Raw genomic sequence first — 115,343 nt, 5'->3', positions numbered from 1 at the left:
TATGATGATCGACTGCTATTTCTCCTATGGCAGTATCAACGATAACATCTTCAAACTTTCCTAAATTATCAAATTCATCCGCTAGTTTTGCTATAGCATATCGATACCCTCTCTCTTCATCTAATAACTCTTCGTACGCCTCCCGAATTGCATGAAATAATTCATTATACTCCCAATCTTTCATACATCCTCCCTCAAAAAAATCCCCACGCTTATGTGAAAATAATCTTTCAACACAAATATGAGGACTTCCTTATTTCATTACCATACTTTATACATTTTATTCGTTAGAATCTTCGTCTTTCAATTTATATACTCTATCTCTTTTCTCATCACTTTTGACAAAAATAAGCTTTTCTTCTTTAACAAACCCTTCTAATAGTAAGCATACTTGCCCATATGCTTTAGGCTTATTCGTTGTGAATCTTTCATCTGATATTTTACCAGCTCGTATTAATTGTTCGCATAACTCAAGTGCACTTATTTCTTCAGAATTAATTAATTCTAAAATATCCTTTTGTAGGGGCGATAAAGGTACGGGAATCTCAGCTACCTCCACCTTTTCTCGTTTGTTTTCTTCTTCAAATAAATCTTCGAATGAAATTTGATTCATACTTCTTTTCCTTTCTAACGATTGATTTGTATAACATGAACTGAATCCTATAGCGTATGTATTATTATGTTATCTTTTTTCATAAATCCCAAACTCATGTACATCGTTTCATATAGTATATTTTGATTATACCAAATATACGTTCTATTTTCTATTGTAGAATTCGTTATAATAGGAATGAAAGTAATTATGAACATTTTTCTCGTTGTTAGTTGTATCCCTTCTGTAAAAAAATAGAAATAGAATCTATAAATTTGTATAATAAAATAAAAAGAGTAAAATTTTATTATAGAAAGGTTCTGGTAATATGTTAGGTATTCATGTTGAAAAAACAAAAGATGAACTAATTATTTCATGGCAATTCTCTAAAATTCATATTCCATTATGTGAAATCACTGAGGTAACGGAAGATAATACATATGCTGGTGTTGAAGAAAAAAGCACAATCCGAATTGGAACAGCATATGGTACAACTGATCGTATTTTAATTAAGACAGTAAAACAAAATTATTTATTATTCACTACTAATAGAGTATCCATTTTAAATAAAATAAAAGCTTAATTGTTTTTCTTCCAATATTTAAACGTTAAACACTTTCATTCTATTATAGGAAACGCTACAAAAGGTTCGTTGATTACTCCTGCTCCTAATTCGGAAGCATATGGTGAAACTATATAACACAAACACCCTAGCTCTTCGCTAGGGTATTCTTAGTTTTATCTATAATACAGTAGTTCTACAATTCTTATTTATTTTTATGAACTCCTTGTAATTGACTAAGAACCTCATTGGCAGTCTTCTCAAATCTTTTAGGGTTATCAGCAATAATTTCATTAAGTAAATTAATTATCGTTAGTTGTATATCATGATTCATTCCTACAAGTACTTTAGCATACTCACTTCTATATAAATCATTATTTAAAATTCTTATGTTTAGTAGCATTGCCCACTCTTTTGCACTCTCAACCATTTTTGGTAAAGCTTTAGGCATCTCCGTTAAATATTTTCCGAAGCTCCCCTAGCTAGTTTTAACCATTTTATTTATCTAGATTGATATTTTAACGGAGTATATCAAGGCTATTTGCAGATTCAAATTCAGCTAAATTTTCATATTCTTACACGCAAACTTTAGAGTTATTTTATATAAATTTATTAAATAACCTCTTTACAAATCTATCTTTTGCTATTAATTCAAATAGGTTGGTAATTGATTTAACCATTCGTCAAAATCATCCGCTTCCTTAGTTACACCATGTTCTTCATGAAAATAAAAGTAAACTCCCGTTCTCTGCCCCTCTTTTGAATGAAGGCAAAAGTAATCCCCATTACCTATACTATAAAAAGGGATTAGTTCTTTTTTCCAAAAACCTTCTTTCATTTCATAATTATAAATAAATTCAATAGTATCATTTCCATTCGTTCTACCACTAGAAACATTTAAAATATCTCCTGGAAATACATATTCAGACATTAGTTCAATAAAGCATTTAAATTCTTTAGGAAATTGACATCCGAATTTTGTCTCCAGTTCCCTCCAATCATTATCTGAAGGAGAATCTAAATCCTCTAATTCTTTATCTAACATACTGTCTAATAAGTTTGCAATTTCATCTTTTCCCACAAACTATCCCCCCTTATACTAGAAAAAAGGCTGCATTCTATTTTATTTACAAGTATTCTCTCGATTAAAGTCAAATGATACTGAATATGTGTTCTTTTTCATAGTATCCCCTTATCACAATTTCTCTAAGATTGAATTTACTTTTTCTAAATATAAATCTGGGTCGTCCTCTCTTATCTCAAGAAGAATCCCTTTAATTATTTGCTTTGTTGAATTATTTATATTTTCTAAAACATTCATATACGATACGACTAAACCTTTTGAATGTAAAAGTGTCCGATGAATTCTTTCCGCCCAGAATTCTGCGTGAGGTAACATTTTAGGAATACTAATAGCTAATTTGTATAGCCCTTCCTCTCGCCCGGAATGTTCAGCAATATAAAAAATCGTTTCAATAAGGTAGTCACCCACTGATAGCTCAGCAATATCATCATCAAAAATTATACAAAGATCAGGAATTATATCATTTGTCCCTTTATTCGCTAATTCATTGAGAATACTCTCAAAAACTTCAATATCATCCCCTTCATTCTCTAGAAAACGCATTTTATATAAAGTTGATATTCCCTCATTAACATCCATTGACTTCTCCACCTTTTTATAACATCCTTATTATAATTTTCCACATATTTTCACATCATTATGTTCATAATACGTTCAATTAATCTATCATAATAAACCATTACTTTCTAATAACTGATACCAATCATCCTCTTTGCTTCCTACGGTTTCACTAATTCCTCCAAATTGAACAAACTTATTACCTAATTCACAATATCTTTTTCCTACATAATAATGTTGTAAGAAATTATTAAAATCACCATATGACTCAATAATAAAATTTTGATTAATTAAATCTCCATACAAACAAGAAACTTCTCCATTCACCTTATTAATAAACAATGGATATCTTTCAATTTTCCCTATACAAATCCACTTATCAGCACCACCTGGCATGTCCTCCGTATAAAATTGAATACTTTCGCGTTTTAGATGACCATATATAGTAATTACTCCACCGTTCAACATTTCATATTTTTTTATAACAAAATTATAATCTTTCAAAGGGCCTTCTTCTAATTTTTCATCCGTTTTTTCTACCTCTATAATTTCACCAATAAGCAAACAAAATGGATCATTACCTAAAATATCCTTAACTAATTCTATTTTTTCTAATACTGATTTCTCCATTTTCTACTCCCACTCATTATCTATTTCACTAAGATATAACTATTACTGTACCCCTTTTAAAGGTTATTATTTTTCACTTCCTCAAACCACTCATCAGCAATATGGCTAGCTGTTTTAACTTCATCATTCGTATATACTAAATCATACTTATATTGAGCTTTAAACTTGCCACTATGAACATCATATATTAATTTCATCTCAGTTGGCATGTCACGCTCACACCCTTTGCATAATTCTTCAATTTTCTCAATATCTTCACATATACTGCGCAATACTATAGACTGTCTTTTGATAGACACATCATATCTTCCGTCTCCATCTTCCAATGCATCATTTACTTTATGACATTCTACATATTTATTGTTAATGCAATAAAAGAAACTTCCCGAAATAATGCCTTCCTCACGCGAAGCATAAACGTACACTTTATCCGCCCTATCTTCAACATATTCCATACATATAGATATCATATCAGCTTGCAATTCACTAAACCTTTCCTCAAATTCTTTCATATTACTTTTTCACTCCTTAGATTAAAATTCAAATAGCAACGTCTTGATACCCCACTTCAATTACTTTTTCATTTAGTAAATGTATTCCTAATCCATTCTCTGTATCCCACGTACAATCGAAAGTTATCCCAATATCTCGTTCTTCATGAATATCTCCATATGGGACTACAATTCCAACTAAAGTGATCCTCTTAAGTAATTGATCAATTGTTTCGATATGCGGATAATTTTCATTAAATCCAATATCATATCCTAATTGTTGACGCTCTTGCTTGTAATAGTCTAAAATCGCTTGTAAAAAACTTTGCTGCAATTGTTCCCAATTTTGCAATAATGAATTATAAGCAGTATATTGTCCTTCATCAAACTTACCGTCTTCTTCACCTTTTACTATCAATGCTATTTCAACTTCTTTTCCACAAAATTCAACGTTAATGTCCTTAACCCATCCATATGTATACTCAATCTCACCAAAAACTGCATCATTTATAATCATTTTTAACCCTCCCTATTTACTCCCTTGGATCCATATAGATTTCTCTATTCGTATAAAAGTTACCCTCTAATATTAACTGTTTTTTCCAGTCGTTTCTATACTCAGTATAGTACTATCAATTGCTAATTTTTCAATGAGTTTTTTCGCCTTCCCGTATGGAAATCTCTCTACTAATATATAAGGAAGATTTTTTGAACCCTTTAGCAAATCAATTGCGGAAATCTCAAGCTCTAATACGTTCTTTATTCTTATTAAATCTTTCAAATCTTCACTAGGAGTTTTCACTAACACTATATTACAAATATCAAATGACTTATGTATTGTTTTCTGTTCTATTTCACCTACACAACCACTATTCACCCATTTTTTAAAATCAGCGGTAATTACAGTAGCATGGCTTGGATTCATATCCCCAGAATCAATTACTACCACCTCTTTTTCCTCTGCATGTTGAGCCATTAAAAATACATTCCCCCCACCATCATCACCAATTGAGACATATCCCCTCGCATACTCATCTACTTCCCAAACCTCGTTCCTTTCTGCAATATGCTCCGTTCCATAAATAATTAACCCACCACCAATTGAAAAGCCATTTGTACATCTCAATAATTCTTTATATACATTAGGTAATGTAACATTCATACGATTTTCTACTGCTTGAATTTCAATATCACTCGCTGCTGACTTTTCTATCAAATCTGGAATATTAAATAAATTAATCATTTAATACCCCCTCCTAAACTATCAAGATATTTATACGTATCGATTACTCCCTGTCATCTCTCTATAATCATTTCACTATAGATTTCATTAAATTTATAAAGTATATCAGTATGTAAGCCTTGATTTTTCATTTGGTAAGTAAACAATCATTTTCCCTTCGGGGTACTCACCTTTCCATCCACAGGGCCATCCTACCATTTTATACACCTTAAATACCTTTTCATAAAAATTATCTACTTTTCCATTTACTAAACGATTTAGTGCACACATCTCAAGGTCTCTTTCTACTTCTTCAAGAATGTTTATATGATCAATAGAAATAAATTCCTGATTATAATTATAGTGATCAGAAAAAACTTCATATAACATATCTTTTTTTGATTCCATATTAGGGTTATAAGTTCCTTCTAATAATTTTGCACTTTCATCCGATTTCATATCATCCCAAACGATTTGAGTAACGTACAAATCTTGAGACCAAGCCAATTCCTGTGCTTTATCAAAATCATGAATCATTTCAATGTCATGTAATAATTCATGTAACTTTATATCATCCCTATCAAATAAGCTTCTTTTTTGTATATACTCGATAACTTCCTCAACTAACTTAGTATTTTCACCATACTTCATCCCTGTAGCCACCTTTCGCGTCCGTCGTCCTTCGTTCCCATTCTCCATACTGTATTCACTTATGGATATTCTTTTGAATTTCATTGATTTTTTATAAGTATCTTTACTCATGCAGAGCTGCCTCGAAACCCCAATGCCCTAAAGTCTAATCAAAAACAACTCTTAATCCTAGGTTTTACGATAAATAAAAAGAATCTATTTTGAAAAAAGATTGATCAAAATGGATTCTTCTCCAGCAAATTTTTGTTTCGGCTTTATAAAAATTCGAGCATTTTCTGCCTGTATCGCTCCATCATCGTGCCTGGTTATTCTCTCTAAAGTGAAGAGGCACTATTAAACTTTCTTAATATACTCATACACTTCTTTAGTTTTTATATTAAGCATGTGGGCAATTTCCGTTATTTTCTTTCCTTCTTCCTTCATCTTTTTTACTTTTTTTTCCATTGTTTGCTCGTATTCTTCTGCAATATCAAATAACGGACTTAATAAAGAGTGCCATATTTCAAAATCAGTAAATTTATTTCTTTTCAAAAACTCATTTAACAATATATCCAATTCTTTAGTTAGTATCATTCTTTTACCGTCTAACACTTGTTTCTCATTTAGAAAATCACCTATATCTTTCATAAAATTAATAAATGATTCCATGGAATCTACAAGAAAATCGCCACCACTCCAACTATCCATGCCGTGCATGAGTGAAGATATAGGGTATCCTTCCTCACTTAAGTCAATAATAATTGGATCTCCACACATAGTTTCATATGCAATAACAATCCAATTTGCATCCCAAGTATCTTCCTCATCGGTTACAAGGGAGTTTCCATCGGTGTCAATGCTGTATCCTACTTGAAATTCATCTAATTGCTCAAAAGAACATACATCAAAATTTACATACTCTCTAATTTTTTATATTCTAAGTTAATAAGTTCTAAATTTCTCTTTATCTCTACTTTTTGATGATAAGAATTAAATTGTATCATTGTCATTTTTACTACACCCCTATTCATCCTTTATATGTATTCTTTTGTATCTGGTTGTTTACTAACAAACTAAGCTAAAAATATTAATAATAGATATTGTTATTTTTTCTTTACCTCATATGAAGATTCTGTATATACAGTCAAAATAAAGTAATTTATATCCGAATATGTATTTGCAGGACTACTATGCCGAGGGTTTAAATAAATTGTTTATAAGATCTGTGAAACTCTTTGCCATCAGTATAATATATTCTTCTCTTAACTCATTATCTTCTTCAAAATAATCTAAATCACAGAAATACACATAACCTGCATCTTCCCCCGCAATTGACAAACATATTAGACTATCAGCTGGGTCAATTCCTATCGGAACTAAATAATTTGGCACTACCTTCCCTCTATTATATAAAAAGTACATCTTTTCAAGATTATTTTCTGCTTCTTGAGAAAGCGGAAAAAATAGCATAATTGATGAAGTAATGGTAGCCCCCTTACTATTATAAATAGTAAATCTTCTACGCTCTGTCTTTCCACCATTGTTTAGTAACAAAAAGTCTTTATATTCTTCTGGAAGTACAACATTATATTTCATTTCAAACTCTTTAATATTTTGTTTATTTGTAGATTCAAAGACATATTCAAATTTAATATCCATATGTCTCCTCCTTTAATATTTCATCTTCCTAACTTAGAAACTCCCGATATCATTTTAAAATCCTTCAATTTAGTCGATTGGAGATTATTTCATTAACTCTTTAAAAAAATCAAATACTCTCCATCCTCTGTACTAAAACATCTACCTCTAGATTTCTTATTAGCTATCTCTAAATACTCTCTAGCTTTAGAGATATCTCCTACTTCATAAGCCACCTTGCCAGCCCAAAATTCTCGTTCGCCTGTATCTCCTCTTTCAGGATCTGCGACAAATATTTTATCAACCCATTTTTTCATCCGTTCAACATCACTTAATAAAATCGAGATATCTAAAATACCCCATATTATTAAAAAACTTTCATCATAAGTTATTTTATCATTTGGAAGCTCTCCCCATGCTTGCTCCAATAAAAAAACAGACTCTTCTAAATTCCCTTTATCAAACTCTTCATTACTCTTATCCATTAATTTTTGTATATAGATACCTTTTTCACCTGTTACATAAGCCATTACTATCTACCTCCAAAATTACCTATGTAAAAAAGTATCTTTTGTCGTTTGAAAAGAAAGGCTTTTCTTTACTTCAAAAAATACTTTAATACATTTAATCCGGTGTAATATATATACGTGGTTATTACATTAAACTTCTAATCTTCATAAATTACCGATCCCATATACTTCAGGTTTCCACCATCCAGTTTTGCTTCTTCAACAAGTTCTTCATACTCAAAATCATATAACCTAATGACAGTATTGTATTGTTCCTCTAAATTTTCACCATAAAAGTCTATCAGTTCACTTATAATTGATTCAGAATACGAAGCATTCTGAAGTAATTCAGACAAAGAAGATGTAACATGTTCATTATATGTACATTCTAATAACTCTTGGTTATACTCAATGAAATCTATTTGAAAACCAGTCATAAAACGCGAAGGGATTCTGTTCCCCTCATTATCATATTTTATTTCTACATACTTTCTTAACACCATTTTGCTAGTACAACTTCCAAACCAAAGAGAAACAGCTCCTGGACTTTCCATATTAATCCTCCTTTCCAATTTTTCTATGTTCTAATGGTAATAAATCAGGCATACTGTTTCAGATATAATGTAATCAGCTTCTTAAATTCTTTTTACGCAGCTAAACCTTTAACTTTTTAAAACTTTCAGATACTTAGTATTCTTCGGATTCCCAAAGCATCTACCTTCTGATTTTTTATTGGCAATACTAAAAAATTCTTTTGCGGTTTCTAAATCACCTAATTCAAAAGAAACTTTTCCTGCAATAAATTCCTTATCACCAGAATCTATACGTGCAAATCCAGTTAAAAATATTTTATCTGCCCACTCCTTTGCTTTTTTTAAATCATTTACCATAAAACAAGTGGAGATAATATCCTTAACTAAATGGTAACTCTCTTCACAATAAATACCTTTAGGGTCAGGGATTATATCCCATGCCTCTTTTAATAACACAATAGAGTCATTATAGTTACCATTATTGAATTCTTCATTGCTTTTTCCAAAAGACTTTCGAATTCTTCTTTTATATGTGATTGTAAAATAGCCATATTTACCCTCCTCAAATCATATCCTTAATCAATTCAAAATACTTATCATCCTCATTAAAAAAGAGTTTATAGCCTTCTAAAATATATGCTCTTAGCAAATACTCTCTAGCTTTATCAAGCTCCCCGCACTCGAATAAACTCTCTCCAAGTCTCAGTAAAATAAATGGATTTGAAATACCATCCGGACAGTTTCGTGCATTATATAAATTACTTTTCGCTTTCTCATACTCACGATTTAAAAAATAAGTATCTCCTAATGCTGTATAAATCCATGTACTTGTTTCCCAATCGGTCTTCGGTAACGGAACCAAATCCAGAGCAGCGATATAGCTCTCTATTGCTTTATCATCTTTTCCTTTTTCAACAAAAGCATCTCCTTCGTTACATAACCTCACAATTTGGTCATACACTTGATCGTTGAGTTCCAATATAAATCCTCCCAATAATTATTTATTTGGTGGCAAGTAATTTTCATTTAACTTTGTACCTGCGAATCGATTTAAACTATCATGGTCTAATACATAATTATTGGAGTCTAACATCCATTCTCTAACCTCTGGGGACTCCGCTCCATAATATCTACCTGTATGTACTATTCCACCATGAAACTGAATCAGTTAAATGAGCCAGATCTGCTTGATCTAGAGGATACCATTTATTATCACTTGCCATAAATTCTAGTTCACCATCACTTTTTGTACGGATTTTTGATGAAATTGAATTTTCCATTCTTTCTATTTACTTCTCTACCCATATTGTAGCCATTCCCAGGCGTATTCCTCATTAGGTCGATGCCATTTTCCATTTGCATCTTAATAATAGTCTTTAAGTACATTACTCGTACCCTATGGAGCACACTCATGAAAGTTTACTAAACATGGTAATTTTATAATTTAAACCTTATCACCAAGATGTTTGTCGTTCTCGTGGACAAATACTATAATAAAAACACCTTTACCTAGTTACGCTTCAAAGCCAATTACAATCCATTCATCTACATAACCCCAAAAATCGATATTATATTTAGGCTTTAATTTTGCAGACCAGAAGGTAGCAGTGTTATCAATACAATTATTGTAATCTATAGCTACGTAACTCCCCATACCATTAGTGAAAAAGCCAAACGATGAATCTAGGTTGATTTTTATAGGCTCTTCTAAATCATCAATAATACTCCATTCAATATCCTCGTCCCCAAGATATGTTACTAATTCAAGTGGAACTAAGCCCATTGATTCACTCGCATAGTAATAAAATCCATCATGAACATTTTCATAAAAGCTTCGAATTGAAGCAGGTATTTTATCCCATGCATCCTCTAATTCTATGTTTTTTTGTCCCTTTTGAGGATTACACCCTTCGTAATATAATATGTCTCCTTTGGAATTTCTTATTGTGTATAAAATCGAATAAGCTCCTTCTACATCCAGAATTTCAACATTTGTTAGATGTTTATTTAGATAAGAGATCGTATTCCGTAATTCAGTCCCTACATTTCTCCCCCATATGTTCAGAAGTAAATCAATTCGCCCTTTAATATCGTCATTATAAAACAGTTCTCTCCATTCAATTGGTATCTCATTATCACCCAGTCTACTAATTTCATCGATTGTTAATATTCGAACATTTTTATTGTACCTTTTTAAATAAGTAAGTTTTTGATCCATCTCCCATTTTTCATTGTTTATTAAAGTCGTTAATCTGTTTTTGTATCTTTCTTTCAAGTTCTTTTCCTTTAACCAGCATTTATTTGAGCTAACCGATCCTGCTTTATTTAGATTTTTATACGTTCCTATGTCACCTTCTCTTGGTAACAGTTTTTTGAAGCTACTTCTTTTACAATACTACCTGTTCCCTTAACAACACACCTTTCCAAGTTCGAGGTTCTACTCTGCATACTGAATACCCTCCTTACAGGCCACAAGAACTTCCTTTTACAATTTCATTAATTCATACTTCTACCCCTTTAATGAAAGAAGGTTTATTATCGAAATATTTCGCTAGTTTATTTTTAATTATATAATACTACCAATATATGTTAGCCTTAATTCTTAAAAATAATTAAATTTATAAAATGCCTATGTATAAAAAAAGCACTTGTTGCCTTTCGTAGACAATCAAGTGCTTTAAATTTATATGTTTTTAAGTAGTATTTAATTTATAAGTTTTTTAGTAACAGTTCGACAGCCTTTACATGTTGTGACAAATACTAGGTAAAACTTACAAGTTTATATAAATGTATTCTACTTGTATTTATTGCTTAATAAATATAGAATACACTATTTTATCCTTCCATTAACTTCTTCCTCATTTTATGTGTTTCTAAATCTGCTAATCTAACAGGAATAGGTAAACGACTTTCATTATTAATACAGTTCATAACAATTTCAGTACTTGTATCTAAATCAATCCAGTTCCCACAAGAAACAAAAATAGGTTTAACATTTTTGGTCGTTCTTAAAGTTCGACCATAGACTTCATTATTTATTACAATATCAGTGTAAGATCCTTTTAGATTCTCTGGCATAATAAAATCTACATCTCGAATTTTAAGATAACTTTTTGCTACACCAATGGTTGGTTTATTTAGAAGAAAGGAAGCATGAGTAGCAATACCCATGTGACGATAATGTAAATATCCATTACCATCAAAAATATATATATCTGGTTGCTTTGTTAGCTTTTTAACTGCCACTATTATTAAAGGTAACTCTCTAAATGCAAGGAAACCTGGAATATAAGGGATTGGTATTTCTCCATAACTGTATACTTTTTCGACAACTTCCTTTGTACCATAATCAATGATTACAATACAACATGTACCATACTTAGTTTTATTCACATCCCAATAAGCCAAATCTACCCCTGCGATAAATTGTATCTCTTCTATTTGAAAATTATTTTCTAATTTAATTCTAGGTGATAATTCACTTTGGATTTTTGAAAACTCTTGTATTAATTTCTTTTCATCAAAATTATTCATTATCATCACAATCAGATAATCGGGTAATTAGTCCTAATTCCTCTTTTGTTGGAGCAACTTTTTGCCTAATTATATTCCCTTGTTTATCCCATTCAGTATATTTTAAACAAACGCCAAACTTAAACGTTCCTTCATATTTGAGTTCTTCGCTTTCATACCAAATTTTTCTTATACCTCTTGTTTGTCCTTTTATCATGTAATCTATAGATTTAAGTTTCCCATTATGGTGAAATTTAACATAATTACCTTCTTTAAAACCATTCTTATAATAACAGTAATACGCTAGATTCCCATTTTCATATAACTCATAAGCTAATCCAGTAAAAGGTTTTCCATCTTCATCTTCTGGGTTATCCAGCACTTCATCGCTGTAAGAGGTAAACCATAGTTCCTCATCAAAATCTATACCCTGTTCTAATACATATTCTTTACTTAATACACCCATCTTATTTTCCAATTTTTCTCACCTCTGAACTAAATTCAAATCCTTCAGTAATAAAATTACAATGTGGACAGGTTGGCATCATCATACCAGCCGGTTTCAATTTCTTACCAGATCTTACGACGTGGGTAATAAAATCTGTTGGCTGTGCGTTGGGATTCGCAAGTAATGCCATGCCTGATTCAAGGAGTATACCTCTGCGTGGGAACCTGCTCCATACGTAAATTTATAACCATCTCTAACACTACTAGGCATGTTCTCTATCCGATTCCTAATAATTGGGTGCAATGTAACTGGAATATCACCGTCAGTATTGTTAATTCCAAAATAATATTTTCCAGTATTTTTATCAAATGTTCCTGCAACCGCTGAACCCATTTCGTTTTTGGTTAGCCCTAATGTATTTAATCTTTCAACCTCTTTTTCTACAGCACCACGTCAATTAATTCTATGATTTAATTGACGTGGAGTAAATCGACCATATTTATTACGCAAGTATTCTATTCTACTTAATTTTTCACTACTATTAGAAACTTCACCCGTACCCTTAACCCCACCACTCTCCAAATTCGAGATCCTACTCTGAATACTCGCCTTTGAGGCATCATGGGCTTCTTGGAATTTCCCGCCATAGTTCGTTCCAGTTCTAGCGACACTTCCATCTGGCAGTATTTCTACACCTTTAACGAATGGGGTTACGGAGTCCACACCTTTTGCTAATGTATTTTCAATTATATAATACTAATAATTTATGTTAGCCTGAATTCATAAAAAATATTTTCTAAAAATTTATAGCATGTCTATCTATTAAAAAGGTACTCGTTGCCTTTCGTAGACAATCAAGTGCTTTAAATTCATCTGTTTTAAGTAGCATTAAATTTGTAAATTTTGTAGTAACAGTATTATGACACCTTTTTATATGGTAACAAGTAATACATTAATACTTACGAGGTCATTATTATTGTGTCCTTTCCATGTCTTTTCAATAAAATATCATCTCACCTAATTCTCACGCATTTCTTTCTAATACAGTTGTAAAAATAAAAAATTCAATAGCCACTACGTTCTCCTAACGTTGCCATTGAATTCCTTTACTAAGCATGTACCTTTGTCAGCGTCCAAGTAACCAACAAAATAGGCACATTTCTCAATTTATTTTTCTATCTCTATTATCACCCCTCCCAAACCCAAAACATTTTTATTATTTCGAATTCAGGAGGTGAAAAGTTTAAATGCATTTGTAGTATCACATGGTGTTATTAAAATTGTACGTGGCCAAAAATAGCACATTCTAGATGGTTATGCAATCTTGATATTAACTTATAAGAAAATCTTGATCGGATTCAAGGGTGAAGGCATACAATCCTTAGGTCTATCTATAATATTTGATACACCTTTCTTGAAAAGGAATTCTATCATCAAGCAACACCTCTTCTTGCAGGATTTTTGTTATATTCTCTATTTTCCCAATGAATAATGCATAAAAGTCGCCCGAATTTGGATATAAAAACAGACCATATCCCTTTGGTGACAGTATTTTGTTGGCCATCTTGATCTTATCGGGTAAAAATTCATAATTAAATGCTTCTAATCTCTCAAGTTCTTCTTGTGTTGCTAATTCAATTTGGTGGGCAAATTCGTAATCAAGAATAAAATTGACAATTTCTTGGTATTGCTCACCTTTATAGTCAATGTATAAAAACTGTTTCGTTGTCAATCCATATTTTAATAGGTCTTCATGTAAGTCATAACCTCCTTGTTCCTTCAAAAATGTTTCCAAATCCTTGCTATCAGGAAATATAATCTGCGCTATCCCTTGATCAGGCATCTTAGCTTCCTTCCTTTTATTGGAATAATTTTCCATGCTTGTTAGGAATATATTCCGGATAGTTTTCACGATAAAATTGATCAATCATCTGAAGTACGGGATCCCATTCAGGATATGACTCATGTTCCCCAAATACCATTCTAGCTTCTGGAGTATTCATCAGAAAATTATCGATTTGAGTAGGTACTGGCAACCCTAGTTGTTTCCTTACATGGATTAAAAATAATATTTCAAAAGGATAAAATCCGTATCTGAAATCACCAAATTCACCTAGCTGTCCGATTTCAGAAGCTAACGCAGAATGATACTGAGACATTATCGAAATTAGATGTTCTATTTCTTCTAAATCACCAGTCGACCAACGTTCCAGCACTTCATCATAAATATTCAGGTCTTCAGGAATTGAGCCGCATCGCAGTTCAGCTTCCTTAAACTTATTTTTCACAGCTAGATGCAATTTTTTATTCGTTCCCATGATGGTTTTATTTCTATACTGCAAGTACAGCTCTAGCAAAAACCAAATATGTCTATCCTCTTCATTAGCATCTATTAAATGTCCACCGAAGTGATGAACCATAAAATCATATAATATATTTTCTTCTTTCTCCCATCCATACATTGCAAAATGAACTAATGTGAGGACGACTTCTCTAAACGTATACCCCAAAATCATCTTTGGATATCTGATTTTATAAAGATCTTGTCCCATGCACTGGTAAAATAAGACTTTCTGCATGTTCTTTAATCCTTCTACATTGTTTCCACCGCTTATCAATACATCGTTTTTCCATAGTGACAAGTGATATGAGAAAATTTTGCTTAAATTTATTAGTAGGATGTGATCTTTCTCTGTTTCATTTTGCTTAACAATTTTCTCAATCTTTCTTCTACTGACATTATATTTATCTTTAACATCTTCAAATTTGATTCCATCCACAAAATTTTTGCTATATCTTTTAAAAGCCATTTCTAACTTTTTTTGATTCATAACTGCATCCCTCCTATGAATACATCTATTTTCTTCTTTAGCCTTTCCCCTTAGTTCACTCTCACCTTCAACGAACTCATATATTTCTATACAATTTGTATTATCTATTCATTCATATAACTTATCACCAGACACACTTTTCTGTTCACTCCAAACCTCGCATTTACACAGTGCATCTCTTTCAGTAAATTAAAGCAATAGAAACTATCATTAGTTTTTCTTCTTCTCTTATTTTTTCCCACAACTGTTTGCTAAGTGAACATGTTCATTAAAAATGTTGTTGTTAATTTGTTTTTCATATTTCTTTAATTCTTCATTGATTTTACTGCCAGTTTTACTTTCAAAACTTTTCTCTAATTCTGCTGCTATATCTCTTAGACTTGTTTGTAATTCATGAAATGCCCCTATGTTTTTTTGAAGAGCATATGTATCTTCTTTTATAATGTCTATTGATTTAAACCCTACTTCTGTTTTTAACATCATACGCTGCATTTCTCTTTCAATCTGTTTTTTAGCAGCTTGTAACTCCTCAACAACCTGATCCGCTAAATCTCCTGTAACACTTTCGATTTGCTTTTCTATCTTTTTAATTTCCCCCATAAAATCCATCATATAATTATCTCCTTATCTAAACTGAAAATTCCCTGCTAATTGATTATCTTTATCCCTTAGTGAATTTGCTGCATCACTAATTTCGTCCCCAAATCTACTTAAACTTTTTTGTTCTTTTCTTAAAAGATGAATTAATTCTTCTGCTATGTGTACATCGTGAAAATAGTCATTTCCACCTTCTTTCGTTTTGGCAATTCGTGAGATGGCTTCATCTATTTCGTATGCTTCTAATAGATGATATTTCCCACCTGGTCCTGTTTCATATTTTAATTGACTTTTCAACTTTTGAACCGCTTCAGCTTCTCTTCTTTGAAACTCTTCTATATTTTTTGCGATATCTAATAATCGATTACTGAGCATTTGAATTTTTTGTGCTTGTCTTATAATATCTTCAGGTTCTAATTTTAATAGGGGGCTTCCATTTGAATGAAAGGATCCCTTAAATGTATCTCTGCCGTGTCCGTCCATAGTTAAACGTGTAAAAAAATCTTCTTTTGTATCATTCTGTCTCACTGTAAATTGCTTACCAATTAGAGGTGCACCGAATTGAGTATGGTTACCAATTGGGTCATTCTCATGTGTATAATCCGTAGCTTTGTTTTCCATTTCCCCTCTATCTACTCGTTTTTTCGCTTCAGGACTTAGCAAACGATAAGGATTTGGTGCAGCCCATGTAGTTGCATAACAATCTAATTCTGCAGCGATAAGGTCCGCTTCTGCACCACCTTTACTATGTCCAGTAGTATGAAGAGAAGAAGGGTTATATTTTGCTACGATGTCATTTTTTGCCCATTTTAATCCAGTATCAAATGATGTTTCAGAATTAGGTTTTATAGTTTGACTGTTACTTGGAGTAATTACTTTAGAATGTGTTTTAATTCCAAACGTAATCTGATCGATATCTGTTTCGAAATCTGCTAATTGCGTAGGCTCTGTTCCACGAAATGCTAGGATTATATCATCATAATGTGTTGCATTTTCATCATATTTGTCTGCTGGTACTACTGCGATAGCTTCTAATCCATTTTTTACTTTTTGGCAATCTGCATCTATTGATTCTATTACTCTCCATGTTTTTCCATTATTAGTTGTTATTAGTTTACCTTTTTCTAAAACTTGGTCATCATAAACTTGATCTGATAGTTCGAAATAATCTTCATCTGTTGCAATGGGATTCCTTTTAAATTCATTCATATGTTTCTCAACTCGTTTCATGGTATATTTTAACTATATTTAAATACAAGGGGATTTTAAATGAAAAAGAAATTGGTAATTATTTTATCCATTATTTGTATTATAGCAGGAGGTTATTTTACTATGGAATACTTAAAACAAAAAGACGAAGAGGAAAAGTTTTGGAAAGTGCAAGAAGCACGAGTAGAAAAGTATATTCGTTATAATATTCAGGATGTAAAATCTATTACGTTTACAGAAAAGAGTGTAAGTCCTATGGGAGTCCCAAGATTAAAAGGTTATATAAATAATAATAAAGAATTAGATTTCATAGCTCGTATAAGTACAACTGAAAACTTTGAAGATAAGTTTACATGTTCTGGAGAACTATATGATAACTACATGAAAAAACCAGCAAAGTCCGTATCTGAAATTGAAAAAGAGGAGAAGGAAAAGAAACAAGATTAGTTTTTGCACTACTCTTATTTTCTGTATCCCATTTTAAGAAGAATACATTGGTAGACTTTTTATAAGGAGATTTCCAATGAAGAAAGTAATGATTTTGGTTGTATCTGTTGTGTTGCTCATAGTAGGAGGGTATTTTACTATGGAATACTTAAAACAAAAAGACGAAGAGGCACGAGTAGAAAAGTATATTCATTACAATATTCAAGATGTAAAATCGATTACGTTTACAAAATATGAGGTAAGTCCTATGGGCATTCCTAAATTAAAAGGTTATATAAATAAAGATGAACAATTGTCGTTTATAGCCCATATTAGTACTACCGAGAATTTTGAAGATGATTTTGGATGTTCTGGAGAATTAGATGAAATGATAAAAAAACCTGCAAAATCCGTATCTGAAATTGAAAAAGAGGAGAAGGAAAAGAAACAAGAGTAGTCTTTGCACTATTCTTTTCTTCTTTATCCCATTTTAAGAAGAATGCAATGGTAAGTTTTTTATAAGGGGAATTTCCAATGAAGAAAGTAATGATTTTGGTTGTATCTGTTGTGTTGCTCATAGTAGGAGGGTATTTTACTATGGAATACTTAAAACAAAAAGAAAAAGAAGAAAAGTTTTGGAAGGCACAAGAGGCACGAGTAGAAAAGTATATTCATTACAATATTCAAGATGTAAAATCGATTACATTTAAAGAACACAGTGTAAGTCCAATGGGTGTTCCCAGATTAAAAGGTTATATAAATAATAATGAAGAATTGGATTTTATAGCTTATATTAGTACTACAGAAAATTTCGAAGATGATTTCACACGTTCTGGAGAACTTGGAAAACTTATAAAAGACCCTGAAAAGTCGGTATCTGAAATTGAAAAAGAAGAGAAGGAAAAGAAACAAGAGTAGTCTTTGTGATTACTCTTGTTTTTTATTATAGAAAAATAAAATATTTGAAAGTTTTTAACAATGCATTATAATATATTTAGTAAAATTAACCAAATACGCATTTTACTCATTATGTACTAAAGGGGAGATAAAAATGGCTGGACAAATTCGTATGTCACCAGAGGAGCTTAAATCGAAAGCGACTCGATATGGACAAAGTGCAAATCAAATTGAGGACATTTTACGTCAACTACAAAACTTACAAAATGAATTAAGAGGAGAATGGGAAGGCCGTGCATTTGAAGGTTTTGACCAACAGTTCAATGAATTAAAGCCAAAAGTACAAAACTTTGCACAGCTATTACAAGAAATTAATATGCAGCTTAATAAAACTGCAGAGGCTGTTGCTTCTCATGATGAAGAATTATCACGTAATTTCGGTTTGAAATAAGAAATGTTGTAATTTCTACATAAAATTCTGGGAAAATGATAGAAAGTAGACTAGTATTCATAAGTTTACATTCGAAGATACATAATAAAAAACAGTAGTGATTTTGAAGTGCACCCCAATTGTTAGACTATGTCTAACAATTGGGGTGCACTTCAGAAAATAGGTGGGCTTTTTAATGCAGAAAAAAAGACACCCAAAGGTGTCTTCTGACTTGAATTAACATTTTAGACCGGACGGTTCGGTCTAAAATGGAGTTAAGATATTAACAAATTAATTTTCTTAATATTCACCTGTAGCATATTCTCTCTTATTCTTTTAGTTAAAAATAATAAATAGCAATCACTGCTAGCGAATTATTAATCATGTGCATTATAATTCCCACATATAAACGCCCGGTTAACTTATAAGTACAACCTAAACCAATTCCCAAAAGGAAATATGGAATTGTTTCTAAAGAAAGAAGACTAACATGCATACCTGCAAAAATAGCTGAAGAAACAAGTACACCTAACCAGGAATTTTTAAAAATTCCATGCTGTATAACACCACGATAGACAATTTCTTCACCAATGGGTGCTACTAGAGCAATAGAAAATGCGAAGACTAAAATGGGTAACGTTACTTGGCTTTCTAATTCAACTTGATTAGATGACTGAAAACTTATAAAGTCTGCTAGTAACAGCGGTAGGGATTTACATACTACAGTTAGTACTAGACCTAAAAGTAAGCTTTTTGGCAAACTCATCGTAAAATTATTTTGATTTGTAAAAGGCTCTTTAGATCTACGATAATAAAAATAAATTATTAGAACAACTAACAAATCAATTGCGTCAAACGAAATGCTCATCCCGCCAAACTTTTCATCACTAATGAAATAAACTAGTGCGATAAGTTGCTTTAAAATCATATAAAACACAAAAATCCCTAACGATATTGCCGACATTTTATTGAATCGACATTGTTTTTTTAATATACCAAACACAAAAAATCCTCCTTGAAATAATTTTAATTCGTAGAACATGATAACAAAGTCTAACTTCTTTTGCACTACTTATATAATAAAAATACAATTTAAATATATCTAAATTATATAATATCAACTTAGGAATATTTAAATAAATGGTAATAGGGGTTACCATTTACTACACCTACGGAAATAGGCGTGCTTTCTATTCATAAAGAAAAGACACCCTAAGGAGCCTTCCTCCGACTTGAATCATCTTAATTTAAATAATATGGGGCCCGCTAACATATTAAAAAGTACACATTTACGAATCATGTCTGGACCAACTCTATCAATTTACTATACTTATATTTGGAAGTTTTATACATATAAGTGAAGGAAGGAAATTAGTTGGGGCAAGTACGTGTTGATCCAGATAAAATGGAAGAGAATTTTTCACAGACAGAAAATATGAGCCGAATGATTATGTATGGGGAACTGTTTCTACAGTTGTAGGTGGCACTCCTAAAGTTATTGGTCGAGTATTTGGTAAATATGGAGAGTTAGAGCAAAAAGCGAAGGATTTAGGAAAAGTATCAAAGGTAACAGAAGAAATTGGATGGAGTATGCCAAGAGGTGGCGGCGTCATTGATGGGCGTAAGTATACTGAACATGCGCTTGAAAGAATGGCACCTGATACAATTCAGGTTCGAGCAGAACTTACAAAGCGTGCACGTGAAAGAGCTGAAAGGAATGGTTACACATTCGGATCAAAAGAATACATGGAGGAATTAAAAAAAGTTGATCCACGTGGTGTAACACCAAGTGTAGTAGAAGAAACAATTAAGCATGCTACTAAAAAACCTGGAAATAAACCTGGTCTATGGCAATACGATGGGAAAGATGTTAGAGTCGTATTGAATGATAATGGCGATGTTGTATCCGTTGTACCTAATAAATCGTGAATATTATAAATAAAGTGGATTGAGCCCATTCACGTAAGGAGTTGTTAAATTGAATATACAATATGACGAATATGAATTATTAGAAATATTCGAGAGTGAACCAGAAGATTATTTTATTCCAGGTGCAGGTGCATATAGATATAATAAAATAGATAAATTAGGCTTTGAATTAGTAATGATTATGTGTTATTACGAGGAAACTGTTGAATTAAATTTGTATTATAAAAATAAATGCATCTTTGAAACCAAGATGCATTCGGCGAAACGAATCTATACCCGTAATGACTCATTATATGTCCAAGGTGGCGTAGAAAACAAAACAATCGAAGTAAAATTCAAACCACATTTTACAGTTACAATAAATGAGTTTTAAAAACTCGAAATTAATGATCGTAAATATTCTGCGCATGCTTTAGAAAGAATGGCTCCGGATACAATACAAGTTCGAGCTGAATTAGAGGCACATGCCAAAAGTAGAGGGCTTGTACGTAGTACACAGAAATTTAAAGAATTTGTTAATCCTAGAGGTATCACAACTTCTGTAGTAGATTTTCTGTACCTTTCCATTGGAAAATCAAGACTGATATAAAAAATGAGTAGAAAAAACAAGGCTCTTACTTCGTGGATACCGCTACAAAGTAAGAGCCTTGTTTCATTATATTTGTTCATACAGTTTTCCTTGTAGTCTTCTGTTTTCATCCTTCAATCGCTTATTCTTTATCAATTTTTCGAACAGGTTGCTCCAAAAAGTTTTTTATACAAAATAACATCAAAAAATACATCTTGAACAAGTATTAAAAAAGAAAGCTGAAGGGCAAGTATATCCTTTTGGAGTCTTTTTAAGAGAAAATGATACAATGAAGATAATATTAGGGAATTATGGGGATGATTACGTTGATTACTTTGATAAAATTTGTAGTTGGTTATGCTGCAAGTCTGTTTGCTTTTATTTTTGGATGGTTCTTAATTTCATATATTTTTAATCCTAGCTTTATTCACCCGGACGTTTTACATGGATTCATAAAAACTATCGTCACTTATGGTAGTATACCAGCTCTCATAGCTTGTTTACTTGGGGAAGTTTTATATAGGAAAATTAAACGATGTCGAGAGTTTCAATTTGGAATTCCTTTATTTATAGGACTAGCAGTTATCTATACACTTATACCATTTCTTTTTCTTTTTACTTTTACTTTTACTTTTTCACATTTCTTTGACTTCGTTGCACCTGTTATTATGGGTTCCTTAGCGTTTTATTTAGTACGTAGAAAAATATAATTCTCGTTTTGGTGCATTATAATAGCTATCTCTGAATCACTAGTTTCCCAAAGCCTTCACGCAATGATGATTGCATGAAGGCTTTTGATGTTTTCTTATTTTTTTGTCTCGTTAACCCATGTAATAATGTCCTGGATGACGTATTCGGGAACGTTAGCAGGGATTTCGTATTCACTAGGGAGGCTTAATTCCCCGTCACCCTTCGTGAAGAAATGATTCAATTTCGGATATTTTTTGAACTGAACATTCCCGCGGTTTGAAAGTCCTTTCTGCCATTTTGTATATTCATCTTTTACTGTTACTTGATAATCACGTGCTCCTTGCAGAATGAGTAAAGGCTCTTTTCGTGATTTTGCCTCTTCAACTGGACGCCACCTAGAAACATCATACATAAAATGAGGTGACCCAAAATTGTAGCCAGCTGGAGGATGGTCAGGATTGAAAGTAGAATCCTGAATAAAAGCGACCTGCCTTTTTAGTTCATCGATTTCTTCCTTTGACGCCCCAAGGTATTGAGAATGATCAATAGCAATGTCAGTCAAAGGGCGTGCAGGTGGTGCGAGTAAGATGCTTCCTCGGACAAGTGTGGAAGGTGCTTTGCTTAGTATACGTGGCATTGTGCCAGCTCCTAGGCTATGTCCAAGAATGAAAATATTATTTGGATCAATGCCTTCCTGCTGCGCTGCTGATTTTGCTGCAAATATAGCATCATCTGTAGTATCACGGTCTAACGTAACAGGTTCTGTACTCATCTTTAATGCATGTTCTAAGGTGCGTTTTTCATAGCGCAACACTGCAATTCCGTTGGATGAAAGGCCCACCGCAATGTCTCGTAAGATTTTTGTTCCCATATATGTGCTATCGCGATCATGGATGCCCGCACCATGAACAAGAACAACTACGGGTAGTTTTTCACCACGCTTATGTTTCGGAACTGTTAATGTCGCTGGTAACGGATAGGTAGAATTTCCAATGACGATTTCACGTTCTTGATAGGAGTCAGGTTGATCATAGCTAGGATGCGGGATGGTATAAGATTCCTCGGGTGGCCTTTCTCCAATTTCATCTACTTTCCCGCCAGGTGTGAATTTAAGGAGTAGCGGTATGGTAGTTCCTTCGGTATCTGCTGGAATTTCCACCGTCTGATGGACCAAGTTTCGTTCTTTTATCACGGGGGTTCCCATACTTTTTATCCCGCTCCAGCCACTTTGTGTCCACCAGTTTTGTAATGTGGTTGCTGTAAACTTGGATTGAAAAGCAGCAGACATCAACTGTAGTGCCTCTGCATACTTACCTTTCTGGAGATATTCAAAAAATAATGATGTACGCTCCGTTAAAGAGACTAGTTTCTTTTCAGCAGATTGTTCCTCATGTGTATCTGCGTGAATAGTTGTTGTAAGCGGGAAAGATGAAACGCCTAAAGAAAAGAGTAGGGTAAAGGTAAGTACTGATTTTTGTATTTTCTTTTTTTTATTCATGTTTTAACCTCCAATATGTGCTGGTAAAAAACAAGTACGGTAATTAGAATTCTGGTACAAAAATCTCAAAATATTTACAATTAATCTCCAAAACTTGGACACATTTATATTATTACTCTAAACAAACGTAGATTTCTCCTTTTCCACATGCATATAAACTTCAGAAATAATCTTTCTTCCTTGACTTTATATTTTGATTATACGAAGCAAAGTTCTCGTTTTTCTTACTTGATACTTACCAATTCCTTAAGTAGAGGATATTTTAAAAATGGATTTGTAGCGGTACTCCTATGTTAAGAGATAGCTTAAGGACCGAGGATTTTATTGTTTTTATAAAGAGTTGATGTTATGTTTGTTTTGTAATATATGGTGTTTTATGTATGTAGGAGGATTTATTGAAGAAATTATTAATATTGTTTTTATTAGCTACATTTTGTCTACAGATTACAGGATGTTCTAATAATATGGGTGCACTAAGGGAGAAGTCTAAAACTTCAACACTTGTGAAGTTTAAACGCATCAATAAAGGGTGGTACAAACATATGTAATAATTTGTATCACCCTTTGTTGATGTTAGAAGTCATAAGGAAAAGGTTGATAGTTAGATACTTTTCATAAAGAAAAGACACCCATATAAGAGTGGCCTTTCTAATAGTTTTTTAGCAGAAGCAACTGCATCCGATAATGATTAATAGTATAAAGAGTACAACAAGCAAAGCAAATCCTCCAGCAAAACCACAGCCTTCTCCGCAACTACCACCATAGCCCATAATAGTTCCTCCTTTAGATAAGAGGATTAAAACTAAGGGCCATTCATGTATTTTAACGGGTTCACTTTACTTTATGTTTTTAAGAATGAATGGAGTAGGTCCTTTTTTATTTTATCGAAAGTAAACTTTTAGCCAGCAGTTTATTTTCATACTATTAATTTTTATACGTATTTGGTGAAAAATCAAGGAGCTGAAAAAAAATACTATACCGAAAGTTCGGTATAGTAACGTGCATATAAAAGATCCCACTTTGCTATATCCCAAAAAGAGTCATAAAAATCTATGTTTTTTTAATTCAGTTGCAAACTACAAAACTTCTTTTTAAAGAAATGTATGTACATACAAATTATATTTTATTCCATAACTCTCTAACTTTTGTTCATGGTAGTCTGATATTGAAAAAATATAATATTTGGTACGACATCACTTTGTTTTTTCATAAAGTTTTGTAATTAAACTATAATATTGTATTTTTTTTTGTATTATTGAAATTAGTAATAATAAAATGTATTATTGAAAAGCACAATTTATAATTCAAGTAATCAGGACTATGCGCCCATTATAATTTGAACATTCAGAAATTATAATATTGTCTAAAAATGAGGTGAGATTCATAGAAACAGTACATATTAAATGGTATGGAATGTATAGTATAAATGATTTTTATAATAGGGAAGAAGCTTCTAAGAAGGGGATATTTGCAATCTCTAGAGTATGTGCTAAGAGTGTAACATTGCTATATATAGGACAAACCAAAAGAAGCTTTATACAAAAGATAAGGGAACTTAATAAGGAGTGGCCTTTCGATGAGAGCGAATTAAAGATTACATTAGGAATAATAGAATTTCCTAGTGGTGAAATTTACTCTGAAAAGAAGGTAAAAGAGATAAAATCCCTTTTGATTTTACGACATACCCCATTAGAAAACGAAACATCTTTATTATACTATAGAGGGAAATTTAATTTAAAAATTATAAATAAGGGAAGAAGAGGTTTAATTGTTAAAAAGCTTTCTACAGGAGATCTAATATGGACATAATTGGAATCACCTTTGAATAAAATTGAAGGTTTCTTAAGTGCAGAAGCTTATCAATTTTTAATGTATTAAACTATTTTGAATAACATATGTCAGATACTTGAAAAAACACAAATTTTATTATGATATGAAATCCTGTATGGAAAGTGTAGTTTATTTCTATTGTTTAATAAAAATATTAAGAATTTTAGGGATAATACATAAAGAGTAGAGGAGAAAGTAAACACGGAGGTTTGAAGAATGGGACAAGTAAGCAGATTTCAAGAAAAACAACAGAATCGTCGTCAAAAGGCAATTTTTAATATTGCATTTACTTTGGTATTAGTGACAGTTGGTATAGTGACATACCAGTTATTTACTGCTTCTAATACATCAAAGAAAGCAATTGCTCAAGAAAAGAAAGTAACAAAGATAGAAGAGAAGAAAACTGAAGATAAAGAAACAGTAAAGATAGAAGAGAAGAAAACTGAAGATAAAGAAACAGCAAAGATAGAAGAGAAGAAAGCTGAAGATAAAGAAACAGCAAAGATAGAAGAGAAGAAAGCTGAAGATAAAGAAACAGCAAAGATAGAAGAGAAGAAAGCTGAAGATAAAGAAGCAGCACAGTTAGAAGAGAAATCAAAAACAGAAAAATCGGTAAAAACGAACGGAACTGAAAATAATGAGGAAGAAAAAACGGCATCTCAAGAAAAGGGTTCTCAAACTAATCCTTCTTGGAAGCCAATTGGTACCGAGCAAGGAGCAAAACCTGAAATGAAATTTAAAGAAGGAACAGTAGATTGGAGTGAGATGAAAAAAGCAATTTCTTATGCTGTTGATGTTCCAGAGAGCCAATTGATTTTCGATTTTATTGGGAATAATGGTAATAATAAAGCCTACGGTAATGTACGAGATAAGCAAAATAATAAAAAATATAAGGTTAATATTGATTGGGTAGAAAATCAGGGGTGGAAACCAGTATCTGTACAAGTGGTAAGATAAATAATAGAAATGTAATGATGTAAATCAGCTGTCCATATGGACAGCTGATTATTTTTTTGCTTAGCGTATTTTTTTGAAAATGCTGGTAGTACCTCGTTGAGAAACATGAATTAAATCTATATTTTGTTTTATTTACCTCACTACTTTATCCATAATTTCTTTATATTTATAATAATAATTAGTTTCAAATAAATAGTTGTACGGAAGAAAATGTTCCTTGTAAGTAGTAAGCATCCTTTGTAATTTTAATTTATAATTATTTATAAAAAAGAAAAGACACCCTAAGGTGCCTTCCTTCGACTTGAACCATCTTAATTTTAATAATATATTGGACTCCCATCCAAATATTATTTTACCATGTTAAATTGTTTTATTCATTGAGAAATATAGTTTCATTTTATATTTAAAAGAATTCTATAGGCTAGAACCACCTATTAATTAGGGGAAACTGACATGTTAAGCTAATATTATAATACTTCTAGAACGGAAATTTTGAGCAATATGTATACGAGCCACATATTAAAAAAAGACACTCTCAAGAGTGCCTCTCCTTAGCAGCCGAATCCGCCGCCCCAACAGCTAGCGCCAACGATGATTAATAAGATGAAGAGCACAACAAGTAAGGCAAATCCGCCGCCGAAACCACAGCCTCCACCACAACTACCGCCATAGCCCATATTAACTCCTCCTTCCATAAAGACCATTTATTAATGGATTTAATTTACTTTATGTTTTTAAGGATGAATGGAGCAGGTCCTTAAAAAAATAAAAGGATTTTGGAAGTTAAAAAGAGTTGACGACCTTATTTTTGTCACCGGTATTTCGTCTGCTACATATTGTATTTTATTCTGTGTATTGGGGGAAGGAGGATCTTATGGCTAATTCTGAGATGATTTTACGTTTACTTACGGATTTAAAGATTGAACAACAATTGTTGAAAGAACAGTTAGAGAAAATGCAAACAGCTGTGACTATTCTTGAAGAAAAATCAGTGACGCTTAAAGAAAAACCAGCGACTCTTAAAGAAAAAACAATGACTCCTGAAGAAAAACCATCTGTTACAAAGCAAAGAGCTTTTTCTGGACGCCCAACATCTTTTCGTGATTGGAGAGCAGCTGCTCAAAAAAATTCATAAAACTATAAAAAAAGAAGACATCAATTAAGCTGTCTTCTTTTCTTATCCCATCCAAATGAGTTAAGAAGGTATATCCATATTGCTTTAAAAATAAGAAGAAAATAACGATTGTCGACTCCTATTTTAGTATAGCGTATAATAATCTATATATTTATGTAATTTTACATAAATATATAGATTAAATAATGTTAAGCATGTATATTTTAGTTGTCTGTTATTTGTTTTAATTCATTTATTCTTATTATTTTTTAAGAGCCCCAGTAATGGGGCCTTTTTATAATTGTGTTAAAGTAGAAACCCCTCAAGCATAAGGAGGGGTTACATAACTAGGAAAATAGTTATTTGTGTTTAATGAGAGGAAGTTCAGGGTGTTGTTTCTGAATTTCTTCTAAATGATTTTCGCTTTTGCCTTTTAAAGTTTGATCGAAAAAGCTAGTTACTAGTTTATTAATCAGTTTGTAGTTTGTGGCTACATCTTCGCCAGGTTCATTAATAATAGGTGAAAATGCTGCTAAATCTGTAAAACTAGTATGGTTTGTTTTTGGAATTACCACTGTGTACACGCCCGGTTTTTCAATAGTTTTATTTCTTAAATAGACTATTTCCAATAATTCATTTTGGATTCCGGTTGTCTTTGGATTCTCAGCCTCTTTCATAAAATGAATCGTAGCTTCAGCATTCATCAACATGAATGGTTTTTGAGGACCGTCTTTAGGCATTGGATCGCCATACAATCCACCATCCATATTAATTGCAGCTTTAATACGCGTATCCTTCACTAACATTTGTGCGGCAGTTGCTCCACCAAAAGAGTGACCGAACATTCCAATTTTGTCATAGTCAATTAAGTCTGTAATAGTTTTAAAACTTTTATCGAAATTGCCTTCTATTACTTCATTTAAAACAAAAGTAGTATCCTGTTCCCATTTTTGAACTATGGTATTTAAGGCGGTAGGTGTATATTCAATTGGTATAGAGTCTACACGGTTTCCATTAGGGAAAATCGTTGTTGCTGCATATCCTGTAAAATTAAGAGCGATTACTACATAGCCTTGACTAGCTAATTCCTCTAACTGGAATGTATTTTGTTGACCATATAATCCCATCCCATGGCCGAATAAAAGGAGGGGGAATTTTTCTTTATCTTGAAGTGGCTTAGCATTCTGATAAGAATGTGTTTTTGTCAGCCCTAAATGTGTCGTTACGATATATGGAGCACCGTTTGTTACTGCCAATTGTTCAGCCAGCTCGTTTATGTTCTCAAAATAGGCAGAAGGCTTCCCTGATCCTTTTGCGGCAGGATAGTATACTTGTATCATTAACTCACGATTTCCATGATTATTTGGTACAGTGGTTTCTTTTCGATTTGTATCAATTAAATGAAAAGCTTTCGTTCCTACTGTATATTTTCCAGTAGGCTCTGGGAGTGTTATGATCGGAAAAAGTAAAGGTAATGTAAACATTGCGATAGCAGTTACGATAATTCCTAAACCTTTTAAAACTTTCATCACTAACTTTTTAGAAACGGCTGTAGTTTTTGGTTTCAAAAAAACTTGTAATGTTAAAACGAACAATAAGAAATAGGCGGGAATCATACGCCAGTTTGCACCAATTACAATGATGGTGGCAAATAATAATGCATAATTTAGTAGTAAAAGGACTCCATTTTTTTTCGTCAAACCCCGTTTGATAAAGATGGGAATGATACTAGATAAAAGTAATACAGCAACAAAAATGATTTCTAACATTTTTAGCTCCTTTCCTAATCAATATAGATATAGATTGATAATTTACAATCATCAATTATATAACTATAATTGATGATTGTATGCATGTAAGTAAGTTTAGAATGTTTTTATATGACATTAAAAAAAGTACTCATACGAGTACTTTTTCTTAAATGAATTATTATTTATTTTTAAACCGTTCCCCATAAATGATAAACCATACCGATAACAAAAAATGCTAGTCCTACAAACAAAACGATTAAAGCAAGCACTCCATTTTTATTATGTTCCATAAAATTAGCTCCTTTTCATTTACTTATCTACAAAAAGCCTTTAGTCGTAATTATGGCTAAAGGCTTGGATCTTCATACTTTGTAGTTTATAAAAAAGTTGCACTTCTGTATTAATTTGGAATATGATTATTTAAAGAGAAGGTGATGAGTACATGCAGGACAAAAAACAATTCCCGCTTATATCTGGAAATCTCTCATTAGATTTAGTAAATACAGAGCTAGTTAGGCGTGGACAACGTTATGATTTATTAATAACAAATGAAGATGTATTAGAATGGCTACATGTAATAAAGGTTAGTCTTCCTTTTTGGAATGAAAAAACATTTATAAGGATTCAAGAGCGCACGAATCAAGTGACATCTATTATATTGGAAGTAAGAGAGGTACTGAGAAAACAGTTTGAGGTAATTGCTGATCAGCACGAAATTTCCAATGATTTTGTTACGTATTTAGAAACACAAATTGAGAAAGCACCATTTACATATAAAATCATTGAACAACAGCTAGTATCTATCCCGGTTGGAGAAATCGAGGATGTACTCGCATCGTTAATTGCATTTGATGCTTTAACGTTAATAGCATCAAATAAGCTGATTTCCCTTAAAAGGTGTTCAAATCCTGACTGTGTTTTATTATTTATAGATAAGAGTGGGAAACGAAAATGGTGTTCTATGAAAATATGTGGGAACCGGAAAAAAGTAGCAAAATTTCAGGATCGAAAATTTGAGGAAGTTTAGAGAATCAACTTATAACAGTTGATTCTTTTTTTGTATTCCCTAACTAACCTCTAAAATTAATATTTACAGGTTAGTTATTGTCAAGTTATAATGGTTGGTAAATAAAGGAGGAGAATGATGGATAATATAACAGCAACTAAGCAGGAAGATCCTCAACCAATAAGTGTACGATATTTTACAAAAATGAAAGGGAAAGGAAGAAGTCCATTACAAGTAAATATAAAGGACTCTTTAACAGGACTACTAGGGGGATTTTTAACGATTCTTACCTTAACATATTTAACGAGCATAACTTCTACAGAATTATTAATGGCTCCATTTGGGGCGAGTTGTGTATTAGCGTTTGGAGTTTGGAATGCGCCATTATCTCAGCCGCGTAATATTATTGGAGGACATTTGATTTCAACTTTCATTGGTCTATCAATATATCATTTGTTTGGGAATGAATATTGGACAATTGCTTTAGCAGTGGGGATGGCAATAGCCGTTATGATGTTAACGAGAACGACGCACCCTCCGGCAGGGGCCGATCCGATTATCGTTATTTTAGGGGCAAATAGTTGGAGTTATTTAGTAACACCAGTTTTAATTGGCTCCGTTGTTATTGTAGTTATTGCTTTATTCATTAATAATATGAGTAGTAAAAGAAGCTATCCAACTTTTTGGATTTAGTTTATAAAGCGAAAAACAATTTAAGTAAGTATGTCGTTTTTACTATGTTTTAATTTTTTTATAGAAAAAAGCCTTTAGTCGTAATTATGACTAAAGACTCCATGTCTCAAACTTTTTAATTTAAAGAGAAAAGACACCTTAATGCGCCTTCCTCCGACTTGAACCATCTTAATTTTAATAATATGTATTGGACTCCCATCCGAATATTATTTTACCCCTCAGAACGAAAAATTGTGCTTACTTGCAATAAAAATCTCATTTTTTCGTTTTGGGGTGTTATAAAATCTTGAAGTTGATGGGCATAGGGTGGGACCCAAAACAGTACGATTTTATTTCAAAGACACAACGATTTTACTACACACTTTTTATTTATCCCACACTCTCATCTGCTAGTATTACTATTTTTTATTACTAATGTTGCCGTTTCACTCGGATGGCTAAGAGGAAAATGATGGCCATATGGAACAAAATCAACCTTACCAAGATGCGATGGAGCAGAATAGGCTCTGTCATAATCCCCCCAAATAATGTGAAGATTATACTTTGTTACTTCATTGAAATCACCTTGATCGTTTTTCAGTAGTAAACTGTTAAGCTGAACCGTAGTATTTAAAATTCTAGGAGAAGTAAAACTGTTACTTATCTTTTCAATATAATGTTCAGGGATGCTCTCCAGACTTTCAAACAAACCATTACTTAATAAATAACGCTCTATCAAATTAGTAGTTGCTAATTTTAATGTCCATTTGTTCATAAATTGAGGAACATTTAGTGATTTAGCATTTTTTTTAGCAACAGGTGGCTGAAGTAAAGTGATTGCATACTTCTTATCTATGTACTCTTGTACCAATGCTTCCAGAAGAATAAACGCACCGAATGAATGGCCAATTAGATGTGCACCATTCGTAGCTTTCTCCAATAACTTTTTCACTACATTCAAATAGATATCTAGAAGATTTTTCTCTCGTTTAAAAGGAGAACGTCCCAAACCTGGAAGATCCAAGATCCATATAGGTTGACCAGTTTTTTCATGAAGCTCTTGTGCTAAAGGAAATAAATCTTCTCCATCACTCAATAAACCATGTAATAAAATAAACGGTTTACCCTCTCCTTGTAATTGGTAAAGGGTAGTGTTATCGCATAATGTTCGTTTAAATAAATGATTATGCTGGCCATTTTGATACATCATTCGATAATCCAGATCAGCTACTACGGCAGGCAAAAATTTTATTACACTCGTCTTCTTAAACCAATCTCCTCCCATAATTTTTTTCGTTGAAACATTTGGGAAATTTTGTTTTGTAATAAAATTCAATCCATCAGAAGGAATTTTTGTTATTTTACTTACTCCACTATTCATAATTGCTTTCATAAGTGGCATTGGAACAGAGATTTTTGGTGCCCTCATATTCATACTTTCCGACATAATATTTAATAATTCAGCAATGTTCTGATCGTACTGTTTGTCTTCAACAAGTGTATATGTTTGAATAGTCGGTTGCTCCAATCTGAAAACCTGCATAATAAACTTCGCAAGCTCATCGTTTGAAATAAGTGGTAACCTATATCCCTTACCTCCAGGAATCATTGGCATGAGCCCTCTTCGCATACTCATTACAAGCAAACCTAATCCTGTTATCTGCTCTGTACTCCCTGTTTTACTACTACCGACTACAGTTGGCGGATTAATTACAGAAAGCGGATAACCTACTGCGGATGCCTGCTGACGGATATAGAGATCTGCTAAAAATTTTGTTCTCTCATATGGATTTTTTATTTTTAAATAATTGTTTCCTTCTTTAAACACATCAATTGCAATCTTGCTATTTTTATCATCAAAGGGACTCATATAACCTACAACATGAATAAATTGTTGCAAGCCCTTCAATTGATGAATACTTTTAGCTAATTCACTAATATGTTTGGCGCCATTTAAAAATACGGAAGCTGCCTCTTTACTTGTCGCTTGAATATCCATGGGGCCTCCTGCGTGAATAATCACATCCGTTTTCAATACCCTCTCCTTATCTTCAGCACTTAGACCTAAATCTATTTTCGTCAAATCACCTTCAATAAAGTGCATAACTTTCTTTTTTAAGATGCCTCTTTCTTGAAAAAGGCGTATTGCTTTACTTTTCGACCTTACTAAAAGAAGAATTTTAACATCCTCTTTGGCTAATTCTTTCACTAATTGCTTTCCAATAAAGCCTGTTCCACCAGTTAAAAATACTGTTCTCATATAAAATCCCCTTTGTAGTACTAATTAGTACTAATTTGATGTAAAAAAAAAGCTTCTTTTATCGAAGCAATTTAAAAAAATGATCTGCTGTTTTCGTGATTACAGTTGCATCTTTCAATGTTTCTGAAATAAATAACGCTCCCTCAAGATTTGTAATAAAAAGTGATGCAACCTCATCAATATGAATCGTATTTCTGAATTCTCCATTCTCTACCCCTTGTTTAAGTAATAGAGAAACTTTCTCTTGTAATCCTGTAAAAAAAAGACCTATTTTTTCTTTTATTTGCGTGGCCTGTGTAGGACTTTGAATATAAAGAGTAATAAATGGACAGCTCCCCTTATACTCTCTCGACTGAACTCCTTGTGATAATTGCTTTAAAAACAGTTGGATACGATCTTCAACTAAAAATTGGTTCTGAGAAAGTACGTCATCAATTGCAGATTGATACATTTCAATCCAATAATCAACGACTCCTTCTAATAATTGTTCCTTATTAGAAAAGTGATAATACACATTAGACTTTGAAACTTTGCTTACACGTACTAATTCATCCATACTTGTATAAGCAAACCCTTTTTCTAAAAATAATGTTGCAGCTACTTCAATCACACGTTTTTGATTCATTAATTTTACCTTTGTCATAACTAGAACTATATAGTACTAATTTAAATATTGCAAGTATTTATGTTAATTTTTAAAAAATTTCCGTTAACATTGATTTTACTGCAAAAAAAATCTTATTTTGAATAAAGTTGAACTGAACCCCGAAATTGTTAATTTATTATCGTCTAATAGGGGTCACCATATATGCCCATCAACTTAAGAAAAAGAAATGCCCCCAAAACGAAAAAATGAGCACCTTCTCAGAATAACTATCTGTAGAGAAAGAAAATTTTAATTTAGGGGGATATGAAAATATTAGCTTGATGATGATGGGGTAGTACCAACGAGTCGCTTAGAATTGTAAATCTGTCTTTTCATAATCCTACTCCATAAAGAAAAGACACCCTAAAGTGCCTTTTATCGATTTGAATTATTTATTGTATGTAGTTCATATTCGTTAGCATAAAACTCTTTTATTAGTTTTATTTCATTCGTATCTGGATTAAACTTAAATATTTTAATTTGATTAGATTCGTCTTTGTATGCAAATGTATACTCACCAACTTGGGTCATATTGCTGGTATTTAAGATAGGATCGCTACCGTGATCAGTAATTTCCACAGTTTTCTCACGATCCCAAAACGCGATGACAATAATCAAAATGATGAGGTATACACGTATGAAACGTAGTTCTCTTGCAACAGGATGTTCCATCTGTTAGTTTCTTTTACTGTTTGATAGAGTCTGTTTATAAAAGAGATAATTGCAATGAATATAAATAAAAAAGACACCGTAAAGTGTCTTTTTTATTTTAGTTATGCGCATTACTTAATAAGACGCTAGTTCCTCAGTCTGGCTATGAGTAACTATGTAGGGTAATTCTATTATAACATTTTAACCAGTAATGGGTCTATATGGAATTTTATTGATTTTCTTTTTGATTATTCAGAATGACTTACCAAGTATTTGGATGAGGAAAGCAGTGAGACAGAAGCGACTAAACTTGTTTTAGAAGAGTGTCTTCTTTTTTGTATCATTGTGAGTAAAGTGTAGAGTTATATTTCCCTTTACACGAAGATAACGGTATACTGTAGTTAAGTTAAGTAAACTTAACTATTAAGCGAAACGAAATAAAAGCATGGAGGAATAACGCTATGACTAGAACTTATAAAGAAGTAATTAATGAAATGAACCGAGCTTATAATGAATTCTACATTTTACTATTTCAGGAGTTAAAAGATGAGTTCGGTCTTACAGGACAGCAAGAGAGCATGCTATTTCATATTAATTTAAATGAAAACACGACAGCAAATCACATTGCGACTACCTTTAATGTATCCAAAAGTGCCGTTAGCCAAGTTTTATCGAAATTGGAGAAACAGAAGATGATTTCAAAACAAGTAAACCCTAATAATAAAAGGGAGTATTTTCTTACACTTGGTCCAAACGGTAGTAAGTATATAGAGCGGTTGTCTGAGTTAGATGATGTATTAATTGAGAAATACTTTTCTAAAATCGATATAAATGCCCTAGAGCAAATGACAGAGACGTTAACGAAAATAAATAAAGTGATATTGGAAGAAAAGCAGAAGGATCTTGATTGTAATGAGTAAGAACTTAGATGAAGCAATTAGTAGAAAGGAGGGGAAGCATGTGATGAGTTACATACTAAATATGATTACGATAGCAAATTTTGTGTGTGGGCTTTTGGCTATTCATGCTGTTTTCGTTGACGATATGTACGGTGCAGTTATGTTCATTATTACAGGTATGGTCCTTGATTTGTTTGATGGCATGGTCGCTCGGAAACTTGATTCTGTTTCAGAAATTGGTGGAGAGTTGGACTCATTTGCGGATTTAGTTACTTTTGGTGTGGCACCATCTATTCTTGCATATAATGCCTCATTAAAAGATTTGCAGTCTATCGGGATGATATGCGCGCTCGCTTATAGTATTTGCGGAATGCTTCGGCTTGCGAGATTTAACACACAGCAAAGCAAACTCCCGACATTTATCGGAATGCCGATACCATTCGCGGCAATGTGTCTCCTTATTTTATGTTTTTTAAAGAATCCAGTTTCCGTGGCGTTTGGTACATGCGTACTCGCTTATTTAATGGTGAGCAAAATCAAATTCCCTCATTTAAAAAAAGATATAGCTGAAAGCTTGAAGCTTGGAAGATTGGATTGATGATACGGAACTACAATGAGAAAGATAAAGGAGAATAACATGATTCGTATGGCATTAAGATCATTCAACATACAAATGTATTGTTTGCTAGGCGTAATGTTATTGGGATGGCTCGTGACACCTTTTTCAGCCCAGTTTGTCGGGATAAGCATTGGCCTTTTGGTGAGTATGTACTGCGCCTGGATTTTAGGAAGGCGTATTGAAAAGTTCGGAGATAGCATTGTAAAAAAAGAAAAAGCACCGATGCTCGGAATGATAAATCGGTTCGCAGCGGCAATACTTGGCGCGATTATTATGTATGAAATTGAACATCATGAATTCATGTGGACATTTGCAGCTGGAATTATGGGTGGGTATTTCTTGATTATTATTAATTTGGGGTATTACAGTATGAGGGATGCGAAGGAATAGAGTGAAAACTAAGTTTAAGCATACTGTTGCCTAACAATGAATAGCGGATTATTAAGAAGAGCAATAATTAAACCCAACATAAGATTTAAGAAAAATTTTATATTTACCCCACTTTTTATTTTAAAAGTTTTTCCTATCCTATAAACAAGTTACATCAAGGAGGAGACTGAAAATGAAGAAGTGGGGATTTTATATTTTTAATATATTCCCTATATTCGAAGACAAAGTAGAAGATTAAATATATGAACAAAGTACCAGTTCTTGAACTATGTTCTAAAATAATAGATGAAAATGTAAAGTTAGGGGATTCCACATGCATACAGGAGTTTTGATGAGTTATTTATATACTTATTTTTTTACTATTATGTTTTGTATTATGTTTCAAATTGGATTTTATTTTAAAGCGAAAAGAAACATATCTATTCGGCATTTTCTATGGGTATATATTTTTCTATTCTATCTTTCGCTAGTGTATAAGGTGACGCAGATTGCGACTGTATGGGATATAAGTAGATATGAAACGTGGATTCGTGTAAATCAAATCAATTTGACTCTATTTGATACGGCGGGTAGTACTACGTATCTTTTGAACATCGTACTGTTTATGCCATTAGGTTTTTTATTGCCGACTATTTGGCCGCAGTTTAAAAAAATGAAAAACACCGTATGCGCGGGATTCTTTTTTTCATTGGCAATTGAGTTAAATCAATTACTAAATAATAGAATTACAGATATTGATGATTTATTTACGAACACCCTCGGGGCGATTATTGGGTATTTATTATATAGCGTTTTATTTAAAATGATATGTAAAAGAGATGAAAAAAAGTTTGATACGAATTCTTCTCTAGTCATAAAATACGAGGCTGTTTTTTGTTTAGTGTGTTCATTTGTAGGTGCGATGTTAATTTATTATCCAGCTTTATTTGGAAGACCTGTAATTATTCAGTGAGGTGATTAAGAATTTCTTGTTAACGCCTGTACGATATTTCAATTTGCAAAAAGCCTTTAACACGTTTGAAGTGACCCCCGAAAGTTAGACAGGTCGTTTCATTAGGCAGCCTCTAGGGTATGAGCCCGGTATTGTACTGGGCTCATACCCTTTAATTTTGCCTTAATTCTTTTATGATTATAGTATTCTATATACTTTGCTAACTCTTGTTTGAAATGTGTTATACTTTCAAATTCTTTTCGATACAGAAATTCCGATTTCATGATACCGAAGAAATTTTCAATAACGGCATTGTCATAACAGTTTCCTTTGCGAGACATACTTTGAGTTATGCCACAATTCTTAAGAGAATGACGGTATTGTTTCATTTGATAGTGCCAACCTTGATCAGAGTGAATGAGGAGTTTATCCGGATCGGTTACACAATAAAGGGCTTGGTCCAACATCGTTGAAACAAGGGAATAGGTCGGTCTTGAACCAATTGTATACGTGATAATTTCACCATTAAATAAATCCAACATTGGTGATAGGTATAACTTCTCCCCAAATAACTTAAACTCCGTAATATCTGTAACCCACTTTTCATTTGGTTTTTCAGCTTGGAAGTTGCGATTTAAAATATTTGGTGCAATTTTCCCAACTGTCCCTTTGTAAGAGCGATATTTTTTCATACGAACCAGACATTTTAACCCTAATTCTTTCATAAGACGATACACTTTTTTATGATTTACTTTGTGTCCACGATTCATAAGTTCATCACGAATACGACGATAACCATAACACCCATCGTGTTCATTATAAATAGCTTGAATCAGTTCTTTTACCTCCGCATTTGGATCAGGACGATTAAAATGTTTCATCCAGTAATAGTACGTACTACGTGGAATGTTTGCGAGTTGAAGTAACTCCTTGATAGGAAATTCATGCCTTAACTCGTAGATTACTTGCGCTTTGTCTTGTTTGGTGATTTTTCTTTGTTTTGAACTAAGGCATTCAACTTTTTTAAATATGAATTTTCCATACGTAAACGCTCATTTTCCGCTTGTAAGGCTTCGATTGATCCTTCATCTACTGGTTTTATTTTTTTATCTTTCATGGTTGGACGCCCCTTTTTCTTTGATTGTAGGGCATCCAATCCTCCTGTTTCATAAGCTATTTTCCATTTCCGAAGTGTTTCATAAGACGGTATATTGAAAAGTGCCGCTGTTTCTCTGATAGATGTCCCGTGTTCATTCATATAATAAAGTACATCTAGTTTATACTGGGCTGGGTAGAATGTATAGCACTTTTCAAAGGCCTTTTCACCTGAAGACTCATATCGTCTAATCCACTCACGAAGTACGCTAGGGTTAACTCCTATAGATTTAGCAATTGTTTTTCCACTTTCTGTACCATCTAAATATCGTTTCACCGCTTGGATTTTTTCTTTTGAAGAAAATTTAGCCATAAAAAATGCACCTCCAATTGTTAGACTGTGTCTAACAATTGGGGTGCACTTCAGCAGAAGGTGGCTTGTTTCGGTATTAATTTATTTTAACTATTCATGTCTGAATGGCCTTTTTGGAGCAATTAGCTCTAAATTAGTACCATCTGGATCGGGGAAGTAGGTAACTCCCCTACCAAATCCAGTTTTCTAGCCGTCTTCTTGAAAGATAATTGGTTCGTCATCTGGGTGCTATCCTATGCCCATCAAGCTAACAAAATGGATTGCTTCTGAAACAAAAAATGATTTTTATTACTATAAAAAACGTAAAGTATCTGTTTTTAGAAAAAATTAATTTTTATAAATTGATGGAGATATAACTTAATTCTTTTATATATTTAGTTAAATATGATTGTTAGAATGAACTTAAAGTAATTATGATTTCTAGAAATGCAAACTGATGTTTTGAATTGGTTTAAAGTTGCTGGAACAAAATAAAACCAATTGAGCAAAAAAACTTGCAAAAATAAAAAGAGAGGTGTATATTAATTGATGTATCAATAATTGATATATCAATTAATGTTTTGACAAGAAAGAAAAGGAACATTTTATGAAGGAAATGTTCGTAAATATCAGTGGAGAAGAACGCAAAATACTTATTCATGTTCTATTACAGATGCAAAAAAATGTGGAGAATATTAAAGAATAGAGAGTGTAGGGGGCAGAATAGTGTGGAAATAATCGCAGCTATTTTAGTCGGGATCGTAGCATTAGAACATTTGTTTATCATGATCCTTGAAATGTTTTTTATTGATTCAAAAGTAGCAAAACGTGCTTTCAAATTACCGAAGCATTTAGAAGGAGATCGAAACGTAGCCATTATGTTTGCAAACCAAGGTTTATATAATGGGTTTTTAGCGGCTGGTCTCATTTGGGGACTTGTACTTGGGCTCAATCCAATTGGTTATATGGTCCAATTATTTTTCGTGATTTGTGTGGTGATAGCAGCTATTTTCGGAGGTTTCACATCTAATAAATCAATTATTGTGAAACAAGGACTTCCAGCTGTTTTAGCACTGGTTGCCCTTTTATGTATAATATAGAATCAAATTTTCTCAATAAAAGAAATCATTTTTGAAAAGAATACGCTATTCTTTCTTTAGAATTATAGGAAAGGATGGCGTTTTTTGTATGTTTATTTCTATATGTAGTGAATTATAACTATTCTCTCAAGGGACTCAACTGCTTTTCAGCTTTTGGATATATTTTCATCCATCTTTGTTTCCTCCTATTGTTGGATAGTGTAATAATTGATAAAAATTTTGATGAAATTGGATTATAACGATTGATCAAAAAAGTTAGTGATTAAAAATATTATTCTTTAGTACATACATTTTTAAGATGTTAAATATATTTCATAATAGTCTCTGTAAGATAGGGATAAGTAGAATAGTACTTTTTATAACTTTGAATGTCATTCATAATAGCACCAGTAAGAAGAAAACAAGCTTTACGGTACTACTAGTTACCAAAGATGTTACAGTAGTTTATTTAGAATCAAATTGATTGAAAGGTTGTACTATATGGCCTAATAATTTCGAAAAAATGTCGGTGTGGCATAAAACAATTATGGAGGTTAAAGATATGAGTACTTCAAATTTGAATGAAATAAGTAAACAAATTTTAAAAGAGGAGGAAACACTTCAATTTTCCTCTTTTACAAATGAAGATGCCTTGCAAATAGGTTTATTTATCGTTGAAACAGCGAAGAAAGAGGGGAAATTGATTGCTGTTGATATAACGAAAAATGGTGTGCAATTATTTCATTTCAAGATGACAGGGACAAATGAGGAAAATACGAAATGGATTGAGCGTAAAAAACGAGTCGTTTCCCTACATGATCGTAGCTCGTATTATATGCAGATACAAAGTGAAATAACTGGAATTTCATATAATGAAAAATATCTTTTAGATACTTCGGAATATGCTGCGTTTGGTGGATGCTTTCCTATCAGAATAAAAAACGTAGGGGTTATTGGAATGATAACAGTTTCAGGATTACCACCAGAAGAAGATCATGAATTGGTTATAAGAGCGGTGAAAAATCAGTTGAATCAGTAATGAAAGTATTTTTATACTTTCATATTAGATAATGGAGTATTATAAGCAATTATTAATATGTAAATCCTTATGAGATGTTAATTATTAAATAAGTGACCAGTATGGTTTCTACTACAGTTCGTTAGTAATATTTAGTTAAATTTAAAATGTAAAAAGCCAGGTAATGCATTATTCATGCTACCTGGCTTTTTAACTATCAATTTAAGCTTATTTTCATGTTTGTGTAAATATGAAACAAGCAGGATACATGAATAGAGAATGGGTAAAATAATACCGAATGATGATTAGATTTTATGAATGATGTTATAAGGCTTTTTTTAGGGAAACTGAAGGAAGCAGTGTGTTTAGATTTAGAATGACTGGCAATGGGTGATAGGAAGTTCAATGATTCAAAAATGAACTCATTTAAACGCATATTATCTTTGAGATGTATCCTTTTGAAGAATATTAAAACTTAGGAGGAATGGAATTATGACAAAAGATTTCTATACTGCACTGAAAGAAAGACGTACTTACTATGGAATTAATAAAGAGGTACAAGTATCGGATGAAAAAATTAAAGAAATTGTGGAGTTTGCTGTGAAATATACTCCATCAGCTTTCAATTCTCAAACTGCGCGATTAGTTGTATTATTTGGTGAAGCTCATGATAAATTATGGGATATTACAACTGAAACATTAAGAAAAGTAGTTGGAGATGGAGAATTCTCAGGAACGCAACAAAAAATGGATTCTTTTAAAGCTGGTTATGGAACAGTACTATTCTTTGAAGATGAGGCTATCGTTAAATCGCTTCAAGAAAAATTTGTTGCATATGCTGAAAACTTCCCAATTTGGTCACACCAAGCATCAGGTATGCACCAATTAGTCGTGTGGACAGGTTTAGAAGCAGAGGGATTAGGGGCATCTTTACAACATTATAATCCATTAATTGACGATGAGGTAAAACAAGAATGGAATGTCCCTGCTAATTGGAAACTAATTGCACAAATGCCATTTGGTAATCCAACAGCTGCACCAGGTGAAAAAGAATTCCAACCACTTGAAGAGCGTGTGAAATTTCATAAGTAATATTCGAATGTAATAAAATGGAAATTTAATCAGTGGTGGTCTTACTGTCCGCAAATAGCAGGAGAAGCTAACTGTATTGTAAAAATAAAACTGTTTAGTAATAAAAAAACTTATTCGTTTTTTTATTAATCGAGTATGTATGAATAAAAGATTTTAAAACACTATTTTAATCTGTAAGGTAACAAGGTGATCGTTTTGATCACCTTGCTTTATTTCTTACATTTTATTTATTAAAAAACGCTAGCTTTTCATAAATGCTTGAAAATTTAGCGTTTTAATAATAGGTATCTGTAATTTGACACTTAAAACTATATACGAAAAAGCTTTTATGTTATTCCTCAAGTTCTATCCATTCCTGTGACCATTCTTCTATTCCGCGAATAATAGCTTCTAAAGCAAATCCTTTTTGAGTTAAAGAATATTCTATACGAACTGGTGTCTCAGGAAAGACTTTACGTTCGACAATTCCTTCTAGTTCTAATTCTTTCAATCTTTCTGAAAGTAATCTTCCGCTAACAGGAAGAGAAGATTCAAGCGTACAAAAGCGCTGAGATCCAGAAAAAAGTTGGTAAATAATTAGTGATGTCCATCGTTGACTAAAAAATTTCATTCCTTTTTCAAAGCGAGGGCATAATGTAGAATCATTCATTTTCCTTCACCTCCTAAAATAAATTATATAACATCTTACTATTAGTAACAAATGTTTTTATAATTAATTACTTGACGTAAATTAATTACGAATGTATACTCACTTACATAAAGTAACTAAGTTGTTTTATGTAACTAAAACTCTTTTCTTTAAATGGCCAAAGTTGTAATGATACATATTGCATATAAGCTGAGAGAAAAAAGAATAGCATCTGTAAAAACACTTACGTTGTGTAAGTTAAACAATAAAAAATATAACAATGGAAGAGAATTTTAGAGATTCTCTATACTAGGAGGTACCTAATGGTTACAACAGATACAATTCATATGTTAGAAGATAAAATTCAATTTATACATCAAGATGGAAAGGATATTTATTTAGTAGGCCCTATCAAATTGCCAATTAATTTATATGGGGAGACTAAAGTTTTTCAATGGTATTCTTGGTTACAATGTAGTGAGGGTACAAATAGTGTAGAAGGGGTTATTGAAAAACTTTCATCTATTAATTTAGCTGATATGCAGCAATCTAGTGTGCTTGTATATGGTGATTTTGAGAATTCTGAAGATGGCCTAATTCGTATGCATAGTATTTGTCACACCGGTGATATCTTTGGTAGTAAACGTTGTGACTGTGGATTCCAATTAAAGCAGTCTTTACAAATGATTACAGAACATGGTTCAGGCGCATTATTTTACTTAGCGAATCATGAAGGAAGAGGAATTGGCTTGTTTAGTAAAGCTATGACGTACCTCTTGCAAGAAAATGGGTTGGATACAGTAGAAGCTAATCTGAACCTAGGTTTTGAAGATGATGTTCGAAACTATGATGATACAATTGAAGTATTAAAAGCGCTACGCTCAAAACCTGTAAAACTTATTACAAATAATCCGAAAAAATTAGAAGCGTTACAAAAAGCTGGATTAAATGTTACGAGTCGTGAACCGTTATGGGGTGATGTCTCAGAGTTTAATGAGAAATATTTGCAAACGAAGATTCAGCGTTCTGGACATTTTGAAGGGGGACACTTACATGCTTGAGCATGAATTGTATATGAAGCTAGCACTAGAAAATGCCAAGGCTATGAAGGGACAAACGACTCCAAATCCATTGGTTGGATCTATAATTGTAAATGATAACCGAATTGTAGGGGTCGGAGCACATATGAAGGCTGGAGAACCACATGCTGAAATACATGCGATACGTATGGCGGAAGAACAGGCGCGTGGTGGTACAATCTATGTAACTCTTGAACCTTGTTCTCATCATGGAAGAACAGGGCCTTGTGCAGAAGCAATTGTACAAGCAGGAATTAAGAAGGTAGTAGTTGCTACACTTGATCCAAACCCGCTTGTTTCTGGACGTGGAATTAAAATTCTACAAGATGCAGGTATTGAAGTACTTGTAGGAGTGTGTGAAGAAGAATCTAAAAAGATGAATGAAGTCTTTAATAAATATATTTTGACAAAGCGCCCATTTGTAACGATTAAATCAGGAGTTACATTAGATGGGAAAATTGCTACTTCTTTATCGGATAGTAAGTGGATCACATCTACAGAAGCGAGACAGGAAGTACACCAAATACGAAATGAAAATGCAGCCATTTTAGTAGGAGCAAATACTGTACAAGAGGATAATCCATCATTGACAACGCGTATTCCAAATGGGCGAAATCCAATTCGAGTAATATTGGACTCAACATTACGCATACCAATGGAAGCTAACGTTATTACAGATGGAGAAGCTCCTACCTGGATATTTACAACAAGTAATCATGCAGCGGAAAAAAAGAAAGCATTAGAAAATGCAGGAGTCAAAGTATTTGTTACTAGCGGAGAAAAGCATATAAACTTATATGAAATGCTTGATGTTTTAGGGGAAAAAGGAGTTTCCTCCCTGCTTATTGAAGGTGGTGGAGAGGTAAATGCTTCGTTTATTGAAAATAAATTAATAGATAAACTGATTTTATATATTGCACCTAAAATGATTGGGGGTAGAATGGCGCCTAGCTTTGTAGAGGGGGCTGGTATTACTAAAATGCAAGATGCAATTGAATTTAAGGATATATCATTTACCCAGGTTGGAAAAGATTATAGATTTATTGGTTACCCAGAATATCAGAAAGGTGAGAAATAAGGAGAATAAAAACTACTTATATTTTCCGATAAATGGATTGCAGAAAGGAGCGATGAAGAGTGAAGTTTGGATTTGATATCGATGATACGTTAATTGATTTAAGGCAGCATGCTTTTCATTTATATAATAAAAAATTAAACAAAAAAGTAGGATTGGATGTATTTCATTCTTTAAAAACAATTGAAATTCATGAAGCATTTGGCATGACTTCGGAGGAAGGTAGTCATATGTGGAATAGTTTGCTGGATGAGATTTATTATACTTCTTGTTCACCGTTTCCATATGCAGTAGAGACATTGCAAGAATTAGAAAGACAGGGACATGAAATATACTATATAACAGCGCGACCTAAAGAGCATGGAGAGCAAACAAAAAAATGGTTAATAGAAAAAGGTTTTCCGGTACATGAAGATCGCTTTTTCTATGGAATGAAGGATGAAGAAAAAATACACTTCATACAAGAAATAAAATTAAACTATTTCTTTGATGATAAGCCGGCAGTCTTAGAAACGTTAATAGGAAAACCGATAAATGTGTATGCAAAAACTACTTCTTACAATCAACATCTCAATATCCCGCGAATTACAAGTTGGACGGAGTTAGGAAATATTATAAAGAAAGAAATGCGAGGATTTAACTGGAAAATCAAATAGAGCCAAGAGCATATTGAGTGTTACAATTTTAGAGGAAAGACATAGGTGTTATGTCTTTCCTTATTTTTTTAATACTATCGTTTTTATTAGTGTGATGTGCTAGAAGTACTTCTAATAGAGAGGAAATAGAAAAATGAGCAATAAGAAAAATATTTTTAAGCTAGTCTTGTATGGAAGTATAATTTATATATCAATGATAGGTTCCCCTGGTGCCACAATATTTGTGGATATTTTGGATGAGAAGTTCAAGATTTAATGGGGTGTGCTCATAATCATGAATTTTTGGATTCTTATTATAAAATACATTATTTAAACTATATATTAGAATGAAAAATATGAAATTGGAATTATTAAGAAACAGTAAGGTTGGTACAAAACTAAACATATTAATAACGATATCAAGTATTGCATGTATAGTATTATCCCTAATAGGGTTTTGGGGATTAGAAAGAGGGAAAAGTACTTCCTCTAATATGTATGAGGATAATTTACTACCAATTGAGTGGATTGGGATTGTAGAATCTAATTTTTATCACGTTAATATGAACTTTATGGAAATAATGTTATCAAAAGATGAAAAAAGAATGAACGAATTAATAAGAGAAATGGATGGAATTCGTAAAGAAAATGATCATCTTTTAAAGCAGTTTGAGGCTAAACTTATTTCTACTAAAGAAAAAGAATTATATAACACGTTTCATGAAACATTTAATGAATTAAGGACTCAAATGAAGAAAGCACAAGAATTAGGAAAATCTAATAATGAAGAAGCATATGCATATTACCTAAAAGAGATTGAACCTAATATGCAAAAATCAATAAAATCAATTTGTGAATTGATTTTATATAATAGTAATAATGCAGAGCTTTTACAGAAGGAAAATAATAATAGTGCTCAAAATACAATGATAATGTTTGTTAGTATTTCGATTTTAGTAATTTTGATAATTATATTAATTGGATATATTATTAAATTAACTATCCGAAAACCACTTGCATTACTACAAAATGATATGGAGAAAGTAGCAGCTGGAGATTTAACAACACGTACTCCTTATAAAGCAAATAATGAATTAGGGCATATTGTTCAGTCTTTTAATAGTATGTTAGATAACCTTCAACAATTAATTGAGAATGTTAAGATGACAACACAAGAGGTTATTTTTCCTACGGAGGGCGTAGTACAAGATACAAATCGAGCGTCTAGTATTTCAAATGAGGTTGTACAGACTGTTCTAGAAGTAAAAACAAAAATAGAAGGACAGGTAACTAGTATTCAGGAGAGCCCATCCTCAATGGAAGAAATTACAACCGGGGTGCAAACTGTAGCTGAATCTTCAGCAGTAGTCGCTGAGGTAGCAGTAACGACTACAGAACGAATAAATATCGGTAGTGAAGTAATAAATCACTCTATTCTTCAAATGAATAGTGTGCATGATGTTGTCGAGGAAACATCAAAAGTAATAAATAAACTTGTTACACGTACACAACAGATTGATACAGCTCTCGCTGCAATTACTAATATTGCCGAACAAACGAACCTTCTTGCCTTAAATGCCGCTATTGAAGCGGCACGTGCTGGAGAGAATGGGAAAGGATTTGCAGTGGTTGCCGCAGAAGTTCGAGACTTGGCTGAGCAATCTAAAGAATCTGCAAAAGAAGTTAATCATTTAATAAAATCGATTCAAAAAGATACCCAAGATACAGTTAATGTCATGCAAAAAGGACAACAAAAGGCAGTAGAAGGAAAAGAAGCTGCTTAAGATTACAGGTCAAATTCAAGAAGTATCCGCAGCGACAGAAGAGATGTCTGCTGGTACAGAAGAAGTAAATGCTTCTCTTTCGCTAGTTTCTGAAACTGCTACGGATGTGAAAAAGGAGATTCTTCAAACAGTAAATTCAATTCAATCACAGGCCGTATCAATTGAACAAATATCAATCCAATCCAACAAAATGAAAGAAAAGGTGGAAGAATTAACGGAATTGGTTTCAAAATTTAATATTACAGAACAAAAAGGATGAGTAAATCATAAAAGTTTACGTATGGCTATTAGCCTAAAAATAATTGATTTTTTACGATTAAAAAGATTTTAGTAATTAATTCAATTACAAGTGTAATAACATGTATAAAAAACATGAAGACTTAAGAGTCTTCGTGTTTTTTTATTGAATAATGTCTGAAAAAATATTGATAATTATACGATATTTTGGAACTTATCACAAAATATTCATATATGCAAAATTACATACGTTTAATGATTGATAATCACGAGTTAATGTAACTATAATAATTACACTGATAAGTAACTTATTGACGACAGTTATAAGTGAAGAAGGAGGGTTTTATTGTATTTTGTATATAAAAAATAGAGAAGGAGATATGTAAATGAAAAGGTTACTTGTTATAGGCATAATGTATACAATGTTTTTCCTCATAGGAAATATACACTTACATGCTGATGAACGGACAAATGTAAAAGAAATTACTAGTTTAGAAGAGCCTACTTGGATATTTCAGGCGGGCATAAGTAAGGGGAAATATCACGATCGACAAGATTTAGGGCTTATTTTGCAGAGAAATACACCACTAAAGGTAAGACAAACGAATCCTAATTTTAAAGACAAATTAACATTACGTTTATTGTCTAATGACTCAAAAAATGAAAAATCCATACAAGTAGGAAATGAATGGGTTACCATTCAAGGTGATACGCCTTTAGTTCCTTTCATAGATACTCCGTATGGTGAAGAGCATGCTGTACTTGAGTACCAAGTAGGGAATGAAAGTGCTACTAAGCCTCTTCCCATTTATAAACAACAAGAAAGTGTATCTCAATTTTTTAGTACATGGGATCAATTTGATGGAGAGTATGCGTTAATTCAAGGGAAGAGTTTTCAATTATTTGTACCTAAAAAAGATAAAGAGTTAGTAAGATCTTTAAAAGATTTTCAATCGTTGGATGAGTTAATTGCGTATTATGAAGATATTTTTGCAATGTATGATTCAATTATTGGTTTAGATGGTTCAGCGTTTGAAAATAAAAAAAGTCAAAATCGTTATTTTTTAAAAGCAGATATATCTGGTGCTGGCGGTGCTTATTATGGCACAAATTGGACAGCGAATAGTTCAGATAGTACAAAAATGTGGTTAGATAAACTGAGTTGGGGAACTTTACATGAAATCGCTCATGGATACCAAGCTGGTTTTGATAATCAAGGAATATTTACAGGAGAAGTTTCTAATAATCTATTTGGTGTTCAATATCAATATAGTAAATACGGCAAAAAAGCAGATCAAGTTGGTTGGTTGTTTAATTTCGGGAAAAAGGAACAGGTAGAACGGAATTTATATAATGCTTTAATGAAAGAAAATAAAAATTATGATGATTTAGATTTACGACAAAAACTTATTCTTTTAACGATGGCGAAACAAAAAGCTGGCGATGAAGCTTTTGCAAAAATGTATCAAGGTTATCGAAAACTAGCTAGCAATGCTGCTTTCAAAAAAGATGACCATTCTTTACCAGATTTGATGAATGAGTATTATAGTGAGAATGGAGGAGTTGATTTTACACCTGTATTTGAAAGATGGGGCTTTAAGCTTAATCATAAACAAATAGAGATGAATAGGGCGAAAGGTTTTCCGGCTGTTACTTCTTTAGCTTATATAGTGCCTGAATCACAATTAGCTAAAGCAAGAGCACTAGTTGATTCTGAGATTCTTATAAACTCTAACTTTGAAATAGTTACAAATCAGCAAATTGCTTCACTTGGGCTAAAAGGGAATTTGCATATCCATTTAAATACAAATGAAATAGATACATTGAAAGGAGGAAAAATTAAATTAAAAGAAGGGAATATAGTTATTCAAGAGAAAACAATCGAAACAACAGATATCAATTTACAAGATGTACCAAATGGGGTTTATACAGTTGAGATTTCAGGTGGAAAAACAGATGTTATGTATCATTTCAGTTCGTATTATGCCTATGTAAAAGAAAAAGATAATAGTCTAACTATTGATGTTAACGAAATGAAAGTGGGCAAGTTGGTAAATCAAACGATCCAATTCCTAGGGTTAGGAGATGACCAATTTGCTGAATTAAATACGGATTTAGAGCAAAAGCGAGCTGTTTTTACGGTTACTACTAAAACGCCTCATAGCTATTATGCAGGTGAAAAATATGCATCGATAGAGGTCTTTAATGAAAAAGGTGAAAAAATTTATACGAAGGAAATGGAAGGAACAAATGTAATAATTGTAAAAGATATCATTCCACTAAAAGAGGGATATAGAATTAAAATCTATCATGATGAAATAAAAAAACGATTAACTAGTAAAGCTACTATTATTAATCCTATGAATAAAACGAATGAATTTATAATAACAAAATGGGGATTGAAAAATACTTCTTTGCAAAATAATCCAGAAGAAAATCTTATACAAAGAATTGATGAAGAAATGGAAGCGATTATAGGTAATCAGTTTTTAAAAGAGATACCAATGCAAAAATTAGAAATGAAAAAGAATGTGTGGATGGCAATAAATATGTTATCAGAACCACAAAAAATAACGTATATGAATAAATATAAAGATAGCTTATATAATGAGTAATTTTTGAGAAATGAATTGAATCTAAAAAAGTAGCAAACCAATCTATTAACCTATATATGTAGAGGTATGTAAAAACGATTGGCTATAGTTAAAATTTTTTATCTATGCTTAAAATTCTAAAATACATTTTTAAAATTTGATAATACGATTATAAAGGAGTAAAAATATGAATAATTTCGTAAAGGTAGGTTTAACTACAGGAGTGGTGTTATCGGCGATTATGCCTTATGGAGGAGTACATGCGGAAACAGAAGATTTAAAAGTGGAAACAAAGGAAGATACGTTCCGAACAGGTAATTTAACAGCACCTTCTCAAAATTCGGCAGAAAATGTAGCAAAGGATGCGCTAAAAGGAAAAACAGAACAAGCATTATCATCAAAGCAAGTTAATACTGAATCCAAAGTTAATTATAATGTTACGCAAAGTCGTAAATCTTATGATGGTACTACATTGGTACGTCTTCAACAAACATATGAAGGACGTGATGTATACGGATATCAATTAACAGCACATATTAATGATGATGGTGTACTTACGAGTGTTTCGGGGGATAGCGCCCAAAATCTACAACAACAGGAAGATTTGAAACAACCTATTACTCTATCAGAAGAAGATGCAAAGAAACAGCTCTTTAACATTTATGGGAATAATCTCACATTTGTTGAAGAACCAGAAATTAAACAAGTAGTATATGTAGATGAAAATACAAGTAAAGCTACAAACGCATATCAAATTACTTTTAGTGCATCTACACCTGAATATGTATCGGGTACAGTATTAATTGATGCTTTTGGTGGTAATCTATTAAAAGAACTCGTTCAAAAATTGGGTATACAAGTAGATGGTAGTATTGTCCAATCTGCGACAGCAAATAAATCACAAGATCCTTCAAAATTAACAGGTACAGGAAAAGATGACTTAGGTATTAATCGTACGTTTGGAATTACGCAGCGAAGTGATGGAACGTACATGCTTGCAGATTATTCTCGTGGTAAGGGAATTGAAACATACACTGCTAATTATAAAGATTATAATAATTATAGAAGAAATGTATGGGGTTATCTCGATGATTTAGTAACAAGTAATTCTACAAATTTTACTGATCCTAAAGCAGTTAGTGCCCATTATTTAGCAACGAAAGTATATGATTTTTATCAAGAAAAATATGGGCGTAACAGCTTTGATAATAACGGACAAAAAGTAATTTCTGTCGTTCATGGCTGGAATACAAATGGTACGAATAAAGGAAATCCTAAGCAGTGGTTTAATGCATTTAGTAATGGAGCTATGCTAGTATACGGAGATCCAATTGTTAGAGCATTTGATGTGGCAGGACATGAATTTACACACGCGGTTACAAGAAATGAGTCTGGACTTGAGTACGCAGGAGAAGCTGGTGCAATTAATGAGGCTCTATCTGATATTTTAGGAGTAGCAGTTGAAAAGTATGCCAATAACGGAAAGTTCAATTGGACAATGGGAGAACAATCAGGTCGTATTTTTAGAGATATGAAAAACCCATCATCTATCTCTTCTAGATATCCGGAGGACTATAGACATTATAATAACTTACCTATTGATGCTGACCACGATCATGGTGGTGTACACACGAACTCTAGCATTATTAATAAAGTAGCTTACTTGATTGCTAGTGGTGGAAACCATAATGGAGTAAACGTACATGGCATTGGAGAAGATAAAATGTTTGATATTTTCTATTATGCAAATACGGATGAATTAAATATGACTTCTGACTTTAAAGAATTAAAAGAAGCTTGTATTCGTGTAGCAACGAACTTATATGGTAAAGATTCATTAGAAGTACAAGCTGTCCAACAAGCCTTTAAAGCAGCTTATATTTAATAGTATTGTGATGAATTATAAACTCTTTTATTTTAATATAGTGATTAATTTGTATGTATAGACAAAAACCTTGTAGAATTTTTCTGCAAGGTTTTTTTGAATGTTATGCCGCTATTTGCCGGGCAGTAAGACCCCCGCCTCAAAATTCAGCGAAAGCAAAGAAGTTAGGTGGGAGTTGGGCTGCTTGTAAAAGCCAGATTGGTAAGGGCTAATTAAAGTTTCACTTTATTCGGAGCGACAGAGGATTTAGCGAAACGCAAAATTTACCATGCTTTATACAAACTAATTAGTAATCAACATATACCGCAATCTATTTCAATTATCGGTATTGGTAGAGGGGGAATGTCAGATGTGGAATTTCAAACAAAGGTAGAACAATCCATTGCTACATTTTCTAGAAGATCTACTGATGACGAATCAGGAGTAGAAGGATTTATTAGCACATTTCGTTATTGTCAATTAAATACAGCGAATGTAGAGGACTATCAAGATTTGTTGAGTCTTGTAAAGAGGCGTGAAAAAGAATTAAATATTCCTGAAAACCGTATGTTTTACCTATCTGTTATACCAGAAGTATTTGATGTCATTGCTTTAAATATTAAGGAAAGTGGATTGTGGGCTACAAAAGGATTAAATCGTCTTATTATAGAGAAGCCTTTTGATTATAATGTAACGTCTGCTCGTGAGTTTAACGCGAAATTAATTGAAGATTTTGATGAAACTGATATTTATTATAACGATCATTATCTTTGAAAATGAATGGTAACTAGGAATACACTTAGAAAAGTATTACGAAATAAATCGTATGTAATTCAAGACATTTTCATTGACGATAATAATTTATGTGGTTAATATATTAGACATAAGATTATCTAATTACTAAAAGTAATTAGATATAAAATATTCCGTTAAATTCTATAAATAAGTAAGTTGTGGTAGAAATGCTTTGAATTGCCACTATTAATATTGGGGACAATTAAAAAGCGAAAGGTATAAAAAGAATTGGAATTTGATAACTCTTTGTTTTTATAAAACATGAGCTTCTGTACAATTCATTTTTAAAATATTGACAAGGATTATACAACAAGAGGGGGACTGAAATTGGAATCAATGACCTTTGTTTTATTTGGAGCGACAGGGGACTTAGCGAAACGCAAAATTTACCCCGCACTATATAACTTATATAGAGATCAAAAGCTTCCAAAGCAAATATCCGTTATCGGGCTTGGGAGACGTCAAGTATCTCATGTAGATTTTCAAGAAAGAATAAAAGAATCAATAGAGACGTTTTCCCGTCATAGAGAAGAAGGTACTCCAGAACTGGAAGGTTTTTTAGATAATTTTCGCTATTGTCCATTAGATGTGAGTAAGCCGGAAGACTATGAGAGGTTATTACAAGTCGTTCGTGAAAGGGAAGAAGAATTACATATAAAAGGAAATAGAATGTTTTATCTTTCCGTTGCTCCTGAATTTTTCGAGACCATTGCTTTAAATATTAAGGAAAGCGGACTTGATAAAACGGATGGATGGAAACGTCTGATGATTGAGAAACCATTCGGGCACGACCTTACATCTGCTCGTGAGCTTAACGATAAGCTTAGTCGCACGTTTGAAGAAGACGAGATATACCGTATCGATCATTATTTAGGTAAACCGATGATTCAAAATCTTGAAGCATTAGAATTTGCAAATCCTGTTCTCCAATCAATTTGGAATAAAGAACATATAGCGAATGTACAAATCACAGCGAGTGAAACAGTTGGGGTTGAAGAAAGGGCAGGATATTATGACCAGGCAGGGGCCATTCGAGATATGGTTCAAAATCATATGTTACAAATATTAATGATGACTGCTATGAATCTGCCGGAAAAGGTTAATGCATGTGAAATTCGAGAGGAAAAGCGAAAGGTAATGGAAACGCTTCGTAAAGTGAAAAAAGAAGACGTTCAAAGCCATATCATTCGCGGACAATACGCTGCAGGTGAGATAAAAGGCGGGCAAGTTGTAGCATACAAAGAGGAGCCAGGAGTAAATCCTTCTTCTAACATAGACACATTTGTTGCTGCTCGCCTGTGGATCGATAATCCATTTTGGACTGGCGTTCCCTTCTATATACGAACAGGCAAACGAATGAAAGAAAAGTCTACTCGTATTGTAATTGAATTTAAAAATACGTTAAAACAGCAATATCAAGATAGTAATCCAAATGCAGCACCTAACTTGTTAATAATTGAAATTAGTCCAGGTGAGAACGTTTCATTACAGTTAAACAGTAAAAATCCATTGAAAAATGGAGAAATTGAACCGATGCGTATTAACTTTACTTGTGAGCAAGCGGATGTGGGAGTACCTGAAGCGTATGAAAGACTCATTCATGATGCTGTGAGTGGAGACGCTACATTCTTTGCACATTGGAGAGAAGTTGAATTGTCATGGGAATGGGTACAACCAATTCTTGAAGCGTTCGAGGAAAACTTATTACCGCTTTATGAATATGAGTCTGGTTCATATGGTCCAGAAGCGTCTAATGAACTGTTGCAAGAAAGTGGATTTAAATGGTGGTTAGATCAAGAGACGGAAAAATAAGCACTTTCTTTAATGAAAGCATTTAGGGGGACGATTACTATGACACAAAACATAAATCAATTAGCAGTGAATACACTTCGTACGTTATCGATTGATGCTATTAATGCGGCAAACTCAGGTCATCCAGGTCTTCCGATGGGAGCAGCACCAATGGCTTATGCATTATGGGCGAATCATTTAAATTACAATCCTAATCACCCAGAATGGTTTAACCGTGATCGTTTCGTTTTATCGGCGGGACATGGATCTAGTCTGTTATATAGTCTACTTCATTTAGCTGGATATGATGTTTCAATTGATGACTTGAAAAACTTCAGAAAGTTAAATAGTAAAACACCAGGACATCCTGAGTTTGGTCATACTCCTGGAGTTGAAGCGACTACAGGCCCGTTAGGACAAGGGATTGCTAATGCTGTCGGAATGGCAATGGCAGAAGCTCATTTAGCAGCAAAGTTTAATAAGGGTGGTCACTCTATTATAGATCACAATACGTATGCTTTAGTCGGAGATGGTGACTTAATGGAGGGTGTCGCTTATGAAGCGATGTCAATGGCAGGACATATGAAACTTGGCAAGTTAATTGTACTGTATGATTCAAATGAAATTTCACTTGATGGTGAATTAGGCATTGCTTTCTCTGAAGATATTCAGAAAAGGGTAGAATCTGTACATTGGCAATATGTAAGAGTTGAAGATGGAAACGATGTCGATGCTATTACAAAAGCTATTACATTAGCGAAAGAAAATACGGATCAACCTACTCTTATAGAAATTAGAACCATTATAGGTTATGGAAGTCCAAAAGTTGCTGGAACGAACAAAGCACATGGTAATCCGCTTGGAGTAGAAGAGGCAACAGCGACAAAACAAGTGTATGGTTGGGGTTATAAGGAAGATTTCTTTGTACCTGAAGAAGTAAAGGCTCATTTTAATGCACTAAAACAAAAAGGTATTGAAAAAGACAATGACTGGAATGAGCAGTTCAACTTATACAGAGAAGCGAATCCTACACTGGCAGATGAATTAGAAAAAGCGATTACAGGTGAGGTTTTAATTGAAGCGAAAGACATTCTATCCTTTGATACTGAAAAAACAATTTCTACTCGTGTTGCAAGTGGGGAAGCTATTAATCATTATGTGAAATCGATTCCTTCTATTTTCGGTGGAAGTGCGGATCTTTCTCATTCTACGATGACAGATATAAAAGGTGAAGCAGTATATGCAGTAGAATCGTATGCTGGACGAAATATATATTTCGGTGTACGTGAACATGCAATGGGCGCTGCAGCGAATGGATTGGCGCTTCATGGAGGAGTAAAACCTTTCGTAAGTACATTCTTTGTATTTAATGATTATCTTCGTCCATCGATTCGACTGGCTGCACTGCAAAAGTTACCTGTTACTTACGTATTTACACATGATTCGATTGCTGTAGGAGAAGATGGTCCAACGCATGAACCAATTGAACAATTGGCAGCTCTTCGAGCAATTCCTGGTCTAACAGTTATCCGTCCGTCAGATGCAAATGAAACAGCAAGTGCTTGGGCGTATGCTTTACAGCAAACGGATGGTCCAGTCGTTTTAGTACTGAGCCGTCAAAATTTACCGGTGTTTAATGAAACGAAAGCGAACATAGAGAATCTCTCTAAAGGAGCTTACGTATTAACACAAACGAATGAAAATCCGGATGTAATTTTAATTGCGACAGGTTCTGAAGTATCCTTAGCTGCTAGTGCGAAAGCAAAATTAGAAGAAGATCAAGTTTCTGTTCGCATCGTTGCAATACCGAGCTGGGAGCTATTCGATCACCAATCGAACGAATATAAAGAATCCGTTCTTCCGTCTTCTATAACGAAACGAGTATCTCTTGAAATGGGTGTATCTCTCGGTTGGGAACGTTATGTAGGACAAGAAGGAAAAGTACTATCAATTGAAACATTTGGAGCTTCAGGTACTGGAGCTGAAGTCATGAATCTATTTGGATTTACGACAGAAAATGTTGTTCAAATTACAAAAAATGTGTTGAATTCTTAAGCTATGACTGTGAATACCTTTCTGTACATATTAAAATTTCAGTGCTGAAAGGTATTCCAGATTGTAGTGATATGGATTTTTAATAAAAGATGATTTGAGGAGGAATTATATTATGCAAGTAGGATTAATTGGGTTAGGTAAAATGGGATTAAATTTAGGGAAAAATTTAATGGATCATAAACATGAAGTAGTAGCATTTGATTTAAATACGAGCGCAGTAGAAGAAATGAAAGAGTACGGGGCAACAGGTACATCTAGTTTAAGTGAACTTGTTCAGTCATTACAATCACCAAGAATTCTTTGGGTAATGGTACCACACGCTGTTGTTGATTCTGTTATTGATGAGGTTACACCACTTTTATCAAAAGGAGATATTTTAATTGAAGCTGGTAATTCACATTATAAAGAGTCTATCCGCCGATATGAGCAATTAAAGAAAGATGGCATTCACTTTATGGATGCAGGAACTTCTGGCGGAATGGAAGGCGCTCGTAATGGTGCTTGTTACATGATCGGAGGAGATCAAGAAGCTTGGGACATCGTTGAACCTATCTTCCGCGATACTGCTGTAGAAAATGGATTCTTATATGCTGGAAAAGCTGGTAGTGGTCACTTCTTAAAAATGGTTCATAACGGAATTGAATACGGTATGATGGCTGCTATTGGTGAAGGATTTGAGATTCTAGAGAAAAGTGAATTTGACTACGATTATGAAAAAGTATCAAGAGTATGGAACAACGGTTCAGTGATTCGTTCTTGGTTAATGGAATTAACAGAAAATGCATTTTCTAAAGATGCAAAACTGGATGAGATTAAGGGTGTTATGCATTCTTCTGGTGAAGGAAAATGGACAGTAGAAACAGCATTAGACCTTCAAACAGCAACTCCTGTTATCGCAATGTCTCTATTAATGCGCTACCGCTCATTAGACAATGATACATTTACAGGAAAAGTTGTAGCAGCTCTGCGCAATGAATTTGGTGGACATGCAGTAGAAAAGAAATAAAGTGAAACTTTAATAAGTAGGGGCTTCATTCCACACAAATCGGGCTTTTACGAGATAAGCATATTAAACATGTAACTCATCAACGTTTAAAAACTGGAGGGAATTAATCATGAAATTTTTTATTGATACTGCAAATCTTGAGGATATAAAAAAAGCATATAAACTTGGAGTTTTAGCTGGTGTTACAACGAATCCTTCTTTAGTAGCAAAAGAGGGCATTAAGTTTGAAGACCGTATTGCAGAAATTTGTCAGGCAGTGCCGAAAGTTGAATCTGTTTCGGCAGAAGTAACGCCAGATGCTGTTACAGCTGAAGAGATGATCGCTCAAGCAGAGGAACTGATTAAGATTAACGGCGGCGATGAAAAAGTTACAATAAAACTTCCGATGACGCTAGCAGGATTAGAAGCTTGTCGCTATCTTACTGAAAAAGGTGTGAAAACGAACGTTACACTTATTTTCACCGTGAACCAAGCACTTTTAGCAGCTCGAGCAGGTGCAACGTATGTTTCTCCATTTTTAGGACGTTTAGATGATATTTCTGAAGATGGCGTATTATTAGTTGCTAAAATTGCTGAATTATTCGATGTTCATCAACTAGATACACAAATTATTGCGGCTTCTGTTAGACATCCAGATCACGTAACTCGTGTAGCGATGGCAGGTGCTCACATTGCAACAATTCCTTATAAAGTAATTGAACAACTTGCTATGCACCCATTAACAGACCAAGGTATTGAGAAATTTGCTGCTGATTGGGCGAAAGCGCCTAAATTATAATGTATGAAAGCGAAGGTGCTTTCCGAAAATTGTTTTTCATGAGAGGACAAATCTTAAGTAACTTCATCGTTTAAACTGGATCCTGAGTTTGTAGTCTTACTACGTGAAAACAGCAAGAGAAGAAAGTGTCATTCACTTTTGAAGAAGGAAAATATGCTCGTATGAAGCATGTATAAAATAACATTATAATTATGAAAGAGAAATCCCCTTATCAGAGAGAGTAGTTAACATGTATCTCTGATAAGGGAGATTCTTTTTGTATAAATTATTATTTTGTGAAGATGATTTGTATATCGATATATAAATTCTTACTCATGAAAGAACTATATAGGTGCTCTTAATTGTATAGTAATTTTGAAAGGGTTTACATAAAGGGGTGAAATTGCGTATGAATATGTACCTTTTAATTATTACATTATTATCAATTGTAATTGTTATTTTAGGGGTATCGTGGTGGAGATGGCATGCGTTTATTAGTTTAACGATTGCAAGTTTGTTTTTAGCAATTATGTCTGGAATGCCAATGGATAAAATAGTGAGTGCTTATGAAATGGGAGTCGGAAGTGTTCTCGGGCATTTAGTAGGTATTTTAGTATTGGGTACAATTTTAGGGAAAATGATGGCAGAGTCAGGTGCTGGAATGCAAGTGGCAGAGTTCTTTATTAAATCCTTTGGGATAAAAAACTTACCATGGGCTATGTTAATTGCAGGTTTTATTATTGGAATCCCGGTGTTTTTTGAAGTAGGCATTTTAATATTACTGCCGTTAGTAATTTCAATTCATAAAACAACGAAACAAAATATTTTATTGATAGCATTACCAGCAATTGCTGGGCTATCTGTCGTACACGGTCTTGTTCCTCCGCATCCAGGGGCCATAGTTGCAATTGGTATTTATAAAGCGAATCTTGGAAAGGTACTAATGTATTCACTCATTATTACATTTTTTGCAGCGATTATTGCAGGTCCTATATTCGCTAAGTGGATTCACAAACGTGTAATTCCTGAAAATGAGCCAGAATTGATTCGTGTAAATACAAAATCAACGAAATTACCAGGAATAGGAGTTTCATTTTTAGTTATATTGTTACCTGTTATGTTAATGGTTTTAGCTGCAGCAGCTCCTTATGTGCCTCTTTCTAATACTTTGATGAAGATTGTCACATTAATCGGTAGTCCTATAATTGCACTATTGATTGCATGTTTTGCGGCGTTCTATTTTCTTGGATTTCGTCAAGGTATCGATAAAAAAGCTATTAAGAAGATAACAGAAGATAGCTTATTACCAATCGGTTCAATTGTTGCGATTATTGGTGCCGGCGGGGGATTTAAGCAAATTCTCATCGATAGTGGGGTAGGGAATGCTATTGCTCAAATGTCTGAGCATTTAGCTCTATCTCCAATTGTATTAGCATTTATAGTAGCTGGGTTAATTCGAATTGCGACAGGTTCAGCGACAGTCGCTTTAACAACAGCAGCGGGTATCGTTTCGCCAATCGTTGAAAATACGACAGGTGTGAACTTAGAGTTACTCGTTATTGCAACAGGTGCAGGAGCGTTAATGTTTTCTCACGTAAACGATGCTGGGTTCTGGATGGTAAAAGAATACCTAGGCTTAACAGTGAAAGAAACATTTAAAACATGGACAGTATTAGAAACGTTACTTTCATTTATCGCTTTTGGAGGCGTTTTACTACTCGATATGTTTGTTTAAGATAAAGATGTTTCTATTTAGATAATTGTGGCATACAACGTTATCAATAGATAAAAGGAATGTATTTTTATGGTGGGATACTGTAGCAATTTTTTGTTAGGAGGAAGAGATGGTGAGCTCAAAATATATGATTGGTGTAGATATTGGGACAACTAGTACAAAATCAGTTTTATTTTCTACTGATGGATCTGTTATTGCTAGTCATGGAATTGAATATCCTTTATATTCTCCTACACCTGAAACAGCAGAACAAGACCCAGAAGAAATCTTTCATGCAGTAATAAATACGATTAAAGAAACTGTACGAATAAGTAGTGTACAGCCGAATGATATTCTTTGTGTCTCTTTTAGTTCGGCAATGCATAGTATCATTGCTGTAGATGAAAAGGGAAAGCCGTTAACGAGATGTATCACTTGGGCAGATAATAGAAGTGCAAACTGGGCAGAGAAAATAAAGAATGATATGAATGGTCATGAAATTTACCTTCGTACTGGGACACCAATTCATCCGATGTCACCACTTTCGAAATTAGTTTGGCTACAGAATGAGCAGGCAGAGTTATTCGCAAAAAGTTATAAATTCATTTCTATTAAAGAATATGTTTTTTACAAGTTATATAAAGAGTATGTAGTTGATTATTCTATAGCATCAGCGACAGGAATGTTCAATTTAAAATCTTTAAAGTGGGATGAAGAGGCTTTACATGTAGCAGGAATTACAGATGAAAAGCTTTCAAAGCTTGTTCCAACAACGCACAGTTTAACAGGATTAGATGAAGAGTTTGCCAAAGAGATGAATGTACTTGTTTCTACGCCTTTTGTAGTAGGAGCGAGTGATGGAGTACTATCTAATTTAGGTGTAAATGCAATAGATCCTGGCGTTGTGGCTGTTACAATTGGTACAAGCGGTGCGATACGTGCTGTAACAAATCGTCCTGTAACAGATCCAAAAGGTAGAATTTTTTGTTATGCATTAACTGAAGACCATTGGGTAATCGGTGGACCAGTTAATAACGGCGGTATGATTTTCAGGTGGGCTCGTGACCAATTGGGCACTTCAGAGATTGAACTTGCGAAGCGCTTAGGAAAAGATCCATATGAGGTGCTTACTGAAATAGCAGCAAAAGTGAATCCGGGATCTGACGGTTTATTATTTCACCCGTATTTAGCGGGGGAAAGAGCTCCTTTATGGAATGCAAATGCGCGAGGATCTTTCTTTGGACTCGGATTGCATCATAAGAAAGAACATCTGATACGTGCTGTTTTAGAAGGAGTAATTTATAACTTATATACAGTTCTTCTCGCTTTAAAAGAACTCATTGGCGAACCGAAAAAAATTCAAGCGACAGGCGGTTTTGCAAGGTCGGAACTTTGGAGACAGATGATGGCGGATATTTTCCATCAAGACGTATATGTTCCTGAAAGTTTCGAAAGCTCTTGCTTAGGAGCTGCCATCCTCGGTTTATATAGTTTAGGTGAAGTAGATACGTTACATGTAGTTTCTGAAATGGTAGGTGCAGATTTTCATCATGAGCCAAACATGGAAAGTGTGGAAAAATATAAAGATTTAACGCCAATCTATATCCGTTTGTCCCGTCAATTGGAAGAAGAATATGAAAGTATAGCAGCGTATCAAAAAAAGTGGGTTTAAAAGCTATTTACCAAGAAAATATGGTAACGTATAAAGAGGTACTCCGATTTTTTAGGATACTCTTTCAACATAAAATATTTTAAGAAGTATGATGAATGAAAAATATAGGGAGAGAGGGTTATGAAAATGAAGGATAACAAAGAGTTTATCGGATATGTTGGAACATACACGAAAGAAAATAGTGAAGGAATATATAAGTTTATTTTAGACACGGAAGCAAAAAAAATTGGTAATGTAACACTTGCCGCTAAGTTGGATAACCCTACATATGTAACGATTAACCGAAATAATGAATATCTCTATTCCGTTGTTAAGGAAGGCGAATCTGGCGGTGTAGCTGCTTATTCCATTGATAGTCATACTGGAGAACTAAAAGCGAAAAATAGACAAGTAGTAGAAGGGGCTTCTCCTTGTCATATTAGTGTTGATAGTGGAAATCATACAGTAGTTACAGCAAATTACCATAAAGGAACGATTGAGTCTTTTGAAGTAAATGAAGAAAATGGAACTGTAAATCCTGCTGCATCTATTATGGCACATGAAGGTTCAGGTCCGAATAAAGAAAGACAAGAAAAACCACATGCACATTACGCGGGGTACACTCCTGATGAAAAATATGTGATAGGTGTTGATTTAGGGATAGATAAATTAATTACGTATGAAATAAAAGATAGTACATTAATAGAAGTGAATAGCCTGTCTGTGAATCCGGGAAGTGGACCAAGACACATTGCTTTTCATCCAAATGGAAAATACGCTTATGTAATGACGGAGCTTAGTTCAGAGGTTATTGCGCTAACATATAACTCGGAAGAAGGCTCCTTTACAGAATTACAGTATATTTCTACTCTTCCAGAACAATTTGATGAAAATAGTCAAGGAAGTGCGATTCATATTTCTTCTGACGGCCGTTTTGTATATGCAGGTAATCGTGGTCATAATAGTATCGCTGTTTATAGCGTAGATCAAAATTCAGGTCAGCTTACATTTGTTGAACACACATCTACAGAAGGAAATTGGCCAAGAGACTTTGTATTAGATCCTACTGAAAAGTTCCTTGTTGCTACAAATGAAAAGTCACATAATCTTGTGCTATTTTCAAGAGATGAATCTACAGGAAAGTTAACACTTTTACAATCTGATGTTGCTGTGCCAGAGCCTGTTTGTGTGAAGTTTTTAAATGTTTAAGTTGTGTTCGATATAATTTCATATACTCAGAAAACAATAAAAAGCAAAGCGATATCGCTTTGCTTTTTATTGTTTCTTTTTCGGCCTACGTACTAATTCGCCGCCGCAGTTTGGACAAACGTTTTGTCTTTCTTCTGTACATGGTGCGCAAAATGTACATTCATATACACAAATGTATGCTTTAGAATCTTGTTCGAGCGATTGATCACAAATTTGACAGTTTGTTTTCATTTCTAGTGCCATAATAAGCCTCCTTTTAGTTAGAAAATTTATAATTTAATTATAATTCATTGAATAGAAATAGTCCTTTTCAATTGAAAGGAAATCGAATGATAAAGTTATGAATTGAAACGAAAGATGCCGGTTTATTTTAAAATTGATTATTTATTACAGTTGGAATATTATGAAATAGTCAAAAGACAACAGGGGGTATAGATTTTGACTAATCATAATGATCATTTAAAAGCAAACTGCGAAAAATGCTTCGGTCTATGTTGCGTTGCATTACCGTTCGCAGCATCGGTAGATTTTGCAGTGAATAAAGATGGTGGTAAACCATGTTCCAACTTACAATCAGATTTTAAATGTAGTATACATAAAAATCTTAGAGGAAAAGGTTATAAAGGTTGTACAGTATTTGAGTGTTTCGGTGCTGGGCAGAAGATTTCTCAGGGTACGTTTAAAGGGATTGATTGGAGGAAAGATGCAAAGCATGCAAGAAAAATGTACGATGCTTTTCCGGTTATGCATCAACTTCATGAAATGCTTTGGTATTTGAATGAAGCGATTCTTTTAAAGGCAACACAGCCAATTCATAAAGAGCTGGAGACCGCAATTGAGGAGACAGAGCGACTTTCGAATTTAAATCCAGGTGAGTTAATGAAAATAAATGTTCCAATGCATAGGGCAGAGGTGAACATTCTTCTTTTAGAAACGAGCGAATTAGTATGGAAGGAAATGAATACTGCGCGTAAGAAACGAATCATTCACCGCGGAGCAGACCTTATGGGAGCGAATCTGAAAAAGAAAAATTTACAAGGTGCAAATTTAAGAGGAGCTTACTTAATTGCGGCAAACTTAAATGGAGCAGACTTACGAGGGGCAGATCTCATTGGAGCAGATTTACGAGATGCAGATATTCGCGGAGCAGACTTTACAAATTGTATTTTTCTTACGCAAGTTCAAATTAATGCGGCGAAAGGGGATAAGCATACGAAATTGCCGAAATTGTTGTCCCGTCCATCGCATTGGAGTGCGTAAAGAGTGAGGAGTGTTTAGTGTGGATATATTTCAGTATTTAGAAGAGATGCAAGAGGATGTCTTTTCGTTAGCAGTAGAGCAAATAGAAGCGAAGTATTATGATATATACCGATTTGTATTGGTTTTCACGACCAAGATCCAATTATGCGAACAGGCAGAGACTAAGAATCTCTGCCTGTTTTGTTATTTCTTTTCAAAAGTAGTAATGAAAACGCTACATATAATGAGCATACCACCAATGAAAAAGTTACTATTTAATGTCTCATTTAATAAGAGCCAACCAAGTAATGATCCAACGATAGGTTGGAAGAAGAAAAATAAGGAACCGATGCTTGCATCCATTAAGTCTAATCCTTTATTCCAAAGGAAAAAGGCACCTGCTGTTGAGACGATTCCTAAGTATAATACGCCTAATATGACGTACGTATTTACTGTTCCGATAGAGGATGTTTGTAGTTCCCCTATCATAAAAGGTGTAATAAAAAAGAGTGAAAAGAATATGGCATACGTTGTAATAACTAAGGATGAAAATTGGATTGAAGCGATTTTTACATAAATAGATAGTAAAGCCCACGTAATAGCGGCTCCAACTAAAATGATTGTTCCGATAAAATAGGAGCCAATTTCAATATCCCACCCGATTACGATAATGACACCGATTGTCGCTATGATAGTAGATAAAAGTCTACGAGCGGTTAGTTTTTCTTTCAAAATGAGCGCTGCAAATATAGCCATAAATGCAGGTGTAGCTGATGTTACTAATGAGCCTGTATGAGCGTCGGATAATTTTGTTCCGATAAATTGACATGTGATTGAAATAAAATATCCGATAAATCCAATCCAAGCGAATAGGAGCCAATCTTTTTTGCGAATGGTTACTTTTTTCTTTTGCTTTTTCTCAGCTAGTTTTAAAATGCCATACAAAACAACAAAAGCGATAATAAAGCGTAGCCAAACGAGTGTTAGTGGTGGGATAAAATCGAGTACGTATTTGCTAACAACATACATACCGCCCCATATACTTGCTGCTAGTGATAAGCATATAGCTCCTAAAATTGTTTGTTTCATTTGAAGTACCTCCGTCTATTTTTAGGGTAATATGAGTTCCCTAAGACGAGGCATAGTGTATGTGTTACAAGCCCGCCTTAGTTTATAGACGGCCTACAGGTTGATCGTTTTCGAATGAAGTGTTGTAGTACATGGGTGCATTCCTCCTTCATATTTTATAATGATATTATAACTTAATTTTCAGTTTATTGGGATGTTTCTTTAGGAAATAGTGGCTGTCTAAGAAAGTGTAGTATATGGTAGAAAAACATATTTTTAAAATAAGAGAAACCAATGACATAGCAGATAAGTATATTAAGAGTAGGATGAAACAGTAGATTAATAGAGAAAGAGGAGGAGATTGTTATAACTACAACTGTTATTTCTCATTTTTATAACGAAGAGTATTTATTGCCGTGGTGGCTTATACATCATACGAAACTGTTTGATCATGGCATTTTAATTAATAAAGGTTCTAAGGATCGTTCGGTTGAGATTTGTAAAAAATTCGCACCGCATTGGGAGGTGCGAGATTCTGTAAATCCAGAGTTTGATGCATATGCGACAGATCATGAAGTGATGAGGATAGAACAAGAAGCACAAGGATGGAAAATGATTTTAAATACGACTGAGTTTCTTTGCGTGCAAGATAAAAATCAGTTTTGGAAATCGCTAAATGAATTGGGGGGGAGGATGTATTGGCTGGACGGGCTTATTATGGTTGATGATCCTAACTACAACTATCCGGACCTTAACTTTGGAATACCTTTAATGAAACAGCGGTTTCATGGTTATTTACCAGAAGATTGGCCGTTATGGAGAAGAGGTAGATTTATTCATAATCATGAGCATGGAAGTTATACGGTTGGAAGACATTTATCTGCGCATGAATCGATGATTTATCCACCTCTTGCCTGTATATTATGGTTTGGGTTTAGTCCGTGGAACGATGCGATGAGAAAGAGAAAGTTACAAATTGGTCCGACTCTTTCTGAAGCTAGTAAGCATGGGGGAATGGGGACGCATCATATTGTTACGCCGGAAAGATTAGAAGGATGGTATAAGGAATTAGCGAGAGGAACGAAGGATTTACGTTTTAATGATGCATATCGTTATGTTTTTGTATAAATGATTTCCACCATAAAATTGTTTCTTCAATTCCTGTATTTAGATCGTATGTTGGTTTCCAGTTTACTTCAGTTTTTAAACGTTCTACATTAACCCCGACAAATAAAGGTTCATCTTTAGAGAAAGGGATTGCACCTAGTTTAATTAAATGTTCTTTTCCTATCTTTTTAGCAATGATAGAAGCTAACTCTTTAATTTGTACAGATTGACCAGAAGCGATATTGATGGTGCCTGTAACGCTGTGTTCTAATATTGTTACGAGAGCGTCAGCGACGTCACTCACATGGAGGAAATCTCTCGATTGTTTTCCATGTGTACATAGTGCTTCCTCGTTTTTTAATAAGGAAGTGATAATGTTAGAAACGAGCCGATTACCTTGTTCGTGAGGTCCATACATATGAAAAATGCGGCCCCAACACATGCTGAGGCCTGTTTGTTGTGCATACGTTTCTAGCCAGGAGTGCAGTGCATTTTTACATAAAGAATACGGGGTTTTATAGGAAAGGAGCGGTGAATCTTCAAATAATACGCCGTTAAACCATTCGTACTCTGCGCCAGTACCTGCAACGACAACACGCTTTCCACCGCATGTTGTAAAGTGTTGAATCAATGAAATACTAGACTTTAGCCAATAGTAATTATTAATAGATACATAGCATGCTGGTGGCACTGCTTCCCAAGCAAGGTGAATGAGATGGCTAGGCTGAACGTCGTAAATGAATTGTTTTACTTCGTCATCGCGAAGCAAGTTTACTTTATGCCAATGGCAAGGGAGGTGAGAGGGGTTATTTTTATTATACATGGCGTGCACTTCGTATCCCTTTTGTATAAGTGAATGTACAACATATTTACCTATCCAGCCACTACCACCTGTTACAACAACTTTCTTCATGGCTCGATCACCTCAATTTCTGGAACCGTCACTAAAAATTTACCGCCCCATTCACGAATGAAAGAGCATTCTTTCATAATTTCGTCTTTCAAATTCCAAGGAAGTATAAGAATGTAATCTGGTTTTGTACGTTTAATTTCTGCTGGAGATTTTATTGGAATACGAGTTCCTGGTAAAAGGAGATTTTGTTTGTGAGGATTTTTATCTACTGTATAAGCTAGAAATTCTTTACCTATCCCGCAATAATTCAAAAGGGTGTTTCCTTTAGCTGGAGCACCGTAACCGATAATTTGTTTGTTTAAAGCTTTCGCTTCAATAAAAAACTTTAAAATATTTATTTTCAATTGTTCGATGCGTTTAGAAAAAAGGAGATAGCAATCTAAAGTATCTAACCCGTGGTCGACTTCTTTTTGAATTAATTTTGTAACATTGGAATGGATAGTTGATTGGGCACTTAGATGGCTTACAAAAATCCGTAAGGAACCACCATGCGTTGAAAGTTCTTCTACATCAACAATTTGTAAATGATGATAACTTAAAACTTTTTGAAGGCTTATAAGTGAGAAGTAGGAAAAGTGCTCATGGTAGATAGTATCGAACTGTTTAAAGGATATGAGGTTTAATAAGTGTGGGAATTCAATTGTTATCGTGCCATCACGTTTTAATAGTGTTTTTAAACCAGCGACAAAATCATGCAAGTTCGGAACGTGTGCTAATACGTTATTTGCGACGATTAAATCAGCTTGTGGCAATTTTTTTGCTAAGTCATTACTGAAAAAATTCACATGAGTAGGAATTCCTTTTTTGATAGCAATTTCTGCTACGTTTTTCGCGGGTTCAATTCCCAATGTCTCGATATTTTCTTTTTTAAAGTATTGTAATAAGTACCCATCGTTACTTGCGATTTCAATCACTTTTGAATGTTTCGTTAAGTTGAAACGCTTAATCGCCATTTCTACATATTGTTTAGCGTGTAGCAGCCAGCTTGAGGAGTAAGAGCTGAAGTATAAGTAGTCATGAAAAATATTGTGCGGAGATTCAAATTCATCTAGCTGCACGAGTAAACAAGAGTGACAAACAAATGTGTGCAGCGGATAAAATGGTTCCATTTTATATGAATTTTCAGGAGCTACAAATGAATTAGCAAGAGGAGAAACGCCCAAATCTAAAAAAGTGTTGGTTAGTAATGAGTGGCAAAAACGGCATTTTTTCTGTTCCATTTTATAGTCCCCTTATAAATTTTTGAATGCATCGATTTGTTGTCGCGTGAAAGATTCTATATTTTCACCGGATGCATATTTTTTGTACCAATCAACAGTCCAAGCAATAGAATCATCTGTTGATAACTTAGGGGTCCAGCCGAGTTTGTTTACTGCTTTTGTACTGTTGAGTGTTAAAATTGGTGATTCATAAGGAGTTTTCGTAGAGGGAGAATGGATGGTGAGTCGTTTATTCCATAATTTCGTTACGGATTGAATGACATCATTTACGGTTCTGCTAGGTTCATTAATCGGTCCGAAATTCCATGCTTCTGCATATTTAGCATCATTCCAAAGTTTCTCAGCTAGAAGGATATAGCCATGTAGAGGATCTAAAACATGTTGCCACGGACGGACGGCATATTTGTTTCGAATACACAAAGTATGATTGTGCAAATATGCCCGAATGATATCAGGGAATAATCGATCTTCTGCCCAATCACCACCGCCGATGACGTTACCAGCTCTGACTGAGGCGAGTTTCTGGGTATTAGTGCGGAAGAATGATTTTTGATAGGATGTTGCCACTATTTCAGCGCAAGCTTTGCTAGCGCTATAAGGGTCGAAACCTCCTAGTCGGTCATTTTCCACGAACGCTCGGTCGCCACTACCGTCATTCTCATAACATTTATCGCTTGTCACATTAATAATGGCACGTACGCTTTCGACGGACTTTGCTGCTTCTAGCACGTGGACAGTACCTAAAACATTCGTTTTGAATGTATCGATAGGATTTTTGTATGAAGTGGTGACGATTGGCTGAGCTGCTAAATGAAATATTATGTCGGGATTATGTTGTTTTAGGGCGTGGAATAAAGAGTCGTAATCAGTAATATCGCCATGAATTGTCATACACTCTTTTGCTACGTTACCTTGTTCAAAAAGATTAGGAATGGATGGGGGATGAGAAGAAAAGCCCACTATTTCTGCCCCTAAAGAACTTAAGAAAAGGGTGAGCCAGGAGCCTTTAAATCCAGTATGTCCCGTAATAAATACTTTTTTCTTATTCCAAAAAGATGATGAAGCCATATTACCAAACCTTCCATGGAGCGTTATTACTTTCCCATAGCTCGACTAATTTATTTTTATCCCGCAATGTATCCATTGGATGCCAAAAACCAGAATGTTGATATGCGGCCAATTCGTTTTTGTTTACTAACTGAACTAAAGTGTCTGTTTCAAAAACAGACTTATCTCCACTAATGTAATTGAAAACTTCAGGATTTAAAACGAAAAATCCACCGTTAACCCATCCGCCATCACCTAATGGCTTTTCTTGAAAAGATGTTACAGACTGTTTATCTAATATGAGAGAACCAAATCTACCAGGAGGTTGTACGGCAGTAACAGTAGCCATTTTTCCATGTTTTTTATGGAATGTAATAAGTTCTTTTATATTTACATTACTTAATCCATCACCATAAGTGAGGCAGAAAGGTTCGTCTCCGACATAATTTTGAATCTTTTTCACTCGGCCACCCGTTTCGGTATTTACACCAGTATCGATTAGTGTAACTTTCCACGGTTCTACACGATGAGAATGGCTAGTAATTGTATTATCGTTTAACTGTATTGTGAAATCAGACATGTGTAAGTTGTAATTTAGAAAGAACTCTTTAATTGCATATCCTTTATAGCCTAAGCAAATAATAAACTCAGTAATCCCGTAATGACTATACAAACTCATAATGTGCCATAGAATGGGTTTTGTTCCAATTTCAATCATAGGTTTCGGTTTTAAATGTGTTTCTTCCCCAATTCTTGTACCGTACCCACCAGCAAGAATAACAGCTTTCATTTTTTCCTCCTAAAATAAAAATTTATTATTTATACAGTATTCATGTTTTATGCAAATGAGATTGTTTTTGATTAAGCGAATGAAAATGTTTGAGGCGATGACGATGCAGAAAATATTACGGTTTGAATTTTGGGAATAATTCTTGGTATTCAGGGTTATGACGGAGGTCTTGTGTTAGGTTACTAAGCTCTAAAAAACGTATGTCCAGTACTTCAGGAGATTGCCCGTAATGTGTTTGAAGCCCCATTTGAACACCCCTTTTTGAAAGGGGAGGTGTAATTTGTAATTTTCTTGCCTTTGACTGTTCATTCCAAGGGCTAAAATAAAATTTTAAAATAAATGAAGGATAGTCATAAATTATATATCCGTGCCGCGAATGATGTCTACCAGGTAAATATGCACCATCTAGATGATTGTGAATAAATCTCCAAGCACATCCGAGTTGTGGGTTGTAAGGGAAGACACCGTGGTATCGCTGTTCTACTAAGGGGATAGAATATCTAGGCTTTGAATAATTATAATTGTGATTATCTATCATTAAAATCATTCTAATCGCATACATGTTTTGGCCTAGTGTATGAAGAGATGAAAAAAAATCTTCAGTATTATTACAACAAAAGAATTCAGTAGTATTTAAAACGATTTTCCAACCTGAAACTTCTCTTTCAATTTCCATCACTTCAATATCAGTATTAGTTGGATCAAACTCAAGAAATCTGGAATTTCGTACTTCCCAGTGGGGTGCTAATAGTTTACAAATCTCTACGGAACGATCTGTAGACCCTCTATTAATTAAAATGCCGTGATCGAATATTTTCGTGTGATGCATAAGCCACCATGGAAGTAGGTATTCTTCATTATAAAAATGAGAAATGATTGTTTTTTTCATGTTAATTCCCTCCTATACAAGCAATCATTATTAGTAGAATATGCTTTTAAATAAGAAAGGTTAAAAGGTACAGACAATGTAGTGATTAGGTAATAGTTTAGTAATTTTATTGTATGAGTGATTTGTATTGGATAATAGTAGGGTGGAGCTTGGAATTTGGTATAAATTGTGAATAACAAACCGTCACGTTTGACTGTACAGTTTATGTATTGTATCATGTAAGTAATATAAACAAGGGGGGAAGATCGTTGGGAAGGTGTATCGAATCGGACAGTTGGCTCTCATGGCTCACGTGTCGAAACGAACGATTGATTATTATACGAATCTAGGTATCTTAAAAGCGGAGCGATCTCAATCTAATTATCGCTATTACGACGAAACAGCATTTGAGACATTACAATTTATTGAGAAGTGCAAAGAAATGCATATGCCGCTTTGTGAGATTAAAGAGAAAATCGAGGAGAAGAAGAAGCTGCTCGGTATCAATGAACACGTTTCGAAACAAGTGAATGAAGTGACAGACCATATTCATCGATTAGAAGCAGAGTTAACAGAGTTAAAGCCGCTTTTAGATGGATTGACTGATTCACAACGTGAAAAAATATCGAAATCTTTATCTGGTCAAACGACAGCTTTAATACAGACACTTGCTCTATTATTATAGAAAAAGTGAAATCTGACCTCTTTAATTTTTGTATAGGGCTATGTTTTCTAAGAAACAAATAAGAAAACATTATAGTATACAGGAGGTGGACACCTTAGTTTTTTAACTAAGGGGATTCATTGGAAATATTTAATTTAGTCATGGTTGCGATTTTAATCGCATTTACTGGATTTTTCGTAGCAGCTGAGTTTGCGATTGTAAAAGTACGTTCAAGTCGTATTGATCAGCTTGTTGCAGAAGGAAAACGCGGTGCTTTAGCAGCGAAAAAGGTAACAACAAATTTAGATGAATATTTATCTGCTTGTCAATTAGGTATTACAGTGACAGCTATGGGATTAGGTTGGTTAGGTGAACCGACAATTGAAAAGTTATTACACCCATTATTTGAGAAATGGAACTTAAATCCTTCTATTTCATCAGTATTAACATTTGGTCTTGCTTTTATGTTAATGACGTATTTACACGTTGTAGTAGGGGAATTGGCTCCGAAAACGATGGCAATTCAAAAGGCTGAAAAAGTAACATTATTATTTGCAGCTCCACTAATGATGTTCTATAAAGTAATGTATCCATTTATTTGGGTATTGAATGGTTCAGCTCGTGTGATAACTGGTTTATTCGGTTTAAAACCGGCTTCTGAACATGAAGTAGCTCATACCGAAGAAGAATTACGCCTTATTCTTTCAGATAGCTATGAAAGTGGCGAAATTAATCAAGCCGAATACAAGTATGTAAATAACATTTTTGAATTTGATAATCGTATTGCAAAAGAGATTATGGTACCGCGAACAGAAATCGTTGGTTTCTACCTGGAAGATTCAGTAGAAGAACACATGAAAGTGATCCAAAATGAGAGATACACACGTTATCCGATTTTTGGAGAGGATAAAGATGATATTATCGGTATGGTCAACGTAAAAGATTTCTTTATTCGATATATGACCGAGGATCAAAAAGATTTATCATCTATTCGCTCGTATATGCGTCCGATTATTGAAGTGATGGAAACGACTCCAATTCACGATTTATTACTTCAAATGCAGAAGAAGCGAATTCCGATGGCTGTTTTATATGATGAGTACGGAGGAACAGCCGGAATTGTAACGCTTGAAGATATCTTGGAGGAAATCGTCGGCGAAATTCGTGACGAATATGATGAAGATGAAGCGCCACCAATTCAACATGTGAACGAGCAACATATCATTGTTGATGGAAAAGTGCTTATCTCAGAAGTGAAAGATTTATTTGGATTACACATCGAAGAAGATGATGTGGATACAATCGGTGGATGGATTATGATGCAAAATCATGAAATCGAAGAAGGACAACACGTTGAGGCAGAAGGTTATGAATTTAAAGTGTTAGAAAAAGACGCGTACCAAATTAAACGTGTTGAAATTCGTAAGATGGAACAAGAACAAGAAGAAGAGAAAGCAGCAACTGTGTAAGTTGCTGCTTTTCTTCTAAAGTACAAAAAATGAGAACTTAGGAGCGGATATTTTGATTCAAGAAGCCTTACGTGTATATCGATTACAATTGTATGTGATCTTTAGTGGTTTACTACTTATGTGGACGATTACTCCGTTTGGAAAACAAGTGACAGGGTTTGGTATTGGATTAGCAGTAAGCGCCTATTGTCTTTGGTTATTAGCTCGCAGAGTGGAGAAACTCGGAAAAAGTATCGTAATGAAGGAAAAGTCTCCTGGATTAGGAGTTTTAAACCGATTTGCAGCTGCTATTTTAGGAGCTATAATCATGTATGAAATTGAGCATGAAATGGAAATTTGGGCATTCGGTACAGGTATTTTAGGTGGTCACTTTTTAATGATTGCAAATTTAGCGTATGCAAATATGCAGTTAGTGAAAGAAGAAGAGAAGCAAAGGGAACGTGCTTCGAAAAACATAGAGCTATGATGAAAGGGACCTAATTGGGTTCCTTTTTTAGTTTAGCGATATGATACAAGTAATCAAATTAACGACAAATATGATACGCTTCTTTTTTGCGTTTTTCAATAGTATGAAAAATAATAAAAAAATTTTAAAAAACCCATCGATTTCTAAAGGTTATGTATGTTATTATGACAAAAGACTTTTTGAAAGAGGTGGATACCAATGTTACAAGCGCTACTTATTTTTGTGCTACAAATTATTTACGTTCCAATTTTAACAATTCGTACGATTTTGCTTGTAAAGAATCAAACAAGATCCGCTGCTGGTGTTGGATTGTTAGAAGGAGCTATTTACATTGTCAGTTTAGGTATTGTGTTTCAAGATTTATCAAATTGGATGAACATCGTTGCCTATGTCATTGGCTTTAGTGCGGGACTGTTATTAGGCGGTTATATAGAGAATAAATTAGCAATTGGTTATATTACGTATCAAGTTAGTTTACTAGACCGTTGTAATGAATTAGTAGATGAGTTACGTCACTCTGGATTTGGCGTTACAGTATTTGAAGGCGAAGGTATTAATTCTATACGTTATCGCTTAGATATCGTCGCAAAGCGTTCTAGAGAGAAAGAGCTTTTAGAAATTATTAATGAAATTGCACCGAAAGCGTTTATGTCTTCGTATGAAATTCGTTCGTTTAAAGGTGGATATTTAACGAAAGCGATGAAGAAAAGAGCGTTAATGAAGAAGAAAGATGAACATGCATCGTAAAAAAGAGGAGTAGTGCTGCAGTAAAAGCGCAGTATAAGTCCAAATGTAAAAGGGAGGAATCTATTTTGATGTAGATTCCTCTCTTTTTTATGAAAAATATTCATCTGTTAATTCAAAAAAACTAAATCGTATAATTATTTTTTTTACTCATTCTCAAATTAATGATTAGCCATATAATTTGAAAAAATACCGGTATGATAAACGTAATTAATAAAACGATAAGTGATATTGATTTAATTTCAGGTGTTTGAATAACACCAGCACCATCAAAATCTCGTAGCCAAATGATAGTGGCCCATATTCCAAAAACGATAATCCAAAATATGTTACCAATCCACCAAGAAATCCATCGTTTTTTCATGTTAGCACCCCTTACATGTATCTACTGTTAAAAGTATATTTTCGTTCGTTACATTTATAATGAAACAACTTTAAAATCAGTTTTTAACTGTATATCTAACTTGTTTGAAGGTTACTATTTCTCCACCATCATCATCATCGTTCGTTTGCAAAAGTTGAACTTTTGGTTTGTAGTCTGTCCTATGAGCGTGTTCGATATCTTTAATGTTAAGCTTGTAGGATTCACCATTCTTTAGCTTTTGTTCCAACACTTTTTTATTAGCAACATAAATAAAGGTCACTTTATTTTCATCAATGCCCTCGGTCTTAATTTCTAATTCATTATCTTTTGTTGTAATGGTTGGTGTTAATAATTCCATACTGCCGTTTCCAGTTTCTAAAGAATTTCCTGGAATAGCTGAACATCCGGATAATATGATTCCGGTGAATAGAAGAACAGCTAATTTCTGTTTCATAACATCCCTCAATTCCATGTGAATTTTGATTTTGGTATTGCTAGATTACTAGTGTGGAGCGTAAATGTTTAGTTAGTACCCTTTTAATTGTACCATAATATGTAAATTGAAACAGGGTGTATATCCAATTTAAGGGAGATTGAAAAATTTACTGATTGTTGTAAATTCGTGTGTTTTAGCTTCTATTTCAATCGAAATGTAGACGAGAGAAAGAAATTTTTTTATAGAAATTATAATTTTTACATTTTACTATAATGATAGGGAATAGATGAATTCATTTACTTCGGAGGTATTTATTTGAACATTAATGAGAAGGCAATTGAAATGTTTGAACAAAATAAATATGAGGAAGCAATGGAACTGTTTCAACAAGCAGTACATGAATCTAGAGACGTACAATCTCTCAATAATCTGGCTTGGATGTACTTTTATGAGGAAGAGAATGATGATAAAGCTCTTGAATTAATAAGAGAAGTTGTTAAGTTGAATCCTTCTTCATACTTTCCTTATAACATCTTAGGGGACATTAACATGAAACAAGAAAAATGGACAGAAGCGAAAGAAGCATTACAAAAGTCTATTTCGATTCAACCATCAGATGAAGCATATCATAATGTAGCTGTAGCACATTATAACCTTGGAGAGCTGGAAAAAGCTTCAGAATTTTTCTTGCGAGTTGCAGGGGATTCGGACTATATCATGTATAGCTATGTAAAATGTTTAATTGATTTAGAACGAATAACAGAAGCAAAAGAGAAGTTAGATACTTTTAACAGGGAATCTGATAATTTTTTAGGGGAAATTAAGGTAGCAGATTTATATGTTGAGTTGAATTGCTATAAAGAAGCAATTGAATGGTTCGAAAAGGGATATAAAGAATGCTGGAAAAGTCCTAATTGGATTGGTAGATTTGTGTATGCTCTATATAAAACGAATAATTTCTCCCGTATAAATGAAGTTATACGGGAATCTATCGAAGCGAAAACAGCAGAAATAGAAGATGTTCAGAATGAAGAAGTAGAAGAAAACTGGACAGAAAATGATAAGAAAGAGTTAATTGAGGAATATACAGAAGAGAATAATTGTTATAAAACATTGGTAGAACGTATCAAATCTGGATACGTTCCAGGATTAGAGTTTGAAACTGATTATATAGGGGCTTGCTATTTATTTGGTTGTAAAAGACATAATCACCTTGAATATGAAAAATAAAAAGATTCGACTGTTGGTCATCTCCCTGTCAAGTAGACAGTAATAAAAAGAGTATTATGCCACGGCCTTTTCCCAATATTCTATCGGGGAAAGGCCGTGAAGTTTTTCTTGGAACCTTTCTGTATTATAGAATTGAATATATTCTTGAATTGCTCGATAGACCATTTCATATGTTTTTGGGCGCACTAAATACAACTTCTCTGTTTTTAAATGTGAGAAGAATGATTCGATACACGCATTATCAAAACAGTTTCTTCAAATGATTTTTAAATATCACAGATGTTTTTCTTCCATAAAACGGACATTTTTTCGAATGATAGATTGAATATCCAGCTCTCTCATGAGACGACGAACAAGTTTATGATTCATTACCACTCCTTCTCGAGCTAAAGCACGAGTCATGCGTTTATACCCATAATAAGGGTGCTGACGATGAATAGATAAAATATGTTCTTTATGCCACCTATCCCTTTTCTGACGTAAACGCTGTACGTTATGATATTTCCGCCATTTATAGTAGCCAGCCTTAGAAACTTCCGCGATTTGAAACAGCCATCGAAGTGGCTAGGCTTGGCGTAATGAATCGATAAGAGAAAATCGTTCTTTCTTTAGGACCATTCCTTCCCGTTTAGATTTGGATTGCGCTTTTTTAAATACTCAACCTGTGCCTCCAAATAAGCATTTTCTTCTTCTAGACTATTAAAATTCTTTCGATTCCAGACGCCACGTTGATCATCAAAGGACTCCCCCTGTTGCGCACGTTTTACCCACTCAATAATCTGAGCATCTCTCTTCACACCGAGTTGTTCACGAATTTCTCGCAATGATTTTCTCTCTTCTAATCGAAGACGAACTGCTTCTCGCTTTAGTTCTTCTGTATATTTTTGAAATGATTGTCCTTTTCTTGCCATAAAAAAATCCCCTCCAGATAAAACAGTATTGAGTCCATCATATCAGATGGACTCTTTTTTTACTGTCTACCTATAGGGGGTAATACCATATACCTCCAACTCCGTTTTTATGGGCTAATTTGCTCCTATGGCACATAGGAGTGCTCTTTTATCAGGCCCTTTCTCTCTGGAGTAAAACAGCCAAAATACAACAGATTATTTACATTGGCAAGGCGACTTCATATTATTTGAAGGTTGCCCGCACTGACAATTCGCGTTATTCGCAGATACGTTTGTCTGTGCTCCTAGAGAAGAGTCCGTTGCCATTATAGATGCTCCTGGTTGTGCGAGTGGAGTAGCAACCCCAATGGTATTTATTACTGTATCTCCACCTGAAACACTATGTGGTGTGATTTCTTCATATATCATTTCTTGTACTTCTACCCAATCTACCGTAAACTCTGCACCCTCTGATTGAATAATCAAATCCACTTGGCTCGTATTCGCATCTGGATAGAAATAGAATTCTTGGGTCATAAAAGTAGGTTGGGTGAAGAATAACATATGTCTTTGATTTCCTGGTGGCACAATGGAAATCGTTCCTTGTCCTTTGGCACGAACGCGAACACGATACTCTGTGTTGCCGCCCTCACTTGGTAAGGTAATGATTTGAGTAACTGTGCTATCCCAATTCGATAATGTCAAGACAGGTTTCCGATTACTGTCTTGTGGGAAACTCACTGTACCGGCTATATTCCAGTTTTGTGCTTGTTGAAGAAACAAACCATTTTGAACAATATTCCGTGCTTGTAGTTGATTCCAAGCGCGAAGAGCGGCTTGATAGATTGCTGCTTTTTGTTGTGCATATCGATCTTGCATTGGTATACCTGGCATAGATCCTTCTTGAGGAGCACTGTTTTGAAGTGCTGTTAAGTTCTCTATATCGGTATAACTTACGTTTGGTCCGATCGTTCCGCTCCAATTGGATGAATCGTACATGGCATTTAATTGATTTGTAGCCTGCTGTAAACCCGCAGTGATTTGTGCCTGTTGCGCCAAATAGGGTTGTAGCCATTGTTCCTCTTGGTTTTGTGCTTTTCTTATTTCTGCCGCAGTTAGTGGGCGTCCCTCTGTCAAGGAAACTTGACTTATTTTTGCGAATCCATTCGACGGTACGGTAAAACCAACTGTAATGCCTATATTCGCTTCTGGATGTAATGCACCTACATCAATTGGATATTGAAAGAAGTTTGGACTACTGTTAACACCTTCTACAGAAGTTGGCAGAGACGTAGAATAGGCTACATTCACGACTTGATTGACTTCATTTCCATAGCGGGAAGCCATAATTTGTAGAGAATCCGCTTGTAAGACAAAAACGGATAGATAATAACGTGTATACGGTTTTAATACTGATTCCGGTACAGTCTGATAGGCATAAGATGGATATACAAGGGAAGAAGGAGGTAACACCAGTTGCTGCCCCGCGTATTGTGAGTCTCCTGATGAGATGAACACCTTGCGTCCAAGTTGCCACCCTTCACCTGTAAAACTCCCACTGCGCAATACATTTTGTGATTTACTCAGACGTTTTGCCTGATTCACTTGTGTATTTAATTCCCGTTTTTCTATTGCATAACTATTTGGTAGAGATTGAACTTGTTGATGCACATAATCAATCCAGTAATCGGTCACACCGGGAGCTAGTTGATTCGGATTATCGGTCGAAAAAAGACTTTGTGTCATCACACGTGTTTGTGCCAAATTGTTGAAAGGGAATTTAACAGCGGATGTTATTTGATCTGTATTTATCATCATATAATCACTCCTTTAGATCTTTAATAGGACATACTATTTCTTTGGCTCTACTAATTAATAATGGAACATATTAGTTTTGAGGTATATTCACTGTACCAGTAATCGTTCCTCGTGTAACGTAGTTTGAAGAATAGCTACCTATTTTTATTACGGTGAACGGCTGGTCTCCATAAGGTTTTAAAATATAATCCCCATTACTTATCGAATAATCCCCAGTTGCATCTTGCATTGGAACTGCCGAAGACCAATCATCTCCATTCATAGCAATAAAAGTTACATTGTTATCAAGGTTTGTTGCATTAATGCTAGCAGAAACCCCATTTTCACCAGAGCTAGCTGTCCAGATTGTTGGAAAATTATCTGGTCCTACCCCGGATTCATTCCAGTAAGCCCAAAGCGGACTTGTAATTGTATAATTTATAATATTATCGGATGACTGAGTAGGTTGACTAACAGGAACCAACTCAATCCGATCGATAAATACTTGTGTGTTTGTTTCCTGTGGCTGTAAGGTAAGTGCTACTACCACATTTCCTGAAGGTAAAGTAAGAGGATCACCAGATCCGCCACCTGCAGGCCATGAGATGTCTTGGACTACATAATTTCCTTGTTGTCCCGATACATATACTTGATTTGGGAAGTTTGCTTGTATATTGGCATTTGTAGTACTTTTAAATCCCCATCCACCACCTTGAATCTGGCCACCATTTGCTACTACACTTTGCGTTAAAGATGCAGTAGTTGTACCAGCGTTTGCATAACGTACACGAACTTTATATTTTCCCGCTGTTAAGTTTGTTGCTGTTATCAACAAAGTATTTCCCGGAGTAAGGTTTACAGCATTCGCACCATTCACCCATTCTCTTACCACTACAGGACGGTTCCCATTCGTAAGAAATCCCTTTTCTGCCGGAAACCCTTTTCCAACGATATTTAGTGTATCAGGATCGATTGTACCAAAAACATTGTTTGGACTTAGACCATAGGGAACGAAACTCGCCATTACTCCTAATTTCCCAGATGCTCCCGACACATTTGTTTGTGTAAAAGGGTATAGCGCATTTATTTTTTGATTTGGTAGCTGACTATTACAACTTTGAAAATAGCCATTATTACTCGGACAACTGCCTCCTGGTGAGCAGTCTCCAGAACAGTATCCAGGTAGATTACAACCTGAAAAACTACTAACATCTCCCCACATGTTCTCCCCATCAACATATGTCGTATGTTGAGTTGCAGCATTAATGTTTGTTATAGGAGCGTTTTGCCAATGATCACCTGAGGTACCTGGATCATTATCACCATATCTATACGTGTTACTTGGATAGTTTAGAATAACTCCATATGGCCAGCAGTAACAATCACCACAATAGGAACCGTGATTATAACTATAGACTCTGGTTTGCACCTTCTGTAATTCATCAGGGAAATAAAAAATAGAGTTAAAATCTATTGTCCCATGTTGATAGCTAGTTGTATTGTCGAGAATATTTCGAATCGTTACATTTCCATTACGAGATTGATCTTGCCCTACTAGATCTGAAAAAATAACACGTGTTTGTTCTAATTCTGTTTGAGAAGTATAATCATCAGGATACATGGAAGGCCATGTTGCAACCATATCTAAGCCGTTTAACAACATTCCTCGAATATATACATTGTAGGCATTGATCGAAGCTTTATCAGATCCTAATGAAGGCATCCCCGATTTAAAAGCATCAAACACTTTTTGTGTGTTGTCATGAATAGCTGTCCGCATGATTCCTTTTATTCTAACTAGATTTTGTTTTTGTGTAAGCCCATCACCTTGTGTTTGATCTGGGTACACTACATTAATCCATTTATTTGCAAACTGGATAAAAGATTGATACGTTGATAATTGTACAGTTGCTCCTATAACAAAGAAAGGTATCGCAAGCGTGTCAAAATTTCCAGTGACCATTTGACTTAGGGCGATAATAAAAGCGGAATTAGCCGCAACAAGTTCATTATAAACATTTACATAATCTGAAGGGCTTGGTTGTCTTGGTTGTCTGTTTTGATCTCCTTGTACGCCAGTAAACTGCGCATCGACTACGGTGTCCGCTGCCTCGCTCGCTAATGTAAAAATAGCATTCAAATACCCCTGCCAATTATTTTTATCCTGATTAGATAAGGCTTGATTCAACTGTTTTTGAATTTCTGCATCAATCAAATTAATCAATTGTTGAGTATCATCTTTACTACTGTGTGGCCACAACCAACCAATCACCATGCTGAGAATTGGTGCTGCAACAGCAACGCCAGGAATTTCAGCGCCTAAAACTGTTCCTAATATTCCTATACCAGCTTGTAAAACTGCTAGATAATTGAAGCTTCCCCCACTCGCTGCTGAGAATCCGTTCTGTAGAACCGTTGTTAATAATTTGTCACTACCTGTTTTTTGAAATTCCACCCATGCTTCTTTTAGGGAAGTAATAAGGTCCTCAAAATCACCAAATTGACTCCCTGCAGTGCCCCTTGGCGGGCTTACCAGTACATTATAAGGAATAATGGATTGTTCTTGTAATGAATTCATAAAATACCCCCCTATAAAAATGGATTTGATATAGCATACTCTCTTTTCGAGACGGTGAAGAAACTCAGAGCTTTATATGTTTTATTGGTATTATAAACATATTTTTTTGTGTGAATGGAATGTTTTGGGTTGTTATCACCATTTTAAGATATACGTGAAATACTCTGTTTATTCCTGTTATTTTCTTTATATAAAAAACTACAATGTTTTCCGTAGTCTGACAAAATTGTTCAAAAAGTAAAAGTATGTGTATATGTGAGTCAAAAAAGGGAAATTTACATTCCAGACTTCTCTTTTTCGACGTAAAAGGAATTACATTATTTAAACATCAACCATATTATTTCGTACATAATCATAACCGAGGTTTATCTTATCTTTAAATTAGGATGTGTGCTCTGAACACCTGAATCAACAACTGCTACAAACCTCATTTTTTCCAATTGATTCGTTTGAGCCTTTAATGTAATTCCAATGGATTTGAATCCCCGTAAACACAGTACTCATAGGATTATAATCACTATGTGTAAACTGTGAATCGTGTCCATTGGCTTGAATGATTTCAATATTAGGTAAAACCTCAAAAACATTAATAATGGCTATCAAGCTTTTGCTTTTTACTTATGCCGTACGCTATCCACCTTTTTTCTGATGTTACATTAGACCATGATTCCATTCGGAAAGGAAGTGCAGTCAACATCTTCCTTTCCTTCTATGAGTGAGCCCTATACAGAGTTAGGAACGACAGAAAACCAAACGATTTTAGGTGTAGAACTGATTCCCCATTAAGAAAATGGCACAATGTTTTCTGTAGATACGTTAAAAACAGGAACCGTATTAATTTTAATAACGAGTAAACAGGTAGAGATACAACTTATTTCCTCATCAGGGAAGGTTTATAATAAACAAGATACATTAGTAACAAAGGGTCATAATATCTTTTTAAAGGGGTTTTCATTCATATGTTTCAACTAAAAAGTATGAAAGTGGGAGACTGGCAGATACGTATGAACACGGAAGGTAAAGATGCCTATTTAATGATGGTACGGTATCAACAATAAGCACCTTTCCATTTGAAAATACCCGCTAATAAAGCAAAATTAAAAATCCCATCTTTTGATAAAAAACTGTTGAAGCGGAGGTGGTCTCTATTATGATTCGCGTTGTTCATTGGACAGCTACACTGAGTTCATAATCTGATGGATTTCGACAAGTAGATACAAATATTTTATCTGCTACGTTACAGCATATAGAGCAATCGGATATATACAATCTTATAATTGATGTGAAAGGAATAAATAAAACAGGACACCCATATACATGTACAATTATACTTTCTATGTATATTGAAAAATAAAATATGTTTAGAATTCTACAAACAGAAAAAACGCTCTTATGAGCGCCCTTTTTCTGTTCGTTACTTTTATTCATTTTGAGGTGGTACAGTAAAACTGGAACACAGTATAGAGATAAATTATTCTATATAAGAGGTGTTTCAGATGAAAAAACAGTATGATGAAACATTTAAAAAACAATGTGTTGAATTGGTAATCAAAGAAGGGCGTACAATTTCCAGTATTCAAAGAGAATTTGATCTAGGACATGGGACTCTTAATTCATGGATAAAAAAATATTCTTCTCCACTTTTAGATAGTAAGGGAACTGATATGGCAGAACTACGTTCTTTACGAAGAGAAATCCAGGCATTAAAAAAGGAAAATGAATTTTTAAAAAAGGCGGCAACCTTCTTTGCCAAAAACCAAAACTAACACGTTTTCAGTTTATCAAACAATATCACCACATATTTGGAGTGCGCTGGCTTTGCTATCGATTACAAGTGTCTGCGAGTGGTTTTTACGACTATTTTCATCGTAAAGCCACTGAAGGTCAGAAAAAACGTAAAAAGACAGCGGCTTATATTGTCATGCAATTTAAACGTTTAAAAGGTAGAATGGGATATCGAAAACTGTACCGTTATCTTATAAATAGAGATGTTATGGTGAGCTTATCTCAAGTAAGACAAGCTTTATGTCGAGCTGGATTAAAGTCAAAAGTTGTCACGTATTATAAAAAAAGAAAGCAAGACCATTATACATTCCCAAATGTACTAGAGCGCTCCTTTAAACCTGGTAAGAAAGACGTTCCAACAGTTGTATGTGATATTACAGAATTTCGTTTAGTAAATGGATTGAAAGTGTATTTTTGTGCTGCATTAGACATTAGCACCCGGCGGGTGCTTGGTTACTCTTTGGATACTCACCAAGATGCGCAATTAGTAAAGGACACAATTCAGCAAGTTAAAAATGTTTATGGAAGTCACAAAAAGATTTTATTTCATAGTGATCAAGGATCCCAGTTTGCCAGTTATACAGTTACTGATTTTTGTAAGCAACAAAAGATTCAACAAAGTATGTCCCGCAAGGGGAACTGTTGGGATAACGCTGTGATCGAATCATTTTTTAGCATCTTTAAACGTGAATGTTTGCATGGAGAAAAACTGATTTCTCTCGCTCAAGTAACTCAGTTAGTAGCTGAATTTATTTATATGTATTACCATTCCATTCGTCCGCACTCATCATTAAATGGAATGACTCCGTATCAGTATTCAAAATCAATTGCATAATCTATTTCATGTTCCAGTTTTTCTTGACCAGGTCAGAATGACTAATATAATTTAAATATTTGATTTGTCTAGTTTGGATTCCTTGAGACATCTTTTAATTAAAATTGAATAAGCTAAATTTTTACATCAAGCATTGTATTCATGCTGTTAATTCTAAAGAAAACACAACTAACTTTTATTTGATTAATTCTACAAGGGGCACGGCAACGATTCCTTCTTTTTTGGGCCACTGGCCATTTTATATAACATAATTTAGTATTTCATCATGATTCTAGTATTTGAAACAAGTCATATGAGACACTTTAGAATTAAGAAAATCAATAACTGAGTTATTATTCCAATAGAGTATACCTTATTGGGATAAATTTATAAGATGTTATTAAATTATTTATTCACATGAAAAATTAACATTTCTTAGATATCTTTTTAGCGGATAAGAACAGTTCTTTTGTAATTAGACCTGTGAATGGCCCAAAAAAGTACTAATCGTTGCCGTGCCCCTACAAGTTATACGAATACAAAAATCTAATCTATCCATTGTTTTCGGAAAATTGAAGCCAAAAAGTGCTGGTAGACATCTAAACAAAATAATCCTATATAACAAAGGGATGTTCTTATTAAAAAACTTAAACATTCTTATATTAATGTTTAAATGGTATCAAACAGCTGAAGCTATTTTATATAGTATAGAAGCAATGTCATACGTTTTAAAAAAAAGAATCCGTCCACCCAAAAACAAAATTTCTTAATCCTCCACCGTGGAATTAAAGTAGTCTAGAAAGTTCTGGTGATAAATTGTTCTTTTGTATCTGAACTTTTCCATCCAACTTTGATAAGATGAAGAAAAATTCATTAAATCACTTTAGCTGTATATCTGTTTTCTTTTTTTTATGTAACTTTATTAGAGAATTTTGTGCCATAACTAGTTACTATATTTGCACCAATGTAGTTACATTTTTCATATATATAATAACAAAAGGACTTATGAAGGGAGATTATGATGCATATAAATCAGCAATGCCAATGTGAAATTTGTAAAAATAATAAAAAAGAACTTCCTACAATATTCTCCAACATACATGAAGGTGATTTAATCAAAGTATTTTCTAATGGGAATTTTATGGGGGTAGGTACATTTTTGAAGTTTGAAAATAATCTAATTTTTTGGTTGGATAAACGAGGGAATATGAATATTACTGACCTTACCTTGAGTAATATAAAAAAAATTACTGCAAAAATTACAAAATAATACCTTCTTTATCATTTTAACCAAAGACTCTTTCCTTAAGGAAACTCTAAGTGCGAACAGATAGGAGCTGAATTAAAATTAAATTGCCAAAAGTTGTAAAGTAAAGAACCAGAACGGAACGTATTTTACATGCTACAGTTGGACAGAATCCTTCTGGCAGATACTTTGTATCATTGTTAATTGAAACAGAAGTATAAGAACGTCCGAAAACAAAATCTTACATTGGGATGGATGTAGGACAAAAAGATTTTTCCATTTTGTCAGATAAAACAATCTATAAAAATCTGAAATTTTTTCGATCATTAGAAGAAAAATTTGCGAAAGTACAGCATATTCTTTCAAAAAGAACCTTCTTACTAGAATAAACAGCTATTAAAGGTATCTAGAATGCATGAATACATAGCAAGTGCTAAAAAAGATTATTTAGATAAAATCTCGACCGAAATTATCAAAAAATATTCATATTTTTACTGTATGGAGATTACAGACGGATACATCGATGTTCATAGAAAATAAGCAGAGCCTCCAGTCGATTTAACTGAGAATAGTTCAATGAATATTATAAATCAAAAATTAACTATTGAAAGCTATGTAAAAAATTCATATCATGATTAATTAAAAAATTTAAATTAATCATGATATGGATTATTTTGTGTAAATTTGATTACAATCTAATAAATATTAATTAGATTCAAATCTTAAGATTTTTTAAACCAATTATAACTTTTAGTATATTTTATTTAACAATAGATTCATTATAATCCTGAATCATAAATTGTTTTTTCATCACAACAAGCAGTAACTTTTTGAATACTACTTACACGTAAATCAGTAAAATTCATGTTAGCATTTCGATCCATCCAAATTATTATATTTCCCTCAACGCGAATAAATGCACCGGTTCCAAGTAAATTCCCGCCTGAAAATAATCGAATTTTATCTCCTTCTGTAATGCCATAATATTTACACAAGTCCACACCGTTAATGTATGCCATTTTGGAGCCTCCTTTTTAATAACTCCTTATTGTATATGCGTATTTATATAAATATGCTTAGACGTTTATCATGGGAATAATATTGGTTTTGTTTATATAGTTAGTATGAAGGCCTTTGACTTGTGCAAATATGAACAGTTCTGTTGCAAAGTTAAAAAGGCATATGCCCTTTTATGAAATTTAGTTACTGTTTAAGCGGTAATAAACATTTGATGTAATTCATTATATGTCTTGAAAACACAATGTGGTTATTGTAAACTATTTTTTCAGTTAATATATACTTCCTCTATTTTATTTTTTGAAAATTATGTAAATTAAATTGAAATATGTATGAACCCAATTCATACTGTTTATTTTGGGAAACGATACACCTCATTCTTTTAGAATTTTAGATACATTTTAAAACAACAACAAATGTGGGTGGCTAGTGAACTCACTCACTTAGTACCTCTTACTAGCTTACTTAAAGTAAGGGTGTTTTAATGATTCAAGATCCTTATAACTGAAGGTATAGTCTGTATAACTTAATAAATATACGTAGCAAAAAGTTTCGAATTTCTCAAATCTCCTAATTCAAGTTCATAGTGGCGCAATATACAACGTATGTATAAACTAATAAACCAAAGTCTGGATTCAAACTTTGGTTTTAAAGAAATATATTTTTTAACACTGCGGTTGTTTTACCTTTTTTCAAAATACTACAGTATTTTGAACCAGTTTATAAGGAAGGCATAAATAACTTAATCTTTAATACCATTTGTAATTATTAATAATTAAATTGAAAAACACCGGTTAATTTCCATATTCGCGGATTTACTATGTCAAATGGTTCCAGTTGAATATTATCTATTTTCACATGGTTGCAATCCACCGCATGATATGGAAAAGGTTTCACACTATATTTTAAAACGGTATCGATTGAAATAGTGTCTGTATAGTACAATTGAATTGTATTTGATGTACTCCCCACAAAATTAATTTGAGTATTTTGTTCGGGTTTAATATCAATATTAGCTGCTATAGAAATACAGCCCCGCATAGTTAAAGTGTATAAATCGATTTCAATTTGCCCATAATCTTCTACATTAATGGTTTTCTTTCCAGTATCTTGTGCTATGGATAATCCGCTCACATCATACATAAACTGTGTTAAACCATGAGACACAACTCGATATCCACGAGGAATTTCTACTACACATTGAAATGGCACAGTTGACTGTTGTGTCTTCTTCATTATCGAATCCGGACCGTTAAAATCCTGTATAACGTCTTCCATAATTAGATACCCTCACTTTCCTTTTAATGGCATGTTTTTTTAATCTTACATAAATTAGCCTTTCATACTATTTAGTATTTCTATATTTTTAATTTATGCCTTTTTATTGTTATTCTTATATTTTTCACATAGATAATATCTATTTTGTCTGCGCTATTATCAATAATATTTACCAAATAGATAGGGGATATAGTTCGGTTTGGTACATCCAAAAAGCATTTTATATTGTATAAAAAAGAGGATGTTTTTCTGACTGCAAAATAAAGTTTTAACAGCGTTCTTTGTAATTTTTAAATCTAAATTTCCCCTTATTTTTTCAAAAAAATATCCGAGCTATCCTCTGAAACAAATACGATGCTCTTATTAACATTTATTCTGCAATTTCCTATTCATCGTTTTAATTCTAATTTTTCCTTAGTTTCTTCTAAAAAGTGTACAGGAATAATGGTAGACTATATTTCTTTTATTTTATATGTTATTTGGAATTTCTTCCTCAATAAAAGCGAAATAATTAGCTTCGGGCAAAGGAGCCTAATTCATAAAGTGATAGGCTAGGCTCTCTTAATGTTCAATAAATGGGATAGTATATAAAAGGTTGACATATGGTACACACTCTGCCAAATTTACTGCCATGAATAAAGATTTTGTTTGGTTAACAACCGTAGATAGTATTACGAGTTAGTCAGCTTTTCGCAACCTTTGGAATGCTTATACACATTAAAAAACAAAACAATGCCTCACGTGTCAAATTTAAGGCCAACAACATGCAATCCTATACTACAAAAAACAAATGAAAACATTTCCGTTTTAAGAAATAAAATGGGCAAAACTAGGTCTTGTTTAATAATTTGTCAAAATTCGTGAAGCAAAGGGGGTATTTTACATGATACAATTAGACAGAATCTTTTTGATATTATGTCATTATTAGTTGAAACAAAAGTACAAGCGCTTCCGAAAACACCTTTTTACATGGGAGTGGATGTAGGACTAAAAGATTTCAACAATTTTTCAGATGGAAAAACCTAGACAAACCAAAAATTTTTTCATTGGAATAAACAGCGCGTAAAGGTAGCTAGAATGTATACATACAGGGCAAACGCTAGAAAAGATTACTTGAACAAAATATCAACAAACACGATGTCATCGGTATAGAAGATTTACAAATATTGAATATATTCCAGAATCATAAGTTATCAAAAGCAAGTAGTGACGTATCATGGTCACAGTTTCAAAATCATTTGAAATATAAAGTAAAATGTACGAAAAACCAGTCACTGTTGTATCGAAAACATTTACTTCCAGTCAATTATATTCTTATTGTTGATATCGAAGCAACCACGTTATTAGATCTAAACCTGCGTAAATGAGGATGTCCTTCTTTCCGTATATACCATGATAGAGCGGGTTGTTAACTCCAGTATCACTCTAAAGAATAAAGGGATTAATTCTGTTTTTCCGTTCCGTTTTGGTAAAATTCCGCCTGCTTTTCATGAAAAAGAGTTTTTTCCTTATCACCCAGTAATTGATAACAAATAGCCAACTGTTGATGGGGAAGCCATGTGTGATATGCCTGTTCTGCCACAGACCAAGCATACCGATCTGGTGAAGGTTGCATATAAGCCGTTTTATACCAAAAAATAGCTGCTTCCACATGTCCTTTTCTTAAAAAATGTTCCCCCATACGACAACTAAATGCTGGATAAGGGACATCTAACGCCAGTGATTGTAATGTGAATTCTAACTCTTTTTCTGGTTGTTTCATCATTACATAACAGGTAGCTAATTGATGATAAATAAACATTTTATTTTCTAATGAAATCTCAGGATGCTCTTTACATTGTTCAAAATATTGAATTGCCTTATCATATTCTTTGTGTACTTTACATTCTCTTGCATAATGATACATATCAGATATATTCAATTTATAGCCTTTTTCCAAATGACGTTCATAAATTTGTATATTTCTACGTGCAGGTGATGCATGAGCATTTCCTACTTTAGTATGTGTAACACAAATATCCGAGTTAACACATGTATAAGAATCACCTATAGATAAATCTTCATGCACAATACCTTTCCACGTAAAGCCTTTACTGCGTTTTACTAGTCGTAACCGTTTCGTATAAGACACCACTTTTTTCTTGTCTTCGTGAAGCATTAAGTATTTCATGGAAACTGCATCCACATCCTCTGAAAGAGATTCTTTTAATCGTTTTAATTTGTTACTTTGCTCTGGTTCCAAAATATCATCTGCATCTAACCAGAAAATATAATCTTTTGTTGCATATTGAAAAGAAGCATTTCTGGCAGCAGAAAAATCATCAATCCATTCAAAAGAATATACATGTGATGTCCATTTTTTCGCAATCTCCTGCGTTCGGTCAGTAGAACCCGTATCTACAATAATGATTTCATCTGGAATTCCCTTCACAGACAATAAACAATTTTCTAGGTTATGTTCCTCATTTTTGACAATCAAACATAGGCTAATAGAAATCATATTGATTCCTCCCATACATTTTTATTTAGGGTCTATGCGGAATAACCCTCTATTATTCATATTCATTATATTTAATAATAAAATTTAACATTTAAATTACTGCTTTAATTAAAACAAGTCGCATATTCTTGAAACTGAAGACATCGATTCAAAAAAGTAGAATATATGCTTAAACTTTAATTGTGATGTAAATCACGAATGTTTTCATAATAGACAAAAAACAGGAAGTTAATTACAACGTTACACTACATTTGGGATTTAACCATTTCCCATCTCTATAGGATCACGCATACAAAGTGAGGTGGTACAGTAAAACTGGAACACAGTATAGAGATAAATTATTCTATATAAAAGGTGTTTCAGATGAAAAAACAGTATGATGAAACGTTTAAAAAACAATGTGTTGAATTGGTAATCAAAGAAGGGCGTACAATTTCCAGTATTCAAAGAGAATTTGATCTAGGACATGGGACTCTTAATTCATGGATAAAAAAATATTCTTCTCCACTTTTAGATAGTAAGGGAACTGATATGGCAGAACTACGTTCTTTACGAAGAGAAATCCAGGCATTAAAAAAGGAAAATGAATTTTTAAAAAAGGCGGCAACCTTCTTTGCCAAAAACCAAAACTAACACGTTTTCAGTTTATCAAACAATATCACCACATATTTGGAGTGCGCTGGCTTTGCTATCGATTACAAGTGTCTGCGAGTGGTTTTTACGACTATTTTCATCGTAAAGCCACTGAAGGTCAGAAACAACGTAAAAAGACAGCGGCTTATATTGTCATGCAATTTAAACGTTTAAAAGGTAGAATGGGGTATCGAAAACTGTACCGTTATCTTATAAATAGAGATGTTATGGTGAGCTTATCTCAAGTAAGACAAGCTTTATGTCGAGCTGGATTAAAGTCAAAAGTTGTCACGTATTATAAAAAAAGAAAGCAAGACCATTATACATTCCCAAATGTACTAGAGCGCTCCTTTAAACCTGGTAAGAAAGACGTTCCAACAGTTGTATGTGATATTACAGAATTTCGTTTAGTAAATGGATTGAAAGTGTATTTTTGTGCTGCATTAGACATTAGCACCCGGCGGGTGCTTGGTTACTCTTTGGATACTCACCAAGATGCGCAATTAGTAAAGGACACAATTCAGCAAGTTAAAAATGTTTATGGAAGTCACAAAAAGATTTTATTTCATAGTGATCAAGGATCCCAGTTTGCCAGTTATACAGTTACTGATTTTTGTAAGCAACAAAAGATTCAACAAAGTATGTCCCGCAAGGGGAACTGTTGGGATAACGCTGTGATCGAATCATTTTTTAGCATCTTTAAACGTGAATGTTTGCATGGAGAAAAACTGATTTCTCTCGCTCAAGTAACTCAGTTAGTAGCTGAATTTATTTATATGTATTACCATTCCATTCGTCCGCACTCATCATTAAATGGAATGACTCCGTATCAGTATTCAAAATCAATTGCATAATCTATTTCATGTTCCAGTTTTTCTTGACCAGGTCACTTTGATAATACTCGTTGTGCCTTTGTTAATCGTTCTAACATGTTACGATAGAAATTAGGATAATTGGCTTTCTCATCCTCAGAACTAACGTATAATCCATCCATCGTAAAGTCTAACCTCACAACTGTTTCTACTTCTTTTTGTATAATTTCTTTTTCATATTCAGTCAAGATAGACACATAGTATTTACCCGTAGGAGTCATAGAAATCGTACATGATTGGATTCTATAATCTTGTAGCATTTCTCTATGTTGTTTGATACGTACCATTTTCAGTTTTGGCAATTTGATATGACCATTCAGCAACATAATATTTCCGTTTACTGCATTCGTTGTATAAGACTTTCTGTCTTTTACTTTTGCATGTTAGGAAGTCATTTTGACCACTAAAGAAATTCTTATAGGCAGTTTGCAAGTTTAGTTGAGCATTTGCCAAAGCTAATGAATCCACTTCTTTTAATCACTCAAATTCTGCTTTATATTTCGCGGGAGTTGGAGGCTTTTGTTTCTTTAGTTGTTCCTTATCATCTTTATATTTTTCGTACGCTTCTTTTCGTTCAGCTAACATTCTATTATACACGAAACGTACACAACCGAAGGTTTTACGCATAAGATATGCTTGTTCTTCTGTTGGATACAAACGGAATGTATATGCTTTATTGTGCTTTGTCATATCATTTCACCTCACCTTTCACCTTGATTTTCAATATATTTCTTTACTACGTCTATTGGAGAAGCGCCAGTAGTTAATAAGCAAAAACTTCTTGACCAAAACATCTCTTTCCAAAGTTTCGTTTTCACTCGTGGAAAATCTCTCTTGATGAGTCGAGAACTTGCACTTTTATAAGCATTAATAAATTTTGTCATTTCTGTATTCGGATGAGCCTTGAACAAAATATGAACATGATCTACATCATGATGCCACTCTACCAATGTTATGTTGTAATTCTCAGATAATCTGACAAACATGTCTTTTGCATAGTCTGATATATCATCATTGAACACATTTCTTCTGAATTTTACAACCAATACAAGGTGATACTATAGCAAGAACACCGAATGATTATTATTATCTAATTTCATTGATATACTAATATTTATTCTTTATAAGACTGACTCTGTCAGAGGAAAAATAAAAAGCAAAGCCTTTTGGCTACGCCCTTCACACGCTTGAGGAAGAAGAATTCTTTCGGGGAATACGTTAAAATATTTTGGTATTAGTATATCAGCACATCTTCATTAATAGTTATGTCGTTTGTCAAACCCCTTTTTAATTATATAAGGATATTAAATTTCATGCCATAATAATCGTATCATTCAAATGTGCACGAATTTATTTGGATGATACATAAAAGAATAGATTATTTCAAAGTAGGGAGATGCTAAATGATTATTATCTTTAATGAACCACAAGGAAATTTTCCAACAGATTTTCAGTACTAAGAGTCGTTTTAATTTATTTTTGATGAAAGAAAGTTGGAATTGGGAAAGTCTCAACACGATAAAAAGGAAGAGACATTTAGGTTTTATCGAATTACCTATACATTCATCTGTAAATGTTAAAGCGATTATTTATACAGATTAATATAAAAGTATGTTTATTGAGGAAAGTGGAGAAGAGAAAATCTCGCAAACCATTTTTCAAGAGTAATATGTTTTTATGGATGTAATTTAAAGGAAATGAATGATTTTTAGGATGTCTCTGGGTGCTTGAATGACTATAAACAATAAAGTACCTTATGACCTACTTATACTGTGAGGTGAATTAATTATGATTATTCAAGATCTTGGTGAGTTACTAGATTTATTACATTAATGTTAGCAGAGTACGTAGAAAGGGGGTAGAAACAATGATTATTATTACAGGAATAGAACCACCTATGGATTATTGAGTCGTATTGACCTGGTCAAGAAAAACTGGAACATGAAATAGATTATGCAATTGATTTTGAATACTGATACGGAGTCATTCCATTTAATGATGAGTGCGGACGAATGGAATGGTAATACATATAAATAAATTCAGCTACTAACTGAGTTACTTGAGCGAGAGAAATCAGTTTTTCTCCATGCAAACATTCACGTTTAAAGATGCTAAAAAATGATTCGATCACAGCGTTATCCCAACAGTTCCCCTTGCGGGACATACTTTGTTGAATCTTTTGTTGCTTACAAAAATCAGTAACTGTATAACTGGCAAACTGGGATCCTTGATCACTATGAAATAAAATCTTTTTGTGACTTCCATAAACATTTTTAACTTGCTGAATTGTGTCCTTTACTAATTGCGCATCTTGGTGAGTATCCAAAGAGTAACCAAGCACCCGCCGGGTGCTAATGTCTAATGCAGCACAAAAATACACTTTCAATCCATTTACTAAACGAAATTCTGTAATATCACATACAACTGTTGGAACGTCTTTCTTACCAGGTTTAAAGGAGCGCTCTAGTACATTTGGGAATGTATAATGGTCTTGCTTTCTTTTTTTATAATACGTGACAACTTTTGACTTTAATCCAGCTCGACATAAAGCTTGTCTTACTTGAGATAAGCTCACCATAACATCTCTATTTATAAGATAACGGTACAGTTTTCGATATCCCATTCTACCTTTTAAACGTTTAAATTGCATGACAATATAAGCCGCTGTCTTTTTACGTTTTTTCTGACCTTCAGTGGCTTTACGATGAAAATAGTCGTAAAAACCACTCGCAGACACTTGTAATCGATAGCAAAGCCAGCGCACTCCAAATATGTGGTGATATTGTTTGATAAACTGAAAACGTGTTAGTTTTGGTTTTTGGCAAAGAAGGTTGCCGCCTTTTTTAAAAATTCATTTTCCTTTTTTAATGCCTGGATTTCTCTTCGTAAAGAACGTAGTTCTGCCATATCAGTTCCCTTACTATCTAAAAGTGGAGAAGAATATTTTTTTATCCATGAATTAAGAGTCCCATGTCCTAGATCAAATTCTCTTTGAATACTGGAAATTGTACGCCCTTCTTTGATTACCAATTCAACACATTGTTTTTTAAACGTTTCATCATACTGTTTTTTCATCTGAAACACCTCTTATATAGAATAATTTATCTCTATACTGTGTTCCAGTTTTACTGTACCACCTCATTTTCGTAGCATGGATGATAACTTATATGAGTGGGACAGTCATCAACAAGAACATGTAATTGGTGAATGGGACAAAATTAGATTAGAAGATGCTTTATCATTGTTAACGGAGCGGGAGAAAGAAGTGTATTTAATGTCTCGAGGATATTGTTTAACATATAGGGAGATTGCTAGATACTTAGATATTACATGTAGTACGGTACAATCTATGATAGAACGTGCTGAAAAGAAAATAGCAAGACAGGTAAATGAGAGCCTCTTCTGCAATTGTGGATGAGGTTCTTATTTTTTAGGGATATTTATTATAGTAAATGGTTATCTTTGAGAAATTAAGGTGAAATATGGTTTGTGAAATTGTACGGCATATTTGTTTGGTTAAGGAAGTGGAAATATGGTTAAAGATGTAATTAATTTTAGTTTATCCGAGGTAAATATACCGGCGCTTAATCATCCTGACATTAATATGATAAGCTTAATCTGTAAAATGTTTGAATAGTAAAAAAATCGCGCGAAGGCGATTTTTTTACTATTGCTCAAGCATTAGGGTACCACAATCAGGACAAGGAACTTTTATTCCATTTAATGTGTGTATTGAGTTTTCTTCTATATATTTTTCTGTAAGCGGAATGATTTGTTTGCATGCATAACACCCATATGGTGTAACGCCTACATTGGTAATTATATTTTCTTTAACATCAGATAGTTTAGAAACTTCATCTTGTAAATTCATTATTTCTTTTTCTTTAGTTATCACTAGACTTTTTAATTTTTGTATATGTTTTTGATATTCCTCTTCCTGTCCTTTATCTAAATTATCTTTCATGTCATTTAAAAATGGTTGTAATTCTTGAAGGGTTTGAACAACTTCTGTATTTTCTACTATACGATTTTGTTTTTGTGATATATTATTAGCTAATCCTTCAATTTTATCATGTAATTTTGTGTTTCCTTTTTCCAAATGCTTGAGTGTTTGACCAAATCCAGATTGGATTCTACCTAATGTGGTACCAATGTCTCTCGTGAATTTTACTGTATCATCATAAAATTTATTACTCTGTTCAGTTGATTTAAAGTAAAATGCAGCAGATAATCCTATCGAGAATAATGCAAGGGTAATAGATAGAAAGTCTGTTACTTTAAGTTCGAGATTCATGTTAATGATTTTATAAAAGAGTAATACTAGTAAAATCGCTAAAAATATTGTAAGTATTATTTTGAACCAATTTGACTTAAAGTAACTTGGTTGTGTTTCTTTATCGTTCATGAAATTGCCCCCATAACTATGTAAATGTTGTTGATGAAATTATGATGTGATAACATTAAGATTTTACTATATAAAATAGTGTTTTTCACTAATAAAATTAAAGTAAAGATGTTTATGAATCTGTACTTTAGGATTAAGAACTATAATTGTGTGATTTTTGAAAATACATCTCGATATGCGATTGTTAGAAATTGAAACAATATTGAAAATAATAAAAAGGTAACAGCTAGAACAACAAGAAGAACAATTATTCTTGGGACGGTTTCTTCAACATGCCTCCATACAAATTGTAAGATTAAAAATGCAAGGTAAATTATCATTAAAGAAAATACAAAGAATAAGCAAATCAAAAAAACGGAAAATAGAAGGTTTGGAGCGTATTGTAAGTATATTAGAGAGGGAATACTAAAGGCTCCTATTATCGTCACAATACTACTAATGATGCTTAATTTATCAGCAGCAGAGCCTTTATTAAAGTCTGCTTTTAATGTTTTAAAGAAGTTCATAAGAAAACACCTTTCATTTTTTATTAAAATATACAACTTATCAGATTTAATAATTGTAAGTTTACTAATAAAGAATGTAAATAGCTTTTTAGAATTATTGTTTAAAGAGTGTAAAATGAGTTTATACAAGGTTTTAAACGTTTAGTGTGTTTTAAGAGAGGAAAGAAGTTTATCGTGAAGGAAAATAAAATTTTAGATAATAGATTTTGGATGTGGAAAACTTTAATCGTTGGGATTAGTTTAAGTATACTAATGCTAGTATGTCTTTATAGGCTTGATTATTTTAAGTATCTTTGGGGTTATATAGGTGTTTTTTTACTTAGAAGTTTATTTTTTTCTTACATATGGTCTGTAATTTTTCATTATTTAATATTTATAGGGGTGTTTCGTAAGTATACTTTAAAGAAGGAAAGTGAAAATAAAACAGATGAGAAAATGAAGGGAATAAAAGTATTAGTGAATTGCTTCAAGAACTATGTAAGCTATATAAAATCTAAAAAAGAAAAAACAGTTCTGAGTTTCGTGAAAGAAATTATTTTTAATGTGTTCTCACCAGATTATTTCTATGCGCGAGTTTTTAAATATTCACTAGAAAATAATAATAGTTATAATAAGATATGTCCAAATAGAGCCTTTTATAGAACAAAAAGCAAATGTGAAGGAATACCAGGGGCAAAGCATAAACATTCGTATTTAGGTGGAAAAGTTATATGTGAATATAATCTAAAGGAAGATAGATATGATTGCGAAAAACATCAAGAAAAAAAGAGATTGCAAAAGTTTGTAATATATTCAAATTGGGTAAATGTATTATCTGCTTGTATTCTGTTTATAGTCTGTATGATTTTGGATTTGTACTTAGAAAGTGAAGATACAAATGGATATATTAAATTTGCATTTATATTTGTAACTGTACGTCTAATATCGAGAGCTATTGAAGTAGCAATTGCTTTTTATAGTGATGTAGTAAGAACAAAGATGACTCGTGATTTGTCAATCGGGGAACGATCTACAAACTTGAAAAGAGGACATAGAATTTCTTTAGTTGTACATACATATTTAGAATTTGTAATATTATTTTCAATTTTATATTTTTTAGAGCCAATTTGGATAAATAGGGATGCCCTTTCTGGACTAACAAATTACATGGATTTTGTGCTATATAGTGCATCAGTATCTGCTTTTAATATCTCGTTTGATACAAAAAACTTGACCACTCTAGGGAAAATGATTCATACTTCACAAGTATTTTTATGTATAAATCTTATAGTGTTATCAATTGCGACCTATTTAGGCTTCCAAGATAAGATGAATAGTTTTGAAAAGGCTGATTGGAGAAAAGAAAATCAAGATTAATTAAGTGAAATGTCCGTATTTCGGAAATTTAAAATATATGAATTACTTTTTTGTTATTTAGATAATTTGAAGTCATATGTTAAAAAAAGCATTCCTATTAGGATGCTTTTTTTATTTTCATTTCTAGTAGCGGTTATATCAATTGTTAGGATAATAGTGTAATTTAATTGGATTAATCTATTTACTTAGGTAAACAGATATGATATAATAAATATAGAAAGAACGAAAGGGGGGAAACAAATTGGCAAAGTTAGCACTGATACTAGGGATGATACTTACAGCACTAACAATCATCGAAAAAGTCCTAGTCATCCACGAAAAAGTAAAAAAGCTCAAAACCAAACGAAAACGCCCAGCCAGACGTAAACGAAAATGATTTTGAGCGGAAGAGAGAAGCGCACCTTCTCTCTTCTATACACATTATAACAACTTGCCAATTTGTAAACAATATGAAGAAAACAAGTAATTCATCGAACTTCTTAATTATTTTCGTTACACTGTTTTACTTTGCGTATTTTCGAGATTCAGTCGAAGCGAGTATATTTAAAACTGTTTTGGATATCGTATTAATCATTCTTTTAGTCCTTTATATAATAAATACGTCATTACGACTTTATGGGATTTTTAAAGAAAAAAGAGGTGAATAAAGTGTACAAGTTTGAGGATAAAGAGGAATTACTTTCTTTTTTACATGATGAGGTATTAACGACACCAGAGGTAATGGATGTTTTAGGCATTAGTAAAGCGAGAATTAGTAAAATGATTAAAGATGGTAAACTTGTACCATTTAAGAAGATGGAACGAGTGAGTTTATTTCTACGTGAAGACATTGAAGAGAAGAAGAAAGAACTAGAAGTCCTGCGTAGTAAATATAGACCATATGAAGAGGAATAGTTATTTTTGTAGAAAGCCTAATTAAGATAGGTATTACAGTAAAGTATTTTAACTTTATATTAAGTTTTATTGATTTTATTTCAACCTCCTTTTATTCTTGTATAGAGGAGGTTGATTTGTATGAGAAAATTGCGTAAAGACATTAAAGTAATCGCCCAATTAGTTATATTTTTGGCGGTATTTACATTATTATCTGTAGTATTTAATGCTATAGGAAATATGGAAATGTTAGTAGGGATGATTCAGGAGACTTCTAAGTTAGGGATAAGCATAATAATAGGTTTAATTGGGATTGCAATTGCTTGTATAGCTTTTCAAAGTCTAGAAGCTAGAAAAGAGAACAAAAACTTTTATATGAATTATTTGACGTTAATGCTTATTGCACTACTCTTTTTACTAATTATTTTTTGGTTTCCATATTTACCGATAGATTCTAACAAGTATATGTATTATTTTATTTTTATAGTTTATTTTCTTTTGGGAACAGTTTTGTTAGGTCTTTCTTTAATTGGAACTCATAAAATTATTAAAAAGGCATTCGAATAAAATTATTTGAAGAAATAATCCTAATATAGAGGGTTATTTCTTTTATTATGGACATAGAAAAAAGAGATGAAGATAATTCATCTCTTTTATACGTTCTTATTTTCATTAACACCTAAATGTTTTTTTAGTGCATCTTGTAACACTTGTGAGTAGTTTACATTATTAGCTTTTCCCATTTTATCAAGCCAATGAGGAATAGTTAATGTTTTCTTTACTGCTTTATTTTCAATTTCACTACGGAATGGTGGCATCCATACTTCCATTAAGCCAATAACTTGATTGTCTGTAGTTTGAATAGAAGTTGGATTAGAAGCGGGCGGAATAGTGCCTTTATTTTCTTCTATTTCGTATAGATGAGTTGCCAACGTCTTTTTAGCCATTTCAAATGCATCTTCATAGTTAGTACCATTAGCATGACAATTTGCTAAGTCAGGAAATGTAACAGTAACTTGCTCATTAGAAAAATCAAAAATAGATGGGTAGATGTAGCGATCTTGGTAAGTGCTCATTAGCTTTTCCTCCTGCTAAATATAGTGTAATGGATTTACTTCTTCAATTTCTTGATAATCGAAATGGTGAAGACCAGAATCCATAAAATAATCACTATTAAGTAGATAGTGTCTAACATTTGTAAATTAGAAAAGTCGGTAACAATAAAGAAACGAATTGTTAAAAATAAACAAATAGTATTTAAAATCAATGAAGTTTTTGACATATAGATATGGGAGATGATAATATTTTTTTGAGAAACCCAACCAGTTGGTTGAGTTTCCCAATGGGTTATTTGCGTTTTCTTCGCTTAGGTTTTGCGCTTGGTCGGCTTGAACCTTTGCGTTGAGGACGCTTATTTTTTTCTTCTTTGCTTTCTTTGAGAAGTATGTAAATCGCTAAGATGAAAGAAGAAATCCCGCTTACTTTGTCTAACATATCTAGAATGTCCATCTCCCTTATTCCCTCCTTTCTATACTCTTATTATAACACGTATTATAATACGTGTAAAGGTAATTTGGTTAATTAATTCATATTTTTTTATAAAATAATATAAGGATATAAAATATTGAAAATGAAGTTATTGAGAGTATTTGCATTCAATATAAGTCTGTCCAATAAGAGATAAAAGCTTTATTTTGTCGTACAAAAGCCACCTAATAATAGATAGGTATTAATGACAATTATGTTATATAAAACTTCATTTACCGTATTGGGTTTCATATAACTTTATATAAAGGATAACCGTTCAACATTGAGCGGTTATTTGTTTTGAGGTGGATGCATGGCAAAAAAATATGCAAAGAGATTTTATAAATCCACAGCATGGAAGAAGTGTAGGGATTCATATTTTAAATTTAGATATGGATTATGTGAAAGGTGTAAGGGGACAGGGAAGATTGTTCATCATAAGGATTACATAACACCAGAGAATATAAACAATCCAGAGATTACATTGAGCTTTCATAACTTAGAACTTTTATGTCAGGATTGCCACAACCGTGAACATCATGAGAAAAATAGTCCAGTTGTTGAAGGAGTAATGTTTGATGAGAATGGGGATTTAATACAAAAAGAATAAAAATCAAAATAAAAAATGAACGCTGATATTTCCAAAGAAATAAAAGCCCCCCCATTTCAAAATCTTTTTCGAGTTCTCGAAGGACCGATGAGGTACCTTCACGTAATATACAGGTCATTTCGCGTGACCCCCCTACCCAAAATGCAGAAGAGATGAGGTGTTATTTATGGCGATAAAGAAAGAATTAACAAAAGAAGAGCGGGTTAATAAAGAGATAACCAGACTTAAACGGATATATAAAGAAATGCCAAAAGATACCCTCTTGGTAGTAGAGGGGCTAATTGTTGAAGCGGCAGACTTGCGTGTTCGACTAGAAGATGTACGTAAAGATCTTGATGAAAATGGTTACGATGAAATGTTTTCGCAATCAGAGAATCAAGAGCCTTATGAAAGAGAAAGACCAGCGGCAAGAAGATATATAGCTATGAATAAAAGTTATCAAACGATAATGAAGCAGTTGGGTGATTACATACCTAAAAAAACAGTTGAAAGTAAGGAGAAGGATGATGGGTTTGATGACTTCGTGATGAATAAATGAGGATACAATATCCTTTGTCTTATAACCCAATCATTGAATATTACAGCCTTATTGAATCGGGAAAAGAAATTGTTAGTGAAAAAGTCCGTAGAATATATAAGAAATTAGTAAGTGATATTGGTGATAAAGAAAGTATATATGAATACGACTCAAAGAAAGCGAACCATGCCATTGAGTTCATCGAAAACTTTTGTAAGCACTCAAAGGGAAAATGGGGCGGAAAACCAATTGTTTTAGAAGTATGGCAAAAGGCATTTATTGCAGCGGCATTTGGCTTTGTACATGGAATAGATGGCACAAGAAAATACAGGGAAGTATTACTTGTAGTTGCTCGTAAAAACGGAAAATCTACTGTTGGTTCAGGGATTGGATTGTATTTGCAAATAGCAGATGGGGAACCAGGTTCAGAAGTTTATGCAGTAGCAACTAAGAAAGACCAAGCGAAATTAGTTTGGTTAGAATCAAAGCGAATGGTAAAGAAGTCACCAGCACTATTAAAGCGTATTAAACCTTTAGTATCTGAAATGGTTTCTGAATGGAATGATAGTACATTTAAACCACTTGGTTCTGATAGTGAAACTTTAGATGGACTTAACGTACACGGTGCTATGATGGATGAAATTCATGCTTGGAAAGATAAAAATTTATATGATGTTATTGTAGATGGTACTTCTTCACGAGAACAGCCAATGATATTTATGATTACAACAGCAGGAACTGTCCGAGAGTCAGTGTATGATATGAAGTATGAAGAAGCAGAAATGTTGTTAAATGGACTTGATGATCCGGATGGATATAAAGATGATCGTTTTTTACCTATAATCTATGAGTTGGATAAACGAGAAGAGTGGACAGACCCTTCAAAATGGGCAAAGGCAAATCCAGGGCTAGGAACGATAAAAAAGGTAGACCAACTTGAAACAAAAGTAAACAAGGCGAAAGCAAATTCTTTGTTAGTAAAGAACTTACTCACAAAAGATTTTAATATAAGAGAAACATCAACAGAGGCATGGCTGACTTTTGAACAACTAAATAATCCTGCTACTTTCGATATAGAGAAGTTAAAGCCTTCCTATGGAATTGGTGGATGCGATTTATCTTCAACCACCGATTTAACAGCAGCGAAGGTTATTTTTATGGTCCCAGAAGACCCGCATATTTATGTGAAGCAGATGTATTGGCTTCCTGAAGATTTATTGGAGCAGCGAAGTAAAGAAGATAAAATTCCATATAATTTATGGCACGAGCAAGGAATATTAAGAACAACACCGGGAAATTCCGTTCATTATAAATTTGTCACGAAATGGTTTTTAGAAATACGAGATAAATATGGCATTTATCTACCTTGGATTGGCTACGATAAATGGTCAGCGAATTACTGGGTTGAGGACATGCAAGGGTATTTCGGGAAGGAAGCTATGATTCCGGTTGCACAAGGTAAACAGACCCTTTCTAGCCCGATGAAACTTTTAGGAGCTGACTTGGAATCTAAGCTAATAAACTATAATAACCACACAATTGACAAGTGGTGTCTTTCTAACACAGCAATAGACGTTGATAAAAATTTAAATATACAACCAAATAAAACAAAGAACCAAAGACGTCGTATTGATGGCACAGCAGCACTTTTAAATGCATATGTAGTTCTTCAAGAAAAACGAAATGACTACCTCAACATGATATAAGAAGGAGGTGAGAATTTGGGGTTATTTGATAAGATATTTGGAAAGAAACAGGCTCCTACTACAACTCGTTTTGAAATGATAAACGATAATGGTGGAGGTTTTTTTGCGTGGAATGGGGACATCTATCAAAGTGACATTATACGAGCTTGTATACGTCCTAAAGCGAAAGCAGTCGGTAAGCTGATAGCCAAGCATATCCGAGATAACTCTACTGAATTTAAGGTGAATCCAGATTCCTATATGAGATTTTTACTGGAAGAGCCAAATCCATTGATGACAGGACAAATGTTTCAAGAGAAAATGGCTGTTCAATTAGAGTTGAATCATAATGCATTCGCTTATATTAAGCGTGATGATTTTGGTTATCCTACTGAGATTTATCCTATTCCATGTACAACAGTTGAAGTTGTAGAAGGTGCACAGGGAGACATCTTTTTAAAGTTTTATTTTAAAAATGGCAAGCAGATGACGATTCCGTATACAGATATCATTCATTTGCGTAAAGACTTTAATGATAATGACTTTTTCGGAGAACATCCTGGTAATGCATTAGCTCAGTTAATGGAGATTGTTACAACTACTGATCAAGGTATTGTTAAAGCTATTAAAAATAGTGCAGTAGTAAAGTGGATTCTTAAGTTTAAGTCAGTATTAAAACAAGAAGATATTGATAGTCAGGTTAAAAACTTTGTGAATAACTATTTGAATATCTCGAATGATGGTGGAGCAGCTTCTTCTGATCCGAGGTATGATTTAGAACAAGTGAAACCTGAAGCGTTTGTACCTGATTCCAAGCAGATGCAAGAAACAGTACAACGTATTTATAATTTCTTTAATACAAACGAAAAGATTATCCAAAGTAAATACAACGAGGATGAATGGACAGCTTATTATGAATCGGAAATTGAGCCATTTGCAATGCAGCTTGCTGGAGAATATACCAGGAAGCTTTTTTCACGTCGGGAAAGGGGATTTGGTAACAAGATTATCTTTGAATCCTCTTCACTTCAATACGCTTCTTTAAGTACAAAGATGGACTTAGTTCAAATGGTTGATAGAGGAGCTATGACACCAAATGAATGGCGTTCAATTCTTTCACTTGGACCAATTGAAGGTGGATCTAAGCCGATTAGAAGATTAGATACAGCTTTAGTTAAAGAAGGAAATGTCACTGATGAAGGAGGTGATGACAATGAACAAGACGGAAAAGAGGGAACTACTGAGTAGTGCTCTTGAAATTAGGGAATTAGAAAATGGCCTTCGAACAATTTCTGGTTATGCAGTTAAATGGGAAATGAAATCTGTAACAATGGGCTATTGGCAACGATTTAAAGAGCAGTTTAAAAAAGGAGCTTTCACAGAGTCCTTGACTCAAGATGATCAATTAGCTTTATGGAGCCATGATACATCACAAGTGTTAGGAAGAACTAAAAATGGTACTCTTCGTTTATTTGAAGATGAGATTGGACTAAGGTTTGAACTAGACTTAGCCAATACAACACTCGGAAATGACACATATGAGACGATTAAGCGCGGTGATGTAGACGGTGTTTCCTTTGGGTTCCAAATGGTCAAAGAAGAATGGGATGAATCAGATCCGGACAATGTAGTTCGTAGTGTAACAAAAGCTAAGTTACTAGAGATTAGTCCAGTAGCTTTCCCAGCTTATCCTGATTCGCAAGTTTCAGCTAGAAGTCATGACCCATATAAACAATTTGTGAAGGAACGCAATCAAAAAGAATTACGTAAAAAACTAATTTTAAAAACATATTTATAAGGGAGAGATTCATTTGAAAACATTACAAGAAATTTTAACTAGGAAATCAGAAATTCGCTCAATGTTACAAAGCGATAAGGAAGTAGATTTAGCAGCATTAGAAACAGAATTACGAGAACTTGAAGAAACACAAAAACAAATTGAAACACGACAAAGATTATTAAAAGAAGCAGAGGAGATTAATAATAATCAAATGCCTGAAATGCGTACAGTTGAAACATTTAACAATGAACCTCAAAAACAAGACGTAGAATTAGAGACTTCTGAAAAGCGTGGACAGGCTCTGATGGAAAACCGTGCTGTTACAGTTGGAAGCGGAAATGTAGTTTTGCCTAAGCATAGTGCAACAGATATTCGTCCGACTTTCAATGAAGTGTCTACACTGATTGATCGTGTTTCTTCTAAAACTTTAAAAGGTGGAGAGAGTTACCAACAGCCATATATTAAAAGTTATGGAGAAGGTGATTACACAACTGAGGGTAATGACTATAATACATCAGAAACAACGTTTGGATATGCAGATATCACAAAAGCAAAAGTTACAGCTTATTCAGAGGACACAGAAGAGCTTCAAAAATTACCAGCAGCTGATTACGATGCTGAAGTAATGAAGGGGATCATGGTAGCTACTCGTAAAAAGTTAACTCGTGAAATTTTAATTGGGACAGGTGCTACGAATCGACTTGTTGGTATTTTCTCAGCAGCAGCTACGGCAATTGATTCAGAAACAGATTTAGAAATTTCAGCAATTGATGCATCTACATTGGATGAGATTATCTATAGCTATGGTGGGGATGAAGACGTAGAAGATGCGGCAGTATTGGTTTTAAATAAACTAGATTTAAAAGCATTTGCTAAGCTTCGTACTTCTGATGGTAAAAAGGTATATAACGTAGTATCACAAGGTAATTCTGGAACAATTGATGGGGTACCATTCATTATTAATAGTGCTTGTAAGGCTGTTTCTGATGCTAAAACAACAGCTGGACAATATAGCATGGCGTATGGTCCGTTATCAAACTATCAACTTACTATTTTCTCAGATATGGACGTTCAACGATCTACAGACTTTAAATTCAAGCAAGGTATGATTGCACATAGAGGTTCTGTTTTTGCAGGTGGTAACGTAATTTCTAAAAATGGATTCTTACGAGTGAAGAAAGCGGCTACTGTATAATAGTCGCTTTTCTTTATGGTATAAGGAGGTTTAACAGTGAGTGGGAAACCGTTGAATAAATATGTTGTAAAAAGAGCTTTTCGAGATAAATTCACTTTTGCTCATTATAGTGTTGCAGATTCATATGAATCAAATGATGCAGAACGTGTAATGTATCTACAAGATGAGGGTTTCTTGAATAAAGAAAGAATTATAGATAAAAAAGAAGGTTCAAAAGGACCAGTTCATGTTGGAGGAGGATATTACGAACTTCCAAATGGGGAAAAGATTAAGGGTAAAGATGCCGCTCTGGAAGCTTTAAAACAGCTAGAGCAAGTTGGTGAATGAATATGATGCTTGATGTTGTGAAGAAAGCGGTACGTGTCTCACATAACGCTCTTGATGATGAACTTGAAGATTTAATTGAAGCATCTCGATATGATTTGAAGTTATCTGGCGTTTCTCACCTTAAGACAAATGATGATAATGATCCTCTAATTAAAAGAGCAATTATTACGTATGTAAAAGCTAATTTTATTTCAGACGCAAAAGAGGCAGAACGTTTTTTAGCATCTTATAACATGCTTAAGAATCATCTAACTTTAGCGGGTGACTATAAATGAATGATATTTTACTATTCCCAGTAATAACAATTACTAAAGATGAACTAGGACAAGTTGAGGAAAATGAAGTATTTAGTAAACAGGTATTTTGCAAGAAAAAGTCAGTTCCTCAATCAGAATTCTTTCAAGCTGGACAAAGTAACATCAAGGCTAGTCATATATTGATTGTTCATGTCTGGGATTACCAAGATGAACGAAAAGTGAAGTATCAAGATAAAGAATATAGCATTTACCGCACGTATGAAAGAGACGATGAAAAGATCGAACTTTATTGTGAGGTGAAAGCCGGTGTCTAATATTGATACTCTTGCAAGTGATATTGCTAGGGAATTGCAAAGATACGCTAACCTAGTAGAAGAAGATATAGAAGATGCGAAAGAAAAGGTTGCGACCAATCTTGTGAATGAATTGAAACAAAAAAGTCCTAAGAAAACAGGGAAGTATGGTAAAGGCTGGCGGAAAAAGAAGGATGGCAGTGCAATCATTGTTTATAATGCATTGAAACCACAACTTACACATTTATTGGAAAAGGGACATGCTAAAGCAAATGGTGGCCGTGTAGCAGCTAAGGTTCACATTGCTCCGGCAGAAGAAAAAGCAATAAATGAACTAATTGAACGTGTCGAAAGGGCGATTCAACAATGACATTAGGTGAATTAAAGAAAATTCTTGATGCTACAGGTTATCCTGTGGCTTATTCACATTTCACAGCAACGCCAACTAATCCAGTTCCAGCGCCACCTTATATTTGCTTTCTTGTGGACGGATCAGCGAATTTAATGGCTGATAACAAGGTATATCACAAGATAAATAACTTAAGTATCGAGCTTTATACAAATAAAAAAGATTTAGTTGCTGAAGCAACTCTTGAAAAAATCTTAGATAATTATGAGATTCCTTATGAATCCTATGAGGTTTTTATTGAAACTGAAAACCTATTTCAAAAAAATTATGAAACGAGGTTGATATAAATGAGTGAGAACAAAGTAAGTTTTGGATTGAAAAATGTCTATTATGCAACATATGAAACAAAAGATGGGGTAGTTACATTTGGAACACCAATTCCAATGCCTGGTGCGGTTGAACTAACAAATGAACCACGCGGTGATTTAATTGAATTCTATGCGGACGATATGCTTTATTACTCAGCGGATAATAACCAAGGTTATGAAGGAACGTTAAATATTGCACTCCTTCCGGAGCAATTTGTAATTGATGCGTTAGGCGAACAATTAGATGAGACAGATGGTGTATTAAATGAGTTAGCTGATGCAAAAGGGAAACCATTCGCGCTGTTATTTGAGTTTGATGGTGATGTGAAAGCAACTCGTCATGTTATGTATAACTGTTCAGCAAGTCGTCCTAATATTTCATCGAAATCAAAAACGAATTCAGCTGAACCGAATACAAACGAGCTTAAATTCGTCGCAAGCCCAATTATTCTAGCAACTGGTGGTAGACCGATGGTTAAGACAAAGACAACTTCTAAAACTACACCGGCAATCCATGATAATTGGTACAAAAAGGTCTATGTAAAAACACCACCAGCACCAAAAGGAGCGTAATCAAATGGAAAAAACAATTGTAATAGATGGTAAGCAAGTTCGACTAAAAAGTACAGCAGCAACTGTTAAGCGTTACAAAGCGCAATTTAGACGTGATTTGTTTGCTGATATGATGGCTTTAGGAGCTATTGGTACGTTTACACCACAAGATGGTTCTCAGCCTTCTATTGACCTCTCAAATGTAGATTTAAAGAAAATAGATTTTGAAGTTATTTATGATTTAGTTTGGTTATATGCTAAAACCGCTGATCCGAATCTTCCGGATCCAATTACATGGTTAGATGGATTTGAAGAGTTTCCTATTTATGAAATCATTCCAGAGATTAACGATATGATTCAAAGTACAATGGGAGCAAAAAAAAACTAAAGAAAAGTAATGAAGAGCAAGGGACTTTCAGTGATGAAGAATTCACCACTGATTTGTTCCTTGCTCTTTGTTATAAAGCTAAATTAACGAGCTGGGATTTAGAAGTAATGACAATCGGTGATTGCTTTGATTATATTGCTGAATTTGCAGAAATGGAGAATCCAGACAAAGAGAAAACCCGTAAAGCAAATCAAAAAGACTTCGATTCATTCTAAGAAAGGGGTGAGATGATGGCAGGAGGAAGAATTAAAGGAATTAGTATTTCCATTGATGGTGAAACCACGGGACTTCAAAATGCGTTAAAAGATGTTAATAAGCGTAGTAATGATTTAACCAAAGAACTTAAAGATGTTGAGCGATTATTAAAATTTGATCCAGGTAATATTGAAGCTTTAGCCCAAAAGCAACAGTTACTGACTCAGCAAATTGAAAACACCACACAAAAGTTAGATAAATTAAAGGCAGCGGAGCAACAAGTCCAAGCACAATTTCAAAACGGAAAAATTTCCGAAGAACAATACCGCGCATTCAGGCGTGAAATTGAATTTACAGAAGGATCGCTTAATGGCCTAAAAAATAAGCTTGGAAATATGAAGGCTGAGCAAGATAGTGTAGCAAGTTCAACAAGACAATTAGAAACATTGTTTAGTGCTACTGGGAAAAGTGTTGATGATTTTGCGGGAGCATTAGGAAATCGTCTTGTGAATGCAATTAAAAGTGGTACGGCTACAAGTCGGCAATTGGAACAAGCAATTGGAATTATCGGCCGGGAAGCATTAGGAGCAGAAACAGATATAGAGAAATTACAACGAGCTCTTCGATCGGTGGATGCTGGAAACTCAATACAACAAGTGCGAAATGAATTAAGAGATTTACAGCAAGAAGCCGGAAGAACGGAGAAGAAGTTTGAAGGGCTAAAGATAGGGCTTGAAAACGTCATAGGTGGTATGGCAGCAGGTGGCGGTATTGCTAGTGCGGTTGAAAAAGCAATGGATATGTCAAAGTTGCAAACGAAAATTGATATAACTTTTGATGTTCCAGAATCCTCGAAGCAATCAGTAGAGGCGGCTGTAAGAGGGGTAACCGCTTATGGTGTGGATGCAGAGGCATCATTAGAAGGTGTACGTAGACAGTGGGCTTTAAATAAGAATGTAAGTGATGAGGCGAATGCAGCTATTGTTAAAGGAGCAGCGGCAATTGCGCAATCCTATGAAGGAATAGATTTTACGGAATTAATTCAAGAAACGAATGAAATTGGAAACGAATTAGGGATTTCGCAAGATGGTGCACTTGGTTTAACAAACGCTTTGCTAAAAATGGGATTTCCACCTGAACAATTAGATATTATTGCTGAATATGGAGGACAGTTAACAAGAGCTGGATATAGTGCTGAAGAAGTGCAGGCAATTATGGAGGCTGGTGTTGAAACAGGTACTTGGAATTAATTTATAGTTCCCTTGTATGGTGACATACAATGCAAAACCCCTTTAATTCAGTGAAACTCTCAAAAGAGACAATGCTGAGCGAAGCCTTTAATAAAGGAACGTGCAACGACTAGTCGAGAGACGTAGGGTGTAAGTAAATGACACTCGAAACAGGGGGCAACTCAAAGAGTTGAAGATATAGTCTAATCTATGCGGTGACGTATAGCAGTTCGTAACGGAACGGGCGTGACTTTACGAATCACGTTGAATATTCATGATTGATAACCTGTTAGATGGATTAAAAGAAGGGCGTATTAAAGCAGCTGAATTTGGTCAAGGCGTTGATAAAGCTATGAAAGAAGCTCTTGAAGGCACTAACATTTCAGCGGAACAAGTTGAAAAATGGGGTCAAGCTGTAGCTAATGGCGGTAAAGAAGGTTCAGCAGCAATGACCGAGATTGCACAAGCTCTATCGCAAGTTGATGATGAAACAAAGCGTAATGAATTAGGTGTTAAATTTTTCGGAACAATGTATGAAGATCAAGGGCAAAACATTATTAATACTTTGCTGGGTGCGAAAGAAAAAACGGTTGATTTCCAAAAGAATCAAGAACAATTGAATGGTTCTATTAAAAAAATGGATGCAAATCCAGCAGTTAAATTTCAAAAAGCAATGCAAGATTTACAAATGGCTCTCAAACCTGTTCTTGGAGTTATAGCTGATGTTGTTGCTAAAATAGCCGATTGGATTTCTAATAATCCAAAACTAGCAGCTACTTTGGCAACTATAGCAGTAGCTATTGGTGTAATTGCAGGAGCATTTATGGCTTTAGCACCAATAGTTGTCGTCATATCAGGTATAGGGGCTGCAATGATGGGGTGGGTAGCGTTAATCGCTGTGGTTGTAGCCGCTGTAGTTGCCTTAGGCGTACTAATTTATCAAAATTGGGATTCTATAAAACAATGGACCATTGATGCTTGGAATGCAATTGGAGAGTTCTTAGTAGGAATATGGGATGGGATTGTGCAATGGGCAAGTGAAGCGTGGAATAGCATTAGTGAATCTACATCAGCAATTTGGAACTCAATTAAGGAATTTTTAATAGGTATATGGAATGGCATTGTAGAGTTTGTTGTAACCTGGGGAACCGCTATTCTAGAAACGTACGTTGGTATTTGGACATCCATTTTTAATTTCTGTATGGAAATTTGGAATGGGATAGTTGAATATTTAACTTCAGTTTTGCAGGGAATAGCGACGTTCTTTACAGAAATATGGACCTCTATTTCTACTTTCTTTCAAGAGACTTGGAATGGATTAGTCGCTTTTATAACTCCTGTTTTACAAGGGATTGCTGATTTCTTCTCTATGATTTGGAATGGTATTTCTACAGTGATCCAAACTGTATGGAATTTTATTACTCAATACTTACAAGCAATTTGGACGGCTATTTTATACTTTGCTACTCCACTATTTGAAAGTATCAAGAATTTCATTTCTGAATGTTGGAATAAAATTAGTTCTACTACAAGCCTAGTATGGGAAACAATTAAGAATTTCTTGGTTTCTTGTTGGAATGGACTTGTGTCATTTGTAACGCCAATCTTTGAAAAAATCAAATCTTGGATTATTAGTGTGTGGGATACAATCAGTTCAGCCACGATGGCTGTCTGGAATACGGTTAAGAATTTCTTGCAAGCATGCTGGAATGGATTAGTATCAATTGTAACACCAATTTTTGATGCAATAAAAAACTGGATTGTGAATGTCTGGAATACTATTAGTTCCACTACGAGTGCTGTATGGAACGCGATTAAAAGCTATCTTTCTAGCTTATGGAATTCAATTGTTTCCACAGCAAGCTCAATTTTTAATAGCATTAAATCAGCTATTTCAACTGTTTGGAATATGATTAGTAGTGCAAGTAGTAGCGTATGGAATGGTATTAAGTCTACACTTTCAAGTATCTGGAATGGTATTAAATCTACAGCATCTTCAGTGTGGAATGGTTTGAAAGATGCCATTATGACTCCTGTTCGTTGGGTAACAAGTGCTGTTAGTGGGGCATTTAATGGAATGAAATCAGCAGTATTAGGTGTGTGGGATGGAATTAAGAGTGGTATTCGTACAGCTATCAACGGAATCATACGTATTATTAATAAGTTCATAGATGGTTTTAATACACCAGCAGAATTGTTAAATGAAATTCCAGGAGTTAGTGCACCAACTATTCCGCATGTACCGATGCTTGCTAAAGGTGGAAAGCCTGTAGGTGATGGTTCATTTATCACAGGAGAAGCCGGACCAGAGTTATTTACGAAGAAGGGTAATTCAATTACAGTTACACCTTTATCATCGAAAGAAAAATCACTCGGTATTACTGGGACTATGAATCAATTAATGGGTGATATGAGTCGGATGATGGCTAGTTCTATGAGTCAATTAGCAGGATTAAAGTCTGTTATGAATGGTGTATATGGAAGTATGTCAAATAGTAGACAAGCCATGGCTGGTAATATCGCGAATCAAATATTCAATTATTCATCAGGGCAAACTGGTGGTAATGAAGTAATTTCAGCACAAAGTGGCGATTTAGTAATTGAAGTACCAGTTATTTTAGATGGTAGAGACTTAGCACGCGGTACTTATCGATATACAAAAGAATACCAAGAAAGAGAAGAGCAAAGAAACTCAGCCTTTTAGGTTTGAGTTTCTTTTATTTTATAGAGAAATGGGGTGTCGAAATGAGCTCTTTTACATTTAACAACGAACGTAAAGAATTTGTCCAAATTGCAAAAGGCTTCAAAAGACCTACTTGGGCACCATTGAAAAGAAATTTATTAAGTATTCAAGGGTATCCTGGTGCAAGACTATTAAACACACAAACTGAAATACGGGTTCTTTCTATTCCTGTGGGAATTATAGTTCCTGATGGATCTGATTTAGAAACGCTGAAAGAAGAAATTGCAGGGTGGTTAATAACAGATCAACCGGCAGAACTTATTTTTGATATAGAACCAAATAGAACATATTTAGCAATTGTAGATGATAGCTTTGATCCAGATGAATTTGTAGCCCTTGGTACAGGAACAATTAAATTTATTTGTCCAATGCCTTATAAGTTGGGAGCGATACAAGAGAAAATACTGGCTATTGAGAAGGGGGACTTAAAAGCTTCATTACGTAACAATGGTTCTGTAGAGTCTAATCCCATTATTGATATAACTGTGGGAGCACAGAGCCCTTTCCTTGATGTATGGAATGGTGATGAATACTTTAGGTTAGGTTATCCCACAGGTGTTAAAACTCGTGTTGTGAAACAAAATGAGCGTCTCATATGGGATGAAATGAAGAGTTTAACTACTTGGAATGCTGTAACTGGTCAAATAGGAATTTATAAAAGTTCAGGGGCCATGAAGGTTTGGCAAGGGTACGCCTTTACACCTGACTCATACGGAACGGGAACAGATACCGAGTGGCATGGTCCTTTTATGAAGAGAACTATTCCTAATACAGGCGGTGTTATCCAAGATTTTAGACTTGATGTGCAAATGAGTTTTCAGTCTGAACACTGGAACAGAATGGGGAAAACTGTAGTTATGCTCTTAGATGCTAATGATAACATAGTAGTGGAACTAGCGTTGGCTGATGATTATATGAGCCATGAAATGACAACAGCACAAGCAATTATTGATTCAGGAGGGTCTAGAAAGTGGATCTCTGACGAAATGGGAATGTACTCTGATACATTTAACGACTTCAGAGGACATGTTGCAGTAGCTCGCAGGGGCAAAGAATGGAGTTTCTATTTTGCTAAATATCGAAAGAATACGGAGATAGATGATGCTAGTTTTGTCCGTACATGGAGAGATGAGTCTGACAGTAATCCTATGACAGCTAGGCCAGTAGCAAAGATAGCTGTAGGGTGTATTGTTTATGGTTCTCATCCACCAGTTGATATTGCATTTATTGAAGATGTTAAGTTTTGGAAGATAAATACCTTAACTATAGATGAGACTCCTTATATTTTTGATATAGGAGACAAAATACAAATAGATACAGAAAGATCATTAGTAACAATTAACGGAAAAAATGTGATTGGATTGAAAGACATATTCAGTTCGTTTCCTATTGTAAAAAGAGGACTGAATGAAATTATAGTACGTCCAGCCAATATAGGAATAGCAAAATTAAGTTATAGGGAGCGATTTAGATGAGAACACCAAGTGGAATCTTACATATTGTTGATTTTAAAACTAATCAAATCGTTTCAGCTATACAACCAAAAGATTATTGGGATGATAAACGCCATTGGGAAATCAAGAATAATATAGATACATTAGAGTTTAGGGTGTTTGATAATACAGAACATGCAACAACGCTTTTACAACAAAATTTAGTGTTAAAAGAAGTGCGTGATGGTCGAATTGTTCCATATGTAATTACTGAAGCAGAAAAAGACTCTAAAGATAGATCAGTGGTTGCTTATGCATCTGGTGAATGGATTCAGCTTGCTAAAGCAGGGATTATTAATCCGCAAAAAATTGAAGGTAAAACGTTGAATGAATGCATGAGAATAGCTCTCGCAGGTACGAAGTGGAAAATAGGTAAAACGGAGCATAATGGATCACACTCTATGACGATTGATGAATTTACTGATCCACTGACATTTCTTAAACAGATTGCTTCTTCATTTGAATTAGAAATTCAATATCGTGCTGAAGTTGTAGGATCTCAAATCGTTGGCCGATATGTGGATATGGTTAAGAAGCGAGGACGAGATACAAAAAAAGAAGTAACTCTTGGTAAAGATTTAATGGGAATTAAGCGTATTGAGAACTCTCAAAACATTTGTACAGCCTTATTGGGCTTCGTTAAAAAAGAAGGCGGAGAATTTATTACTATTGCGGAAATAAATAACGGCATACCTTACCTTGTGGATGACGGTGCATTTCAGCGCTGGAATGAAAAAGGACAACATAAATTCGGCTTCTATAGCCCAGAGACAGAGAATCAAGATATGACTCCGGAACGACTTAAAACTCTTATGAAAACAGAAATAGAAAAACGTGTAAATACTTCTGTTTCTTACGAAGTTCAAGCACAAAGTATAGGGCAAGTATTTGGATTAGCACATGAATTAATTAATGAAGGCGATACAATCAGAATCATAG

At 33.7% G+C, this 115,343-nt stretch carries 119 protein-coding genes and 13 pseudogenes (2 of these 132 running past the window's edge); 74 read left to right on the top strand and 58 right to left on the bottom strand.

Features of this window, described 5'->3' with window-relative positions:
- Positions 1 to 184, bottom strand: the 5' portion of a protein-coding gene (locus F3I02_RS30400) for an Imm3 family immunity protein (protein WP_098347185.1). 173 nt of this gene lie to the left of the window's left edge; only the first 184 of its 357 coding nucleotides appear in the window; its start codon is at positions 182 to 184; the stop codon falls past the left edge of the window.
- Positions 185 to 280: 96 nt separating this feature from the next.
- Entirely contained in the window at positions 281 to 613 is a 333-nt protein-coding gene (locus F3I02_RS30395; RefSeq protein ID WP_016087139.1) for a DUF3895 domain-containing protein, read from the bottom strand.
- Between the two features lie 307 nt (positions 614 to 920).
- On the opposite strand from F3I02_RS30395, the gene F3I02_RS30390 reads away from it, so the two are divergent.
- On the top strand, positions 921 to 1,175 hold the full coding sequence (locus F3I02_RS30390) for a SunI/YnzG family protein (RefSeq protein WP_000900621.1): 255 nt from the start codon (positions 921 to 923) through the stop codon (positions 1,173 to 1,175).
- A 184-nt stretch (positions 1,176 to 1,359) separates the two neighbouring features.
- Here the strand turns inward: F3I02_RS30390 and F3I02_RS30385 are convergent.
- The 23 genes and pseudogenes from F3I02_RS30385 to F3I02_RS30275 all read right to left on the bottom strand — a co-directional run.
- Positions 1,360 to 1,623 (bottom strand): annotated as a pseudogene (locus tag F3I02_RS30385) (Imm30 family immunity protein); the annotation flags it as partial.
- A gap of 177 nt (positions 1,624 to 1,800) precedes the next feature.
- Positions 1,801 to 2,235 carry an SMI1/KNR4 family protein gene (locus tag F3I02_RS30380; RefSeq protein WP_196478719.1) on the bottom strand — a complete coding sequence of 145 codons (435 nt, stop codon included), beginning with the start codon at positions 2,233 to 2,235 and terminating at the stop codon, positions 1,801 to 1,803.
- 114 nt (positions 2,236 to 2,349) lie between these two features.
- Positions 2,350 to 2,817: an Imm30 family immunity protein gene (locus F3I02_RS30375; RefSeq protein ID WP_196478718.1), complete on the bottom strand. Its 468-nt coding sequence runs from the start codon at positions 2,815 to 2,817 to the stop codon at positions 2,350 to 2,352.
- A gap of 87 nt (positions 2,818 to 2,904) precedes the next feature.
- Complete coding sequence (locus F3I02_RS30370; RefSeq protein ID WP_196478717.1) at positions 2,905 to 3,426, bottom strand: hypothetical protein; 522 nt, start codon at positions 3,424 to 3,426, stop codon at positions 2,905 to 2,907.
- Between the two features lie 56 nt (positions 3,427 to 3,482).
- Complete coding sequence (locus F3I02_RS30365) at positions 3,483 to 3,938, bottom strand: immunity protein YezG family protein (RefSeq protein ID WP_196478716.1); 456 nt, start codon at positions 3,936 to 3,938, stop codon at positions 3,483 to 3,485.
- Between the two features lie 28 nt (positions 3,939 to 3,966).
- Positions 3,967 to 4,434: a DUF2004 domain-containing protein gene (locus F3I02_RS30360; protein WP_196478715.1), complete on the bottom strand. Its 468-nt coding sequence runs from the start codon at positions 4,432 to 4,434 to the stop codon at positions 3,967 to 3,969.
- A 72-nt stretch (positions 4,435 to 4,506) separates the two neighbouring features.
- Positions 4,507 to 5,160 (bottom strand): SMI1/KNR4 family protein, encoded by a 654-nt coding sequence (locus F3I02_RS30355; RefSeq protein WP_196478714.1) that lies wholly within the window; start codon positions 5,158 to 5,160, stop codon positions 4,507 to 4,509.
- Between the two features lie 105 nt (positions 5,161 to 5,265).
- A complete protein-coding gene (locus F3I02_RS30350) occupies positions 5,266 to 5,901 on the bottom strand; it encodes a cytoplasmic protein (protein ID WP_374058664.1) in 636 nt (211 codons plus the stop codon).
- A 222-nt stretch (positions 5,902 to 6,123) separates the two neighbouring features.
- Positions 6,124 to 6,779, bottom strand: a pseudogene (locus F3I02_RS30345) (SMI1/KNR4 family protein).
- A gap of 178 nt (positions 6,780 to 6,957) precedes the next feature.
- Positions 6,958 to 7,428: an SMI1/KNR4 family protein gene (locus F3I02_RS30340; RefSeq protein WP_048544664.1), complete on the bottom strand. Its 471-nt coding sequence runs from the start codon at positions 7,426 to 7,428 to the stop codon at positions 6,958 to 6,960.
- Between the two features lie 92 nt (positions 7,429 to 7,520).
- Entirely contained in the window at positions 7,521 to 7,937 is a 417-nt protein-coding gene (locus F3I02_RS30335; RefSeq protein ID WP_196478712.1) for a hypothetical protein, read from the bottom strand.
- Positions 7,938 to 8,074: 137 nt separating this feature from the next.
- The gene (locus tag F3I02_RS30330) at positions 8,075 to 8,470 is read right to left on the bottom strand and encodes an immunity 22 family protein (RefSeq protein WP_196478711.1); all 396 of its coding nucleotides are present in this window, start codon (positions 8,468 to 8,470) and stop codon (positions 8,075 to 8,077) included.
- 108 nt (positions 8,471 to 8,578) lie between these two features.
- Positions 8,579 to 9,000, bottom strand: a pseudogene (locus F3I02_RS30325) (hypothetical protein).
- Positions 9,001 to 9,011: 11 nt separating this feature from the next.
- Positions 9,012 to 9,428, bottom strand: a complete 417-nt coding sequence (locus F3I02_RS30320; RefSeq protein WP_000422367.1) for a tetratricopeptide repeat protein — start codon at positions 9,426 to 9,428, stop codon at positions 9,012 to 9,014.
- Positions 9,429 to 9,962: 534 nt separating this feature from the next.
- On the bottom strand, positions 9,963 to 10,667 hold the full coding sequence (locus tag F3I02_RS30315) for a hypothetical protein (protein WP_000372269.1): 705 nt from the start codon (positions 10,665 to 10,667) through the stop codon (positions 9,963 to 9,965).
- Positions 10,668 to 11,284: 617 nt separating this feature from the next.
- Entirely contained in the window at positions 11,285 to 11,983 is a 699-nt protein-coding gene (locus F3I02_RS30310) for an endonuclease V (RefSeq protein ID WP_196478710.1), read from the bottom strand.
- Complete coding sequence (locus F3I02_RS30305; RefSeq protein WP_196478795.1) at positions 11,976 to 12,428, bottom strand: toxin-antitoxin system YwqK family antitoxin; 453 nt, start codon at positions 12,426 to 12,428, stop codon at positions 11,976 to 11,978. The genes F3I02_RS30310 and F3I02_RS30305 overlap by 8 nt, the downstream gene beginning before the upstream one ends.
- 114 nt (positions 12,429 to 12,542) lie before the next feature.
- Complete coding sequence (locus tag F3I02_RS34260) at positions 12,543 to 12,803, bottom strand: YwqJ-related putative deaminase (RefSeq protein ID WP_230876905.1); 261 nt, start codon at positions 12,801 to 12,803, stop codon at positions 12,543 to 12,545.
- 147 nt (positions 12,804 to 12,950) lie between these two features.
- Positions 12,951 to 13,133, bottom strand: a pseudogene (locus F3I02_RS34765) (GH-E family nuclease); the annotation flags it as partial.
- 664 nt (positions 13,134 to 13,797) lie between these two features.
- Positions 13,798 to 14,253, bottom strand: coding sequence for a hypothetical protein (locus F3I02_RS30290; protein ID WP_001113306.1), 456 nt, complete (start codon positions 14,251 to 14,253; stop codon positions 13,798 to 13,800).
- A 16-nt stretch (positions 14,254 to 14,269) separates the two neighbouring features.
- Positions 14,270 to 15,241 carry a hypothetical protein gene (locus tag F3I02_RS30285; protein WP_196478709.1) on the bottom strand — a complete coding sequence of 324 codons (972 nt, stop codon included), beginning with the start codon at positions 15,239 to 15,241 and terminating at the stop codon, positions 14,270 to 14,272.
- Between the two features lie 228 nt (positions 15,242 to 15,469).
- The gene (locus tag F3I02_RS30280; RefSeq protein ID WP_000968638.1) at positions 15,470 to 15,853 is read right to left on the bottom strand and encodes a hypothetical protein; all 384 of its coding nucleotides are present in this window, start codon (positions 15,851 to 15,853) and stop codon (positions 15,470 to 15,472) included.
- Positions 15,854 to 15,865: 12 nt separating this feature from the next.
- Positions 15,866 to 17,047: a cytoplasmic protein gene (locus F3I02_RS30275; RefSeq protein WP_196478708.1), complete on the bottom strand. Its 1,182-nt coding sequence runs from the start codon at positions 17,045 to 17,047 to the stop codon at positions 15,866 to 15,868.
- 60 nt (positions 17,048 to 17,107) lie between these two features.
- Between F3I02_RS30275 and F3I02_RS30270 the strand changes: the two genes are divergently transcribed.
- The 4 genes from F3I02_RS30270 to F3I02_RS30255 all read left to right on the top strand — a co-directional run bounded on the left by F3I02_RS30270 (position 17,108) and on the right by F3I02_RS30255 (position 18,821).
- Positions 17,108 to 17,494, top strand: a complete 387-nt coding sequence (locus tag F3I02_RS30270; RefSeq protein ID WP_065224632.1) for a DUF1433 domain-containing protein — start codon at positions 17,108 to 17,110, stop codon at positions 17,492 to 17,494.
- 76 nt (positions 17,495 to 17,570) lie between these two features.
- Positions 17,571 to 17,930, top strand: a complete 360-nt coding sequence (locus F3I02_RS30265) for a DUF1433 domain-containing protein (RefSeq protein ID WP_196478707.1) — start codon at positions 17,571 to 17,573, stop codon at positions 17,928 to 17,930.
- Between the two features lie 77 nt (positions 17,931 to 18,007).
- On the top strand, positions 18,008 to 18,391 hold the full coding sequence (locus tag F3I02_RS30260; RefSeq protein ID WP_000757435.1) for a DUF1433 domain-containing protein: 384 nt from the start codon (positions 18,008 to 18,010) through the stop codon (positions 18,389 to 18,391).
- 133 nt (positions 18,392 to 18,524) lie between these two features.
- Entirely contained in the window at positions 18,525 to 18,821 is a 297-nt protein-coding gene (locus tag F3I02_RS30255; RefSeq protein WP_000918604.1) for a WXG100 family type VII secretion target, read from the top strand.
- Positions 18,822 to 19,140: 319 nt separating this feature from the next.
- Here F3I02_RS30255 and F3I02_RS30250 read toward each other — a convergent pair whose 3' ends face one another.
- The gene (locus F3I02_RS30250; RefSeq protein ID WP_196478706.1) at positions 19,141 to 19,803 is read right to left on the bottom strand and encodes a CPBP family intramembrane glutamic endopeptidase; all 663 of its coding nucleotides are present in this window, start codon (positions 19,801 to 19,803) and stop codon (positions 19,141 to 19,143) included.
- 401 nt (positions 19,804 to 20,204) lie between these two features.
- On the opposite strand from F3I02_RS30250, the pseudogene F3I02_RS34760 reads away from it, so the two are divergent.
- The 4 genes and pseudogenes from F3I02_RS34760 to F3I02_RS30230 all read left to right on the top strand — a co-directional run.
- A pseudogene (locus tag F3I02_RS34760) lies at positions 20,205 to 20,729 on the top strand (hypothetical protein); the annotation flags it as partial.
- Positions 20,730 to 20,778: 49 nt separating this feature from the next.
- The gene (locus F3I02_RS30240) at positions 20,779 to 21,102 is read left to right on the top strand and encodes a hypothetical protein (protein ID WP_001025896.1); all 324 of its coding nucleotides are present in this window, start codon (positions 20,779 to 20,781) and stop codon (positions 21,100 to 21,102) included.
- 331 nt (positions 21,103 to 21,433) lie between these two features.
- Positions 21,434 to 21,589 (top strand): annotated as a pseudogene (locus F3I02_RS30235) (GNAT family N-acetyltransferase); the annotation flags it as partial.
- 25 nt (positions 21,590 to 21,614) lie between these two features.
- Complete coding sequence (locus F3I02_RS30230; RefSeq protein WP_196478705.1) at positions 21,615 to 22,007, top strand: hypothetical protein; 393 nt, start codon at positions 21,615 to 21,617, stop codon at positions 22,005 to 22,007.
- Between the two features lie 95 nt (positions 22,008 to 22,102).
- Here F3I02_RS30230 and F3I02_RS30225 read toward each other — a convergent pair whose 3' ends face one another.
- Positions 22,103 to 23,485 carry an alpha/beta hydrolase gene (locus F3I02_RS30225; RefSeq protein ID WP_196478704.1) on the bottom strand — a complete coding sequence of 461 codons (1,383 nt, stop codon included), beginning with the start codon at positions 23,483 to 23,485 and terminating at the stop codon, positions 22,103 to 22,105.
- 395 nt (positions 23,486 to 23,880) lie between these two features.
- Here F3I02_RS30225 and F3I02_RS30220 point away from each other — a divergent pair, with 395 nt between their 5' ends.
- Positions 23,881 to 24,033: a hypothetical protein gene (locus F3I02_RS30220; protein ID WP_000734746.1), complete on the top strand. Its 153-nt coding sequence runs from the start codon at positions 23,881 to 23,883 to the stop codon at positions 24,031 to 24,033.
- Positions 24,034 to 24,144: 111 nt separating this feature from the next.
- On the opposite strand, the gene F3I02_RS30215 is transcribed toward F3I02_RS30220, so the two are convergent.
- Complete coding sequence (locus F3I02_RS30215; RefSeq protein WP_000540371.1) at positions 24,145 to 24,255, bottom strand: YjcZ family sporulation protein; 111 nt, start codon at positions 24,253 to 24,255, stop codon at positions 24,145 to 24,147.
- Positions 24,256 to 24,859: 604 nt separating this feature from the next.
- On the opposite strand from F3I02_RS30215, the gene F3I02_RS30210 reads away from it, so the two are divergent.
- Together F3I02_RS30210 and F3I02_RS30205 are read left to right on the top strand one after the other, a co-directional pair.
- A complete protein-coding gene (locus F3I02_RS30210) occupies positions 24,860 to 25,294 on the top strand; it encodes a hypothetical protein (RefSeq protein ID WP_002100802.1) in 435 nt (144 codons plus the stop codon).
- A 237-nt stretch (positions 25,295 to 25,531) separates the two neighbouring features.
- Complete coding sequence (locus F3I02_RS30205) at positions 25,532 to 26,272, top strand: YrrS family protein (protein ID WP_196478703.1); 741 nt, start codon at positions 25,532 to 25,534, stop codon at positions 26,270 to 26,272.
- A 551-nt stretch (positions 26,273 to 26,823) separates the two neighbouring features.
- Here F3I02_RS30205 and F3I02_RS30200 read toward each other — a convergent pair.
- Positions 26,824 to 26,949 carry a YjcZ family sporulation protein gene (locus F3I02_RS30200; protein ID WP_000540377.1) on the bottom strand — a complete coding sequence of 42 codons (126 nt, stop codon included), beginning with the start codon at positions 26,947 to 26,949 and terminating at the stop codon, positions 26,824 to 26,826.
- Between the two features lie 197 nt (positions 26,950 to 27,146).
- Between F3I02_RS30200 and F3I02_RS30195 the strand changes: the two genes are divergently transcribed.
- A complete protein-coding gene (locus F3I02_RS30195; protein ID WP_000013691.1) occupies positions 27,147 to 27,407 on the top strand; it encodes a hypothetical protein in 261 nt (86 codons plus the stop codon).
- A gap of 338 nt (positions 27,408 to 27,745) precedes the next feature.
- Here F3I02_RS30195 and F3I02_RS30190 read toward each other — a convergent pair whose 3' ends face one another.
- Positions 27,746 to 29,155: an alpha/beta hydrolase family protein gene (locus tag F3I02_RS30190; RefSeq protein ID WP_196478702.1), complete on the bottom strand. Its 1,410-nt coding sequence runs from the start codon at positions 29,153 to 29,155 to the stop codon at positions 27,746 to 27,748.
- A 424-nt stretch (positions 29,156 to 29,579) separates the two neighbouring features.
- Here F3I02_RS30190 and F3I02_RS30185 point away from each other — a divergent pair, with 424 nt between their 5' ends.
- Positions 29,580 to 30,164 carry a CGNR zinc finger domain-containing protein gene (locus F3I02_RS30185; RefSeq protein ID WP_196478701.1) on the top strand — a complete coding sequence of 195 codons (585 nt, stop codon included), beginning with the start codon at positions 29,580 to 29,582 and terminating at the stop codon, positions 30,162 to 30,164.
- 117 nt (positions 30,165 to 30,281) lie between these two features.
- Positions 30,282 to 30,836, top strand: coding sequence for an HPP family protein (locus F3I02_RS30180; protein ID WP_000368839.1), 555 nt, complete (start codon positions 30,282 to 30,284; stop codon positions 30,834 to 30,836).
- Positions 30,837 to 31,218: 382 nt separating this feature from the next.
- Here F3I02_RS30180 and F3I02_RS30175 read toward each other — a convergent pair whose 3' ends face one another.
- The 3 genes from F3I02_RS30175 to F3I02_RS30165 all read right to left on the bottom strand — a co-directional run bounded on the left by F3I02_RS30175 (position 31,219) and on the right by F3I02_RS30165 (position 34,393).
- Positions 31,219 to 33,075 carry an alpha/beta fold hydrolase gene (locus F3I02_RS30175; RefSeq protein ID WP_196478700.1) on the bottom strand — a complete coding sequence of 619 codons (1,857 nt, stop codon included), beginning with the start codon at positions 33,073 to 33,075 and terminating at the stop codon, positions 31,219 to 31,221.
- Between the two features lie 58 nt (positions 33,076 to 33,133).
- Positions 33,134 to 33,700, bottom strand: coding sequence for a TetR/AcrR family transcriptional regulator (locus F3I02_RS30170; protein WP_001072299.1), 567 nt, complete (start codon positions 33,698 to 33,700; stop codon positions 33,134 to 33,136).
- A 396-nt stretch (positions 33,701 to 34,096) separates the two neighbouring features.
- Positions 34,097 to 34,393, bottom strand: coding sequence for a YmzC family protein (locus F3I02_RS30165; protein WP_000400974.1), 297 nt, complete (start codon positions 34,391 to 34,393; stop codon positions 34,097 to 34,099).
- Positions 34,394 to 34,833: 440 nt separating this feature from the next.
- On the opposite strand from F3I02_RS30165, the gene F3I02_RS30160 reads away from it, so the two are divergent.
- The 4 genes from F3I02_RS30160 (at position 34,834) to F3I02_RS30145 (ending at position 37,232) form a co-directional block, all read left to right on the top strand.
- On the top strand, positions 34,834 to 35,292 hold the full coding sequence (locus F3I02_RS30160) for a MarR family winged helix-turn-helix transcriptional regulator (protein ID WP_000198943.1): 459 nt from the start codon (positions 34,834 to 34,836) through the stop codon (positions 35,290 to 35,292).
- Entirely contained in the window at positions 35,285 to 35,869 is a 585-nt protein-coding gene (pssA, locus tag F3I02_RS30155) for a CDP-diacylglycerol--serine O-phosphatidyltransferase (RefSeq protein ID WP_196478699.1), read from the top strand. Before F3I02_RS30160 ends, pssA begins: the two co-directional genes overlap by 8 nt.
- A 39-nt stretch (positions 35,870 to 35,908) precedes the next feature.
- Complete coding sequence (locus F3I02_RS30150; RefSeq protein ID WP_000620605.1) at positions 35,909 to 36,280, top strand: ATP synthase subunit I; 372 nt, start codon at positions 35,909 to 35,911, stop codon at positions 36,278 to 36,280.
- 313 nt (positions 36,281 to 36,593) lie between these two features.
- A complete protein-coding gene (locus tag F3I02_RS30145) occupies positions 36,594 to 37,232 on the top strand; it encodes a VanZ family protein (protein WP_000556870.1) in 639 nt (212 codons plus the stop codon).
- Positions 37,233 to 37,333: 101 nt separating this feature from the next.
- Here the strand turns inward: F3I02_RS30145 and F3I02_RS30140 are convergent.
- A protein-coding gene (locus tag F3I02_RS30140) for an IS3-like element ISBth10 family transposase (protein ID WP_085960089.1) occupies positions 37,334 to 38,679 on the bottom strand; the annotation gives its coding sequence in 2 pieces (ribosomal slippage) (positions 37,334 to 38,238 and positions 38,238 to 38,679; 1,347 coding nt in all).
- A gap of 707 nt (positions 38,680 to 39,386) precedes the next feature.
- Between F3I02_RS30140 and F3I02_RS30135 the strand changes: the two genes are divergently transcribed.
- From F3I02_RS30135 to F3I02_RS30125, 3 genes are all read left to right on the top strand, one after another.
- On the top strand, positions 39,387 to 39,758 hold the full coding sequence (locus F3I02_RS30135) for a DUF1304 domain-containing protein (protein ID WP_000402471.1): 372 nt from the start codon (positions 39,387 to 39,389) through the stop codon (positions 39,756 to 39,758).
- Positions 39,759 to 40,260: 502 nt separating this feature from the next.
- Entirely contained in the window at positions 40,261 to 40,776 is a 516-nt protein-coding gene (locus tag F3I02_RS30130; protein WP_116777641.1) for a heme-degrading domain-containing protein, read from the top strand.
- A gap of 471 nt (positions 40,777 to 41,247) precedes the next feature.
- A complete protein-coding gene (locus F3I02_RS30125; protein ID WP_000158943.1) occupies positions 41,248 to 41,847 on the top strand; it encodes a nitroreductase family protein in 600 nt (199 codons plus the stop codon).
- 331 nt (positions 41,848 to 42,178) lie between these two features.
- On the opposite strand, the gene F3I02_RS30120 is transcribed toward F3I02_RS30125, so the two are convergent.
- Positions 42,179 to 42,496, bottom strand: a complete 318-nt coding sequence (locus tag F3I02_RS30120) for a winged helix-turn-helix transcriptional regulator (RefSeq protein WP_196478698.1) — start codon at positions 42,494 to 42,496, stop codon at positions 42,179 to 42,181.
- Positions 42,497 to 42,798: 302 nt separating this feature from the next.
- On the opposite strand from F3I02_RS30120, the gene F3I02_RS30115 reads away from it, so the two are divergent.
- From F3I02_RS30115 to F3I02_RS30050, 15 genes and pseudogenes are all read left to right on the top strand, one after another.
- Entirely contained in the window at positions 42,799 to 43,536 is a 738-nt protein-coding gene (locus F3I02_RS30115) for a GTP cyclohydrolase II (protein ID WP_196478697.1), read from the top strand.
- A complete protein-coding gene (gene ribD / locus F3I02_RS30110; RefSeq protein ID WP_196478696.1) occupies positions 43,529 to 44,632 on the top strand; it encodes a bifunctional diaminohydroxyphosphoribosylaminopyrimidine deaminase/5-amino-6-(5-phosphoribosylamino)uracil reductase RibD in 1,104 nt (367 codons plus the stop codon). Before F3I02_RS30115 ends, ribD begins: the two co-directional genes overlap by 8 nt.
- 59 nt (positions 44,633 to 44,691) lie before the next feature.
- Positions 44,692 to 45,285, top strand: coding sequence for a 5' nucleotidase, NT5C type (locus tag F3I02_RS30105; RefSeq protein WP_151522588.1), 594 nt, complete (start codon positions 44,692 to 44,694; stop codon positions 45,283 to 45,285).
- Between the two features lie 326 nt (positions 45,286 to 45,611).
- Positions 45,612 to 47,048 carry a methyl-accepting chemotaxis protein gene (locus F3I02_RS30100; protein ID WP_374058663.1) on the top strand — a complete coding sequence of 479 codons (1,437 nt, stop codon included), beginning with the start codon at positions 45,612 to 45,614 and terminating at the stop codon, positions 47,046 to 47,048.
- Positions 47,049 to 47,091: 43 nt separating this feature from the next.
- A complete protein-coding gene (locus tag F3I02_RS35070; protein WP_374058662.1) occupies positions 47,092 to 47,307 on the top strand; it encodes a hypothetical protein in 216 nt (71 codons plus the stop codon).
- A gap of 364 nt (positions 47,308 to 47,671) precedes the next feature.
- Entirely contained in the window at positions 47,672 to 49,900 is a 2,229-nt protein-coding gene (locus tag F3I02_RS30095) for a putative mucin/carbohydrate-binding domain-containing protein (protein ID WP_074593351.1), read from the top strand.
- A 166-nt stretch (positions 49,901 to 50,066) separates the two neighbouring features.
- Positions 50,067 to 51,764 carry a M4 family metallopeptidase gene (locus F3I02_RS30090; RefSeq protein WP_196478695.1) on the top strand — a complete coding sequence of 566 codons (1,698 nt, stop codon included), beginning with the start codon at positions 50,067 to 50,069 and terminating at the stop codon, positions 51,762 to 51,764.
- Between the two features lie 237 nt (positions 51,765 to 52,001).
- Positions 52,002 to 52,517 (top strand): annotated as a pseudogene (locus F3I02_RS30085) (glucose-6-phosphate dehydrogenase); the annotation flags it as partial.
- A gap of 348 nt (positions 52,518 to 52,865) precedes the next feature.
- Positions 52,866 to 54,350 carry a glucose-6-phosphate dehydrogenase gene (zwf, locus tag F3I02_RS30080; RefSeq protein ID WP_000445364.1) on the top strand — a complete coding sequence of 495 codons (1,485 nt, stop codon included), beginning with the start codon at positions 52,866 to 52,868 and terminating at the stop codon, positions 54,348 to 54,350.
- Between the two features lie 39 nt (positions 54,351 to 54,389).
- A complete protein-coding gene (tkt, locus tag F3I02_RS30075; protein WP_196478694.1) occupies positions 54,390 to 56,384 on the top strand; it encodes a transketolase in 1,995 nt (664 codons plus the stop codon).
- Positions 56,385 to 56,496: 112 nt separating this feature from the next.
- On the top strand, positions 56,497 to 57,390 hold the full coding sequence (gnd, locus tag F3I02_RS30070; protein ID WP_001195925.1) for a phosphogluconate dehydrogenase (NAD(+)-dependent, decarboxylating): 894 nt from the start codon (positions 56,497 to 56,499) through the stop codon (positions 57,388 to 57,390).
- Between the two features lie 109 nt (positions 57,391 to 57,499).
- The gene (fsa, locus tag F3I02_RS30065; RefSeq protein WP_000667676.1) at positions 57,500 to 58,168 is read left to right on the top strand and encodes a fructose-6-phosphate aldolase; all 669 of its coding nucleotides are present in this window, start codon (positions 57,500 to 57,502) and stop codon (positions 58,166 to 58,168) included.
- Between the two features lie 388 nt (positions 58,169 to 58,556).
- A complete protein-coding gene (gntP, locus tag F3I02_RS30060; protein WP_001057596.1) occupies positions 58,557 to 59,882 on the top strand; it encodes a gluconate permease GntP in 1,326 nt (441 codons plus the stop codon).
- A 109-nt stretch (positions 59,883 to 59,991) separates the two neighbouring features.
- Complete coding sequence (gene gntK, locus F3I02_RS30055) at positions 59,992 to 61,533, top strand: gluconokinase (protein ID WP_196478693.1); 1,542 nt, start codon at positions 59,992 to 59,994, stop codon at positions 61,531 to 61,533.
- Positions 61,534 to 61,653: 120 nt separating this feature from the next.
- Positions 61,654 to 62,721 carry a lactonase family protein gene (locus F3I02_RS30050; protein ID WP_000782215.1) on the top strand — a complete coding sequence of 356 codons (1,068 nt, stop codon included), beginning with the start codon at positions 61,654 to 61,656 and terminating at the stop codon, positions 62,719 to 62,721.
- 66 nt (positions 62,722 to 62,787) lie between these two features.
- Here F3I02_RS30050 and F3I02_RS30045 read toward each other — a convergent pair whose 3' ends face one another.
- A complete protein-coding gene (locus F3I02_RS30045) occupies positions 62,788 to 62,964 on the bottom strand; it encodes a DUF1272 domain-containing protein (protein WP_074593356.1) in 177 nt (58 codons plus the stop codon).
- Positions 62,965 to 63,159: 195 nt separating this feature from the next.
- On the opposite strand from F3I02_RS30045, the gene F3I02_RS30040 reads away from it, so the two are divergent.
- The gene (locus tag F3I02_RS30040; protein ID WP_196478692.1) at positions 63,160 to 63,981 is read left to right on the top strand and encodes a pentapeptide repeat-containing protein; all 822 of its coding nucleotides are present in this window, start codon (positions 63,160 to 63,162) and stop codon (positions 63,979 to 63,981) included.
- 183 nt (positions 63,982 to 64,164) lie between these two features.
- Here the strand turns inward: F3I02_RS30040 and F3I02_RS30035 are convergent, their stop codons facing one another.
- The gene (locus F3I02_RS30035; protein WP_000814728.1) at positions 64,165 to 65,049 is read right to left on the bottom strand and encodes a DMT family transporter; all 885 of its coding nucleotides are present in this window, start codon (positions 65,047 to 65,049) and stop codon (positions 64,165 to 64,167) included.
- Between the two features lie 321 nt (positions 65,050 to 65,370).
- Between F3I02_RS30035 and F3I02_RS30030 the strand changes: the two genes are divergently transcribed.
- Positions 65,371 to 66,156, top strand: a complete 786-nt coding sequence (locus F3I02_RS30030) for a glycosyltransferase family 2 protein (protein ID WP_196478794.1) — start codon at positions 65,371 to 65,373, stop codon at positions 66,154 to 66,156.
- Here the strand turns inward: F3I02_RS30030 and F3I02_RS30025 are convergent.
- The 5 genes from F3I02_RS30025 to F3I02_RS30005 all read right to left on the bottom strand — a co-directional run bounded on the left by F3I02_RS30025 (position 66,125) and on the right by F3I02_RS30005 (position 70,994).
- Positions 66,125 to 67,048 carry an NAD-dependent epimerase/dehydratase family protein gene (locus F3I02_RS30025; RefSeq protein WP_000758366.1) on the bottom strand — a complete coding sequence of 308 codons (924 nt, stop codon included), beginning with the start codon at positions 67,046 to 67,048 and terminating at the stop codon, positions 66,125 to 66,127. The genes F3I02_RS30030 and F3I02_RS30025 overlap by 32 nt on opposite strands.
- Positions 67,045 to 68,268, bottom strand: a complete 1,224-nt coding sequence (locus F3I02_RS30020; protein ID WP_163050843.1) for a class I SAM-dependent methyltransferase — start codon at positions 68,266 to 68,268, stop codon at positions 67,045 to 67,047. Before F3I02_RS30020 ends, F3I02_RS30025 begins: the two co-directional genes overlap by 4 nt.
- A 12-nt stretch (positions 68,269 to 68,280) precedes the next feature.
- Positions 68,281 to 69,336 (bottom strand): CDP-glucose 4,6-dehydratase, encoded by a 1,056-nt coding sequence (rfbG, locus tag F3I02_RS30015; protein WP_000168648.1) that lies wholly within the window; start codon positions 69,334 to 69,336, stop codon positions 68,281 to 68,283.
- A gap of 1 nt (position 69,337) precedes the next feature.
- A complete protein-coding gene (gene rfbF / locus F3I02_RS30010) occupies positions 69,338 to 70,105 on the bottom strand; it encodes a glucose-1-phosphate cytidylyltransferase (RefSeq protein ID WP_000648807.1) in 768 nt (255 codons plus the stop codon).
- A gap of 115 nt (positions 70,106 to 70,220) precedes the next feature.
- Positions 70,221 to 70,994: a glycosyltransferase family 2 protein gene (locus F3I02_RS30005; RefSeq protein ID WP_196478691.1), complete on the bottom strand. Its 774-nt coding sequence runs from the start codon at positions 70,992 to 70,994 to the stop codon at positions 70,221 to 70,223.
- A 256-nt stretch (positions 70,995 to 71,250) separates the two neighbouring features.
- Between F3I02_RS30005 and F3I02_RS30000 the strand changes: the two genes are divergently transcribed.
- From F3I02_RS30000 to F3I02_RS29985, 4 genes are all read left to right on the top strand, one after another.
- Entirely contained in the window at positions 71,251 to 71,658 is a 408-nt protein-coding gene (locus F3I02_RS30000) for a MerR family transcriptional regulator (protein ID WP_000285637.1), read from the top strand.
- 119 nt (positions 71,659 to 71,777) lie between these two features.
- Positions 71,778 to 73,106 carry a hemolysin family protein gene (locus F3I02_RS29995; RefSeq protein WP_000402275.1) on the top strand — a complete coding sequence of 443 codons (1,329 nt, stop codon included), beginning with the start codon at positions 71,778 to 71,780 and terminating at the stop codon, positions 73,104 to 73,106.
- A 52-nt stretch (positions 73,107 to 73,158) separates the two neighbouring features.
- Positions 73,159 to 73,572: an ATP synthase subunit I gene (locus F3I02_RS29990; protein WP_000613880.1), complete on the top strand. Its 414-nt coding sequence runs from the start codon at positions 73,159 to 73,161 to the stop codon at positions 73,570 to 73,572.
- 198 nt (positions 73,573 to 73,770) lie between these two features.
- A complete protein-coding gene (locus tag F3I02_RS29985; RefSeq protein ID WP_000938438.1) occupies positions 73,771 to 74,319 on the top strand; it encodes a DUF2179 domain-containing protein in 549 nt (182 codons plus the stop codon).
- 121 nt (positions 74,320 to 74,440) lie between these two features.
- Here F3I02_RS29985 and F3I02_RS29980 read toward each other — a convergent pair whose 3' ends face one another.
- Positions 74,441 to 74,680 (bottom strand): DUF3923 family protein, encoded by a 240-nt coding sequence (locus F3I02_RS29980; protein WP_000747686.1) that lies wholly within the window; start codon positions 74,678 to 74,680, stop codon positions 74,441 to 74,443.
- Between the two features lie 76 nt (positions 74,681 to 74,756).
- Positions 74,757 to 75,152 carry a hypothetical protein gene (locus tag F3I02_RS29975; RefSeq protein WP_196478690.1) on the bottom strand — a complete coding sequence of 132 codons (396 nt, stop codon included), beginning with the start codon at positions 75,150 to 75,152 and terminating at the stop codon, positions 74,757 to 74,759.
- A gap of 279 nt (positions 75,153 to 75,431) precedes the next feature.
- On the opposite strand from F3I02_RS29975, the gene F3I02_RS29970 reads away from it, so the two are divergent.
- Positions 75,432 to 76,346 carry a tetratricopeptide repeat protein gene (locus F3I02_RS29970; protein ID WP_196478689.1) on the top strand — a complete coding sequence of 305 codons (915 nt, stop codon included), beginning with the start codon at positions 75,432 to 75,434 and terminating at the stop codon, positions 76,344 to 76,346.
- A gap of 54 nt (positions 76,347 to 76,400) precedes the next feature.
- Here F3I02_RS29970 and F3I02_RS29965 read toward each other — a convergent pair.
- The 3 genes and pseudogenes from F3I02_RS29965 to F3I02_RS29955 all read right to left on the bottom strand — a co-directional run bounded on the left by F3I02_RS29965 (position 76,401) and on the right by F3I02_RS29955 (position 81,611).
- Positions 76,401 to 77,257: pseudogene (locus tag F3I02_RS29965) on the bottom strand (IS3 family transposase).
- 195 nt (positions 77,258 to 77,452) lie between these two features.
- Entirely contained in the window at positions 77,453 to 79,054 is a 1,602-nt protein-coding gene (locus tag F3I02_RS29960) for a hypothetical protein (RefSeq protein ID WP_196477777.1), read from the bottom strand.
- Between the two features lie 70 nt (positions 79,055 to 79,124).
- The gene (locus F3I02_RS29955; protein WP_196478688.1) at positions 79,125 to 81,611 is read right to left on the bottom strand and encodes an insecticidal delta-endotoxin Cry8Ea1 family protein; all 2,487 of its coding nucleotides are present in this window, start codon (positions 81,609 to 81,611) and stop codon (positions 79,125 to 79,127) included.
- Between the two features lie 663 nt (positions 81,612 to 82,274).
- Between F3I02_RS29955 and F3I02_RS34545 the strand changes: the two genes are divergently transcribed.
- The 5 genes and pseudogenes from F3I02_RS34545 to F3I02_RS29935 all read left to right on the top strand — a co-directional run.
- Positions 82,275 to 82,397, top strand: coding sequence for a hypothetical protein (locus tag F3I02_RS34545; protein ID WP_269061754.1), 123 nt, complete (start codon positions 82,275 to 82,277; stop codon positions 82,395 to 82,397).
- 710 nt (positions 82,398 to 83,107) lie between these two features.
- Positions 83,108 to 83,377: a transposase gene (locus F3I02_RS29950; protein ID WP_230876755.1), complete on the top strand. Its 270-nt coding sequence runs from the start codon at positions 83,108 to 83,110 to the stop codon at positions 83,375 to 83,377.
- Entirely contained in the window at positions 83,332 to 84,231 is a 900-nt protein-coding gene (locus F3I02_RS29945) for an IS3 family transposase (protein WP_196477931.1), read from the top strand. Before F3I02_RS29950 ends, F3I02_RS29945 begins: the two co-directional genes overlap by 46 nt.
- Positions 84,232 to 85,231: 1,000 nt before the next feature.
- Positions 85,232 to 85,480 (top strand): hypothetical protein, encoded by a 249-nt coding sequence (locus F3I02_RS29940; protein ID WP_196478389.1) that lies wholly within the window; start codon positions 85,232 to 85,234, stop codon positions 85,478 to 85,480.
- Positions 85,481 to 85,599: 119 nt separating this feature from the next.
- Positions 85,600 to 85,939, top strand: a pseudogene (locus F3I02_RS29935) (transposase); the annotation flags it as partial.
- A 296-nt stretch (positions 85,940 to 86,235) separates the two neighbouring features.
- Here the strand turns inward: F3I02_RS29935 and F3I02_RS29930 are convergent.
- The gene (locus tag F3I02_RS29930; RefSeq protein WP_196478388.1) at positions 86,236 to 86,475 is read right to left on the bottom strand and encodes a hypothetical protein; all 240 of its coding nucleotides are present in this window, start codon (positions 86,473 to 86,475) and stop codon (positions 86,236 to 86,238) included.
- Between the two features lie 766 nt (positions 86,476 to 87,241).
- A complete protein-coding gene (locus F3I02_RS29925) occupies positions 87,242 to 87,751 on the bottom strand; it encodes a hypothetical protein (protein ID WP_196478387.1) in 510 nt (169 codons plus the stop codon).
- A gap of 589 nt (positions 87,752 to 88,340) precedes the next feature.
- On the opposite strand from F3I02_RS29925, the pseudogene F3I02_RS34240 reads away from it, so the two are divergent.
- Positions 88,341 to 89,194, top strand: a pseudogene (locus tag F3I02_RS34240) (zinc ribbon domain-containing protein); the annotation flags it as partial.
- Here the strand turns inward: F3I02_RS34240 and F3I02_RS29915 are convergent.
- Positions 89,193 to 90,251: a tetratricopeptide repeat-containing glycosyltransferase family 2 protein gene (locus F3I02_RS29915; RefSeq protein WP_230876879.1), complete on the bottom strand. Its 1,059-nt coding sequence runs from the start codon at positions 90,249 to 90,251 to the stop codon at positions 89,193 to 89,195. The pseudogene F3I02_RS34240 and the gene F3I02_RS29915 sit on opposite strands and share 2 nt — an antisense overlap.
- Positions 90,252 to 90,614: 363 nt before the next feature.
- Here F3I02_RS29915 and F3I02_RS29910 point away from each other — a divergent pair, with 363 nt between their 5' ends.
- Together F3I02_RS29910 and F3I02_RS29905 are read left to right on the top strand one after the other, a co-directional pair.
- The gene (locus tag F3I02_RS29910; RefSeq protein WP_230876755.1) at positions 90,615 to 90,884 is read left to right on the top strand and encodes a transposase; all 270 of its coding nucleotides are present in this window, start codon (positions 90,615 to 90,617) and stop codon (positions 90,882 to 90,884) included.
- Positions 90,839 to 91,738, top strand: coding sequence for an IS3 family transposase (locus F3I02_RS29905; RefSeq protein WP_196477923.1), 900 nt, complete (start codon positions 90,839 to 90,841; stop codon positions 91,736 to 91,738). Before F3I02_RS29910 ends, F3I02_RS29905 begins: the two co-directional genes overlap by 46 nt.
- Before the next feature lie 35 nt (positions 91,739 to 91,773).
- Here the strand turns inward: F3I02_RS29905 and F3I02_RS29900 are convergent.
- From F3I02_RS29900 to F3I02_RS29885, 4 genes and pseudogenes are all read right to left on the bottom strand, one after another.
- A pseudogene (locus F3I02_RS29900) lies at positions 91,774 to 92,446 on the bottom strand (RNA-guided endonuclease TnpB family protein); the annotation flags it as partial.
- Positions 92,447 to 92,457: 11 nt separating this feature from the next.
- On the bottom strand, positions 92,458 to 92,802 hold the full coding sequence (gene tnpA / locus F3I02_RS29895; RefSeq protein ID WP_230876788.1) for an IS200/IS605 family transposase: 345 nt from the start codon (positions 92,800 to 92,802) through the stop codon (positions 92,458 to 92,460).
- 905 nt (positions 92,803 to 93,707) lie between these two features.
- Entirely contained in the window at positions 93,708 to 94,607 is a 900-nt protein-coding gene (locus F3I02_RS29890; RefSeq protein WP_196477931.1) for an IS3 family transposase, read from the bottom strand.
- A complete protein-coding gene (locus F3I02_RS29885; protein ID WP_230876755.1) occupies positions 94,562 to 94,831 on the bottom strand; it encodes a transposase in 270 nt (89 codons plus the stop codon). The genes F3I02_RS29890 and F3I02_RS29885 overlap by 46 nt, the downstream gene beginning before the upstream one ends.
- A gap of 64 nt (positions 94,832 to 94,895) precedes the next feature.
- On the opposite strand from F3I02_RS29885, the pseudogene F3I02_RS29880 reads away from it, so the two are divergent.
- Positions 94,896 to 95,174 (top strand): annotated as a pseudogene (locus tag F3I02_RS29880) (sigma-70 family RNA polymerase sigma factor); the annotation flags it as partial.
- 249 nt (positions 95,175 to 95,423) lie between these two features.
- Here the strand turns inward: F3I02_RS29880 and F3I02_RS29875 are convergent.
- Together F3I02_RS29875 and F3I02_RS29870 are read right to left on the bottom strand one after the other, a co-directional pair.
- The gene (locus tag F3I02_RS29875; protein WP_196477699.1) at positions 95,424 to 96,161 is read right to left on the bottom strand and encodes a hypothetical protein; all 738 of its coding nucleotides are present in this window, start codon (positions 96,159 to 96,161) and stop codon (positions 95,424 to 95,426) included.
- A gap of 140 nt (positions 96,162 to 96,301) precedes the next feature.
- On the bottom strand, positions 96,302 to 96,667 hold the full coding sequence (locus F3I02_RS29870) for a hypothetical protein (RefSeq protein ID WP_196477698.1): 366 nt from the start codon (positions 96,665 to 96,667) through the stop codon (positions 96,302 to 96,304).
- A 174-nt stretch (positions 96,668 to 96,841) separates the two neighbouring features.
- Here F3I02_RS29870 and F3I02_RS29865 point away from each other — a divergent pair, with 174 nt between their 5' ends.
- The 4 genes from F3I02_RS29865 (at position 96,842) to F3I02_RS29855 (ending at position 99,463) form a co-directional block, all read left to right on the top strand.
- Positions 96,842 to 98,023: a hypothetical protein gene (locus F3I02_RS29865; RefSeq protein WP_196477697.1), complete on the top strand. Its 1,182-nt coding sequence runs from the start codon at positions 96,842 to 96,844 to the stop codon at positions 98,021 to 98,023.
- 241 nt (positions 98,024 to 98,264) lie between these two features.
- Positions 98,265 to 98,399, top strand: a complete 135-nt coding sequence (locus F3I02_RS34540) for a hypothetical protein (RefSeq protein WP_001086026.1) — start codon at positions 98,265 to 98,267, stop codon at positions 98,397 to 98,399.
- 239 nt (positions 98,400 to 98,638) lie between these two features.
- Positions 98,639 to 98,917, top strand: a complete 279-nt coding sequence (locus F3I02_RS29860) for a helix-turn-helix transcriptional regulator (RefSeq protein ID WP_196477696.1) — start codon at positions 98,639 to 98,641, stop codon at positions 98,915 to 98,917.
- 120 nt (positions 98,918 to 99,037) lie between these two features.
- Complete coding sequence (locus tag F3I02_RS29855) at positions 99,038 to 99,463, top strand: hypothetical protein (RefSeq protein WP_136997381.1); 426 nt, start codon at positions 99,038 to 99,040, stop codon at positions 99,461 to 99,463.
- An 86-nt stretch (positions 99,464 to 99,549) separates the two neighbouring features.
- Here F3I02_RS29855 and F3I02_RS29850 read toward each other — a convergent pair whose 3' ends face one another.
- The gene (locus tag F3I02_RS29850; RefSeq protein ID WP_196477695.1) at positions 99,550 to 99,972 is read right to left on the bottom strand and encodes a type II toxin-antitoxin system HicB family antitoxin; all 423 of its coding nucleotides are present in this window, start codon (positions 99,970 to 99,972) and stop codon (positions 99,550 to 99,552) included.
- 271 nt (positions 99,973 to 100,243) lie between these two features.
- Positions 100,244 to 100,405: a hypothetical protein gene (locus F3I02_RS29845; RefSeq protein ID WP_196477694.1), complete on the bottom strand. Its 162-nt coding sequence runs from the start codon at positions 100,403 to 100,405 to the stop codon at positions 100,244 to 100,246.
- 331 nt (positions 100,406 to 100,736) lie between these two features.
- Between F3I02_RS29845 and F3I02_RS29840 the strand changes: the two genes are divergently transcribed.
- The 17 genes and pseudogenes from F3I02_RS29840 to F3I02_RS29760 form a co-directional block, all read left to right on the top strand.
- Entirely contained in the window at positions 100,737 to 101,033 is a 297-nt protein-coding gene (locus F3I02_RS29840) for an HNH endonuclease (protein WP_098379235.1), read from the top strand.
- Positions 101,034 to 101,199: 166 nt separating this feature from the next.
- Positions 101,200 to 101,571, top strand: coding sequence for a hypothetical protein (locus F3I02_RS29835; protein WP_196477693.1), 372 nt, complete (start codon positions 101,200 to 101,202; stop codon positions 101,569 to 101,571).
- Positions 101,568 to 103,256, top strand: a complete 1,689-nt coding sequence (locus tag F3I02_RS29830) for a terminase large subunit (RefSeq protein WP_196477692.1) — start codon at positions 101,568 to 101,570, stop codon at positions 103,254 to 103,256. The genes F3I02_RS29835 and F3I02_RS29830 overlap by 4 nt, the downstream gene beginning before the upstream one ends.
- A gap of 15 nt (positions 103,257 to 103,271) precedes the next feature.
- Positions 103,272 to 104,483, top strand: a complete 1,212-nt coding sequence (locus tag F3I02_RS29825) for a phage portal protein (protein WP_078400380.1) — start codon at positions 103,272 to 103,274, stop codon at positions 104,481 to 104,483.
- Positions 104,449 to 105,033 (top strand): HK97 family phage prohead protease, encoded by a 585-nt coding sequence (locus F3I02_RS29820; protein WP_001043897.1) that lies wholly within the window; start codon positions 104,449 to 104,451, stop codon positions 105,031 to 105,033. The genes F3I02_RS29825 and F3I02_RS29820 overlap by 35 nt, the downstream gene beginning before the upstream one ends.
- Positions 105,034 to 105,046: 13 nt before the next feature.
- Positions 105,047 to 106,210, top strand: coding sequence for a phage major capsid protein (locus F3I02_RS29815; protein ID WP_196477691.1), 1,164 nt, complete (start codon positions 105,047 to 105,049; stop codon positions 106,208 to 106,210).
- A gap of 36 nt (positions 106,211 to 106,246) precedes the next feature.
- Complete coding sequence (locus F3I02_RS29810; protein WP_098683185.1) at positions 106,247 to 106,537, top strand: hypothetical protein; 291 nt, start codon at positions 106,247 to 106,249, stop codon at positions 106,535 to 106,537.
- Positions 106,538 to 106,539: 2 nt separating this feature from the next.
- Positions 106,540 to 106,812 (top strand): head-tail connector protein, encoded by a 273-nt coding sequence (locus F3I02_RS29805; RefSeq protein ID WP_141558842.1) that lies wholly within the window; start codon positions 106,540 to 106,542, stop codon positions 106,810 to 106,812.
- Positions 106,809 to 107,108, top strand: a complete 300-nt coding sequence (locus tag F3I02_RS29800; protein WP_196477690.1) for a phage head closure protein — start codon at positions 106,809 to 106,811, stop codon at positions 107,106 to 107,108. Before F3I02_RS29805 ends, F3I02_RS29800 begins: the two co-directional genes overlap by 4 nt.
- Positions 107,101 to 107,457: an HK97 gp10 family phage protein gene (locus tag F3I02_RS29795; RefSeq protein ID WP_000065124.1), complete on the top strand. Its 357-nt coding sequence runs from the start codon at positions 107,101 to 107,103 to the stop codon at positions 107,455 to 107,457. Before F3I02_RS29800 ends, F3I02_RS29795 begins: the two co-directional genes overlap by 8 nt.
- Positions 107,454 to 107,783, top strand: a complete 330-nt coding sequence (locus tag F3I02_RS29790; RefSeq protein WP_098770306.1) for a hypothetical protein — start codon at positions 107,454 to 107,456, stop codon at positions 107,781 to 107,783. Before F3I02_RS29795 ends, F3I02_RS29790 begins: the two co-directional genes overlap by 4 nt.
- Positions 107,784 to 108,377 (top strand): major tail protein, encoded by a 594-nt coding sequence (locus F3I02_RS29785; protein ID WP_196477689.1) that lies wholly within the window; start codon positions 107,784 to 107,786, stop codon positions 108,375 to 108,377.
- A gap of 4 nt (positions 108,378 to 108,381) precedes the next feature.
- A complete protein-coding gene (locus F3I02_RS29780) occupies positions 108,382 to 108,744 on the top strand; it encodes a hypothetical protein (RefSeq protein ID WP_000415944.1) in 363 nt (120 codons plus the stop codon).
- A gap of 227 nt (positions 108,745 to 108,971) precedes the next feature.
- Positions 108,972 to 110,186 (top strand): annotated as a pseudogene (locus tag F3I02_RS29775) (hypothetical protein); the annotation flags it as partial.
- A 256-nt stretch (positions 110,187 to 110,442) separates the two neighbouring features.
- Positions 110,443 to 112,872 (top strand): phage tail protein, encoded by a 2,430-nt coding sequence (locus F3I02_RS29770; RefSeq protein ID WP_196477688.1) that lies wholly within the window; start codon positions 110,443 to 110,445, stop codon positions 112,870 to 112,872.
- A gap of 41 nt (positions 112,873 to 112,913) precedes the next feature.
- Positions 112,914 to 114,386 carry a distal tail protein Dit gene (locus F3I02_RS29765; protein ID WP_196477687.1) on the top strand — a complete coding sequence of 491 codons (1,473 nt, stop codon included), beginning with the start codon at positions 112,914 to 112,916 and terminating at the stop codon, positions 114,384 to 114,386.
- A protein-coding gene (locus F3I02_RS29760) for a phage tail spike protein (RefSeq protein ID WP_196477686.1) crosses the window boundary here: on the top strand, positions 114,383 to 115,343 show its 5' end (the start). Its footprint extends 5,177 nt past the window's final position; 961 of the gene's 6,138 nt are visible here — the first part of the coding sequence; it begins with the start codon at positions 114,383 to 114,385; its stop codon lies beyond the right edge, outside the window. The genes F3I02_RS29765 and F3I02_RS29760 overlap by 4 nt, the downstream gene beginning before the upstream one ends.

This window comes from Bacillus sp. SRB3LM, assembly GCF_015712745.1.
GTDB lineage: Bacteria > Bacillota > Bacilli > Bacillales > Bacillaceae_G > Bacillus_A > Bacillus_A thuringiensis_K.
This window is presented reverse-complemented; position numbering and strand designations above follow the sequence as displayed.

What these genes read in the sequence shown, in the direction of transcription:
- F3I02_RS30395 (WP_016087139.1), bottom strand. Translation starts at nt 613, where the DNA reads ATGAATCAAATTTCATTCGAAGATTTATTTGAAGAAGAAAACAAACGA.
- F3I02_RS30390 (WP_000900621.1), top strand. Translation starts at nt 921, where the DNA reads ATGTTAGGTATTCATGTTGAAAAAACAAAAGATGAACTAATTATTTCA.
- F3I02_RS30375 (WP_196478718.1), bottom strand. Translation starts at nt 2,817, where the DNA reads ATGGATGTTAATGAGGGAATATCAACTTTATATAAAATGCGTTTTCTA.
- F3I02_RS30370 (WP_196478717.1), bottom strand. Translation starts at nt 3,426, where the DNA reads ATGGAGAAATCAGTATTAGAAAAAATAGAATTAGTTAAGGATATTTTA.
- F3I02_RS30365 (WP_196478716.1), bottom strand. Translation starts at nt 3,938, where the DNA reads ATGAAAGAATTTGAGGAAAGGTTTAGTGAATTGCAAGCTGATATGATA.
- F3I02_RS30360 (WP_196478715.1), bottom strand. Translation starts at nt 4,434, where the DNA reads ATGATTATAAATGATGCAGTTTTTGGTGAGATTGAGTATACATATGGA.
- F3I02_RS30355 (WP_196478714.1), bottom strand. Translation starts at nt 5,160, where the DNA reads ATGATTAATTTATTTAATATTCCAGATTTGATAGAAAAGTCAGCAGCG.
- F3I02_RS30350 (WP_374058664.1), bottom strand. Translation starts at nt 5,901, where the DNA reads ATGAGTAAAGATACTTATAAAAAATCAATGAAATTCAAAAGAATATCC.
- F3I02_RS30340 (WP_048544664.1), bottom strand. Translation starts at nt 7,428, where the DNA reads ATGGATATTAAATTTGAATATGTCTTTGAATCTACAAATAAACAAAAT.
- F3I02_RS30335 (WP_196478712.1), bottom strand. Translation starts at nt 7,937, where the DNA reads ATGGCTTATGTAACAGGTGAAAAAGGTATCTATATACAAAAATTAATG.
- F3I02_RS30330 (WP_196478711.1), bottom strand. Translation starts at nt 8,470, where the DNA reads ATGGAAAGTCCAGGAGCTGTTTCTCTTTGGTTTGGAAGTTGTACTAGC.
- F3I02_RS30315 (WP_000372269.1), bottom strand. Translation starts at nt 10,667, where the DNA reads ATGGATCAAAAACTTACTTATTTAAAAAGGTACAATAAAAATGTTCGA.
- F3I02_RS30310 (WP_196478710.1), bottom strand. Translation starts at nt 11,983, where the DNA reads ATGAATAATTTTGATGAAAAGAAATTAATACAAGAGTTTTCAAAAATC.
- F3I02_RS30305 (WP_196478795.1), bottom strand. Translation starts at nt 12,428, where the DNA reads ATGGGTGTATTAAGTAAAGAATATGTATTAGAACAGGGTATAGATTTT.
- F3I02_RS34260 (WP_230876905.1), bottom strand. Translation starts at nt 12,803, where the DNA reads ATGGGTTCAGCGGTTGCAGGAACATTTGATAAAAATACTGGAAAATAT.
- F3I02_RS30290 (WP_001113306.1), bottom strand. Translation starts at nt 14,253, where the DNA reads ATGCCTGATCAAGGGATAGCGCAGATTATATTTCCTGATAGCAAGGAT.
- F3I02_RS30285 (WP_196478709.1), bottom strand. Translation starts at nt 15,241, where the DNA reads ATGAATCAAAAAAAGTTAGAAATGGCTTTTAAAAGATATAGCAAAAAT.
- F3I02_RS30280 (WP_000968638.1), bottom strand. Translation starts at nt 15,853, where the DNA reads ATGATGGATTTTATGGGGGAAATTAAAAAGATAGAAAAGCAAATCGAA.
- F3I02_RS30275 (WP_196478708.1), bottom strand. Translation starts at nt 17,047, where the DNA reads ATGAATGAATTTAAAAGGAATCCCATTGCAACAGATGAAGATTATTTC.
- F3I02_RS30270 (WP_065224632.1), top strand. Translation starts at nt 17,108, where the DNA reads ATGAAAAAGAAATTGGTAATTATTTTATCCATTATTTGTATTATAGCA.
- F3I02_RS30265 (WP_196478707.1), top strand. Translation starts at nt 17,571, where the DNA reads ATGAAGAAAGTAATGATTTTGGTTGTATCTGTTGTGTTGCTCATAGTA.
- F3I02_RS30260 (WP_000757435.1), top strand. Translation starts at nt 18,008, where the DNA reads ATGAAGAAAGTAATGATTTTGGTTGTATCTGTTGTGTTGCTCATAGTA.
- F3I02_RS30255 (WP_000918604.1), top strand. Translation starts at nt 18,525, where the DNA reads ATGGCTGGACAAATTCGTATGTCACCAGAGGAGCTTAAATCGAAAGCG.
- F3I02_RS30230 (WP_196478705.1), top strand. Translation starts at nt 21,615, where the DNA reads ATGATTACGTTGATTACTTTGATAAAATTTGTAGTTGGTTATGCTGCA.
- F3I02_RS30225 (WP_196478704.1), bottom strand. Translation starts at nt 23,485, where the DNA reads ATGAATAAAAAAAAGAAAATACAAAAATCAGTACTTACCTTTACCCTA.
- F3I02_RS30215 (WP_000540371.1), bottom strand. Translation starts at nt 24,255, where the DNA reads ATGGGCTATGGTGGTAGTTGCGGAGAAGGCTGTGGTTTTGCTGGAGGA.
- F3I02_RS30205 (WP_196478703.1), top strand. Translation starts at nt 25,532, where the DNA reads ATGGGACAAGTAAGCAGATTTCAAGAAAAACAACAGAATCGTCGTCAA.
- F3I02_RS30200 (WP_000540377.1), bottom strand. Translation starts at nt 26,949, where the DNA reads ATGGGCTATGGCGGTAGTTGTGGTGGAGGCTGTGGTTTCGGCGGCGGA.
- F3I02_RS30195 (WP_000013691.1), top strand. Translation starts at nt 27,147, where the DNA reads ATGGCTAATTCTGAGATGATTTTACGTTTACTTACGGATTTAAAGATT.
- F3I02_RS30190 (WP_196478702.1), bottom strand. Translation starts at nt 29,155, where the DNA reads ATGTTAGAAATCATTTTTGTTGCTGTATTACTTTTATCTAGTATCATT.
- F3I02_RS30185 (WP_196478701.1), top strand. Translation starts at nt 29,580, where the DNA reads ATGCAGGACAAAAAACAATTCCCGCTTATATCTGGAAATCTCTCATTA.
- F3I02_RS30180 (WP_000368839.1), top strand. Translation starts at nt 30,282, where the DNA reads ATGGATAATATAACAGCAACTAAGCAGGAAGATCCTCAACCAATAAGT.
- F3I02_RS30175 (WP_196478700.1), bottom strand. Translation starts at nt 33,075, where the DNA reads ATGAGAACAGTATTTTTAACTGGTGGAACAGGCTTTATTGGAAAGCAA.
- F3I02_RS30170 (WP_001072299.1), bottom strand. Translation starts at nt 33,700, where the DNA reads ATGAATCAAAAACGTGTGATTGAAGTAGCTGCAACATTATTTTTAGAA.
- F3I02_RS30165 (WP_000400974.1), bottom strand. Translation starts at nt 34,393, where the DNA reads ATGGAACATCCTGTTGCAAGAGAACTACGTTTCATACGTGTATACCTC.
- F3I02_RS30160 (WP_000198943.1), top strand. Translation starts at nt 34,834, where the DNA reads ATGACTAGAACTTATAAAGAAGTAATTAATGAAATGAACCGAGCTTAT.
- pssA (WP_196478699.1), top strand. Translation starts at nt 35,285, where the DNA reads ATGAGTAAGAACTTAGATGAAGCAATTAGTAGAAAGGAGGGGAAGCAT.
- F3I02_RS30150 (WP_000620605.1), top strand. Translation starts at nt 35,909, where the DNA reads ATGATTCGTATGGCATTAAGATCATTCAACATACAAATGTATTGTTTG.
- F3I02_RS30145 (WP_000556870.1), top strand. Translation starts at nt 36,594, where the DNA reads ATGCATACAGGAGTTTTGATGAGTTATTTATATACTTATTTTTTTACT.
- F3I02_RS30130 (WP_116777641.1), top strand. Translation starts at nt 40,261, where the DNA reads ATGTCGGTGTGGCATAAAACAATTATGGAGGTTAAAGATATGAGTACT.
- F3I02_RS30125 (WP_000158943.1), top strand. Translation starts at nt 41,248, where the DNA reads ATGACAAAAGATTTCTATACTGCACTGAAAGAAAGACGTACTTACTAT.
- F3I02_RS30120 (WP_196478698.1), bottom strand. Translation starts at nt 42,496, where the DNA reads ATGAATGATTCTACATTATGCCCTCGCTTTGAAAAAGGAATGAAATTT.
- F3I02_RS30115 (WP_196478697.1), top strand. Translation starts at nt 42,799, where the DNA reads ATGGTTACAACAGATACAATTCATATGTTAGAAGATAAAATTCAATTT.
- ribD (WP_196478696.1), top strand. Translation starts at nt 43,529, where the DNA reads ATGCTTGAGCATGAATTGTATATGAAGCTAGCACTAGAAAATGCCAAG.
- F3I02_RS30100 (WP_374058663.1), top strand. Translation starts at nt 45,612, where the DNA reads ATGAAAAATATGAAATTGGAATTATTAAGAAACAGTAAGGTTGGTACA.
- F3I02_RS35070 (WP_374058662.1), top strand. Translation starts at nt 47,092, where the DNA reads ATGTCTGCTGGTACAGAAGAAGTAAATGCTTCTCTTTCGCTAGTTTCT.
- F3I02_RS30095 (WP_074593351.1), top strand. Translation starts at nt 47,672, where the DNA reads ATGAAAAGGTTACTTGTTATAGGCATAATGTATACAATGTTTTTCCTC.
- F3I02_RS30090 (WP_196478695.1), top strand. Translation starts at nt 50,067, where the DNA reads ATGAATAATTTCGTAAAGGTAGGTTTAACTACAGGAGTGGTGTTATCG.
- tkt (WP_196478694.1), top strand. Translation starts at nt 54,390, where the DNA reads ATGACACAAAACATAAATCAATTAGCAGTGAATACACTTCGTACGTTA.
- gnd (WP_001195925.1), top strand. Translation starts at nt 56,497, where the DNA reads ATGCAAGTAGGATTAATTGGGTTAGGTAAAATGGGATTAAATTTAGGG.
- fsa (WP_000667676.1), top strand. Translation starts at nt 57,500, where the DNA reads ATGAAATTTTTTATTGATACTGCAAATCTTGAGGATATAAAAAAAGCA.
- gntP (WP_001057596.1), top strand. Translation starts at nt 58,557, where the DNA reads ATGAATATGTACCTTTTAATTATTACATTATTATCAATTGTAATTGTT.
- gntK (WP_196478693.1), top strand. Translation starts at nt 59,992, where the DNA reads ATGGTGAGCTCAAAATATATGATTGGTGTAGATATTGGGACAACTAGT.
- F3I02_RS30050 (WP_000782215.1), top strand. Translation starts at nt 61,654, where the DNA reads ATGAAAATGAAGGATAACAAAGAGTTTATCGGATATGTTGGAACATAC.
- F3I02_RS30045 (WP_074593356.1), bottom strand. Translation starts at nt 62,964, where the DNA reads ATGGCACTAGAAATGAAAACAAACTGTCAAATTTGTGATCAATCGCTC.
- F3I02_RS30035 (WP_000814728.1), bottom strand. Translation starts at nt 65,049, where the DNA reads ATGAAACAAACAATTTTAGGAGCTATATGCTTATCACTAGCAGCAAGT.
- F3I02_RS30025 (WP_000758366.1), bottom strand. Translation starts at nt 67,048, where the DNA reads ATGAAGAAAGTTGTTGTAACAGGTGGTAGTGGCTGGATAGGTAAATAT.
- F3I02_RS30020 (WP_163050843.1), bottom strand. Translation starts at nt 68,268, where the DNA reads ATGGAACAGAAAAAATGCCGTTTTTGCCACTCATTACTAACCAACACT.
- rfbG (WP_000168648.1), bottom strand. Translation starts at nt 69,336, where the DNA reads ATGGCTTCATCATCTTTTTGGAATAAGAAAAAAGTATTTATTACGGGA.
- rfbF (WP_000648807.1), bottom strand. Translation starts at nt 70,105, where the DNA reads ATGAAAGCTGTTATTCTTGCTGGTGGGTACGGTACAAGAATTGGGGAA.
- F3I02_RS30005 (WP_196478691.1), bottom strand. Translation starts at nt 70,994, where the DNA reads ATGAAAAAAACAATCATTTCTCATTTTTATAATGAAGAATACCTACTT.
- F3I02_RS29985 (WP_000938438.1), top strand. Translation starts at nt 73,771, where the DNA reads ATGTTACAAGCGCTACTTATTTTTGTGCTACAAATTATTTACGTTCCA.
- F3I02_RS29980 (WP_000747686.1), bottom strand. Translation starts at nt 74,680, where the DNA reads ATGAAAAAACGATGGATTTCTTGGTGGATTGGTAACATATTTTGGATT.
- F3I02_RS29975 (WP_196478690.1), bottom strand. Translation starts at nt 75,152, where the DNA reads ATGGAATTGAGGGATGTTATGAAACAGAAATTAGCTGTTCTTCTATTC.
- F3I02_RS29960 (WP_196477777.1), bottom strand. Translation starts at nt 79,054, where the DNA reads ATGATGATAAATACAGATCAAATAACATCCGCTGTTAAATTCCCTTTC.
- F3I02_RS29955 (WP_196478688.1), bottom strand. Translation starts at nt 81,611, where the DNA reads ATGAATTCATTACAAGAACAATCCATTATTCCTTATAATGTACTGGTA.
- F3I02_RS34545 (WP_269061754.1), top strand. Translation starts at nt 82,275, where the DNA reads ATGATTCCATTCGGAAAGGAAGTGCAGTCAACATCTTCCTTTCCTTCT.
- F3I02_RS29950 (WP_230876755.1), top strand. Translation starts at nt 83,108, where the DNA reads ATGAAAAAACAGTATGATGAAACATTTAAAAAACAATGTGTTGAATTG.
- F3I02_RS29940 (WP_196478389.1), top strand. Translation starts at nt 85,232, where the DNA reads ATGCATATAAATCAGCAATGCCAATGTGAAATTTGTAAAAATAATAAA.
- F3I02_RS29930 (WP_196478388.1), bottom strand. Translation starts at nt 86,475, where the DNA reads ATGGCATACATTAACGGTGTGGACTTGTGTAAATATTATGGCATTACA.
- F3I02_RS29925 (WP_196478387.1), bottom strand. Translation starts at nt 87,751, where the DNA reads ATGGAAGACGTTATACAGGATTTTAACGGTCCGGATTCGATAATGAAG.
- F3I02_RS29915 (WP_230876879.1), bottom strand. Translation starts at nt 90,251, where the DNA reads ATGATTTCTATTAGCCTATGTTTGATTGTCAAAAATGAGGAACATAAC.
- F3I02_RS29910 (WP_230876755.1), top strand. Translation starts at nt 90,615, where the DNA reads ATGAAAAAACAGTATGATGAAACGTTTAAAAAACAATGTGTTGAATTG.
- F3I02_RS29885 (WP_230876755.1), bottom strand. Translation starts at nt 94,831, where the DNA reads ATGAAAAAACAGTATGATGAAACGTTTAAAAAACAATGTGTTGAATTG.
- F3I02_RS29875 (WP_196477699.1), bottom strand. Translation starts at nt 96,161, where the DNA reads ATGAACGATAAAGAAACACAACCAAGTTACTTTAAGTCAAATTGGTTC.
- F3I02_RS29870 (WP_196477698.1), bottom strand. Translation starts at nt 96,667, where the DNA reads ATGAACTTCTTTAAAACATTAAAAGCAGACTTTAATAAAGGCTCTGCT.
- F3I02_RS29860 (WP_196477696.1), top strand. Translation starts at nt 98,639, where the DNA reads ATGGGATTTTTAAAGAAAAAAGAGGTGAATAAAGTGTACAAGTTTGAG.
- F3I02_RS29855 (WP_136997381.1), top strand. Translation starts at nt 99,038, where the DNA reads ATGAGAAAATTGCGTAAAGACATTAAAGTAATCGCCCAATTAGTTATA.
- F3I02_RS29850 (WP_196477695.1), bottom strand. Translation starts at nt 99,972, where the DNA reads ATGAGCACTTACCAAGATCGCTACATCTACCCATCTATTTTTGATTTT.
- F3I02_RS29845 (WP_196477694.1), bottom strand. Translation starts at nt 100,405, where the DNA reads ATGGACATTCTAGATATGTTAGACAAAGTAAGCGGGATTTCTTCTTTC.
- F3I02_RS29840 (WP_098379235.1), top strand. Translation starts at nt 100,737, where the DNA reads ATGGCAAAAAAATATGCAAAGAGATTTTATAAATCCACAGCATGGAAG.
- F3I02_RS29835 (WP_196477693.1), top strand. Translation starts at nt 101,200, where the DNA reads ATGGCGATAAAGAAAGAATTAACAAAAGAAGAGCGGGTTAATAAAGAG.
- F3I02_RS29830 (WP_196477692.1), top strand. Translation starts at nt 101,568, where the DNA reads ATGAGGATACAATATCCTTTGTCTTATAACCCAATCATTGAATATTAC.
- F3I02_RS29820 (WP_001043897.1), top strand. Translation starts at nt 104,449, where the DNA reads ATGAACAAGACGGAAAAGAGGGAACTACTGAGTAGTGCTCTTGAAATT.
- F3I02_RS29805 (WP_141558842.1), top strand. Translation starts at nt 106,540, where the DNA reads ATGATGCTTGATGTTGTGAAGAAAGCGGTACGTGTCTCACATAACGCT.
- F3I02_RS29800 (WP_196477690.1), top strand. Translation starts at nt 106,809, where the DNA reads ATGAATGATATTTTACTATTCCCAGTAATAACAATTACTAAAGATGAA.
- F3I02_RS29790 (WP_098770306.1), top strand. Translation starts at nt 107,454, where the DNA reads ATGACATTAGGTGAATTAAAGAAAATTCTTGATGCTACAGGTTATCCT.
- F3I02_RS29785 (WP_196477689.1), top strand. Translation starts at nt 107,784, where the DNA reads ATGAGTGAGAACAAAGTAAGTTTTGGATTGAAAAATGTCTATTATGCA.
- F3I02_RS29780 (WP_000415944.1), top strand. Translation starts at nt 108,382, where the DNA reads ATGGAAAAAACAATTGTAATAGATGGTAAGCAAGTTCGACTAAAAAGT.
- F3I02_RS29770 (WP_196477688.1), top strand. Translation starts at nt 110,443, where the DNA reads ATGATTGATAACCTGTTAGATGGATTAAAAGAAGGGCGTATTAAAGCA.
- F3I02_RS29765 (WP_196477687.1), top strand. Translation starts at nt 112,914, where the DNA reads ATGAGCTCTTTTACATTTAACAACGAACGTAAAGAATTTGTCCAAATT.